Source organism: Ferdinandcohnia sp. GQ5 (genome assembly GCF_059759275.1).
Window position 1 is genome coordinate 1 of sequence record NZ_JCAXEW010000022.1, and the last position, 85,587, is coordinate 85,587.

General features: G+C 35.4%; 103 protein-coding genes, 2 pseudogenes and 2 riboswitches. Of the genes and pseudogenes, 20 read left to right on the forward strand and 85 right to left on the reverse strand.

Going from position 1 to position 85,587, the window contains the following annotated elements:
• Positions 1 to 232: 232 nt before the first annotated feature.
• Genes gcvPB through gcvT form a run of 3 tightly spaced genes read right to left on the reverse strand, consistent with a single transcriptional unit; the run spans position 233 to position 4,163 of the window.
• On the reverse strand, positions 233 to 1,693 hold the full coding sequence (gene gcvPB, locus AC6CHV_RS21740; RefSeq protein ID WP_341330902.1) for an aminomethyl-transferring glycine dehydrogenase subunit GcvPB: 1,461 nt from the start codon (positions 1,691 to 1,693) through the stop codon (positions 233 to 235).
• Positions 1,686 to 3,032, reverse strand: a complete 1,347-nt coding sequence (gcvPA, locus tag AC6CHV_RS21745; RefSeq protein ID WP_341330901.1) for an aminomethyl-transferring glycine dehydrogenase subunit GcvPA — start codon at positions 3,030 to 3,032, stop codon at positions 1,686 to 1,688. The genes gcvPB and gcvPA overlap by 8 nt, the downstream gene beginning before the upstream one ends.
• 27 nt (positions 3,033 to 3,059) lie before the next feature.
• Positions 3,060 to 4,163 carry a glycine cleavage system aminomethyltransferase GcvT gene (gene gcvT, locus AC6CHV_RS21750; RefSeq protein WP_341330900.1) on the reverse strand — a complete coding sequence of 368 codons (1,104 nt, stop codon included), beginning with the start codon at positions 4,161 to 4,163 and terminating at the stop codon, positions 3,060 to 3,062.
• Positions 4,164 to 4,489: 326 nt separating this feature from the next.
• Positions 4,490 to 4,582, reverse strand: a riboswitch (glycine riboswitch).
• Between the two features lie 294 nt (positions 4,583 to 4,876).
• Here gcvT and AC6CHV_RS21755 point away from each other — a divergent pair.
• The 4 genes from AC6CHV_RS21755 (at position 4,877) to AC6CHV_RS21770 (ending at position 8,470) form a co-directional block, all read left to right on the forward strand.
• Positions 4,877 to 6,568, forward strand: coding sequence for a DEAD/DEAH box helicase (locus AC6CHV_RS21755; RefSeq protein ID WP_341330899.1), 1,692 nt, complete (start codon positions 4,877 to 4,879; stop codon positions 6,566 to 6,568).
• Positions 6,546 to 7,340 carry a YqhG family protein gene (locus AC6CHV_RS21760; RefSeq protein WP_121447172.1) on the forward strand — a complete coding sequence of 265 codons (795 nt, stop codon included), beginning with the start codon at positions 6,546 to 6,548 and terminating at the stop codon, positions 7,338 to 7,340. Before AC6CHV_RS21755 ends, AC6CHV_RS21760 begins: the two co-directional genes overlap by 23 nt.
• 378 nt (positions 7,341 to 7,718) lie before the next feature.
• A riboswitch (cyclic di-GMP riboswitch) is annotated at positions 7,719 to 7,808 on the forward strand.
• A 30-nt stretch (positions 7,809 to 7,838) separates the two neighbouring features.
• A complete protein-coding gene (locus tag AC6CHV_RS21765; RefSeq protein ID WP_121447173.1) occupies positions 7,839 to 7,967 on the forward strand; it encodes a DNA-binding anti-repressor SinI in 129 nt (42 codons plus the stop codon).
• Positions 7,968 to 8,143: 176 nt separating this feature from the next.
• Positions 8,144 to 8,470, forward strand: coding sequence for a helix-turn-helix domain-containing protein (locus tag AC6CHV_RS21770; protein ID WP_099361889.1), 327 nt, complete (start codon positions 8,144 to 8,146; stop codon positions 8,468 to 8,470).
• A gap of 41 nt (positions 8,471 to 8,511) precedes the next feature.
• Here AC6CHV_RS21770 and AC6CHV_RS21775 read toward each other — a convergent pair whose 3' ends face one another.
• The 7 genes from AC6CHV_RS21775 to AC6CHV_RS21805 all read right to left on the reverse strand — a co-directional run bounded on the left by AC6CHV_RS21775 (position 8,512) and on the right by AC6CHV_RS21805 (position 12,662).
• Positions 8,512 to 8,721, reverse strand: coding sequence for a hypothetical protein (locus AC6CHV_RS21775; RefSeq protein WP_341330898.1), 210 nt, complete (start codon positions 8,719 to 8,721; stop codon positions 8,512 to 8,514).
• A 14-nt stretch (positions 8,722 to 8,735) separates the two neighbouring features.
• Positions 8,736 to 9,032: a DUF5658 family protein gene (locus AC6CHV_RS21780; RefSeq protein ID WP_440274529.1), complete on the reverse strand. Its 297-nt coding sequence runs from the start codon at positions 9,030 to 9,032 to the stop codon at positions 8,736 to 8,738.
• Positions 9,033 to 9,173: 141 nt separating this feature from the next.
• Positions 9,174 to 9,791, reverse strand: coding sequence for a TasA family protein (locus AC6CHV_RS21785; protein ID WP_341330896.1), 618 nt, complete (start codon positions 9,789 to 9,791; stop codon positions 9,174 to 9,176).
• A gap of 54 nt (positions 9,792 to 9,845) precedes the next feature.
• Positions 9,846 to 10,433 carry a signal peptidase I SipW gene (gene sipW, locus AC6CHV_RS21790; RefSeq protein ID WP_341330895.1) on the reverse strand — a complete coding sequence of 196 codons (588 nt, stop codon included), beginning with the start codon at positions 10,431 to 10,433 and terminating at the stop codon, positions 9,846 to 9,848.
• Positions 10,433 to 11,203: an amyloid fiber anchoring/assembly protein TapA gene (gene tapA / locus AC6CHV_RS21795; protein ID WP_341330894.1), complete on the reverse strand. Its 771-nt coding sequence runs from the start codon at positions 11,201 to 11,203 to the stop codon at positions 10,433 to 10,435. Before tapA ends, sipW begins: the two co-directional genes overlap by 1 nt.
• 126 nt (positions 11,204 to 11,329) lie before the next feature.
• The gene (locus AC6CHV_RS21800) at positions 11,330 to 11,917 is read right to left on the reverse strand and encodes a TasA family protein (protein ID WP_341330893.1); all 588 of its coding nucleotides are present in this window, start codon (positions 11,915 to 11,917) and stop codon (positions 11,330 to 11,332) included.
• Between the two features lie 112 nt (positions 11,918 to 12,029).
• On the reverse strand, positions 12,030 to 12,662 hold the full coding sequence (locus tag AC6CHV_RS21805; RefSeq protein ID WP_121447178.1) for a TasA family protein: 633 nt from the start codon (positions 12,660 to 12,662) through the stop codon (positions 12,030 to 12,032).
• Between the two features lie 309 nt (positions 12,663 to 12,971).
• Here AC6CHV_RS21805 and AC6CHV_RS21810 point away from each other — a divergent pair, with 309 nt between their 5' ends.
• Both AC6CHV_RS21810 and AC6CHV_RS21815 read left to right on the forward strand, forming a co-directional pair.
• A complete protein-coding gene (locus tag AC6CHV_RS21810; protein WP_341330892.1) occupies positions 12,972 to 13,358 on the forward strand; it encodes a helix-turn-helix domain-containing protein in 387 nt (128 codons plus the stop codon).
• A gap of 103 nt (positions 13,359 to 13,461) precedes the next feature.
• Entirely contained in the window at positions 13,462 to 14,085 is a 624-nt protein-coding gene (locus AC6CHV_RS21815) for a hypothetical protein (protein WP_341330891.1), read from the forward strand.
• Between the two features lie 46 nt (positions 14,086 to 14,131).
• Here AC6CHV_RS21815 and AC6CHV_RS21820 read toward each other — a convergent pair whose 3' ends face one another.
• Both AC6CHV_RS21820 and AC6CHV_RS21825 read right to left on the reverse strand, forming a co-directional pair.
• Complete coding sequence (locus AC6CHV_RS21820) at positions 14,132 to 14,740, reverse strand: ligand-gated ion channel (protein WP_341330890.1); 609 nt, start codon at positions 14,738 to 14,740, stop codon at positions 14,132 to 14,134.
• Between the two features lie 109 nt (positions 14,741 to 14,849).
• Positions 14,850 to 15,467, reverse strand: coding sequence for a YgaN family protein (locus AC6CHV_RS21825; RefSeq protein WP_341330889.1), 618 nt, complete (start codon positions 15,465 to 15,467; stop codon positions 14,850 to 14,852).
• Positions 15,468 to 15,567: 100 nt separating this feature from the next.
• On the opposite strand from AC6CHV_RS21825, the gene AC6CHV_RS21830 reads away from it, so the two are divergent.
• Entirely contained in the window at positions 15,568 to 15,912 is a 345-nt protein-coding gene (locus tag AC6CHV_RS21830) for a YqzG/YhdC family protein (protein ID WP_341330888.1), read from the forward strand.
• Positions 15,913 to 15,973: 61 nt separating this feature from the next.
• Entirely contained in the window at positions 15,974 to 16,330 is a 357-nt protein-coding gene (locus AC6CHV_RS21835; RefSeq protein ID WP_341330887.1) for a DUF2512 family protein, read from the forward strand.
• A 49-nt stretch (positions 16,331 to 16,379) separates the two neighbouring features.
• Here AC6CHV_RS21835 and moaA read toward each other — a convergent pair whose 3' ends face one another.
• Positions 16,380 to 17,402, reverse strand: a complete 1,023-nt coding sequence (moaA, locus tag AC6CHV_RS21840; protein WP_341330886.1) for a GTP 3',8-cyclase MoaA — start codon at positions 17,400 to 17,402, stop codon at positions 16,380 to 16,382.
• A 550-nt stretch (positions 17,403 to 17,952) separates the two neighbouring features.
• On the opposite strand from moaA, the gene ymaG reads away from it, so the two are divergent.
• On the forward strand, positions 17,953 to 18,144 hold the full coding sequence (gene ymaG / locus AC6CHV_RS21845; RefSeq protein ID WP_341330885.1) for an inner spore coat protein YmaG: 192 nt from the start codon (positions 17,953 to 17,955) through the stop codon (positions 18,142 to 18,144).
• Between the two features lie 144 nt (positions 18,145 to 18,288).
• Here ymaG and AC6CHV_RS21850 read toward each other — a convergent pair whose 3' ends face one another.
• The 12 genes from AC6CHV_RS21850 to AC6CHV_RS21905 all read right to left on the reverse strand — a co-directional run bounded on the left by AC6CHV_RS21850 (position 18,289) and on the right by AC6CHV_RS21905 (position 25,133).
• The gene (locus tag AC6CHV_RS21850) at positions 18,289 to 18,480 is read right to left on the reverse strand and encodes a YqzE family protein (RefSeq protein ID WP_121447186.1); all 192 of its coding nucleotides are present in this window, start codon (positions 18,478 to 18,480) and stop codon (positions 18,289 to 18,291) included.
• 17 nt (positions 18,481 to 18,497) lie between these two features.
• Positions 18,498 to 19,028, reverse strand: a complete 531-nt coding sequence (locus AC6CHV_RS21855; RefSeq protein WP_341330884.1) for a shikimate kinase — start codon at positions 19,026 to 19,028, stop codon at positions 18,498 to 18,500.
• 78 nt (positions 19,029 to 19,106) lie between these two features.
• A complete protein-coding gene (gene comGG / locus AC6CHV_RS21860) occupies positions 19,107 to 19,490 on the reverse strand; it encodes a competence type IV pilus minor pilin ComGG (RefSeq protein WP_341330883.1) in 384 nt (127 codons plus the stop codon).
• Positions 19,487 to 19,927 carry a competence type IV pilus minor pilin ComGF gene (comGF, locus tag AC6CHV_RS21865; protein WP_498079654.1) on the reverse strand — a complete coding sequence of 147 codons (441 nt, stop codon included), beginning with the start codon at positions 19,925 to 19,927 and terminating at the stop codon, positions 19,487 to 19,489. Before comGF ends, comGG begins: the two co-directional genes overlap by 4 nt.
• Entirely contained in the window at positions 19,917 to 20,258 is a 342-nt protein-coding gene (locus tag AC6CHV_RS21870) for a prepilin-type N-terminal cleavage/methylation domain-containing protein (protein ID WP_341330881.1), read from the reverse strand. Before AC6CHV_RS21870 ends, comGF begins: the two co-directional genes overlap by 11 nt.
• Positions 20,242 to 20,694, reverse strand: coding sequence for a competence type IV pilus minor pilin ComGD (gene comGD, locus AC6CHV_RS21875; RefSeq protein WP_341330880.1), 453 nt, complete (start codon positions 20,692 to 20,694; stop codon positions 20,242 to 20,244). The genes AC6CHV_RS21870 and comGD overlap by 17 nt, the downstream gene beginning before the upstream one ends.
• Positions 20,666 to 20,899 carry a competence type IV pilus major pilin ComGC gene (locus tag AC6CHV_RS21880; protein ID WP_498079655.1) on the reverse strand — a complete coding sequence of 78 codons (234 nt, stop codon included), beginning with the start codon at positions 20,897 to 20,899 and terminating at the stop codon, positions 20,666 to 20,668. Before AC6CHV_RS21880 ends, comGD begins: the two co-directional genes overlap by 29 nt.
• A gap of 16 nt (positions 20,900 to 20,915) precedes the next feature.
• Positions 20,916 to 22,634 carry a recombinase family protein gene (locus AC6CHV_RS21885; RefSeq protein ID WP_498079656.1) on the reverse strand — a complete coding sequence of 573 codons (1,719 nt, stop codon included), beginning with the start codon at positions 22,632 to 22,634 and terminating at the stop codon, positions 20,916 to 20,918.
• Between the two features lie 302 nt (positions 22,635 to 22,936).
• Positions 22,937 to 23,071 (reverse strand): hypothetical protein, encoded by a 135-nt coding sequence (locus AC6CHV_RS21890; RefSeq protein ID WP_498079657.1) that lies wholly within the window; start codon positions 23,069 to 23,071, stop codon positions 22,937 to 22,939.
• Positions 23,072 to 23,093: 22 nt separating this feature from the next.
• Positions 23,094 to 24,227: an AimR family lysis-lysogeny pheromone receptor gene (locus AC6CHV_RS21895; protein WP_498079658.1), complete on the reverse strand. Its 1,134-nt coding sequence runs from the start codon at positions 24,225 to 24,227 to the stop codon at positions 23,094 to 23,096.
• A 26-nt stretch (positions 24,228 to 24,253) separates the two neighbouring features.
• Entirely contained in the window at positions 24,254 to 24,493 is a 240-nt protein-coding gene (locus tag AC6CHV_RS21900; RefSeq protein WP_498079659.1) for a hypothetical protein, read from the reverse strand.
• A 148-nt stretch (positions 24,494 to 24,641) separates the two neighbouring features.
• Positions 24,642 to 25,133 carry a hypothetical protein gene (locus AC6CHV_RS21905; protein WP_498079660.1) on the reverse strand — a complete coding sequence of 164 codons (492 nt, stop codon included), beginning with the start codon at positions 25,131 to 25,133 and terminating at the stop codon, positions 24,642 to 24,644.
• Positions 25,134 to 25,318: 185 nt separating this feature from the next.
• Here AC6CHV_RS21905 and AC6CHV_RS21910 point away from each other — a divergent pair, with 185 nt between their 5' ends.
• On the forward strand, positions 25,319 to 25,567 hold the full coding sequence (locus tag AC6CHV_RS21910; RefSeq protein WP_498079661.1) for an XRE family transcriptional regulator: 249 nt from the start codon (positions 25,319 to 25,321) through the stop codon (positions 25,565 to 25,567).
• A 20-nt stretch (positions 25,568 to 25,587) separates the two neighbouring features.
• Here AC6CHV_RS21910 and AC6CHV_RS21915 read toward each other — a convergent pair whose 3' ends face one another.
• Genes AC6CHV_RS21915 through AC6CHV_RS21940 form a run of 6 tightly spaced genes read right to left on the reverse strand, consistent with a single transcriptional unit; the run spans position 25,588 to position 28,459 of the window.
• The gene (locus AC6CHV_RS21915; RefSeq protein ID WP_498079662.1) at positions 25,588 to 25,731 is read right to left on the reverse strand and encodes a hypothetical protein; all 144 of its coding nucleotides are present in this window, start codon (positions 25,729 to 25,731) and stop codon (positions 25,588 to 25,590) included.
• Positions 25,728 to 25,859, reverse strand: coding sequence for a hypothetical protein (locus tag AC6CHV_RS21920; RefSeq protein WP_498079663.1), 132 nt, complete (start codon positions 25,857 to 25,859; stop codon positions 25,728 to 25,730). The genes AC6CHV_RS21915 and AC6CHV_RS21920 overlap by 4 nt, the downstream gene beginning before the upstream one ends.
• Positions 25,860 to 25,876: 17 nt before the next feature.
• Complete coding sequence (locus AC6CHV_RS21925; protein WP_498079664.1) at positions 25,877 to 26,479, reverse strand: replication-relaxation family protein; 603 nt, start codon at positions 26,477 to 26,479, stop codon at positions 25,877 to 25,879.
• Positions 26,466 to 27,707 carry an FtsK/SpoIIIE domain-containing protein gene (locus AC6CHV_RS21930; protein ID WP_498079665.1) on the reverse strand — a complete coding sequence of 414 codons (1,242 nt, stop codon included), beginning with the start codon at positions 27,705 to 27,707 and terminating at the stop codon, positions 26,466 to 26,468. The genes AC6CHV_RS21925 and AC6CHV_RS21930 overlap by 14 nt, the downstream gene beginning before the upstream one ends.
• A complete protein-coding gene (locus AC6CHV_RS21935; RefSeq protein ID WP_498079666.1) occupies positions 27,708 to 28,055 on the reverse strand; it encodes a hypothetical protein in 348 nt (115 codons plus the stop codon).
• Positions 28,052 to 28,459, reverse strand: coding sequence for a hypothetical protein (locus AC6CHV_RS21940; RefSeq protein WP_498079667.1), 408 nt, complete (start codon positions 28,457 to 28,459; stop codon positions 28,052 to 28,054). The genes AC6CHV_RS21935 and AC6CHV_RS21940 overlap by 4 nt, the downstream gene beginning before the upstream one ends.
• A gap of 386 nt (positions 28,460 to 28,845) precedes the next feature.
• On the opposite strand from AC6CHV_RS21940, the gene AC6CHV_RS21945 reads away from it, so the two are divergent.
• Together AC6CHV_RS21945 and AC6CHV_RS21950 are read left to right on the forward strand one after the other, a co-directional pair.
• Positions 28,846 to 29,067 (forward strand): helix-turn-helix domain-containing protein, encoded by a 222-nt coding sequence (locus tag AC6CHV_RS21945; protein ID WP_498079668.1) that lies wholly within the window; start codon positions 28,846 to 28,848, stop codon positions 29,065 to 29,067.
• Positions 29,068 to 29,143: 76 nt separating this feature from the next.
• Positions 29,144 to 29,296: a hypothetical protein gene (locus tag AC6CHV_RS21950; protein WP_498079669.1), complete on the forward strand. Its 153-nt coding sequence runs from the start codon at positions 29,144 to 29,146 to the stop codon at positions 29,294 to 29,296.
• Between the two features lie 471 nt (positions 29,297 to 29,767).
• Here the strand turns inward: AC6CHV_RS21950 and AC6CHV_RS21955 are convergent.
• From AC6CHV_RS21955 to xerA, 6 genes and pseudogenes are all read right to left on the reverse strand, one after another.
• A pseudogene (locus tag AC6CHV_RS21955) lies at positions 29,768 to 30,265 on the reverse strand (peptidoglycan recognition protein family protein); the annotation flags it as partial.
• A 12-nt stretch (positions 30,266 to 30,277) separates the two neighbouring features.
• Positions 30,278 to 30,508: a holin gene (locus AC6CHV_RS21960; RefSeq protein WP_498079670.1), complete on the reverse strand. Its 231-nt coding sequence runs from the start codon at positions 30,506 to 30,508 to the stop codon at positions 30,278 to 30,280.
• Positions 30,509 to 30,520: 12 nt separating this feature from the next.
• Positions 30,521 to 30,802, reverse strand: coding sequence for a hypothetical protein (locus AC6CHV_RS21965; protein ID WP_498079671.1), 282 nt, complete (start codon positions 30,800 to 30,802; stop codon positions 30,521 to 30,523).
• Positions 30,803 to 30,841: 39 nt separating this feature from the next.
• Complete coding sequence (locus AC6CHV_RS21970; protein ID WP_498079672.1) at positions 30,842 to 31,033, reverse strand: hypothetical protein; 192 nt, start codon at positions 31,031 to 31,033, stop codon at positions 30,842 to 30,844.
• A 6-nt stretch (positions 31,034 to 31,039) separates the two neighbouring features.
• Positions 31,040 to 32,908, reverse strand: coding sequence for a phage tail spike protein (locus tag AC6CHV_RS21975; protein ID WP_498079673.1), 1,869 nt, complete (start codon positions 32,906 to 32,908; stop codon positions 31,040 to 31,042).
• A 53-nt stretch (positions 32,909 to 32,961) separates the two neighbouring features.
• Positions 32,962 to 33,963, reverse strand: coding sequence for a site-specific tyrosine recombinase/integron integrase (gene xerA, locus AC6CHV_RS21980; RefSeq protein WP_498079674.1), 1,002 nt, complete (start codon positions 33,961 to 33,963; stop codon positions 32,962 to 32,964).
• A gap of 112 nt (positions 33,964 to 34,075) precedes the next feature.
• Here xerA and AC6CHV_RS21985 point away from each other — a divergent pair, with 112 nt between their 5' ends.
• Complete coding sequence (locus AC6CHV_RS21985) at positions 34,076 to 34,237, forward strand: ribbon-helix-helix domain-containing protein (protein WP_498079675.1); 162 nt, start codon at positions 34,076 to 34,078, stop codon at positions 34,235 to 34,237.
• Between the two features lie 65 nt (positions 34,238 to 34,302).
• On the opposite strand, the gene AC6CHV_RS21990 is transcribed toward AC6CHV_RS21985, so the two are convergent.
• The 17 genes from AC6CHV_RS21990 to AC6CHV_RS22070 all read right to left on the reverse strand — a co-directional run bounded on the left by AC6CHV_RS21990 (position 34,303) and on the right by AC6CHV_RS22070 (position 47,812).
• The gene (locus AC6CHV_RS21990) at positions 34,303 to 36,324 is read right to left on the reverse strand and encodes a BppU family phage baseplate upper protein (protein ID WP_498079676.1); all 2,022 of its coding nucleotides are present in this window, start codon (positions 36,322 to 36,324) and stop codon (positions 34,303 to 34,305) included.
• Positions 36,325 to 36,339: 15 nt separating this feature from the next.
• On the reverse strand, positions 36,340 to 37,131 hold the full coding sequence (locus AC6CHV_RS21995; protein WP_498079677.1) for a phage tail domain-containing protein: 792 nt from the start codon (positions 37,129 to 37,131) through the stop codon (positions 36,340 to 36,342).
• Positions 37,128 to 39,125, reverse strand: a complete 1,998-nt coding sequence (locus AC6CHV_RS22000) for a phage tail protein (RefSeq protein WP_498079678.1) — start codon at positions 39,123 to 39,125, stop codon at positions 37,128 to 37,130. Before AC6CHV_RS22000 ends, AC6CHV_RS21995 begins: the two co-directional genes overlap by 4 nt.
• Positions 39,126 to 39,463: 338 nt before the next feature.
• The gene (locus tag AC6CHV_RS22005; RefSeq protein ID WP_498079679.1) at positions 39,464 to 39,775 is read right to left on the reverse strand and encodes a hypothetical protein; all 312 of its coding nucleotides are present in this window, start codon (positions 39,773 to 39,775) and stop codon (positions 39,464 to 39,466) included.
• 50 nt (positions 39,776 to 39,825) lie between these two features.
• On the reverse strand, positions 39,826 to 40,419 hold the full coding sequence (locus AC6CHV_RS22010; protein WP_498079680.1) for a hypothetical protein: 594 nt from the start codon (positions 40,417 to 40,419) through the stop codon (positions 39,826 to 39,828).
• 21 nt (positions 40,420 to 40,440) lie between these two features.
• Positions 40,441 to 40,806 carry a hypothetical protein gene (locus AC6CHV_RS22015; protein WP_498079681.1) on the reverse strand — a complete coding sequence of 122 codons (366 nt, stop codon included), beginning with the start codon at positions 40,804 to 40,806 and terminating at the stop codon, positions 40,441 to 40,443.
• Positions 40,803 to 41,255, reverse strand: coding sequence for an HK97-gp10 family putative phage morphogenesis protein (locus AC6CHV_RS22020; protein WP_498079682.1), 453 nt, complete (start codon positions 41,253 to 41,255; stop codon positions 40,803 to 40,805). Before AC6CHV_RS22020 ends, AC6CHV_RS22015 begins: the two co-directional genes overlap by 4 nt.
• A complete protein-coding gene (locus tag AC6CHV_RS22025; protein ID WP_498079683.1) occupies positions 41,242 to 41,553 on the reverse strand; it encodes a phage head closure protein in 312 nt (103 codons plus the stop codon). Before AC6CHV_RS22025 ends, AC6CHV_RS22020 begins: the two co-directional genes overlap by 14 nt.
• Complete coding sequence (locus AC6CHV_RS22030) at positions 41,537 to 41,821, reverse strand: head-tail connector protein (protein WP_498079684.1); 285 nt, start codon at positions 41,819 to 41,821, stop codon at positions 41,537 to 41,539. The genes AC6CHV_RS22025 and AC6CHV_RS22030 overlap by 17 nt, the downstream gene beginning before the upstream one ends.
• 62 nt (positions 41,822 to 41,883) lie before the next feature.
• Positions 41,884 to 43,038: a phage major capsid protein gene (locus AC6CHV_RS22035; protein WP_498079685.1), complete on the reverse strand. Its 1,155-nt coding sequence runs from the start codon at positions 43,036 to 43,038 to the stop codon at positions 41,884 to 41,886.
• 4 nt (positions 43,039 to 43,042) lie between these two features.
• Positions 43,043 to 43,630, reverse strand: a complete 588-nt coding sequence (locus AC6CHV_RS22040; RefSeq protein WP_498079700.1) for an HK97 family phage prohead protease — start codon at positions 43,628 to 43,630, stop codon at positions 43,043 to 43,045.
• Positions 43,566 to 44,801 carry a phage portal protein gene (locus tag AC6CHV_RS22045; RefSeq protein WP_498079686.1) on the reverse strand — a complete coding sequence of 412 codons (1,236 nt, stop codon included), beginning with the start codon at positions 44,799 to 44,801 and terminating at the stop codon, positions 43,566 to 43,568. Before AC6CHV_RS22045 ends, AC6CHV_RS22040 begins: the two co-directional genes overlap by 65 nt.
• Positions 44,802 to 44,814: 13 nt before the next feature.
• Positions 44,815 to 46,500, reverse strand: a complete 1,686-nt coding sequence (locus AC6CHV_RS22050) for a terminase TerL endonuclease subunit (protein WP_498079687.1) — start codon at positions 46,498 to 46,500, stop codon at positions 44,815 to 44,817.
• Positions 46,493 to 46,870 carry a hypothetical protein gene (locus tag AC6CHV_RS22055; RefSeq protein ID WP_498079688.1) on the reverse strand — a complete coding sequence of 126 codons (378 nt, stop codon included), beginning with the start codon at positions 46,868 to 46,870 and terminating at the stop codon, positions 46,493 to 46,495. Before AC6CHV_RS22055 ends, AC6CHV_RS22050 begins: the two co-directional genes overlap by 8 nt.
• A gap of 145 nt (positions 46,871 to 47,015) precedes the next feature.
• Positions 47,016 to 47,315 (reverse strand): HNH endonuclease, encoded by a 300-nt coding sequence (locus tag AC6CHV_RS22060; protein ID WP_498079689.1) that lies wholly within the window; start codon positions 47,313 to 47,315, stop codon positions 47,016 to 47,018.
• Positions 47,315 to 47,500: a hypothetical protein gene (locus AC6CHV_RS22065; protein WP_498079690.1), complete on the reverse strand. Its 186-nt coding sequence runs from the start codon at positions 47,498 to 47,500 to the stop codon at positions 47,315 to 47,317. The genes AC6CHV_RS22060 and AC6CHV_RS22065 overlap by 1 nt, the downstream gene beginning before the upstream one ends.
• A 72-nt stretch (positions 47,501 to 47,572) precedes the next feature.
• Positions 47,573 to 47,812, reverse strand: coding sequence for a hypothetical protein (locus AC6CHV_RS22070; protein WP_498079691.1), 240 nt, complete (start codon positions 47,810 to 47,812; stop codon positions 47,573 to 47,575).
• 92 nt (positions 47,813 to 47,904) lie between these two features.
• On the opposite strand from AC6CHV_RS22070, the gene AC6CHV_RS22075 reads away from it, so the two are divergent.
• On the forward strand, positions 47,905 to 48,150 hold the full coding sequence (locus tag AC6CHV_RS22075; protein ID WP_498079692.1) for a hypothetical protein: 246 nt from the start codon (positions 47,905 to 47,907) through the stop codon (positions 48,148 to 48,150).
• A gap of 47 nt (positions 48,151 to 48,197) precedes the next feature.
• Here the strand turns inward: AC6CHV_RS22075 and AC6CHV_RS22080 are convergent, their stop codons facing one another.
• The 8 genes and pseudogenes from AC6CHV_RS22080 to comGA all read right to left on the reverse strand — a co-directional run bounded on the left by AC6CHV_RS22080 (position 48,198) and on the right by comGA (position 55,439).
• Positions 48,198 to 48,746: an HNH endonuclease gene (locus AC6CHV_RS22080; RefSeq protein ID WP_498079693.1), complete on the reverse strand. Its 549-nt coding sequence runs from the start codon at positions 48,744 to 48,746 to the stop codon at positions 48,198 to 48,200.
• Between the two features lie 77 nt (positions 48,747 to 48,823).
• Positions 48,824 to 49,015 (reverse strand): hypothetical protein, encoded by a 192-nt coding sequence (locus AC6CHV_RS22085; RefSeq protein WP_498079694.1) that lies wholly within the window; start codon positions 49,013 to 49,015, stop codon positions 48,824 to 48,826.
• A 150-nt stretch (positions 49,016 to 49,165) separates the two neighbouring features.
• Complete coding sequence (locus AC6CHV_RS22090) at positions 49,166 to 50,563, reverse strand: hypothetical protein (protein WP_498079695.1); 1,398 nt, start codon at positions 50,561 to 50,563, stop codon at positions 49,166 to 49,168.
• Positions 50,564 to 51,023: 460 nt separating this feature from the next.
• Positions 51,024 to 51,719, reverse strand: coding sequence for a hypothetical protein (locus AC6CHV_RS22095; protein WP_498079696.1), 696 nt, complete (start codon positions 51,717 to 51,719; stop codon positions 51,024 to 51,026).
• A 500-nt stretch (positions 51,720 to 52,219) separates the two neighbouring features.
• The gene (locus AC6CHV_RS22100; RefSeq protein WP_498079697.1) at positions 52,220 to 52,996 is read right to left on the reverse strand and encodes a hypothetical protein; all 777 of its coding nucleotides are present in this window, start codon (positions 52,994 to 52,996) and stop codon (positions 52,220 to 52,222) included.
• Between the two features lie 178 nt (positions 52,997 to 53,174).
• Positions 53,175 to 53,330 (reverse strand): annotated as a pseudogene (gene comGC, locus AC6CHV_RS22105) (competence type IV pilus major pilin ComGC); the annotation flags it as partial.
• Between the two features lie 11 nt (positions 53,331 to 53,341).
• Positions 53,342 to 54,385, reverse strand: a complete 1,044-nt coding sequence (gene comGB, locus AC6CHV_RS22110) for a competence type IV pilus assembly protein ComGB (protein ID WP_341330878.1) — start codon at positions 54,383 to 54,385, stop codon at positions 53,342 to 53,344.
• Complete coding sequence (comGA, locus tag AC6CHV_RS22115) at positions 54,363 to 55,439, reverse strand: competence type IV pilus ATPase ComGA (RefSeq protein WP_341330877.1); 1,077 nt, start codon at positions 55,437 to 55,439, stop codon at positions 54,363 to 54,365. Before comGA ends, comGB begins: the two co-directional genes overlap by 23 nt.
• 568 nt (positions 55,440 to 56,007) lie before the next feature.
• Here comGA and AC6CHV_RS22120 point away from each other — a divergent pair.
• Positions 56,008 to 56,700: a helix-turn-helix domain-containing protein gene (locus AC6CHV_RS22120; RefSeq protein ID WP_121447195.1), complete on the forward strand. Its 693-nt coding sequence runs from the start codon at positions 56,008 to 56,010 to the stop codon at positions 56,698 to 56,700.
• Positions 56,701 to 56,777: 77 nt separating this feature from the next.
• Positions 56,778 to 57,020 carry a DUF2626 family protein gene (locus tag AC6CHV_RS22125; RefSeq protein WP_121447196.1) on the forward strand — a complete coding sequence of 81 codons (243 nt, stop codon included), beginning with the start codon at positions 56,778 to 56,780 and terminating at the stop codon, positions 57,018 to 57,020.
• Positions 57,021 to 57,046: 26 nt separating this feature from the next.
• On the opposite strand, the gene AC6CHV_RS22130 is transcribed toward AC6CHV_RS22125, so the two are convergent.
• Positions 57,047 to 58,165, reverse strand: a complete 1,119-nt coding sequence (locus AC6CHV_RS22130) for a class I SAM-dependent methyltransferase (protein WP_341330876.1) — start codon at positions 58,163 to 58,165, stop codon at positions 57,047 to 57,049.
• A gap of 505 nt (positions 58,166 to 58,670) precedes the next feature.
• On the reverse strand, positions 58,671 to 59,306 hold the full coding sequence (locus AC6CHV_RS22135; protein ID WP_498079698.1) for an MBL fold metallo-hydrolase: 636 nt from the start codon (positions 59,304 to 59,306) through the stop codon (positions 58,671 to 58,673).
• A gap of 345 nt (positions 59,307 to 59,651) precedes the next feature.
• Between AC6CHV_RS22135 and AC6CHV_RS22140 the strand changes: the two genes are divergently transcribed.
• Positions 59,652 to 59,825 (forward strand): DUF2759 family protein, encoded by a 174-nt coding sequence (locus AC6CHV_RS22140; protein WP_121447199.1) that lies wholly within the window; start codon positions 59,652 to 59,654, stop codon positions 59,823 to 59,825.
• A gap of 243 nt (positions 59,826 to 60,068) precedes the next feature.
• Here AC6CHV_RS22140 and AC6CHV_RS22145 read toward each other — a convergent pair whose 3' ends face one another.
• From AC6CHV_RS22145 to rpmG, 11 genes are all read right to left on the reverse strand, one after another.
• Complete coding sequence (locus AC6CHV_RS22145; RefSeq protein WP_341330874.1) at positions 60,069 to 61,196, reverse strand: YqgU-like beta propeller domain-containing protein; 1,128 nt, start codon at positions 61,194 to 61,196, stop codon at positions 60,069 to 60,071.
• Positions 61,197 to 61,340: 144 nt separating this feature from the next.
• Positions 61,341 to 62,534: a M14 family metallopeptidase gene (locus AC6CHV_RS22150; RefSeq protein WP_341330873.1), complete on the reverse strand. Its 1,194-nt coding sequence runs from the start codon at positions 62,532 to 62,534 to the stop codon at positions 61,341 to 61,343.
• A 107-nt stretch (positions 62,535 to 62,641) separates the two neighbouring features.
• Positions 62,642 to 64,537 (reverse strand): LTA synthase family protein, encoded by a 1,896-nt coding sequence (locus tag AC6CHV_RS22155; RefSeq protein WP_341333518.1) that lies wholly within the window; start codon positions 64,535 to 64,537, stop codon positions 62,642 to 62,644.
• Between the two features lie 291 nt (positions 64,538 to 64,828).
• Entirely contained in the window at positions 64,829 to 65,788 is a 960-nt protein-coding gene (locus tag AC6CHV_RS22160) for an ROK family glucokinase (RefSeq protein ID WP_341330872.1), read from the reverse strand.
• Positions 65,789 to 65,801: 13 nt separating this feature from the next.
• On the reverse strand, positions 65,802 to 66,014 hold the full coding sequence (locus AC6CHV_RS22165) for a YqgQ family protein (protein ID WP_121447204.1): 213 nt from the start codon (positions 66,012 to 66,014) through the stop codon (positions 65,802 to 65,804).
• A gap of 132 nt (positions 66,015 to 66,146) precedes the next feature.
• On the reverse strand, positions 66,147 to 67,616 hold the full coding sequence (locus AC6CHV_RS22170) for a spore germination protein (RefSeq protein WP_121447205.1): 1,470 nt from the start codon (positions 67,614 to 67,616) through the stop codon (positions 66,147 to 66,149).
• A gap of 128 nt (positions 67,617 to 67,744) precedes the next feature.
• Positions 67,745 to 69,289, reverse strand: a complete 1,545-nt coding sequence (locus AC6CHV_RS22175) for a rhomboid family intramembrane serine protease (protein ID WP_440274101.1) — start codon at positions 69,287 to 69,289, stop codon at positions 67,745 to 67,747.
• 348 nt (positions 69,290 to 69,637) lie between these two features.
• Positions 69,638 to 69,817, reverse strand: a complete 180-nt coding sequence (yqgO, locus tag AC6CHV_RS22180; RefSeq protein WP_341330870.1) for a protein YqgO — start codon at positions 69,815 to 69,817, stop codon at positions 69,638 to 69,640.
• 42 nt (positions 69,818 to 69,859) lie between these two features.
• On the reverse strand, positions 69,860 to 70,654 hold the full coding sequence (locus tag AC6CHV_RS22185; protein WP_498079699.1) for a DUF92 domain-containing protein: 795 nt from the start codon (positions 70,652 to 70,654) through the stop codon (positions 69,860 to 69,862).
• The gene (locus tag AC6CHV_RS22190) at positions 70,647 to 71,216 is read right to left on the reverse strand and encodes a 5-formyltetrahydrofolate cyclo-ligase (protein ID WP_341330868.1); all 570 of its coding nucleotides are present in this window, start codon (positions 71,214 to 71,216) and stop codon (positions 70,647 to 70,649) included. The genes AC6CHV_RS22185 and AC6CHV_RS22190 overlap by 8 nt, the downstream gene beginning before the upstream one ends.
• Positions 71,217 to 71,285: 69 nt before the next feature.
• Positions 71,286 to 71,435 carry a 50S ribosomal protein L33 gene (gene rpmG / locus AC6CHV_RS22195; protein WP_010678123.1) on the reverse strand — a complete coding sequence of 50 codons (150 nt, stop codon included), beginning with the start codon at positions 71,433 to 71,435 and terminating at the stop codon, positions 71,286 to 71,288.
• A gap of 192 nt (positions 71,436 to 71,627) precedes the next feature.
• Here rpmG and AC6CHV_RS22200 point away from each other — a divergent pair, with 192 nt between their 5' ends.
• Entirely contained in the window at positions 71,628 to 71,987 is a 360-nt protein-coding gene (locus tag AC6CHV_RS22200) for a hypothetical protein (RefSeq protein ID WP_440274098.1), read from the forward strand.
• Between the two features lie 118 nt (positions 71,988 to 72,105).
• On the opposite strand, the gene phoU is transcribed toward AC6CHV_RS22200, so the two are convergent.
• From phoU to AC6CHV_RS22250, 10 genes are all read right to left on the reverse strand, one after another.
• Positions 72,106 to 72,765, reverse strand: coding sequence for a phosphate signaling complex protein PhoU (gene phoU, locus AC6CHV_RS22205; protein ID WP_440274097.1), 660 nt, complete (start codon positions 72,763 to 72,765; stop codon positions 72,106 to 72,108).
• Between the two features lie 24 nt (positions 72,766 to 72,789).
• Positions 72,790 to 73,596 carry a phosphate ABC transporter ATP-binding protein PstB gene (gene pstB / locus AC6CHV_RS22210; protein ID WP_341330865.1) on the reverse strand — a complete coding sequence of 269 codons (807 nt, stop codon included), beginning with the start codon at positions 73,594 to 73,596 and terminating at the stop codon, positions 72,790 to 72,792.
• A 91-nt stretch (positions 73,597 to 73,687) separates the two neighbouring features.
• Positions 73,688 to 74,572, reverse strand: a complete 885-nt coding sequence (gene pstA, locus AC6CHV_RS22215) for a phosphate ABC transporter permease PstA (protein ID WP_341330864.1) — start codon at positions 74,570 to 74,572, stop codon at positions 73,688 to 73,690.
• Position 74,573: 1 nt separating this feature from the next.
• Complete coding sequence (gene pstC / locus AC6CHV_RS22220; RefSeq protein WP_341330863.1) at positions 74,574 to 75,512, reverse strand: phosphate ABC transporter permease subunit PstC; 939 nt, start codon at positions 75,510 to 75,512, stop codon at positions 74,574 to 74,576.
• A gap of 108 nt (positions 75,513 to 75,620) precedes the next feature.
• Positions 75,621 to 76,601, reverse strand: a complete 981-nt coding sequence (locus AC6CHV_RS22225) for a PstS family phosphate ABC transporter substrate-binding protein (protein WP_341330862.1) — start codon at positions 76,599 to 76,601, stop codon at positions 75,621 to 75,623.
• 201 nt (positions 76,602 to 76,802) lie between these two features.
• Entirely contained in the window at positions 76,803 to 78,932 is a 2,130-nt protein-coding gene (locus AC6CHV_RS22230) for a peptidoglycan D,D-transpeptidase FtsI family protein (RefSeq protein WP_341330861.1), read from the reverse strand.
• Between the two features lie 270 nt (positions 78,933 to 79,202).
• Positions 79,203 to 80,489 carry an MFS transporter gene (locus AC6CHV_RS22235; protein ID WP_341330860.1) on the reverse strand — a complete coding sequence of 429 codons (1,287 nt, stop codon included), beginning with the start codon at positions 80,487 to 80,489 and terminating at the stop codon, positions 79,203 to 79,205.
• A gap of 133 nt (positions 80,490 to 80,622) precedes the next feature.
• The gene (gene sodA, locus AC6CHV_RS22240; protein WP_341330859.1) at positions 80,623 to 81,231 is read right to left on the reverse strand and encodes a superoxide dismutase SodA; all 609 of its coding nucleotides are present in this window, start codon (positions 81,229 to 81,231) and stop codon (positions 80,623 to 80,625) included.
• A gap of 190 nt (positions 81,232 to 81,421) precedes the next feature.
• A complete protein-coding gene (locus AC6CHV_RS22245; protein WP_341330858.1) occupies positions 81,422 to 81,904 on the reverse strand; it encodes a DUF456 domain-containing protein in 483 nt (160 codons plus the stop codon).
• A 63-nt stretch (positions 81,905 to 81,967) separates the two neighbouring features.
• Positions 81,968 to 83,602: a Na/Pi cotransporter family protein gene (locus AC6CHV_RS22250; RefSeq protein WP_341330857.1), complete on the reverse strand. Its 1,635-nt coding sequence runs from the start codon at positions 83,600 to 83,602 to the stop codon at positions 81,968 to 81,970.
• Positions 83,603 to 83,879: 277 nt separating this feature from the next.
• Here AC6CHV_RS22250 and yqfZ point away from each other — a divergent pair, with 277 nt between their 5' ends.
• Positions 83,880 to 84,212, forward strand: a complete 333-nt coding sequence (gene yqfZ / locus AC6CHV_RS22255) for a protein YqfZ (protein WP_341330856.1) — start codon at positions 83,880 to 83,882, stop codon at positions 84,210 to 84,212.
• Positions 84,213 to 84,338: 126 nt separating this feature from the next.
• Entirely contained in the window at positions 84,339 to 85,442 is a 1,104-nt protein-coding gene (ispG, locus tag AC6CHV_RS22260; RefSeq protein ID WP_121447314.1) for a flavodoxin-dependent (E)-4-hydroxy-3-methylbut-2-enyl-diphosphate synthase, read from the forward strand.
• Positions 85,443 to 85,587: the final 145 nt, after the last annotated feature.

Genomic DNA, 85,587 nt, shown 5'->3' on the forward strand with positions numbered 1-85,587 from the left:
TAGCGCCGCTCAAAAGCGACTTTAATAATATATCATCAAACAACATTTCATGTCAACAACTTTTTTAAGAAGTATTTTTCTTCTTTATAAGTTGTGACTCAATCAATCACGTTGTCGTGATGACTTAATCTATATTATCAGCCCTACGTATATTTTTCAACAGTTTATATCACGGTAATTAATGGTAAAAAAGAGACTCATCCAAATTAGGACGAGTCCCTTCTATATATACTTATTGTTTTTGATATCGTAAAACAGGTTTTCTAGCTGCTAATGTTTCATCAAGTCGGCTTACAACTGTTGTATGTGGAGCTTCTTGAACGATCTCTGGATTCTCTTCTGCTTCTTTTGCAATTTGGATCATGGCTTCGATGAAGTCATCCAGTGTTTCCTTAGATTCTGTTTCAGTTGGTTCAATCATCATACATTCCTCAACATTTAATGGGAAGTAGATAGTTGGTGGGTGATAACCAAAATCGAGTAATCGTTTTGCGATATCTAATGTACGAACACCCAATTTCTTTTGACGTCTACCTGAAATGACAAATTCGTGTTTACAATGTCTATCATATGGTAGGTCAAAATATGGTTCTAGGCGACGCATCATGTAGTTTGCATTGATAACCGCATTTTCAGTTACAGCTTTAAGTCCATCTGGCCCCATTGAACGAATGTACGTATATGCACGAACATTGATTCCAAAGTTTCCATAGTATGGTTTTACGCGTCCGATAGAATGTGGACGGTTATTATCAAACTGATAACCTTCTTCTGTTTTAACTAGTACTGGTTTAGGAAGGTATGGAATGAGATCTTCTTTCACACCAACTGGGCCAGAACCTGGGCCACCACCGCCATGTGGACCAGTAAAGGTTTTGTGTAGGTTTAAGTGAACAACGTCAAATCCCATGTCGCCAGGGCGCGCCTTACTTAAAACCGCATTTAGGTTTGCACCGTCATAATACACTTTACCACCGGCAGAGTGAATAATTTCTGTCATTTCTAGAATATTTTCTTCAAACAGACCTAATGTATTAGGGTTTGTTAACATTAATGCCGCAGTGTCTGGTCCTACTACGCGACGTAAATCCTCTAAATCAACTAGTCCGTCTTCATTGGATTTTACTGTAATGGTTTCAAAGCCTGCAACTGTCGCAGATGCCGGGTTTGTACCATGTGCAGAGTCTGGAACGATTACTTTCGTACGAGCTGAGTCATTGTTTGCTTCGTGGTACGCACGAATCATCATTAATCCAGTCCACTCACCATGGGCACCAGCCGCTGGTTGAAGGGTAACTTCATCCATACCAGTGATTTCTTTTAGGTGTTCTTGAAGATCATACATTAATTCCATTGCACCTTGGACAGTACTTTCATCTTGTAATGGATGGATGTGGGCAAATCCATTGAATCGTGCAACATTTTCATTTATTTTCGGATTGTATTTCATTGTACATGAACCTAATGGATAGAATCCTGAGTCCACCCCGTGGTTACGCTTGGACAATGCAGTATAGTGACGCATGATATCTAATTCTGATACTTCCGGTAGTTCTGGCTCCTCTACTCGAAGATAGTCACTAGGGATAACTTCAGCAAAGTTGATTTCAGGTACGTCTAAATCTGGCAAACTATAACCAATTCGGCCTGGTTTAGATAGTTCAAAAATTAATGGTTGATCTTGCTTATTCATGGCTATCCCCCAATTCTTTTACAAGAGTATCAATCTCTTCTTTTGTACGAAGCTCAGTAACTGCTACTAACATATGACCCTCTAATTCTGGGTAGTCACGACCTAAATCATATCCACCGATAATTCCATTTTCTAATAAACGAGCGTTCGCTTCTTTAACTGATTTACCTACTTTTACAACAAATTCATTGAAGAATGGCCCTTCAAATGCAATTTCAAAACCATTTGCTGCAAATTGTTGTTTAGCATAATAGGCTTTTTGAATGTTTTGAGTTGAAATCTCTTTTACACCTTTTTTACCTAATGCTGTCATAGCAACCGATGCTGCTAATGCGTTAAGCGCTTGGTTCGAACAAATATTTGAAGTAGCTTTGTCACGTCGAATATGTTGTTCACGTGCTTGAAGTGTTAATACAAAGCCACGTTTTCCTTGTTCGTCTACTGTCTGACCTACTAAACGGCCAGGTACTTTACGCATAAGTTTTGATGTTACTGCAAAATATCCACAGTGTGGTCCACCAAATGCAGCTGGGATACCAAACGGCTGTGCATCCCCAACCACGATATCAGCACCAAGCTTGCCAGGAGGTGTTAATGCTCCAAGTGCTAACGGGTTGCTTGATACAACGAACATGCTTTTACCTGTATGAGCAACTGCTTCAATTTCTTTTAATGGTTCAATTTGACCAAAGAAATTTGGATATTGAAGAATAACACAAGCTACATCTTTATCCATTAGAGAGTTTAATGCTTCTACGTCAGTAACACCGTTCTTTGTTGGAACTTCAACAACCTCAATGTATTGACCCTTTGCATATGTTTCAAGTACTAATCTTGATTCTGGGTGTACTCCCTGTGAAACTAGGACTTTTTTATTTTTTGTATGTCCTGAAGCTAACATCGCTGCTTCTGCAAGTGAAGTTCCACCGTCATACATAGAAGAGTTTGCTACATCCATTCCAGTAAGCTCACAGATCATTGTTTGGAATTCAAAAATGGCTTGTAACTCACCTTGAGAAATTTCTGGTTGGTATGGTGTATATGCTGTATAAAATTCTGAACGTGAAAGAACATGATCTACGATTACTGGCATGTAGTGATCATACACACCTGCTCCTAAAAAAGACGCATTGTGGCGTAAATCAGCATTTTTTGCTGCAAGTACAGAAAGTTCCTTCATTAAAGCTGATTCTGATTTTGCCTTCTTGATGTTGTATTCGCCTTTAAATCGAACACTTTCTGGAATATCATTAAAAAGCTCATCGACTGTAGATACGCCGATTGACTGAAGCATTTCGTTTTTATCTTGTTCCGTCATTGGTAAATAACGATGTTTCATTGATGTACCCCTTTCCCAATTATCCGTTTATTTTTTAGGTCGCTTATAAAATGGCGTTGCTACTATTACCGCTTTAAGGCGTTTTTTACGAACTTGAACTTCAACTTCTTTTCCTAATTCGGCATGCTCTGATTTAATAAGAACTAAACCGATATTTTTTTGAAGCGTTGGCGATTGAGTTCCGGTTGTAACCTCACCCACTTGCTCGTCTTCAATATAAACTTCATAGCCATGTCGAGGAATTCCTTTGTCGATCATTTCAATTCCTACGATTTTACGAGGAGCACCTTCAGCCTTTTGCTGTTTTAATACTTCTTTACCAATAAAGTCGGCCTCTTTATTCGGCTTAACCGCAAAACCGATTCCTGCTTCGATTGGCGTGATATCCTTTGAAAGTTCTTGTCCATAAAGCGCAAGATTTGCTTCAAATCGCAATGTATCACGTGCACCTAGTCCGCATGGTAAAACACCTTCTGGTTCTCCAGCTTCTAAAATAGCATTCCATAACGCAGCTGTGTCTTCAGCGTGGCAATAGACTTCAAAACCATCTTCGCCTGTGTATCCTGTTCTTGATACAAGTGTTTTCTTTCCAGCGATTTCAACATCATCTTGGAATTTAAAAAACTTGATTTCACTTAAGTCAGTGTTCGAAATCTTTTGTAATACTGCTTCAGCTAGTGGCCCTTGAATTGCTATTTGGCCTATCTCGTTCGAGATGTTAACGACATCCACATCACCAAAGACATGCTGTTTAAGCCAGTCAAAATCTTTGTCTGTATTTGAAGCATTTACAACGAGTAGGTAGTGGTCATCAGATTTTTTATAGATTAATAGGTCATCAACCGTTCCACCATTTTCATAGCACATTGCTGTATATTGTGTTGCGCCATCTTTTAAAAGTGAAACATCATTTGTCATCATTTTTTGGAGAAAAGCTAAGCTGTCCTTTCCTTTCACATCAATTTCACCCATGTGTGAAACATCAAAAAGACCTGCTTTTGTACGAACCGCTTCATGTTCCTCTTTAATACTTGAAAATTGGACTGGAAGATCCCATCCGCCAAAATCAATTGTTTTGGCGCCATGCTTTTGATATTCATCAAATAATGGTGTTCGTTTTAATTCAGACAACCGAATTCCTCCTTAACATTCATCGTTTTAAAAAGCTATTTGGTTTTTTGCGCCATAAGCGAAAGATTCTGAAAATGCAAAAAAGGACAGATAAACTCCACAGCATTGTGAAGTCTCTGTCCTTGCACCTGAAAGTTTACCTAATTGAGGTTCAATTAGGTTTGCCCCTTTGGTGGCCATTCAGATCATTATAAGCGGCGAATCTCTTCGTCAGTTCGTTTTTCCGGTCCTCACGTATTATTTAATACGCTCCGGTCCTCAAAACTTCACTTCCTCGATCTTCTTGCTTCTAATGCCCTGAAATTTATCGGCTCTCTCCAGAGTTGCGTCAAACAAGAGTCTTTTTGCCTGAGAGATTCACAATCGGCTTGCTTGCTCCTTCGGCGCTACATAGATGTAGTCTCTCCCCTTGTTCTCATTCGCGGTCTTCATATTTTTCATTTTTTTGGTAATACTAACGAAATGACTATGGAAAATTTATCATGTCCAAGCCCAAAAGCTCTTATTTTATCATTTAATCTAATTTGCTAATCCCTACTGAATAGCGTAGAGAAGCGTTTTCGAACTACCTTCATCCTACCATCATCTTGAGATTTGAGCAATAACTTATTTTCTTAACATTAATTTATTTTATTGGAAAAACGTTCGGATTTTAAGAAAAACCTTACTTTCTTCTATATTATATATCTCAACTGAGAAAGGACTGTAATTTTATGAATGTCGATTTTGAATTTGATCAGTCGTGGCAAGGTGACTTTCTGCAACGAATTGACGATGACGGTCCTTGGGCGAACTGGGAGTTATATAAACTTGCATACGAAGTAGAAAAACACCAGTCGATTCCTGAATTCGAAGGACTTCAGGCACCTAAGCATTTACCACAGCTAACACCACTACCACATCAGCTTGAAGTTGCAAAGCAAGTGGTAGAAAAAATGAACGGAAAAGCCATTTTAGCAGATGAAGTTGGACTTGGAAAAACAATAGAAGCCGGCCTTATTTTGAAAGAATATATGATTCGTGGACTGGTAAAGAAGGTATTAATCCTTGTTCCAGCATCCCTTGTGTCACAATGGGCATCAGAATTAAATCAGAAGTTTTACATTCCAGCGGTCCAGCAAAAAAAGAGCTATATGTGGGAGCAATATGATGTAATTGTTTCGTCTATCGATACGGCAAAAAGAAGCCCACATCGTGAAATTGTGTATGAACAGGATTATGATTTGATCATTATCGATGAAGCTCACAAGCTTAAAAACAACAAAACAAAAAACTATGAATTTGTTCAAAACCTGAAAAAGAAGTTTTGTTTACTATTAACCGCTACTCCGATTCAAAACCGGATCGATGAAATTTTTAATCTTGTTTCATTGCTGAAGCCTGGGCATTTAGGGAATCAGGAGAATTTTGAGGAATCTTTCGGAAAGAAGAGTCGTTCAATCGATGACCATGAGCATTTGAAAGAATTAGTGAATAAGGTGATGATCCGCAATCGCCGTGACGATACAGGAATTGAGTGGACAAAACGCAAGGTGGAAACAGTGCCAATTGAATTTTCTGAGACTGAACAGGAACTATATGATGCCATTTCTGCCTATCGGTCTAGCTTTTCAGGCTTTGCATCCAGTATGTTCTCAATCTTAACCTTACAAAGAGAGGCTTGTAGTAGTCGAGAGGCTGTATATTTTACGTTGAAGAAAATGCTTGAGAAAAAGAATGAAGACGGAAGTAGCGCGGTCCCTGAGGATATGGTGATGGGCCTCATGAAAAAGGTCGAACAGGTTACACAAAATTCTAAGGCTGAAAAAGCGGTTGAATTAATCAAACAAATCGATGATAAAGTCATCATTTTCACCGAATACCGTGCAACCCAAATGTATTTACAATGGTTTCTGCAACAGAATGGAATTTCATCTGTTCCATTTAGAGGTGGATTTAAACGCGGGAAAAAAGATTGGATGAGAGAATTGTTTAAAGGTAAGTTCCAGGTCTTGATTGCAACAGAAGCTGGTGGTGAAGGAATTAACCTACAATTCTGTAACCACATTATTAATTATGACCTCCCTTGGAATCCAATGAGGCTTGAGCAACGGATTGGGCGTATTCACCGCCTTGGCCAGGAAAAAGATGTTCATATTTATAATTTCGCAACAAAGAACACGGTTGAAGAGCATATTTTAAAGCTATTATATGAAAAAATTAATCTGTTTGAGCGTGTGATTGGACAATTGGATGATATCCTAACAAGATTGGATCTCGGTAACATCGAAGACCATATTCAGGATATCATGCTTCGTTCGCGGAGTGAGGGTGAAATGAAAATTAAGATGGAAAATTTAACTTCTATCATAAGCTTTGAAGAACAAAATGGTGGTGAGCAGCATGCAGCAACAGGAAATAGTTAACTTTCTTGAGAATTATTTTGTTTCAAACCATTGTGAAATTCTTGAACGTCATCCCGGATATATGACCGTACAATTAACCGTTGATTTAGATAAGCAATTAATGAATCGACCTTTTTATTGGACATATGTTGAAAAAACAGGCGGAACTCCAAATCCGATGAAGCTTACATTAATTACAGATCGGGATCAAACGCCTGACAATGTGAAGGGCGACTTTATTCATTTTGGTGCCCCCCGTTTACATCAGATTTTTGAATCGACGAAAAAGCTCGCAAGTTATATACGCTTGTATCAGCAATCACCGCCCGGTGCACAAGGGAATACCCCTCTTTTCCCGTGGCTTGGGTTGAATGTAAAAATTTCATACAAGAGTGACCGCAAGCGTGATGTGCTGATGTCACTCGGGTTACAGCTTATTAATGGAATCATTGTTGAAGATTTCCAAGAAAAAGTTGAAAAGTTGCCGCTTACTCCTAAGATACCTGATCATACGTATACAATGTCACCGCTTGTTAAGCCACAAAGTGGAATTAACCGTCTCCAGCAATATGTGCGAGGGTATGTTGAAACTCAGGACCACTCTTGGGCAGATGAAGCAAGGCAGCGCTGGGACGAAGATTTAGCCTTGCTAAATTCCTTTTATGAGGGCATCGAAGAAAAACCTGAAAGCTATGAAATTGAAAAAGAAGCACTCAAAGAGCAATACGAACCGAAAGTTCTTGTCGAAATTATCAATGGCGGGTTGTTTTATCTTTGTCAAAACACGATGTAAAATTGACCTATCCTCACCTTCCGAGGGTAGGTACTATTTTTTTGAGGGTATTTTAAAAGAAATCGTTCGACAAATTCCTTACAATTTTTTGGTAATTTTACAAAAAACCTGGTTAGAATATCACTATGTATTAACCAACCACTTCATTAAGTTTACATTTTATAGGTCTAAATCCCTATAATTCGAGTTTATTCTACATAAATAGAGTAAAACTACTAAAATTCGATTGGTCGGACGAACTATATTTCGTGTTTTGTAAATATTTTGACATCGACAGATTTTTACAGAAAATTTCATTTTCATGTTTTATACTTCTAAATGTAATACAAAGGTTCTATACATAAGAGACTATCGTTTTAGGTAGACGGCTAACATTCGAACAGACAAAGGCAAACCTATTGAAAAATAGGGACGCAAAGTCACAGGTCTAAGATTGGACGTAACAATTAAGACGGCTGGACTGCCTGGAATACTAATTGTATTTTGGGAGGAAACGAAATGTTAAATGAAGTACAAAACAAAGATGAGCAATTGGATCAAGATTGGATCGACCTTATATTAGAAGCAGTGGAGATGGGAATGAGCGTCCAGGATATTCAAGCTTTCCTCCAAAGTAAAACAGCATAACGGACCTTATCTATACATATAACAATAACCTTTTGAAGCTACGGATTGGAAACATAAGGATGCGAGGGAACCTAAATTATCGGGTTCCTTTTTATTTTTCAGTTTTTTGTGTTCTTGTTATAAAACATTTACTTCGTTATATGCTATAATAGGTATATGAAGGAAGGTGAGAAAGAATGATTGGTCAACGTATCAAAACATTTCGTTTGCAAAAACAATTATCCCTATCTGAACTAGCAGATCGCGCTGGAGTTGCCAAATCATACTTGAGCTCAATCGAACGGAATCTCCAATCAAACCCTTCTATCCAATTTCTTGAAAAAATATCTACAGTATTAGGAGTTACAGTCAACGAATTGCTCCATGAACAATCAGAACCTGAAAGTGTAGAACTTGATTCAGAATGGACTAGACTAGTACGCGAGGCAATGAAATCAGGAGTTTCCAAAGAGGAATTTCGATCATTCTTAGAATTCAACAAATGGAAGATGGATAATAAATAGAAAATGCTTCGGCACATTGGTTGCCTGAAGCATTTTTTATTTTATATGTATGTATCGAAAGTGGTATTACTGTGGGATTCAGATTGTTGAGGAATTGGGTATTTTTTCTGTAATGATGAAGGATATGCTTCTCCAGCATCACGGGCACGAAATGTTGCGAGATTATGATTACAAATTGGACAGTTCCATTTACCTTGTTTACTGCTCCTAAAAGATGGTCGATAACATCTTGAACATGTTTTTGTATACATAGAGACTCCTCCATTTAGAAAATTTGAGTAATCCAATAGCCATGGAGGATAAAAACATATGCATATAAAGCAGTGGCTACATAGGATAAAGAACGAATTAATCGGTTCACTGGGATACGAATGATAAAATAAAGTGAAATCAAACATAAAGAAAGCATTGCTTTTATAAGTAAAAATAAGACCGGATGGATTTCGTATATTGTGTACATTAACGGGTTGGCTTCTGATATATGGCCGCCAAGGATTCCGAAATGGGTGATAAATGCGTCTATGAGATTTAAAAAAGCTAGCAAAATGAGGATAAATTTCATTGGAAACCTCGCAAATCATCATTAATAAAGTTAAGTTAATATTGAGAACTTATTCAGATATATCCTATGATCCGCTTTTATTCATTCTCAATAAAGAATACACGAACGAATATACTCCCTATTAAATTAAATATCTATCAATCACGATCTTAAACGTTTTCTCAGGTAGTAAAATATAAAACCTCCACCTAAAGCTAAAATTATACCAGCAATTAGTATATTAAAGGTGTTAGTACCAGTCTCAGGCAATTTAGGTCCATCAACAGGAAGGACTCCACCTAAAGTACCTTCTGCATAGAACTTCATTTCCACTTCAGTTGCTAAACCCTGGTACTCATTCCCTAAATGTGGAGGAAATTCTACCGTAAATATTAGTTCCTCTTGTTGACCACTTACTATTGGTCTAGGATCTATTTTTTTAAAATTCCCCAATTTTCCTTTGAAAATATCTCCATTCTTATCAGAAATAGTTAGAAATAACTCCTCATACAATTCTTTCGATCCTGACTTTCGATCTGCTGAAGTTAAATAGTTAAAATCCTCAGTACCACTATTTTTTATGATTAATGTTCTAGTTGCCCAGTCTCCCGGTTTAAAATTATCAACATCAAATAATACTTTTTCAGGTGTTGTATTGATATCTATTTCTTTATTGTTGTTAGATGGAGATGCTTTAACTTGATTTGCTAGAAAAAAAAATAGAAGAGTACACACTGTCATAAAATATATTATTCTAATAAAACTCTTACCTAACTTCATTATTTGCTCCCTTCCTTCCCTAGAAGGGGATCAATATTTAAAGAATATTGATCCTTAATTAGTTTTTGTTTCTTCGATAGCATCTTTTGTTTTATTGCTTATATCAATTTTTGAAATTGTTCTCCAAAGTGAGAAAATAGAATATAGGAAGATCAAAACCCCTGGGACTATCATTAATATGATTGTTCCATTTTTTGAACTTGCAAAATCAGCAAAATATCCAAGATAAGGAATCGTTAATCCACGATATTCGGCTACTACATTTTGAGCTAATACTGGATTAATATCTTCTGTATTGTTATTATCCCCTTTTGTTTTATACATCACTTGATTCTCGTTTTTTAGGACTTCAGTAATTCTGTGAGTGATGAGTTTTTCATCTTCTTCCATAAAGGTGATTACGTCACCTTCTTTAAACCGCGTCATATCTCCGCCTGTTTTTACTGCGATAATAGATCCTGTTTTGATTCCTGGTTCCATTGACCCTGATAATACAGTTTTAAGTTGGTAACCAAAAATTGTTGGTTCCCCACCTGAGATTTTATTTGAAACTACCAAAGCTGCTACCCCTATTAATAATAGTACGAGCAAGCTCGTGACAATTTGATTAATCCACTTCTTAATTACCTTCTTTTTATTCATTATTCATCCTTCTCCTCTTTATTATCATCTATGATATCATTCGCAATTTCAGTTGAATCACCAGTTGTTCCTACCATCCCATCAGATGTTGCTTCTTCATTTGTAACTTCTGTTGGTTCCTCACTGGATACTTCATTACTTTGTTGTTCATTTTCAGGTTCTATATTATTTTCCTTAGTTTTTTCAATAACTGGCTCTTCCGTTTCAACTTCGATTGTTTCATTAGAATTGTCATTTTGATTAGAATTGTTGTTCATGCATTTTACTTTGAGCTTCTTTTTGCTCCATGCATCATCAAACTGTTTATTCGTTTGAATAGCTTTAAACTCATAAAATCCTTCATTACTTGTTTTATGTGTTAACGTAATCTCTTCTCCACTTTTTAGAATTGGAATAACACCTTCATAAATTTTTTCACCTTGATTTTTAGGCTTTCCATTCTCTGAAGTGAAATATATTTCATAAATACTTTGTGTCGTCATGTCGCTTCCAGTATTTCTTAAAATAACTTCCATATCTGCCGGACATGCTTTTAGATTATCGTTAGCTGGCTCAGGGAATACAAGATTACTATTATCTGGTGGCGACCATTCACCTGCAGTAATTAAGATATTACCTTGTGATTTAGAAGTGAAATATGCCGTTGTTGTTGAAGTAAAATAATTCATAGCGAATATTAGAATATAAAATACAAGGGCAGCCTTAAATATGATTTTGTATTTTTTATATCTTTTATTCATTTCTCTTAGTAATCTACTTGTTTTTCGCAATGCTATCTCAGCCCCTTCAAATTCGCAATTCTGGATTTATATATATTTATGAAAACAACTCAGGTGCTATGCTTTCATAAATATATATAAAACAGGAAGGAGAGGGCTCTCCTCCCCTATTAGTAGCTATCTAAGTTCCCCATCTTGTTGACTAGCATCGAAAATCAATTGGAAATCTAATTTGTCATCTTGGAATTTATTTTGATCCGCACCATTATCATCGAACTTATAGTTGAAAATTAATACTTGTCTGTCCGAATTATTTAATGGACCTGTTTTAGAGTTTAAATCTTCAGCAACAACTAAATCTTCAATTTCAGAAAGTGGTGTCCAATCAAGTACAACTGGACCATTTTGTCTATTTTCACTAATTCTTACTAGAATATGATCTGCGAAATCTTCCCCAGCATTGTCACCATTTGTATCAGACACTGTGTAATCAACGTTCATTTTTACATCTTTAATTTTGAGTGAACCTTCGCTATATAAGCGAAGTTGTTTAATTGTCCAATCACCTGGCTTCATATTATCAACACTTAAATCAACATATGCACTGTCATCAGTACTTTTTAGCTCTAAGTCTAATGTTCCAGCAGCAAACGAATTATTTGATACCTCAGTGTCGCTAAAATAAGCAAATGTTCCCCCACCAATAAGTCCTAATCCTAGAATAGCTGTTGCGGCAGTTAGTCCTAATTTTTTCTTCATACTCATCTTCGTTTCCCCTTTTTTCTCCCTATAAATAACGTTTTTCACAAGATTATTGTAACTAGTATGTATACAAGGAAGGAGATAGAATCCCCTTCCCCTTTTCAATTATGAAATATTATTTTAATTCCCCTTCAGTTTGATGAGCAGTAAATGTCCAATCTAGTTTTAAAGTATCACCTTGGAATTCGTTTTGATCTGCACCATTGTCAACAAATTCGAATGCAACATACATTTGGTCACTAGTACCATTCTCTAAACCATCACCTTCACCGTTTAATCCAAATAAGTGGGTAAAGAAGCCTTGTACGTTTTCAACTGCATCTGGTTCCATATTTTGAAGATCATACAATGTAGTTTCTGCAATTACATCATTATAATCTCCGATAACCCAACCATCACCTGTTTTATCAGCATTTTCAAGGAATAGCACCTTAATGTGTTTACCAAAGTCGTCAACATTATCACCTTTTGCATCTACAACGTTATAAGCTGTAGCTAAATCAACTGATGAAATATCTAAAGAACCATTGTTTTCTAATAGGAATTCACGAACCATTATATCTCCAGGCTTGATGTTTTCAACATCAATTACAACTGATGGGTTTACTGCTAAATCTAATGTACCAGCTGTAAATTCATTGTGTGATACTTCTGTGTCGCTGAAGTACGCAAATGTTCCTCCCCCGATTAGTGATAATCCTAGTGCTGCTGATGCTACCCCTAAACCTAATTTCTTTTTCAAACTCATTTTTGTTTCCTCCTCTTTTTCTCTTATAAATTTTTATATTGAATCCTTATGTATTGATAAGGAGATCAACCAGAACTGTACTTAGTAAAGTTCATTTATGTTCTTTGTAACGAACTTACAATGTGAGTATAGCCCATAAGTCTTATATTTGAAAAATCCCAAAATCAGTCATTTTTTCTTAATAAAGAACGTATATCGTTCGTTTTCTCGTAATATCTCTTATTTCCTTACTATTTTATTATTTTATTAAGAACAATAAGTTCCTTATAATGAACGTGTAAGTATTCAAATTAACGAAGGAGAAGGAAGATGATCGGTTCGAGGATTAAAGAATTACGAAGGCAGAAAAGTCTCACGATTACAGAGCTTGCAAAACGCGCTGGAGTTTCAAAGTCATATTTAAGCTATATTGAACGAGATGTACAAAAAAATCCTTCTATTCAATTCTTAACTAAGATTTCAAAGCCACTCGATACAAATATTGAATTTTTATTAGGAGAAGAAAGAACGATTCCTCATTCTAATGAACCACTTGATCAAGAGTGGACCAAGCTCTTAAAAAATGCAATTGATGACGGATTAAGCAAAGAGGACTTCAGAGAGTTTCAAAACTATATAAAATTTAGCAACTGGAAAAATGGTCACATAAAAAACAAAGGAGGGAATAATATTGATAACGTGACAAAAAAATGTTGAATTTAGATTCCGAGTAATAAAAGTATATAACAATGGAAATAGTGAAGATGTAACATGTCGAATGATTTGGTTTAACTATTTATAACAGATGAGAGGAGAGAGTGTGAAATCAATGAAAAAAGGAATAGTGATAACTGGTATAATCGTTGTACTTTGTTTAGGCTCCACACAATTAATACCCGTATTAGCAAGTGAAGATACAGATATTGACGTCAAACAAGAACGCGAGGTTTTAGTACCTTCTGATGATACTAGAGTGAAGGACTCAAGTATGAACGAACAGGAAAATGAAACTACCGAAGAAACAACAACTTCAGATTCCACGAGTGATCTTCGTAGCCAAGCTAGGGAGAGTGAACAATTTGATAATTATACAAACAATCTAGCAAAGGATTTAGGTATTAAAACTGAAGGTAAGGATTCAGAGGAAATTCAAGCCGAAATTCGTTCTATAATGCTCCAAGAGAAGGCTAAAGAAGCGGGAATTAAAGTTGAAGGTAAATCAGAGGAAGCCCTTATAACAGAACTTAAAGAAACGTATAGGGAGAAACCCGAGTTAATAAAGCCTTCCTCTAATAAATACGAAGAACTACGAATGAAACCAGATTCTAGGAGAAAGCAAATTCTCGAAACAGCAAAATCACATGGCATTGAAACTGAAGGCAATGAATTTGATGCTGTTGTTGAAGAACTAAAGACAGTTTTGTTAAAAGAAAAAGGAGAATAATGTTGAAAAAACCTTGAAAGGAACAATCCTTCCAAGGTTTTTTCATTTAATCCGTCTTCTCCAACGCTGATATTACTAACCCTCTTTCATTCTCCTGGGCTTTATACGTAATGTTGTTCAGCGTTGCGGTTCCGTTGATTTTTTTATCCTTGTCACGAAGGAGTCCCAATTTATATGTTACTTTTCCAATATCCTCTTCTTTGACTGCCTCTTCTGTGTTTGTGACGGCAACCAATAAGAAGAATGCAGCAATTGTGTCTTCATATTTATCTAACGTAGTGCTGAGGTTGTCTGATTCAACGTCTTTTTTCACGATTGATAAACGAACGACTTCATTTGTTGTTTCATTTACGATTCCTTCAAGAATCATTCCGTTGTTGACATCGTGTTTGAATTCTCCATTTCTTACATTCAATTGTTCAATTTTATCGGAATCTTTCATTTCTGTTTGAGCTTCGTTCCAATTTTTAACGAGGTCTTCTGTTGTAAAGCCTAAAGAGCCCAGATCCATGATTTGTTCGTCGGCTTGTTGAATTTTGGTTGCTTTTGGATCTTCTTTTTTCTCTTGTTCTTTCGCCTTGTCGTCTCCTTTACAACTGACAAGCAATAATGAACTAAGTAGCAAAATCGCAAAAATAAAAATTCGTTTCCGCATGATTTTCCTCCTACCAGCTAACTTTTCACATAAAGTTAATATGCACGTAGAATGTCCAAATCATGCAGAATGATCAAACAAAAAAAGCGATCCGATATAAGATCGCTTTTTATTCATATTCCTCTGTTTTACTAATCATTACCCTTACAACATACACTTCATCGTTTTCTTTTACTGTGTTTTCAATAACATCCTCATCCAAGCCAACTCTGATGCCTTTAGAGCCATTCTTCACAATTAGCGCAAGTGCTTGGGGCTTTTCTGCTTCAATATGTATTTTGTCATTGAGTTGAGATTGAGCAGTGCCGATTGATGTATCAACTTCCATAACTGGTGACTGCAACGTGGTAGAACCTGTGCCATCGGTCATCGATAACGTCCACTGGGCATATGTAGTGTCATCCATGTTAAAATTCATTTTGGCAGCAGACAACGTCATATCTTCGTTAGTTGCGGTTGCCCCTCGTACGATATCTTCTTGTTTTTCTCCATTTTTAAAATGCTCTACCCAAACATGAATCATCTTTATATCTTCGTTTTTTATGTTAAGGTCGTACATTAAAAGTGTATCGAACCCGAGTGAACTAATGATTTGCGAATTTCTCTCATTTTGTTTGACCGGAGTCAGCACACCATCTGCTTTCTTAGCAGGATTGTTTTCATTTCTACAGCCGATCAGAGCAAGTAAAAAAAGAAATCCAATCGACATTTTAAATAGCCTGCACACTAGCACTCCCCCTTTTTTCTCATAATACCATAGCTTTCCATTAAACTGCATAAATTTTCCTAATGCAGGGAATTCCTAAAGTAAAAGTGAGGTGCTGTATGTGCTGCGTAAAATATTGATTGGCTGTAGTTTTTGTTTGTTATTAACTCCAACTGTTTTTATCGACAATGATTCTGCAGCTTTTTCAGCTGAGCAAAAAAAGCCAGTCCCAGAGTATGCAAAATGGGGAAAACTTGCGATGGAGGAGACACAGAAACGTTATCCTTCCGCTCAAATTGTTGATTATTTACATGTTGGTAGACATAAGAAAAACGGAATGTATGTTGAACGTTTCAAACTTTGGCTGAAGCAGGATAATCGTGAATTCGGTGTTTTTGTAAATATCACGTTTGAACCAGAGACTGAACGAGTAAAAAATATTACCGTTGTGGAAACAGACCGATAGTGCTTTTACATATAATCCATCAATTATGTGAAAAATACGAGGTAAAGGAGGTGTGAATGCCGTGACTAACTTTATTATGAAATTAATTTTATTACCTTTAATTGTAGCCATTTGTTCTGGCATTTTCGATAGTGTTGATTTAGTTGCATGGTATCAGCCAATTGGTATTGGTGTACTGTTAGCCATTCTTGGTTATTTTATGGAGAAAGCGATGCTAAGAAGAGATACTACGGTGATGACAGATATTGCCGATTTTGTAACTGCAGCCCTTGTAGTATATTTTCTTTCCTTGTTCTACGATGGTGCGAGAGTCACCCTTTGGGGCGCAATCTTAACAGCCCTTGTTATTACATTAGTTGAGATAGCTATCCACCGTTGGTTAGTAAGGTCAGATAGAACCGAGAGATCCCATGCTTGAGTTGCATAAAAAAGAGAGGTGCATATCTATTTCTGCACCTCTTCTCTATTTACCCACCTATATAAGACATTTCAATTTTCTTACGTTTCTTCGCAGTTTCCTCTGTTCGTTCATCAGAGTACCGATCACGTCTTACTTGCCATATCGACTTAAGAGTTTCATCAATCTCACTTTCGGATGCATCTGATCGAATTAATGATCTTAAATCATGGCCAGCCGTTGCAAATAGGCATGTATACAGCTTTCCATCTGCCGATATTCGTGCTCGGGTGCAACTTGAGCAGAAGGACTCTGTAACAGATGAAATGAAACCAATCTCCACATCTGTACCTACGTAACGATATCTCTTCGCTACTTCTCCAAAATAATCCGCATCGACAGGTTCTAATGGCATTTCACTATGGATTAAGTCATGGATCGCTTTCTTCGAAACGACTTGATCAAAATTCCAACCGTTTGTCGTTCCAACATCCATAAATTCGATGAAACGAAGCGTGATTCCTTTATCTTTAAAATACCGCGCCATTGGTAGAATCTGCGAGTCATTTTTTCCTTTTCGGACAACCATATTCATTTTCACATGAAGTCCTGCTTCTTGTGCTGCTTCAATTCCCGCTAATACTGGCTTCACTCCAACGGAACGACCATTCATTCCTTTAAAAATATCGTTATCCATCGCATCAAGGCTAACATTCACACGCTGCAGGCCCGCTTCTTTCAATTGCTTTGCATATTTCGGTAAGAATATGCCATTTGTCGTGAGGGCAATATCTTCAATACCTTCTATATGAGTTAAACGCTCAACTAGTTCATGGACATTTTTTCGAATTAACGGTTCTCCACCAGTTAAGCGAATCTTTTGCACACCAAGTTTGACAAAGCTTCGTGTCAACGTTTCTATTTCAGAATAGGATAATAATTCGCCTTGCCTTAAGAATTGATAATCATCCCCAAAGATTTCTTTAGGCATACAATACGAACAACGGAAATTGCATTGATCTGTGACAGAAATGCGCAAATCACGTAGAGGTCGATTCAATTGATCAACAATTTTTTCATTTTTTGTAGTCATTTAACCTGTCACTCCTACCTTTAAATAAAGGTTCAAAAAGGCGGATGAAAGGGACCGCGTCGACAAAAACGCCACGGCCTCATGTCTTGTCGACACTAGCACATCCTGTGCGTCGAAAGTTCAAGGTGGCGCTGCTTTGAGTACCGGAGCGAGGCAACTGCTTGAGTTAACTCCCTCGCAGCCTTGCGCTGAGGAATTTACATCTTGAATAATCTAGTAGACGCAAGCGCATAACCAGGTAATTCACAATGTACATGGAGCAGTTTACGCAGAATTTCGACGTGTCATTTTCACCGGACTTTTTGAACATCCTATCTTTACAAGTACCTATTACTCTATCATACTAACAAATTCTTGTGAATAGAAACGATAATCCATGAAATCCGGTTTGCGAAATAATTTTCAAAATGTAGACAAACGCCCACGACTTCTAGCCTATGGTTACATATCCATGTTAGTGAGGCAAGAATAAGGAGCAATTCTAGCCCAATCACGGTAGAAAGAAATATCCCGTGCCCGAAGTGGGAGAATAATAACAGGAGGTAATTAGATGGGACCATATAGAAGACCATATGGATTTGGCAGACAGGAACGGTTTTTTTGGGGAGCACCTTTGGTAGGTGGATTAGTTGGAGGACTTGTTGGGAGTACCCTTCTTAATCCGTATTTCTACGGCGGATATCCATATTATCGTCCACCGTATTACCCATACTACCCGTATGGCGGCGGTTTCTGGTATTAATTAGTAATACGTAAGGCGTCTGTCCGACAAGCATAAGAGTAGCTGGCAGAAGGTGGCTTTTTACCTTTCGTTTGCGATTGGCTTTGACAAGAGTGCCGATGACGCCTGAAGCTATTTGTAAAAAAAGAGCTGACACATATGCTGTCAGCTCTCTTCTTTTTTGTTTCTTTTGAACATAAGGGAAACAGCGAGCGGCATGATTCCAAACCAGCGATTGGTTAATGGTGGTTGTTCTTCCTTACGCTGCTTGCGTGTCGCCTTACGCACTTCTTTTGGCTGGTCTAAAGTCTTGACTATTTGTTGGGTCACAAACTTCACATAATCGTTTGTAGACATAATAACACCTGCCTTATTCAAGCTTCAGTGATATTATTATTTCCATTTTTTTGCGAATGTAACCACGACACTATGTCGTCGACAACTTCGTCTAGATTTTTATCGGTTGTGTCAATCTTATAATGTGCCTCATTGTAAAAAGGCATTCGCTCACGATATAGTTTTCTTGTATTTTCCTTTTTCTCTGAATCAAACAATGGTCGAGATGGGTCAAACTGAACACGTTCAAAAATTTGCTCAATGTCACAATATAAGAAAATGACGTGACCATTTTGCATCATCCACTGACGATTTTCCTCTTGAATGACAATTCCTCCACCGGTTGTGATTACCATATCATTTGTTGGTATTTCTTTTAGAAATGAGCGTTCATAGCCTCGAAAGGTTTGCTCACCTTCTTGTGAAAAAATATCAACAATTCTTTTTCCTATCTTTTCTTCAATAAATTGATCCGTATCAACAACCGGCATATTTAAGACTTGCCCAAGCTTTTGTCCGATTGTTGTTTTTCCTGCTCCCATAAATCCTGTTAAATAAACGGCTTTCATTTCTCTACTCTCCTAAAAATGCGGCTATATACGTCCACTCGATTTTTATAAATTATAACAAAAACATCCATGTTTGTCTTAACGTAATTCAATCCAAGAATCTATCACTTTCTTCTCATAATCATATACAAAGCGCGCACTATATTTGCGCTGTTCCTTTGTCGTGCAAGAGATGGTAATTTGAGATGTTGTGGTCGTTAACGGCACAACAGTATACGATATTGTTCCGTTTGGAAAGTCGAGAAAACCAGTTTCTCCGGTGCTTTCTACATCCTCCTTTAATGTATCCTGTATTTCCCCAACTCCTAGTTGCATTAGGTTCTCCAATATGAATATCTCCTCTGTTTCCTTTGAAAAATCTTTTTCCGTCATATACGCATTTACTTGAAACGTAAACACAAGAAAAAATAAAAAAGAAATCGCAATTGTAACCGGAAGAATAAAACCTTGTTCATTTTTCATGCTTCCTTAACCTCCACTGTTGTGAATGCGGAAATAACGGCTTGATACGTTTTCCCATCTACTGTTACCACTGAAATTAAAAAACCATTTGTTTTCGACTCAAATGTCACACCAGTTATTTGCTGAAGCAACACCTCATGACCTTTTCCGTTTACCCTTCTTCTTATTTTGTCATTGTATTTTTCGAAACTCACTAACTCACCAGACGGATTTTTAAAGAACACTGAAGTATTTTTTGATACGGTTATTTCACTTGCTTCACGGACTTCCATTTTCATTTGTTGAATTAATATTTGCCATTCGAGTTTATTGAACTGATCATTATTATCTCGGAACACTACACTAAGGAAAGGTGAAATAAATGAAAGAATGACTAGCAGAATTGAAAAAGTTACTAACATCTCAACTAAAGTAAAACCCTTGTCATTACTCACCATTTAGGTATCCACATCTTTCGTACGTTTTGGAAAGCTTGTCCTCCCATGTTATACAAAGCTCCCATTTTTGCAACTCCTCATTAAATGTCTTTGAAAACAGATAGGTAACCCCGTTTTTTATGATCCTATCTAGATCTGATTCATCCCCGTTGTACTCCTTATTGAGCTCCTCTGATAATAATTGTCTCCCCATATTATAGATATCGGTGTTTTTTCGTTCTGTCATGATAAGCAATAGCTGGGGAAGGAGTGTTGCACAAAGCATAAGCCAAATCGAGACTGCAAGGAGCATCTCAATTAATGTAAAGCCTCGCTTATTCCTTACTAACATAAAACCTACCCTTTCCCAACAAGAACGTTACAGTGTATTTGTTATCCTTATACAAAAACAAGATCTCCCCCGAACGCTGTATATTCCCATTACTTGTAAATACCAACCTCGACCCCAGTGTAGTGATAATGATTCGAATCGCTGGGTCAATCTTTCGAACCAATATCACATCATTCGTTTTTGCACTGCTAAGCTCGTAATATGAGCCGCTTACACTGAAATAAAGCCTTGTTGACTCATTATGGCTGATTGCATATTGTTGGCTGTAAAAAATATCATTTTGCAGCTGTTCCAAAAAATGATCTATCTTCTTTGATTCATGTAGTGGTCTTAGCTGCAGAAGACTTATCGAGGATATGACAATCACAATTGATAGGACAATTAGAGCCTCGATTAAGGTAAAACCTTTATGGTTGAGTAGAGGCTGTATTTTCAACTTGTGTAACTTTTCCGTTTCCATCAATTGTAATGGTGTCACCATTTGGACAAGCTGGGATGCCATTTTTAAGATATTTATCATCTGTTAAATCTTGTTCTGTTGGGGGCTTGTCATTTTCCAACTCATACGCCTGCACCTGCGCTTCAACCATTTTACTAGGTGATACCATTAGCAAGTTATTTTCGTTAAAGAAAATTCCCATGTTTTATTTCATGGGATTATTTCTTACTTTTAACATATTCCAGAAGTTCTTCCATCATATTTATAGATTGATCCGCTAGTTCGTGTATTCTGTTAGGATCAGATGGAATTCTATCCAATGGTGGATTCTTATGGGGAACCAATCCTTCTTGAACCGCAGTATAGAATTTAACTTCCTTACCATCAATTACAATTTTCGCAATATACTCCATTGCTTCATCAAATGTATAATCCTCTTTCTGCAATGCTTTTGTAATTTTTTCTTGCTTATTTTTAATTTTATTTATTTGGTTTTCTATTGAAATTGTTTCATGTTGTATCAAATCAGATTCTAATGTTTTTACTTCATTTTTTAACTGTTCTATTTTTTCCTGCATGACAGATATAACCGCTGGACTACTATTTTCATTTTCTAAGAATGATGAAATTAATTTTTGAATACTTGAGTTTTTTTCATCTATTTCTTTTTGAATCCTCTTTCTCGTAACACCTGCTATTTTCAATTTCGCTTGCCATAATAAAATTTCATTAGTGGCTATCTTATAAACCGCTTCCCCTTTATTCTTTAAATTTAGATATAGTTCATTTTTAGCATAGTTATTAATTTTTCTTTCAAGTACATTGTGACTAATCATTTTTTGGTCACATGAGTGGTAAAAACGTCGATTTCGACAAATATAATTATGTTCTACAATTGCTCCAGTTTTTCGTTTTTTTGTTGACGATACTCTCACAAAAGGAGATCCACACTTACCGCAAAATAACTTATTGTAAAAAATGTTTTTTACTTTCCTTGATCCCTTGAGACTACCTTCTTTTTGCACATCTACTCTTTCAGCAATTATTTCTTGTGCTTTATTCCAGGTGTCTTCATCTATAATTGCAGGTATTGCATTAGGATGTATCTCCCATTCCTCTTTTGGTCGTTCAATTTTCTTATTTGAACCAGTGATTCCAGTATTAGTGTATCGATTTAAAATGACTGTTCCGATATATTTTTCATTTCGGAATAACCTTCTAATATTACGTGGAGTCCATTGCTTATTATTTTGAGTAAGAATGTTACGTTCATTTAAAAAATTACAGATATTCTTCATTCCATATCCATGATTGATGTAAAGGTCAAACATAGTACGAACATTTTCTGCTTCATAAGGGACTATTTCTGTTTTCTTTGTTTCTTTATTATATTTGTATCCGTATAGATTTTGTGTTAGATGATAAATACCTGCTTTTGCTCTTTGTTTATATGCGAATGCCACTTTATCAGAACGATCTAAACTTTCTTGTTGACTAAATGTAAGTAATAAACTTAATCGTAGTTCCCATCCCTTATCCTCAGTACTAAATCCGGCATTTTCAAAAAGAATGTAGACTCCTTTTTCCCTCAATAATTTGACCAGTTTCATAGAGTCAATATTACGAGAAAAACGTGATACGTCTTTAGTGATAATCCAATTGAACTTAGGAGTACGATTCGAATTTTTGAAATAAAGAATTTCTTTTGAATTTTTTTCTGTGTAGAAGTCTAATCCGGCATCATATATCATTTCAAGGAATTCTTTCCTGTTAGGACTAGTGGCCGATAAACCCTCGTCTGCATAGAGTTTTACCATATCAAAATCATTTTTAGAACAGTATTCAGTATAGTATTTTTCCTGATTTTTCATAGATGATAATTGGTTTTCATGCTTTGTACTAACCCTTGCATAAACTGAAGCTTTTCTCCTGCTCAATACACTCACTCCGAACATTTGATAATACCTCTATTTTACCAAATGTAAGGTTGTGGGGCTACTAAACTATTAGTATATTCATGAAACAATTAATTTATGACTCAATAGGTAAAAAAATAAACATTCTCTCAGAAGCCGTAGGAGTTCGATACAGTTGTTTTAATTCTAAAAATCACCTACTAGACCAATTACACCTAAACAATAATAAAACGCTCAGATTCAATCAATAGGCATTAAATACGAGGTATTAGACATATTCAAAGGTAAAGACTACTAACCGAAATTAGTAGCCCCGTAAAAAATTAAACTTCTTCAGTTACTATGATGCTCTTAGGAGAAAGTCCACCTGTTCCAGGATCAACGCTATGATTATTATCTTGTGATGTAAAACCTAATACAAGTGCTACTGCTAATACTGCTGCTACAAACTTTTTCAATGTATTTCACCTCCTTTCAAGCTTATCTAATATGGAGGTTTATTAGGTCTGTTAATACATCCTCACTAAAGCCGTTTTGGAGCAGAGCGACTTTTGGTAAGTTGGCTAGGAATGTATCCCCTCTTTTTAGTAAGCAAATCATTGATTGTAGCATGATGTTGGAATCCTTATATATTAAACCTCTTAGAAATTGAACTAGTGGTTCTTTTTCTTCAGATTCAATTCCTTCAAGGATTATTAGTGCTTGTTCATTGTTACCTTGTTTAATAAGAAGGTACGCTTGATTTAATGGATATTTAGGTTCTGTTTTCTTGTCCCATAGAATGTGAGCAAGTTCTATCTTCTCATCAACATCGAGAGCATATAATTCGTAGTACTGGTGATATTGCTTATAACTTTCTTGAAGATAATTAACGGTTTTATCAAAGCTTTCGTAAAGATAAGAATAACCTTTAATAAAATAAGCAAATCCAGTGAAACACCTACCAATATTCACTTTCAAGAGTTCTTCTGCAAAGTCTCTCGCTTTGATTTGATCGTTATAAACCTTCAGGTTAATATAAGACATCATTTCGCTATATCTCGCCTTATAAGACCTCTTAATGTAGTTATTTTCTAAGGCACTAATTTCCTCATATAAACCAGTTGAGAATTCCTGAACCACACAATACTTGAATTCAAAGTAAAATACGTACATTTCCATTAAGCGAATGAATATTTTCAACTCAGGTTCATTTGTTTTTAGTTCCCTAATCTTCTTCAATTGATCCGTTCTTAAAATATCCCTGAAGTTCTTTTGCCAGTTGTAAAAAAAAGAATATATTCTTAGCCATTCTTGACAGGTTGCATTTTTATTTGTAGCTTGTTTTTCAATTAGTTGACCTAATTCTTCAATACGTCGATGTGTTGCTAAATACTCTAATGAAGGATAAATGTTAGACGGTTTATTAATTTCTTGGATGTACTCAATCATTAACTCGTCCTCTTTATCAGGAAAAAGAAATCGGATAGTTGCAAGAACTATCTCGAATGATGTTTCTTGAGTATTATTTATAAACTTTGAGATTGCGGAAGATGTTACCCCGATTTCTTTTGCCAGCATAGCGTGAGTAATCTCTTTCTTATTCAATTCATTTTGAATAGTTCTCCGAAGCATTACCCACCACAACCTTTCAATAATTTTTATTCGCTTTGACCGTAAACAGCATCGATTCCTTTTGTTTGCCAGTTATGTACTTCAAATGTTGTCACAGTTCCATCATTTAAAACAACAGTCAGCATTACTGCCCCAATTGCCATATCGTCCATTACATTAGCTGCTTGACGATATGCACCAGTTTCATTAACTGCACTCACCTTTGTAGAAATATCTAACTCCAAAGTTCCATAAGCTGTAAAATTTTGCTTTTTAACATTATTCATTTAAAATCTCTCCCTTTGATTTTATTGGGGGACTATGCTCCCTTATTTTTTATTTGATTAACTTAAAATTGTACTCTTCATAATGCAACAATAAGTAAAATAGCAAGGTTTAAAAGGAAATATAGACCACACATAACAATTTTGGTTTTCATTTACTTTTCTCCCTTTCAATCCATTCATGCAACTGTGCCTTAAAATTCATGATTGCTTCATGATCTGCATTCCAATCATTTGTACTTTCAGCAACGACTTTTGTATATGCTGATATAGCTTCAACCAAGCTTTTCATTTTGCTAAAATCAGGTATTTTTACATCACTTTCAGTTTTTAAATAATCAAGATACTCAGCTTTTTCTTCATTAAACTTTTCAACGTGCTTTTTACTTAACTTTGCAATATCCCCTTTGTACTCTCGATACTTCATGCATCCCCTACCAGTTTCGAAATCATAATCACCTTTTCCAGAAACGATAACAATGATTCCTTTTGGAGTTGAATAAACTGTTTGACCTTGTGCTGAATGACCTAAAAATTCAATTTGGGAATGTTTACATCTAAGATCCTTTGAAAGTAATTCCCATTCAAAGTAGAAACCCTTTTTTGTAAAGTTGATGTCATAAGACATAATTGACTTTTTCATTCAATCACCTTCCATTTCGTTTTGGAGTTTAACTCCTGTTGTTTAACTTGTAACCTTAGTATATACGCTTAGGAGTTAAACGTCAATACGTAAAATGAATTTTTTATAATTAAAAGTGAAACTTGTAACGTATAACGTTTATAATGTAGAATAGAAGTATATAGATATTGGGAGAGGATGGCTTTATGAGTATTAAATTTAATCTTCAAAATGCTTTGGATGAATTAGAAATCTCAAGTAATTTTCTTGCTGTAGAGACTAAAACCAGACCTAGTTCTGTATTGTCACTCGCAAAAGGTACTATGCAACGTATAGATATAAACTTATTGAATACATTGTTAGATCAGTTGAATAATATAGCTGAGGAAAAGGGAATAGATAAGATTTATACAATAGAAGATATTATTGAATACAAAAAAGACCACTCAGAATAATTGAGTGGTTTCTTTATGTGTTATTTTTCAATTAAAAATCGTCTCATAGTTATCTCGTCTAGTATCATTAACAAGTCTTTGAAATTACCTTGGTAAATTGAATAGGCAAGTAACAACCCTAATTCATCTTGACCGATTCCAGCTAATAAGAATCTATTTATCATACTTTCACCTTCGCAATTTTATCAAGTCTCTTTTGACCTTCCTCAGTTAAATAAACCTTCCCTTTAGTCGCTGCTTTCTTCATCTTGATAGCCATTTCAACTCTACCTACCATGTTTTTCTTATTCATTCCAATCTCCCCTTAAATTAAAATAAAAATCGTTTTGTAAATTCATTAACATTCTTTGTCTGCCATATCCTCACAGGACTAGATGGTAATGTGTAAATGTGATCCGTAATAAACCATACAAATGGAAAATACTTTTTATTTTCAGGTTGCCAAGGTTCTTCTTTCCATTTCTCACTGTAATAATATTTGACGTATCTTTGGTACTTCTCATCCATTACCTTTTTACTGTAGATATTCCTTTGTATCTCAACAAAGAATGGTGTACCTTTCCATATCATGAAAATGTCTGGCTCTATACTGCCTTTCTCTCCTGTTTTCCATTCAACTTCAAATGTGGTAGGTTTGGGATTCAATTGTAAATAAAAGTTTGCTATGGCTTTAAAGTGTGGTATTTTAGTGGAATCCTTTTTTATAGATGGGATAGGGAAATAATTGTAGGGAATTGTTTGTGTATCTGCTTCAATATGTCCATCACGTCTTAAACGCTTTAGTACATTGTTACATGATTTAGATGCTTGTTTTAAGTGGGAAAAATGAATTTGTGTAATTTGCTTTCGGTCTAGTACTCTGAATTTCTTTAAATCTTCAATGATGGCTTTGTCTCGCTTATTTAAAGCCAATCCACTCCCCTCCTAATAGTCCAGGTTTAGGAATATTATTCTCTTGTTCAATTTGTGCTTCTGCGTCTCTAGCAACTCCCTCAACGTCAATAATATCTCCCTCTTTAGTATGAGGATCAATTCTAATCTTTAATGGTTCAAGTAATTCCTTTGCCTTTTCAATTTCTAATAATGGTGATTGTAGAATTTCAGCCTTCTTTAATACCTTTTTATTCCGGTAAATAAACTGTCCAGCTTTCGTAATTTTGGAAGCATCCTCTTTTGTACCACGACCAAGAGTGATATCTGAATTTATTTTATCAGCATGTGCAAAAGCCATTCTTACCGTTAAATTAGATTTCATTTGACTGTCAATAGCGTCCTTATCTGGTCTTTGTGTAGCAATAATTAAATAAATTCCTAATGCCCTACCCATTGCTGCAATATCTCGTAATATTTCAAAACTGTCTTTATCGCCATGTAGAGCATGAATCTCATCTATTACAAGAATTATATAAGGTTTAGGATTAGAACCCTTCATAACGTTATATTCGTCTATATGCGTTACCTCACAAGCATCAAGTATATCCCCACGCTTTTCAATTTCCTTATTGAGATAGTTTAGACATTTCATGAAGTCATTCTTTTTATTAATCACTGAAATGTCCTCTAGGTATCTAAATAGGTGGAATTCAGATCGTTTAAAGTCTACCATGTGCATTTCTAATCCATTTGGTATGTTGTTTTTAAATAGAATTAGAGTGGTTAAAATAGACCTTAGAATTGTAGACTTCCCTCCGCCTGTTTCACCTGCAATTAATGGATGTGGACTATCAACCATGTCTGCAATAATTGTTTTACCTAGTTTATCCATTCCAATTAATAAAGGTAATTTATGCTTCTTCAATTTCTTGATTAATTCATCGTCATACTTGTAAGGAACTTTATCATTCAAGACTTTTTGCCATACAGAAATAGTCATTACTTGACCTTCATCATTTATTTCAATATTTTCTCCTAAGTAATACTTAAAAACATGCTCCTTTTTCTTCAATTCTTTTGGACTAATTCCATGTGGTAACTTAAAAATATACTGTGTTCTTTGTTCAGTGAATCGCACATCAAGTATTTTTGGAAAAGATGAAATGTTGTGTCCGTTACGATTGGTGGAATAGTATAGTTCACCAGTGTGAAAAGCATTGTACAATTTATCCCTGTGTCTTACCTTTTTCAAGTATTTTTTAATCATTTACAATATCCAGTTCATTAACGGATTCTTGAAGATTAATAGATAAACTCCAATTCCAATTACAATGACAGGGAATAAAAATTTTCCTAGACTTGCTATTCGATCCGCTTCTTTATGCTTTCCATTTCGAACCCATTTATTTTCTAATTTAGCCATTAAAAAGGCCAAGCCACCGATACCTAAAATCATTCCATAACCCAATAAAATAAACTTTTGTGGTACAATTAAACTTGAGCCGAGTACAAGACCAATTGCCGCTGGGGAGTGTGCAATTATTTGGTTTTTGTCTTGGCTTTTAATGTGGTTATTTCTCATAAAATCTCGGAAGTTAATAACCTCTGTTTTCACATAAGCCCTCCTAAAAAGATGAAATTGATTACTTCAATAACATTTAAAACAAAATCAGGAATAAAACTAACTATCTTATCAATCAACTCCTGTTTCATTTCCTCATTAACGGAAAAGTTCTCAATCTCCTTTGTAAATCCGTTCCGGACTACATTCGCTCTATGACTGATAAATTGATAAATGTCTTCAGTGAATTTCGTTTTATTCATCAAACTCCAATTGTAAACATCTAACCAACAATTAGTATTTTCAAAGGAATCCCCGAAATTACCGCAATAATCTTTTACTTGATCAATGTTCTCGAAAATATCCATTGAAGGCTTATGTTGATTCCATTCAGCATTCTCATATTTGTATCTAATTTTGTTACCAAGTACATGCCAACCTGTTTCATTACTTTTCATAGACAAACCCCTTAACTTTGATAGATAAGTAGTGTCTCATTTTTCCTTTTTTTACATCAAATTTATATATTCTGAATATTCTAATCAATTTACTCATTCAGTTACTTCCTCCCTTCCTCTCTTTCCTTTCCTCTCGCACTCCCCTTTCCTTTCTCTCCTACCCTCCTTTTAAACAAATTTAGTGGACATTGATAATAACTTAATTATTGCTTGAACAAGTAAGGTAACAATACTTTGGTTAATAGTTTAGTTTCTGCTTTGGTTGTTGGTATGGTTTATTCTATGGGCGAATGATTGTCTATGTTTCCTATTTTTTTAGTATTTAAAATTTATTTTTGTAGGAATTTTGTACAAGCGTGTGGAATAGATATCTTGAGGTGTTTATAATGACGGGACTTAATAAACCAAGATCAAAACTTGGTAAATGGATAGATGATAGAGGAATAACTCAAAAATGGATATCTGAAAAAAGTGGATTAAATAAAAATACAATATCGAAAATAACTTCTGAGGATTCAATACCTAGTGGAAAAACAATGCAAAAGGTTCTGGAAGTATTAAGAATCATTGATAAAAATGTTGAGGCTTCGGATTTTTGGGATTTATAAATATAATTAAAACATTTGAAACCTCTAAGTATATCAAAACGTAAGTATTACTAATAAACTGATCGGAGGTATCTTAATGTCAATCAATAAAATAAGAAGCATTTTATATGGTACTGCAAAAATACTTGGTGATGTGAATGCTGTTAAAAAAGGGAAAGTTGGTAAAAGAATTGGGAGACGAATTGCGGGAAAAGCTACTGGAAGATTATTGGGGAAATTATTTAAATAAACAAAAAAAGCCACCTACTGTTCCAAGGTAGGTGGCACATTTACGAGTGTAGTTGTTTTTCAACTTCTCGCATCCTCAAATTAAATATATAACTAAAATAAAACGTTTACAGTGAAGTTTGTCACATTATTTATAAAAATCCTGTAATTCTTTAATTTTATTTTTTGAAGGTGTCTCATACTTAACGTAACCTTCCATATTCGTGATGTAAAACCCACCACCGACATTGTATTGACCACCATAATACCCATCGAAGCCATATACTCTGTAACGTTCATTAGGCTGTAAAATGCGCTCGAATTTAAGCTCAGGTTGTTTCCCTTTGCAGTACTCGCAATCATCCACAGAACAAGCGCTAACACGTTTCCAAAGATTAATAGGTTTTAGAATATTGATGCGGCCTATTTGACCTTCTTTCATCTGCATGTCATCCCAATATACCCCTTCACGCTTAGGCTCAAGTTCTTTACAAACATCATTGATGAATTGTCCCCATGTGATGCCGTAACGATTGAGTGCGTTATCTGGATCAGTTTTTCTTTCAGGGTCTAATGTCTTATGAGATACAATGTGTTTTTTCGGGTCAAGACTAAACTGCTTACATAGATGAGCATGATACCACACATATCTTTTGTATGCTTCTTGAAAATTGATCTTTCCTCCCCAACACAATTCAACTCCGATTGCCGCATCGTTTGAATCATCCCCAAACATACGGTTATCAGTCGGTTTCTGATACTGGACATGCCAAGCTTTTTCAGTTAATGGGATAATCTCCAAGATATACTTATCATCTATAAATGTGTGGGCTGAAGCACTAGGTTGTTGGTTATTAAAGTAATTCCGGTTGTTATGTGCTGTACTTCCTGGATTACCAGTGTCATGACTCACGATAAATAATACTTTTTTGATTTTTTGTCCACTTCGAGAATTACCGTGTTTGATGTAGTCTCTTGTGATTTCGTACATTATTTATCACCCTTACTTTTTAATGATTTTCGTCTGATCGAATAAACCTGAAGCTGATAATCCAATCATTAAGCCATACATGATTTTTTCTTGAATTGTGGGAACATCGACATAAAAAAGACCTGCCACTAAACCTAGAATCAGGGTTACAGCAGGTAAATATTTTTTGGGGATAAACTCCATTCTTTTAAAAAATTCTGTCAATGCAATTACAATTGCTATTACTATCGCTAATTCAAACATTTATTACACTCCTCACAAAAAGATTTTTGCCCCTACAATAGCACCTATTATTGTGACACCAGTTTTTAAAATATCTTTAACGGTACTAGACCACGTTGCATTTGTAGAGTTCATTGCTGTTTCAATTTTCGATTCTAGTGAAGTCCATTTTACAGACAACCCTTCTACAATTACCTCGATTTTACTAAACAAAGTATCGTGATTATCTACCCTTTTATCCAATTCTTTGATTTCCTGTTTAAGGTTGTTCACTTCTTGCTCTAGGTGTTCAACTTTTTGTTTTAATAGTTCCATTAATTTTTAACACCTCAATTCTAGGCAAAATAAAAAGCCCTATTTAAGGACTAATTCGCCATTACTCATTTTGTATTTCCACAATTCATCAATCTGCTCCCAAGTTAGTTCAAATTCATACTGATAATTTGGTATTTGTTCTCCTTCTCCTTTAGGTATCGCATCAGGATGTGTAGTGCTTCCAGAGACAATATTTCCTTCTTCATCTGTTGCTATATAAATTACTGGCATATATAATCACCCACTTAAGTATTTTGTTGCCATACGCACCAATGCAGGATAACTTGTATTCGTTGTTCTGAAATATATATAAAAATGTCTATATTGTCCCGTAGGTGTTCCTAAATCAATGTTTAAACCAATGGACGTATCACCTATTGCATTCGTCATGTTTGTAGCGAGTTCGTTTCCGTTTTCATCACGCACCTGCACATAAACATAAGCACCTGCTCCCCCACCTTTACCATAAAGAGATACATTTAGATATCGTGCAGTATGCTTAAATCCCAAGTAATCAAAACGCCTGTAAACGGTAGTCGCTACCCTTGCGTAAGGGCCTTGAATGGTGACTATTGGCGTCCCATCCTCATAAGTAGCATCGTCAATATACTGTGGGGCGCCAGACTGTACCGCCAAATCAAAATTCGCTATTCCATTATTGACCAATTTGTATCCGTCAGGACGCTCAATCACCATAGAACCTTTTGCGTAAAATTCTCCAGCTTTCATTCTCGTAAACTTATTAGCGTTATTAGGATCAACAGCAATTAATTCGTTTCCATCCCAATAAAACAAGTTATCTTCTCCGATAATCTTAATATTATTTGTTCGAATGGCTCCAGCTGCTAGAAGTTCAGTGTTTATTTGACCTCTTACAATAGCATCAGGAAATGTTTGTCCTCCATCACTCGAAACACCAATCCCCCGACTTGTAAATCGAGTTAAATAATTAGGATTATCTTTATCCCTTCCCGTAATCCCATTCTCAAACTCTAACTCCGTTTGAGCGCTCTTGATTGCTTCTGAGGCAATTCTAATAGCTTCGTCTAACACGTTATACTTAACTATTCCATCGTCATTAACAATGTCCTTTAATCGCTTATCAAGATTGTCAAACATAGTCCCAGCAAATGTTTTTTTATAGTTTGCTAGTGTGACGTTTGTCTTGATTGGATTAAGATTTGCGTCAAATACTTCATCAATTTCCATAATCCTTGTTTCTAAAAACAAGTCATTCATAGGCTCATAAATGGTAAAAATACGGTCACCTTCGTTTGGAATTGTCCACGGATAGCCTGCTGCACGTAAGTCCACAAAATCTATCGTGACACTAAACTCTGGAGTATCTTGTAGTCTTGCTTTCATTTCTGTTAATAACGATTCTTCAGTTGCAAATCGTTCATCATCAACCGGAGGGGAATCAATTTCTCCAAATATATCAGCGTTGGGACTGCGATAATAAGCGGTAATACGCTCTGCCCCTTCTTCTTCACTTAAAGGCGCTCCTAATCCCCTGATTACTGTTGCTAAAGAAGTTGTATCAATATTTCTTTCGATGGTCTTAATGTTGTGACCATATCTAAATTGAAAGTCTGTATCATTTCCTACAATACTTTTAAACCTCACATGCGTTCCGTCAATTTCCATCTCTGCTTTATAACGTTGTAATCCCTTTTGCAGTAAAGAGAGTCGATTTTCATTCCCTAAATTCTCAAATGATTGTGCGTAAAAAGTATCTATGATACTAAATGTGTACCCCGTCCCATTAAACACAAAGGTAAGAAAATCATTTAACGTCATTGATCCATTATGAGTTAAAGGCTGTTGTTTATTAATCATGTCTACATAGAATTTATGAATGGCTTCTACACGTTTGATATATGTGTTTCCTCTACCACGCTCGGAAACTTTTTTAATCACATATTCTTCGTTTTTGAAGGTTAGAATAGATTCTTCCTCTACCATGTTAAATGAGTGTTCATTGTGTTTAGTGGGCAATATAGTCATAGATATTTGTTTTTCACCATTTACTTTACGATTAAGGGTTAGTTCCTTAAAGTCAGTTAATCCTTCTTCATTACCCTTTAAATCACGTATTGAGAGCATGTATTCTCACCTCTTTTTAAAAAAAAATAAAAAAGCCCCAAAGAAATAGGACTTTATAGTACATGAAATCTTTTATCTGCTTGTTTTTTTCGCTCTTCTGAAACATGTGCATAAATTAATGTTGTACTTGGATTTTCATGACCAAGGATATGCTGTACATCTGCCAACTCTGCTCCGTTTTCCATCATAAGACTACCTTTAGTATGGCGAAATACGTGTGGAGTTAGTTTCTTCGAAATGCTAACCCTACTTTCAATCTTATTAACAATTCTTTGAATTGTACGACCTGTCATTTTTCGATATGGTTTTCTCTCAGTTACAAATAAATACTCGCAGTCATCACCACGACTTAACAGATACTTCTTTAAATGGAGTAGGCATTTGACTGAGAAGTAGACAATTCGCTCTTTATCACCTTTTCCAATTAATCTTATACTCATCTCTTGAAGATTAATATCTGATTTCTTCATGTTGGCAATTTCTGATAATCTGCATCCAGTTGAATACAAAGTCTCTGTTAAAGCCCGTTCACGTAATGTTTCACAGGATTCTCTGACTATTTCTAATTCCTCTACAGATAAACCTTTCGGTAATCGTTTTGGTTTCTTTGGTGCGGGAATTTTTGCCGAAGGATCACGTAAAAGCATTTCTTCCCTTACCAACCATCCGAAAAACGTTTTTATTTTCGAGAGTTTACTATCTACCGTACTCATCATCCATGCAGGATTAGAAGCAAGGTATTGCCGGATATCAGCCGTTGATATCTTAACAACTGCCTTATTAACAAAATTTGCGAAGTTTCCCAACTCAATTTTATAACCCTTCAATGTTTCACTTGATAAACCTTCAATTTGCCTAGCTGATAAATAAAGGTCAATCTTTTCAAAAATGTCATTATCAATCTTATTATCTGACTTTCTCGCAATCTCATAGTTATGTATAACCTCTTCAAGTCTAACCTCAAGTAAATTAAGTTCAATGTCAGGATTGATAGTACTCATTACAACTAATACATCATTCATAAGTCGTGCTGTATCATTTACCCTAATATCCATTATCTCCACCCCTTGAGCAATAGTTATATAACTTATATAACCAACTATAATGGACATGCTACTACTTGTCAATATAAGTTATATAACTTATAATACTTTCGAGGTGAAAAATATGGCTGTTGATAAAGAGAAAAATACACAAGTACTTGTAACATTCCCTAACGAGATGCTTAAAGAAATTGAAAACTACTGGTATGAAAACAGGTTAAAAAATCGAAATGAAGCAATAAGAGAATTGATCACAAAAGGACTAAAAAAGACCTCTGAAAAGTAAATTCAGTGGCCTTTTTTTATGCCAAATTTAAAATGTGTTATGTCACTCTTTGTTCCAACAATTCATTAAGTTAATGTAAGACTTGTGCTTCTGACAACCCCATCCATTCCCTTAACTTTAAAAGTTAGTTGCGTGTCATTTGTCATTTGAATAACAAACCCTCCATTTTTCATTGGAACCGTGTAATTATCCAATTCTACTTCTAACTGTTGAATACGTGTAGCAACATATGGTGTACCTGTCACGATATACGATTCATTCAGTGAAGCACCTTTTAAGTCATAAAAGAATGATGTGTTGTTACGGTTATAAATGGTGCACCTTACACTATTCGGTAATGCGTTACCTGAAAAATCAGTGATTGCACCAAAACTTGATGTATAAAAATCAAACAATCGGCAATCCACTTCTGCCATAAATGTAACAATGTCGTTAAGTGTATTGAACTTTTCCCCTGTGATCGGGTTATACATTCCGTTCGTATTTATTCTTGGTGGATAATAAACGGTTAAATCTTTAGGGTATGTTAAAACAGGTGCAACCCCTTCTTTGAAGTCAATTGCTTCTTTGTGTTGAGAAAACTCTTCAAAAATAACGATTCCACTTGTCAATGATTCACTTTTTAATCTGTCAGAAGTGATAAACATTGAATAAATTTGGTTTTCGTTTGAAACATAAACACCCTCATTTTCTATTCGTGTTGCTGGAATACCATGAGCAACTAAAGTATTCATCATTAATGAAGGGTCTAATAGGGAGCTAGCTAAGGAATTTCCATTTTCATCAAACACCTTGACACCACTATATTCAGATGGAATTGGTGAGCCACTTGAATAAAATCCACCATATCCCCCTACGAAGAAACCATCTCCCACAGCTATACCTTGTCTTTTAGGGTAATAGTTTCTATAAGAAAATTGATCTCCACTATCCACAATACTGAATGTTAGTTGACCTTCTATTTGTGTAAAATCATTATTATATTTTGTGAAAACATTCCTATGTCCAATTGCGGAAACTGCAGGAGTGTAGTTTTCTATATAAAACTTTCCTTTGCGCCCTGTAAATTGAAATTTTAAATCAACATTGTATGTCATGTCAGCAATCAAGCGTGTTAAGTTAGATGGAAGATTTGTAATGTCATAACGTGAGATAACCGTTTCACTGTCACCTTTAAGATAGATATACCTTCTTCCATTTTCATAACCTACATAACACCCCTCACCATTTGCCGTTCCTGCTGAAAAAGAAGATTTATATTCCCCTGTCCCCCAATCATAAACGGACACCCAATGATGATAGTTATTTCCACTACCTTCTGTTGGTGCGAACACAATAAATAATTCATTGGCAACCTCATCAACATAAAAGCCTTGCGGATAAATATAGGAATATCCATTATTCGCAATGATTGTCGCATAATCAGAATGTCGTAAAGGTAACTCTAATTTAACTCGTTTTTTGTGTTGATTAAAAAATAGGGACTTGATATTATCCACCCTACCATCAACATTTCCTACTTCCTGCTCTGTTTGTGCCAAGAGCGTAGTATGCTCAACTAGTTTTTGACTAAATTCAGACTCTTTTTTATCCAGTCTAGCCTTTAATGTGTTGTTCGTTGTACCGTCTTTTTCAACTCTCGCTTGTGCAACTTCTGGTGCAGAATCACCCTTTGCAAATTGATCAAGTTGTGCTTGAATGGAGTTTTTCCATACTTGTAAATCAGATACTCTGTTAGCAATCTGATCTTCGATGTATGTGGATTGATCATTATCAATGTTAGGTTGAATATTCACTATGATATAACCATTATTCGGAAATGTTTTTACTTTTCCATTACTAAAGGTTACTTCAAACTCCGCTTTATATGTCCCTGCAACCAACGTGTCAGCATCTTTTAAAGTGTATTCCACCTGTCCAGCGCTAGCTGATTTAATCGTTGCTACAGAATCCGTAATAACTTTCTTACCTGTTCCCATTAAAAAACGGACGGTAGCACCAGTTAAGTTAACAGGTGAACCGTCCGCATAAACCAAAGAATAACTGATTGTATCTTTGGTGTCATTTCGTTTTAATTGTATTGTCATATCCTCACATCCTTTTTATAGTGAATAAAAACGAAAATCGAACGATATTTCAAAACTTCCACTCGCTCCTTCAAGTTGAAACTCATTCCAACCTGGAGCAAGTGTTATTAACTTTTTGTTCGTATTTCTAAAGATAGATAGTCCATTTTTAGTGGAGCGTATACCGTCAAGTTTAACGGTATCGTTACTTGTAGTTGCACCTGTGTAAGTCCACTCTTCATTTAGGGTTAAATTTTTCACCTTAAGATTTGTAGATGATCCTTTATAAGCAATAATCAATGACATATAACGAGGGTCTACTTTTATTCCATCATTGTATATCTCAAATGATGTTGTACTGTGTTTGTACTTAATCTCTCGACTGTTCGATATTTGAGCAAAATTCATAGTCAATGTGGTATCTACTGACTCTGCATATCCACTATCTGCAAGTAATGGAATTGTAGTTGTAAATGTGTGAGTGTTAATTCTGTCAGGCGTCCATTCCTCTGTGCATTCAACAAGCCACCTTTTCGATGATTGCTTTTCCTCACCTATATAAAAAGAGTTACCTTTGCTAAATAAACTGTACACTTCATCACGAACCACTAAAGAACCTTCATAGTCTACACTAGTAATTTTAAACTCTACTGCTAAAGGTCTAGGTTGCAAATCACGACCTAATGTAATAACTCCGCCTCTACCTGGTATGCTTTCTTTGGACACCACATAAGAAGGAGAGGGGATATTTAAACGCAAGCCAAACAATCCGTAATCATCTAAATTAATTAAATTTCCTTGTTCATCCCACATTTTTATACGGTTCATTTCCTCTCCCCCTTCATGTAAAGTGATAGTTCGGCTCTTGAGTTCATTTCACTATCAATTGTGTCAAATAAAATTTCACCAATTAAGTAATTGTCTAGATATACAGGTGCTGGCTGAATTATAATTTTGTTTTCCTGATTTTGCGGTTGCATTGTTGAAGCAATTGCTTTTCCGATTGAACTAAATACATTATGTGTCAAAGGAAGGATAGCCTCAGCCCCTGCTTCACCGACACCTTGTAATCCTGCTCTAGTGTTAAATATTGTCGGCTCTGTAAAAATCCCACCTAAAGCATTCCAATTTACCTTTAGTTTCGGAACTCCCTGTTCAAGCCACTTGATAGGGTTCATGCTACCACTAATACTAAATGTAGGCATTTTCAGTTTCGGCCATTTAAAACTGAAGTTGAATAATCCTTTTATCGTGTCAATTGCATTTTTAAATGCATCTCTGGCTTTGTTTATCGGATTCATTATTGCGTCTCGAATAGCGTTAAATTTAGACTTTGCAGTAGATAAAATTTCATCGAATTTACCTCTCAATTTACCCGCCATATTAACGACAACATCAACAGCTTTACCACCGAATGCCTTAATTACCTTAAATATCTTACCTAAGAATCCAAGTTGCAACAGTCCCCAAATAACATCTATAGCACCGGAGAATAATTGCTTGATTCCTTCCCACATTTTCGACCAATCGCCCGTAAAAAGGCCTGTGAAAATCTTTACCAATCCCATGATCATATCCAGAGCACCTGAAAACACATTTTTTATGGCATTCCAAGCGTCCTCGATAATAAATTTTACAACTGGCATGATAAATTCGATGATTGAAGCGATAAATCCGAAAGCATTTTTTACTGCTTGGGTAATTTGCTCTCCATTTTCAGACCAGAATTGTTTGAGATTATCTAGAATTCCTTTAATAAAGGAAATCGCATCTTCGAGGATTGGGACTGCAACCGACTTGATAGACTCAAAAATTCGCATGAAGGATTCGCCTATATTGCCTTCACCACTGAATAAGCCTTTTATATATTCGACATAGGTGAAAAATACACTCTTTACCTCGTCTATAATTGACATGATAAACGGTAATAGATTACCAAACTTAGAGATTACATTTGTATCAACAAAATCCACGAATGCTTGAAATCCATCTATAAGTGGTTGTACATTAACATTAGTTAACCATTCAGCTAATTTTTGAATCATCGCAACGGCTGGCTCTAGGATTGGCTCACCAAACTTAGCTTTAATATCCTCCCAAGCTTGTTTCAAGTTGCCTATTTGGTTTTCAAAACTGTCTGATTCCCTAGCCGCCTGTCCCAATGCTCCTGACAACTTATTACCATCTTCAACCATTGCAAGTAAAGTCAATTGCTTTTGTGCTTCGTCTAAATCTTTAAAGGATTTTCCATATAATTCATTAGCTTTAGCGTTTCGAGTTGTTTCTGTTGCAGAAATACCTAATGCAGCATCGTTTTCATAGTTACCCTTTAAAAATGATTGTAAGTTTTCCGATACTTCCTCGATTGATCGGTCATAAAATGCAGCACCATCGGCAGCGGCTCTAGTTGCTCTTTCAGTTAACGCAAGAGCGTCAGCAGTTTCCATACCAGTCGTTTTCGCAAATGCTGCTATTCCTGTAAAACTACCTTTTAATCGATTCGGTAACATTCCTGTCTCTTTTGCAATTTTTTCAAGGTTTTCTGTGGCATTCTTACCCACCCCGTCAAAAACCTGTTCAAATTGTGCTTGCATAGCCTTTGCATTTGCTGCTGATTTAACAAGTGGTGTTGCTAATAAGCCAATTCCAACTGCCGCTGTACCAGCCCCTACTGCAATTGCAGCTCCCCACTTAGCCGCTGTTTTAATCCCACTACCTAGTTTTTTTCCAAAGCCTTCAGCCTTTTTATCAATTTTTGAAATGGATTTTTCGGCCTCATCACTGTCAACAAATATAGAGCCAAACAGTTTAAAAATTTCCATCTATTCACCCTCCTTTCCAATTAAAAAAGCACTCTATATGAGCACTTAGAATTTATAGGAGTCTAAAATTTCTTTTACATTTGTTAATATTTCTTCCTCTGACTCATGCACGTTGTTATTTTCATTGACTTTTCGTGGCTTATAAAATTCACTGAAAGGAATAAAATCCTTTTCACCCATCCAAGGATATCTAGCACTATAAAGTTGAAATGCTCGCTCCTCTTCTATCTTTTCAAACGCTTTGTTTATAATCCCGATACCGTCTTCAACGTCCATGTCAAGAATGAAATTAATATCACCATAACGTGAAAAAAGCAGGTCATAAACCTCTAAATGGTCTACTTCCCTGCCAGCTTTAAAAAATTGGAGAGTCCTTTTTGCTCCTTGAATAAACTTATAATTTCAATCGTTTCTTCTATGGGCAACTCATTGAATTCCTTTGCTTTAATACCAACTAATTCGGCTAGAAAAGCATTAACTTCATTTTCTGCAAGGTGAAGGTTTTCTACGACTTTTTGAACCATTTGAATTCCCATTTGTTCTTGGGAAACACCTTTTCCTATTTCGAATTTGATGTTCATTTTCTTTAAAATTTTACTCATTTTAAAAACATCTGCTGTTTTAAGTGGACGCATTGTATATTTTGACATTAATTATTTCCCCCTATAGTAAAATTAGATCAAATAAAAAGAAGGAGCGATTAAGCCCCTGCTGTCTTTGGATAATAAATTGCAAATGGTGGATTGTCTAAATCAGATTCACCATAGTGTCCTTCAAACTCTAATGCAATTACAGCTTCGTTTTTATCTTGCATTTGTAAAGATAGACCAGTTGTATTAAGTGCATTATAAATTTGAATAATGACAGGTTCATCCACACCTGATTTTTTACCCACCCAAGTAACGTTATCAATGTAATCTGTTAACTCAATATTATTTTTAGCCGTGATAACATCAAAATTCAGATTGGTAGTAGTATCTGTTTGTGAAGTGGCTAATGCCTGTGCCAAACCTTCTTTTGTAACTTCGAGTACATTAGCAGTTAATTTCACTTCCCATGAATCAATAACTTGGAGACCCTTTGCTTTCCCTTTAACCCCATCAACTTCTAATGAACGAATTTCTGGAACAGCGTCAAATTGACCTCCTCCTCTTGTTGCACCTAATAATTTTCCTGCCGTTACTGCTGAATCGAATGTATCTGTTTCAATTTCGTAATTAATAAAAAATGCCCCAGCATCGAGGAGCAAGTTTTCAGCAGTTTTCGCTGTATATCCACTATAATTTTTTACCATTCAATGTCACTCCTATTCTAATTAATTCCTATCAAAATACCGTACTGAAAATATTAATTTTCTTCTTTTTATATGTGATTCCTTCTCATCAAGTGGAGGCAACCTATTCTCTCGATAAATACTAAACTGGATATTTTCATTCATGAAATGATAATGATTAAGCCCTTTCCAGATAACTGAAGCTAACGTTTCTATTTCTGTTGTATCTTCATTATCGTCCCAAATGTCAACATCAAGATTAAATACCTCTTGACCCTCATTATCGAATGAATTAGGTAAGTCAAATTCAATATACGGGAAAACAGTTTTATCAGTTGCTTGTTGGAATGATGATCTTGGATGGAAGGTTTTTAGTAACCTTGTTAACTCTGTTCTTAATTCAATCATCGTTCTTCACCATCTGGACTTTTATATTCCCCTTCGGATGTTCCTGCAAGAGATGGGTTTTCAGTAGAAATACCACTTAAATATTGGCTTTGTATCTTTCGGATTTCTGGTATATTGTTATATACAGTATTTCGCAATATCCCTCTTGCTGGTTGCCCTTTTGTACCTAATTCAGAATCCGCACCGTACCAAGAATCATGTTTAAAACCTATTTGTAAATCAGTCTCTTTCCTTCGAACCCAATATTGTGTACTTCGATAAATACGTCTACTCCGCTTCATTCCAGGCATTTTCTTCAATTCTTGAATCATCAATTTTCGAATAAACTTAGCGGTATCACGTAATGCTGCACGGGTTAATTCTTGAATCGTATATTGTACTCTATCCACATTCGATACGTATTCTACACCATCTTTTTTAATTTTAATTACGCTTTTAGGCATTGCCATTATTGACAACCCCCTCACAAATCAATTCAGTAAATTCACCTTTGTCATACGTTCTAATGATTTGATATTTCTTATTGTTAAACTCTAATTTTCCTTCACCATCATATTCAATAGATCGAATTTCAAATGCTAACTCTGGTTTTAATCCATTTGCTTGTGCTTGATAGAATTCACTCTGTCGAATAGATTTTTTATTTGTAAAAACCATTCGTTTATCGGTAACTGGTATGACATCACCCATAGCATTTTCTGTAAATGTTTCTGATAATAAATATAAAACATCACGCCATTGAGCCATTATAGTCACCAGCCAAACATAAATGCTGTTTTAACATCAGATAAGATTTATTGAGTCGTTCTGCATCTACATTTTCATAACCAAAGTTAGATTTACAGTAGGTTATAATTGCACGCTTAATCAATGGATCAGTATCACTATTAGCTAATAAAGGAGAAACACCCGATATAATTAAATCCATTCTGGCACTCTCAATTAAATCTGTGATTTCTTCGTCAAATGCTGAATTAGAAATACGCAAGGCTAATTTTACATCATTTAAATTCATAATTATTCACTCCTTCACAAAGGAAAAGGAGAACGAAATATTTCGTCCCCCTTAAACTACAATTAAGCAGTTGCCTTAACCAATTTAACGAATGCTTTTGGAAGTGCTGGTTTACCATCGAACATTCCTGCTCCTAAATACTTAAAGCTATTTGTATCAATATCAAATTGAGAAGTTACATTCACATCTTCAGGTAGATTAGCTTTATAACCTTCTTGGAAGTTTCCAAGGAATGCTTCGTGAAGAGTAATACGGTCATCGAGCATTACTGGATAACCTTGAATGAAATAGTTTTTACCTTCAGCAACAACGATTTTATTTTTAGAACTGTCTTGTAATGGCATAAAGTCTTGGAATAAAGTCTTTTTAGACATTAAGAATTTTGCTCCATCATCATATCCACCAGGTAATAGACTAACAAGATCATTTACATTTTTAGCAGTTAGAGAACTAGCAAGTGCAACTTCAACTGAGTTATCCGCATCCCATGTAATAGTGTTAATACCAGTAGCCTCACCTGTGCCAGTACCATTAATGATTGATCCTGTAATCTTTTTAGCAAGTGACTTACCAAGATTGTTCGCTAACCAGTTTTCAAATGCTTCAATTGACATTTTTTGTACTGATTTTGAAATTGTAAGTAGTTTAGTAATCTCATATCCAAATAAGTCAACATACTTAATAGTATCTCCAGAAGCAGTGATTGTAGCTCCTTCAGCGTGTTTAGTTGCATCTGCTACCACATCTTCTACAGGGATTTTCACTCCACCAGGTACACGTAATACTTCGATTTCAGCAAGTAATGGAGCATGTTGCTCAATCACTTCGAGGATGCGATTCTGTGTTACTTGTGGTACAACTGCACCTACACTTGCTTCAGCAGTTGTTAACGCACGTTGTTCTACTTCATTCAATTCCTGCTTTTGTAATCTCTTTAAAAATCCATTTCGATATTCTTTTGATCCTAATACGTTTTCTTTTGTAAATTCCATTTTTCTTTCCTCCAATTCGGGTTTAAAATCTTTAATTACTTCCACATCTTCTAGGTTTGTTACATTGTCAATAAGTGCTTTTCTCTTTTCAGCCTTATCTAAAATGGCTTGTCTTTCTTCTTTTAGGTTAGTAATCTCTGCTTCAAGTGTGTCTAAATCAGCACTTTCACCATCGATTTCCAATTTAATTGCTGATAAACGTTTATTAATTTCATTTAATCTCATTTAATTAATCCTCCAATTCTAATTTCAGTTTTAAAATTCTTTTTCTTCGCTCAAGCAACTCCTGCTTCTCAGCTTCAATCACTCCGTTGAAGAAAGATCGAGCGGATATTTCAGTATCTTCATTAGCTGGAATACTAACGGCAGATACGTCATAAACCTTTTTAACTTTCTTAATGATCCTTGTTCTTGTTTCTCGGTTATACTCTTCTTCAGCAACTGTAAATGCCCACGACATACGAGTAACTAGACCACTATCAATTTCCTCATATAATTCTTTACTTGCACTTGATTTACTTAAATCAGCGCAAACAAAAAGACCGTGATTATCGGTCTCTACAATTAACGTATTATTTGATTTTCTAGCGAGGACTTTTCCTTCGTGGTCATACTGTAAAATAACATCTGACATATCTGCACCAATTAGTGCATTTCTGTCAATCATTTCAAAATATTTAACTCCATCGAATTCGTACAACTCATAAGGCTTATCAAATGAAGTTGCATATCCTTCGACATAGTAATCTGTATCAAGTCTCTTCTGTTGTTCGGATGGCTGTAGAATCGATAGATTCCGATATTCCCTGTTTTTCACTATCGGCAATATTTTCACCCCCTTTATCTTGATCAAGTTTGTTAACCTCGGCATATTCTTTTCTGATGTATCTCTTATCACCATCTTCAACATGAGACATATTCCAAATGTCCATAACTTGATTTGTCGTTAAGATACCCCTATCAAATAATTGTGTAGAGACTTGTAATTTAGTATTGTTTGAAGCATATTGCATACGGTTAGCAGTGAATAGAATTTGATTTCCAAACGCTAATTCATTCTTAGTAAATGTCATATTAGACATGACCAGACTTAACTGCAATGCAAATGTTTCAATTTTCCCTTCATAAAACGCAGCCCATTCATTTTCGTTGTAACTATTCTGAAGTATCTTTTCATTAACTCCAAAATAGTTAAAAACGTTTGTTTGAATTAACTTCATTTGTTCGGCATCAACAATAAAAGGTTTGCTGTCTATTTGCTCAACTTCACTATATTTTTGATCAAACATCATGACACCGGTTGTATTATCAGCACTTAGATTATCTTCTGAAAACCTTTTTCTCTCTGCCTTAACATCCTCTGGCCTTAGTGATTGACCTAACTTCGCCATAAATCTAATCATAGCTGACTGCTTAATACCTTCTTCTATACCTTGTTTCTGAATATCCAAAAGTCTTAAAGTTGGCATTAAAGCACCATTTCCATCCCCAAAAAAGTCATCTTTATATTGATAATTTGTTAGAATACCAACCCTTGATAATTCAATTGCAGCTTTTTCCCCATTAGCGAATGTATACCTTAACCACGGTTCATTTCCAACTTGTACAACCTCTGTTCTATGTGGAAGTAAAGGATAATAGCCAACAATAGTTTGATAATCTTCACCATATAAAGGGACAATAAAAGCGGTTGTATTAACACTTAGTATAGTTGCTAATCTGTAAATAAATTTAGATGTATCCATATAAGGATTAGGTTTAAATTGTAATGTTTTCTCTAAATTCTTATAAGCATTTCCTTGAATTTCAGGTTTTAATTTACTCGCATGAGATGCAAATGCATGAATAGCAGCCCTTGTTAATTCCATTTCATAAAGTCCACCATTGTATGTTGTGAAAACTGGTGTATAAGCTGTCAATGTTTTAAAATATCCATTAACCTTTTGTTCCTGTGCTTGTTTTGGAAATAACTTATCTAATAATCCCAAATTTTCACCTCCTTTAAATCATGTTCATGTAATTATCATAATTTCGCTCTAAAACTATATAAGCATCTAGTAAACTTGCAACACCGTCTATCCTTCGTCTTTGATTACTTGTCTTAATCAATTTGATATTGTCATTATCATCAACCTTGATAGCGGCATTTGTTAGATTCCATTTGAGGATTGGATTATTATTGTAATTTATTTTCTTTGCTTCTAAATCTGCTGCAAATGATTTCATTGGAGAACTAAATGTTTTTGCACCTTGAATTACAGGCTCAACGGAATTTTTGCCGAAATTTTGTTGTAAATCATCAATGATGTACTGACTATTCCAAGAATCATAACCAATTTTATAAATGTAAATATCTAATTCATTTTGGACTTCTAAAAACCATTTAGTTACATCTTTATAATTGATTTTGTTACCGTCTGATATTCTCAATAAGCCCATATCAAGCCATTTATCATAAGGTATTTTGTCCTCATGAACTCTCTTTTCTAATGAGTCAGAAGGCAACCAATACATTTGTTTGACATATAAGGTTTCATCATCTCTAACTTTAAATATAACTGTTGCGCAAGTTAAATCAGTCGTTTCTGATAAGTCCAAACCGCCTATACCATATCGAGGTTTTAACTTTGCTAAATCAAATGTTTCTGTATTGTTTAGTTGGTCAAATGTTAACCAACTTTCACTTGAAGTTTCACGAATATTAAACTCTTTGCAAACGAGGTTTTTTACTAATGCTGGATTCGCCTTTGCTTTCTCGACTTTAGCGAGTAATGTCTTTTCATTTTTAATTGTACCTAGACCAGGATTAGCTTTTTTATAAGTTTTTGGGTCAAGCCATTCCTCACGCTTATCTAACTCATAAACAAACGCTATAAAATTTTCGTCTTTATATCCATCGGGGTCAAAATATCCATTAATAACCCTTTCAATCTCGTCATATTTCAGATCGTATAAGTCTTCTCTAATCGTTCCAGCCGTACTTGTGATAAAAATCAAAGGCTGTTCCCTGGCGGTTACACCATCTGCAATAATGTCGTATAAAACCTTCCCATTTTTCCATTGATGAATTTCGTCCATTAAAGCACCGGAAACATTAAGGCCATCCAAAGTATCGCTATCAGATGCCAAAGGTTTAAAAACTCCATCATTAAAATCACTTTGTAATTCAGCAACTAAAGTTTTAATTCTTTTCCTCAAAGTAGGTGATTTATTAACCATTCTTTTAGATTCTTGCCAAATGATTTTTGCTTGGTCTTTTTTTGTTGCTACTGCATAAATTTCAGCACCAGCTTCATTGTCACCAACTTGCAAATACAACCCAACACATGAAGCCAATAAACTTTTCCCATTCTTTTTACCAATAATCAGAATCGCTTCACGGTATTTCCTGTTCCCCTCAATATCAATAAATCCAAAAATTACAGCTAGCATTGCTTTTTCCCACAATTCAAGTATTACAGGTTTACCGCCCATCTTACCTTTACTGTGACGACAAAAGTTTTCAATGAATTCAATTACATGATTTGCTCTTGCATGGGAATAAAAAAACTCACTGTTATTATCAGTGAGATCATGGACTACCTTCTTATAGGTTTTATAAATCTTTTGACTTACAACTTCTTGACCACTTTCTATTAACTCCCAATATTCGAGAATGGGATTATAATCAGAAGGATATTTAATCATCCCTATCACTCACAAAAGTATCAAATCCATCATCATTTTCATTGTTTCCAGTAGGTTTTTTAGCAATATAATCACCTAATTGTTTCATGATTGATTGATAACTTTTATTCATTGCTATATATCTTCTTGATTGTGGACGTTCCCTCTCATATGGTTCTTGGTCTTTAGATTGAGTAAACATTTCATCATAACCATTTTCATCTAAGTCTTTTCTTATATCCTCAAGCCTTACACGAAGGTCTGCCGCTTCAACAATTAAGCCCTCAACAACCATTAATGTATCTTTTGGTAAGTCTTTATAAATTCGCCTTAGTCTATTTATTTCTTTTTTAACACGATCATCTTTTGTTAATTCTTTTTTACTCACCACAAATTCACATCCTTTCTTTTGAAAATTTGAGGTAGGGGTCTACAGAAAAACACCTGTATGTTGCGTTAACTTTTCCCAACGGTCTTTAAATTGTGTGTAATTTTGACACAATTAGGGGGAGTAGTTGTCTGAATTGTTTATGGTTTTAATACAATTTAATAAGATTTCCTTCATCATCAAACATTACATCTTCTCGTAATGCAGAATACTTTCTGAAAGTCTTTTTGTTATGACACTCTAAACATAAGTACTGTAAGTTATCATGGTTCAATGTAATGTTTGGATCATTAATATTCTCAGGTGTTAACTCTTCAATATGGTCAACAATATAACCACTGACACCACAGTTGAATTCACATATACCGAACACCTTACTGATGTATGCTTCCCTGCATTCCTTCCAAGCTTTACTATTATAGAACTTCTTAGCCCAAGGTTTAGCCATTACTTACCACTCAATTCCCTGATCTTTTCCCTAAACTCCATGTTATCAGTCATTCGTTGTAGGTTTAATTGTATATAACTTTGTTCCAGCATCATCAGTTTATGTTTTAGTTCACGTTGTTCTTGTTGCAATTCTTTTACTAAATCTTTTAATTCTACAATTGTAAATTCGATTGATTCATTCACTCTTCAACATCTCCCTTATGTTTTTAGGCAAACAAAAAAGCCCTCAAATTAATGAGAGCCTTAACTATATAACTATTTTAAAACTTGAATTCTAGGTTCCGATAACTCACTTAACTCAACATGCAAAGTTATTACCATTTTCCCACCTGTACCATGTACTAATTTAATATTCTTTAACTTATAATCATTACCATTTACAGAAATAGAATCACTGTTTTTTAATGCATACATGTACTCATTTAGATGGTCTATATTAGTATCTAATAACATTTCACCATCACAATATAACTTAGCTAAGATGCTATTCCCCATTCTTACACCCCCTTTCTTACCATATATTTCTACAAACAAGAAGGAATTTCCTTGTTATTTGTAGAATTTTGTAAAAAGAGGAGGTGATATTAATGTCTGAGAAAGTTACTGTTGATCCTAATCCAATTCAAAGAAATAAGTTTGATGTAGCAATTGAATTACTAAAAGTGCATACTAGCCGTAAAGTTGTCGCTGCTGAGGAAATAGAACAAGTATTTGCTAAGTATTATGCTCTTGCTTCAGTATGCGAACAAAAATCAGTTGAAGAATTACAAAACTTACTTAGTGATGAATTACTTGAAAAAATTGGACGATTTGATTACAACAACTCTTACTAAAAAAGCAAAAAGACAATTTCTATTTTGAGATTGTCTTTTTTTATGTATTATTCTGTTACTTTTTTATAAGTGTAGCCTAATATCACATTTTGTATTGACCTAGCACCTACACCTAACTCTTTCCCTTTTACTTTGTACCATTCAACTCGGCTACCAGCATACTTTTTAAACTCTTCTCTTAACTCTTGAGCAACCTCCTGAGATAATCGTACTTTATTCCAGAAACGATAACTTGAGTTTTGTTTGTTTCCTTTGTCAGTGATAAGTCTGAGGTTTTCAATTTTACAATTACGTGGATTTCTATCGATATGATCAATTTGTAGGCCTTGTGACAACCAAAAATCTTTTTTAGTTCCATAAGCAGAACTTAAAACAATTTCATGTTTATACATTGGTATTGTTTCACCAGTATCACTTTTAAGTTTAGTCATTAGATACTGACCGTTATCACCTGTACCTTTACAAAACTCACTATCTAGTAGCCATTTGTTACTCACTTTCGACCAAACTCTTCCTGAAGGTGTGTGACATAAGTACTGCGAAAACCCAGGTACTGGTGTCATTTCGTTTTGCAATCTTTGGAAATCTTTATCCATTTTACTTCCCCCTTGAATAATGTTGTATATTTTTTTGAAATACAAAAAAGACGATCACTAATCATTTAGTAACCGCCTTAATAGCCGACTTCTTTTATAAAATTAAGTATCTTTAGTTCTAACTCAGATGTAATGTATTTTCTGCTTAAAATCCTACAAACAGTCGATTGACTAATACCTCCAAGCCTCTCCCCTAACTCAGATTGTGTCAGTCCCTCTAATGTTTGATAGACTTTTAATTTGTCTATGTAGTCCATTTTATTTTGCATTTTTTATTCACTCCCTACTAAAAAAAATGAACAGTATTCATACGATTGACTGTTCAAAAAAGGGAGAAGTGTAGAGGTTGTATCCCCTACATTATTATTAGAGAGTTATATTACAAAAGTATTGATTTATGGTGTAAGTTTATGATATTATTAATTATTTAAACTGTTGTTTCTGCGTTCCTTTTCAATCTCTGCTGCACACTTGCGACATGTTGACTTGAAGCCTGTTTTATTACGAGTGTCCACACCGAAATTCACCAATGTAGCAAACTTTTCTTTCTCACATTTATTACATTTGATTTTTTGTGTACCAATCTTGGAGTTAAAATATTCATTTGCTATTGAACTAGCAATCTCATTTTCTATAACCTTTATAATATTCGCTTTTGTCTTTTTCAAATTGTATTTCTCATTTATGTATTGTACAATCAAGTTGTAAGGATTGAACGTACAAGCTTGCGTATAGATACTTTGTTCACTATGTCTATCTAAAATAAGATCAAGTATATCCTGGCCGATATCACTTAACTCAACTAATCCAAGCACACTTTCAAACTCTTGGAACAAATGGTGCAATGAAGTATCTACTCTCTCTTTATAATCATTATGTAATACGTAAAACAATGGTATGTATTCTTTATTTTTCTTGTCATAATCAACCTTTAATAATGCTGCGATATGTTCTTTATTACCTAAATCAAATGTATCTCCGATTTGACCATCAACATCTACATAAGGTGTTAATTGCTTTGATTTCCTCAATTTTACCGTTTTCTGCAACTGTTTCATCGTTTTATGGAGCATATATCCCATTTCATTATATTGCTGTCTCAACTCGTAATAACGCTTATTTGGACTATGTATACTTTCCTCAGATTCAAACTTACTTAACCATTGATTCTTTAATAATTGTCTGTCCTCTTTCGTGTAATCTTCCATATCAAATCCGTAAGTTAATCCAAATTGTTTCCATGTATCATAAGCTATTTTCAACTCAGGAAACTCATCAATCTTATCTAATAATTCTTGTTTTCGTTGTTTCCTTTTATCCTCTTCACTCAAGTTAAATGCTTTATCAGACTTAGAAATATAATCATCCACCATGTCTACATGAACTTCTAAACCTTTTTGCACCGTCCAAGGTAAATCATTAGAAACTGCATCATCAATAACATCTTGACTAAAGCCAATAATCTTTTTATTTTCTCGATCTTTTCTACCTCTGGCAACCTCATATCTTGACCATACATCATAATCTTTAAAACTCGCCTGTTCATAGTCGTTATACTTATCTAAAAGATAATCAGCTACGTTTGATAATCCAACAGAATAATAATTTTCTTCATCTCGTCTATCCGTTTTCTTTTTAACAATTTGCTTAGTAAAGTAGGTACTGTTAAAGAAATACGTTAATGCTTTCAAGTTAGCATTCTCATTTTGATTCTCCAGCAATTGCTTAATCAGTGTTAAACGATCATTAATCTCTAATTCCTTATTTCTGTTAACTGTAGTTTGAATATTTAATAACCCTTCTTGATATGTCATCATAAAATTACATTCTCCTTTTCGATTTGTATAATTTGATTAAATAGATAAAACTTAACATTAAGTATTATGTATATATAGAATGTTCGTGTTTTGATGTGAATCACTGAAAAATAGAACAAAAAATAACACCATTCAATTTTTCATTAAGTATGGTATGAAAATCCGAATATTAACTTGATATGTAAAACTCAAAACTTAACTATGTAAAAATTAAACCTAAACAACAAACTAACAATCCACCACAATTTGCAACTTGTTTGCTAATTGAATACTGAATCTATTTCCTGAATCTATTATGTATCTAAAATGTATCTATTCTGTATATAACTGTTAATCTTATTAGGGTTCAGATTATCGGGGAAAGTTTTTTCATTATCTCCGATTTTTATGTTAATTACGTCCGAAATATTTTTCATTATCTCCGATGAATTTTCATTATCTCCGAAAAAGTGAACTTAGGTTAAACAACTAATTTACTGCCATTTTTCATAGGAAACTCATCAATTTTATCGTGCCTAATTGTGTAGTGATTATTGTACTTAGTGAAGTAAATCATTTCCTTATCACCTACACGGATGTACTCGTTATTGTGGGTTAATTCATGTGCTTCAATTTTGACCAGTTTATGTTTTTTGAGTTTTTTATTGTATTCAATTACTGTTGTCTTGCTAATCCCTAAATCTAAAGCTGTAGTTTCTTCTGAAGGGTGTGCAAATTGTTTTTTAGTATCCTTTTCATTAATGTAGCTTTTGTAATAGTAAATTAATCTGACTCCAATATAACCAACAGCATTAATTACCGATTTATCTAATACATTTTTTGTGAGTTGGGTAAAAACTCTTTCCTTGTCTTTGTTGAGTTCTGGTATTACTTTAGGATCGATTGCTACTTCTACTGCTCCTTTTCTCGGTAACTTCTCAATGTTTGACAAGATAAATCCCTTATCATGTAGTCCATTAAATGCTTTTTTAAAGGTGTCATTATCACTTATCCCCATAAAATTCTTCATTACTTTGTGGTCAAGAAGATATACATCTTTTCCACCCGATAAGTAATAACCCTGAATTAGTTTAGCTAACAGAACAAACTCGATTGCATTTAATGATCTACTTCTTACTATTTCCGTTGGTATTTGAATTTTAAATTCCTTTGACATTATTCTTCTACTCCTTTGTATAAGTTGTTTAATTGATTAATAGATTACCTGGTTTGACTATGCTCAATTGCTACTTGATTAACTTCTTTTGAACGGTAATACAACCAAAATCTTCTGTCTGCATTGCTGATCGCTGTACAAATGTACTCAATGTTCTTGCGTTTTAACTTCCTGTGTAATTCCACATCATAAACGAATAGAAAATCCTTTCTTGTCATGCGTGCTCACCTCCCTTCAATTAGTTTGAAAAATTTTTTTAAAACTTGTTGACACCTTTTTATTTCCATGATATTCTTGTATCAAGTTAATAAATTATTAGTATGATATAATTTGATATAACTACGCATTAATTTACATTTAGGTGTTCATAGTCTATTTTATATCTTTATTTGAATTTGGCAAACCTTTTTTGTGAAATAATTAAAAAAATATTTTCTAGAGTCTAGATCACTGTATCTAGGCTGTTTTATTTGCTTTAAAATACCTGTTTTATTCAGAAGTTAAGCAGACCTTTCCCCACTCATAAATTCTTCAAAACGCTTATCTAAAATTCCATGCACAATCCGGTTAAAATAACCGAAAACATTATCAATCTTACTCTTACCTAGCTTCATGTTCCTAACAAGCTGTTTAAGGCTCTCACAAGCCAATTCAGCCTTATCTGAATCATTGTAATGGAAATAGTACTTAGTCACTTGTTTAACCACTAAATACAACTCCTCAATCGTTTTAGGATCATTGAAGAAGTACCCAGCTAATTCAGTGAATGCTTTTGGAACATTATTACCTGTAAATGTAGAATCAAGCGTAATTGTACGTTTAGTTATATTGTTGTTAGTTTTAATAGATGGATAGTTTTCTTGGTGGTTCAATTGTTCCTCTTTAGGTGGTTCAACTTGATTTGAAACAGGTGTCTCTTGTACTTGTGACTGATAAACATTAAACACATAAACACTGTGACCTTGTTTACCATTCTTAAATGTGTGATGCACGACTAATAGACCCAACTCTTTTGCTTTGTTGAGCATACGTTTAAAAGTCGAGCGTGAGATACCTATTCCTTCGTTATGAGTTGCAGAAACGAGTGTTTGAATCTTAGCATTACAAACACCTGGAGTGTGTGCAGAATAGCGTATAAGACGTTTTAAGGCTACTAGCTCCCCTTTAGTGAATTGTGGCTTAATATCTATCATCCATTGCTCTATGGAGTTATTAAAGTCTTTTAGTGAGGCGAATTGTGATAAATGAGTGTATTGTGTGATGTGTCCTGATTTCATGATTATCTCCCTTTAATGGAAGACGCTTGTCCAACCTTAAATTATCCATTGATTTAACATGGACAAAATGTTATAATTTATATATTGAAAATTGATTTTATAAGGTATGGACGTTTTGAACTTTGCCGAGTTCGAAGCGTCTCTTTTTTTGTCGTTTTTTAGACATGTTTATGGTATCTATTATATTCACTAGTGCATCACACCCTTTATCCTTAATAACTGAATTATGCTTCGTCACATTGGGCACAGTTATCAAAAGCAATATCGATACAACTAATAACACAATTAACATTTCCACAAGGGTAAACCCCTTTTGATTTTTCAGTTTCATCAACATCTACCTTTCTATATTCCATTTAATAGTTGAAACATTGGTACCATGATGGCTGCGTACATCAACATGATGATAATTCCGATGGTCGCAAAAAGTATTGGTTGGACGACTGCTAATAATCTTGTAACGTTTTCCTCGGCTTTTTCCATTACATATTGGCTATAATGCTGGAGTTCACTAGCTAAATTTCCGTTAGATTGGCCATGTAAAATAATCATCGCTAAATCTGCCTCGTAATATTCTCGCACCCTCAAAATGTCTTCGAATCGATTCCCCGCTCGTAGAAGCTGTTTCATTTCTTTTGCTTCCTCTCGAAAAAATGGCGAGTGGCGCTGCTGTTCAAACATCGTTAACGCTTGAAAAATCGATAATCCACCTTTTAATAAGTTACTAAGTTGCACGGAAAAGAAATGGGAATTAAACATAACCGTTACTTTTTTTAATATGGGAATCTTTAAGAGTAGCTTCATTTTTTCAACTGGGGTAAGTTTTTGAAAATGAAGAAAATAATACGTGAGGCCAATAATCAGTAGCAAACCGACAATGAGGAGTAAATATCGGTTTAGCTCAGGGAGCCTTAATAAAGTTTTAGAAATCAATGTCTGTTCATAACTCATCGAGGTAAACAAGCTTTGAAATTGCGGTAAAAGGATTTTTTCAATCATGGTAAACATGAATCCAACAAACATTAACAAAGCGAGTGGATAACGTATTATTTTTTTTCCTTTTTCAAAATGTACAATCTTCTTCTGCAACATTGTACTTCCTTCACGGAGGGCAAATGAAATATCGCCATGCTGCTCGGCAAAGTACAAGTAACCAAGAATATCCTTATGAAATCCCACCTTGCTAAAGGCAGTATATAAGGATTCACCCTGTTTACAGCTTTCAATGATGACTTCAATGTCCCTGTTGTGCTTTTTTGGCAACTGGAACAAAAGGAATTGTGAGGCTTGTTCAAAGGAATAGCCTTGATCAAGAAGATTACCGATTCTACTCAAATATAATGATTGTTCCTTTAAGGTCCAATTCTTATTTCTTTTCCTTGATATCATTGACAACCCATCTTTCTAGCGCATCCGGATATAAGTATCCAAGGGCAATTCCTTTCTTAATGACATCCCTTAATTTTTCGTAGCGGTATTCTGCTTTGTTACCCCTCGCTTCCTTCATTACTTCATTCAGGGCATGTCCGTTTAAAAGCTCGTACACCCCCACTCGTCTTACTTTTCGATACTTTTTACATTGCGGGGAGCATTTCCCTTCACAATACGGACATTTGAGATCAACCAGCCTTTGTGCTGCGATTGCTATTAATGTTTGCTCAATTTCCTGCAAGGACACATCAAATTCTAATAGCCTATAAATCGCACCTTTTGTATCTCTTGTATGCATCGTTGTTAAAACCAAATGACCTGTCATTGCCGCTCGAACAGCAATCTTCGCGGTTTCTGAATCCCTTATTTCACCCACCATGATAATATCGGGATCATGACGCAAAATGGCCTTCAATCCATGAGCATATGTGATTCCGGCTTTTTCATTCACCTGAACCTGAAGAACATCTTCACTTTGTTTTTCAATGGGATCTTCTAATGTAATGATATTTCGGTTGAAAAGCTTCTTCGTTGCGTGTAGTAAGGAATAGAGGGTGGTTGTTTTTCCTGATCCTGTTGGTCCAGTAAAAATAATTAACCCGTGTGAATGCTTCAGAAGTGAAAGAAGTTTAGTTGTCATTGTTGGAAAAAGCGATAGATTTGCAAGAGAATAGGTTGGTGTTTCAGGTAGGATACGTATGACTAGACTTTCGTTGTAGGGTGTGGGCAGTGTAGACAATCGAAGATTAATATTTATACCTTTTAGATTTAGGGTTATTGCACCGTTTTGTGGTCTTCTCCTTTCTCCAATATCCATTCCAGCAAGGAATTTATAATGGGAAATTAACCGTTCGCAGACATCCTTTGGAATCGTTTGCTTATTGAACAATTCACTATCGAGTCTATATTGGACAACGGCATCGTTGATTTTCGGAACAAAATGGATGTCTGATACATTCATTGACCAAGCATCCTCGATCAATAGGTCACCAAGCTGTTCGATTTCACTCAAATAATTCACTCCTTTTTAGATGATGTTCAAAAAGTGCGGTGAATATGACGCATCGAATTTCTGTGTTGGCTTACTTTTCCGTTCCTCACGTATTAATTGCATACATTCCGGTACTCAAAGCTGCGCCGCCTTGAAATTTCGAATCACAGGATGTGCTAGTGTCGACAATGCCACAGGACGTGGCGTCTTTGTCGACGCGGACCTCTTCATCCTCCTTTTTGAACTCTTATTATAATTTTTCTCTTGCAGGTAACATATTTCAACAAATATCTACAAACTCCTTCTTTTTATATAAAAATATTTGTGAACTTTATTTGAACATGGGGACTTCAAAAAAAAATAAAAATACAACCCCTGCCATTAGGGTTGTATTTTGGTGGAAATTTGAATCTATTATTAGGAGGAATCAATACATTGTATGTTCGGTACCTGCGAGTTATGCCAATTCACTTGAAAAATATGTTCGATTATTTATGAACTTTTACCTACAAGTGATATAAATCACTTATTGATGGTATTTAACTGTACTATAATTGGGGTATCATTAGGGTCGCAAGGAGTGAAGACGGTGGAACAAACACTGAAAATAACAAACGTTTTAGCAGATCCAACCCGTTATTATATTTACCAATATATTATTAAACAAAATAAAGATGTTACCGTTCAAGAGATTGCAGAAGAATTTGAAATTCATCCGAATGTAGCAAGACTTCATTTAACCAAGCTTGAAGATGTCAATATGCTTGTTTCAGAAGCAAAGAAAACTGGAAAAGGTGGCAGACCTAGTCGTCTTTATCGACTATCGGATGATCACATTCAAATTAATTTCCCGTTTCGGGATTATCAACTGCTTTCAAAAATTGCCATAGAAACGATGGCTACACTTGGGGACGTGGGGAAACAAGCACTTGAACTAACAGGCAGAAGGTTCGGAGAGGAACTAGTGAACCATCAAATCCCAGTTTCAATCCATGAGCTTACCTTTGATCAAAAGCTCGATATTTTAAAAAAGGCATCCACAGTTGCGGGTTTTTATCCCGATTTAGACCATAATAAAGATAAGACAAAAATCTTTTTAAAGATTAATAATTGTCCATTCAGAGAAATTGCTCAAGAAAACTTTGAAGCCGTTTGTGGAATGCATCATGCATTTCTAAGAGGAATGTTTGATTTACTCTTTGAAGACGTGGTACTGGAGGAGTCCGAAAATATCATTCTTGGTTGTAATTCCTGCAGTTATCACGCAATTGTCGCAAAGTGATGTTTACATTTGTGCAATCGTTACATTATAATAATAAAAGTGATGTTAAATCATGTCTAAGGGGGGGAAATATACATATGGAACGTATGTACCGAGTTTTAGGTTTTTGGACAGGTATATTTGCAGTAATGTTCTACGTTGGTAGTATGGATGTTCTAGCACTAATTTTCTTTGCACAAACCGGATTTTTCGTCCTTTTAAGCTATTTAAAATTGTCTGAAAGAATGTACATTTACGTGTTTGGTGCATATTTAACTGTTTTCTTCTGTGCCTTCTCTTACTACACCACATTTATGATGCCACTTGGTGGAGGTCACTAAAAAAAAGCGATGGAGACATCGCTTTTTTATTTTCCTTGGAAGATATTTTCCCAAGATACTTTTACATTTTTTTGCTGTATGAGAACATGAAAGGATGCACTCATTCCACTATCCATTATAAGAGAACGAATCGCTCTGTTTTGTTTACTTTTTTCTGAAAAGGGGTTAGGGTCAAAATTATCCTGTAAAAACGTAAGAATCCCCGCCTCTAATAAAAATTCATCCTGTCTACATTTCTTCACGAATTCAAGTCCTAGCTTAGAACTATATGTAACAAGCGTGTCAAAATGAATATGGGTTGTTAAATCCATTTCCCCTGGGTGCAAAAGTGGGTTATGTATTAATTGATGATTGTAGTACCCCCTAAGACTCCCCCTTATTCTCGCTGTTTCTTTCCATTCAGCATTCGTATACCCATAATCAACCGTAAAAACAATAGCATTCCCTAGAAAACTAGTTAGTTCTTCTAAGTAGGAAAGCATTTGAAGTGGAATTTCAAATCTTTGTCCATTCGTCAGTACGATTTTGTTAGCATCTAAGTATTTATTAATTTGTTCATCCGTAAGTGGTACAAGAATTTCGGTTAATTGCTCTTCCTCTGTAAGAGTGATCTTCACCTCATAAATAGTATTATCGTTTTTCTCAATCACTCTCACCGGAAAAGCATCAAATAATTCATTTGAAAACACTATTCCATGAAAAACTGGGAAATCTCTTTTTGCTTCATCAAGACTCTGATACTGAATCACTTTTTTGTCTACAGGTAGAATGTCTCGCTGCAAACGTTGATGGTACGGACTTGTTTCTATCATTATATAGGTTATTTTTTGATAGGTTTCAATAAAAGAATCTTGTAATTCGTCAAGAACAGCCTTTGCAAATCTACCATTTCCACCACCTATTTCACAGATATATGGTGGAATTTTTTCGAGAGCAATAAGCTTATGAAAGAGGGTTGCAAACAGTTTGCCAAAAACATTGGAGATATTACTGCTCGTGATGAAATCCCCTTTTTTCCCAACCTTTACTTGGTCTTTCTTGTAATAGCCTTTATTTTCATGATATAACACAGTATTCATATACTGTTCATATGTAATCTGTTTGTTTAAAGATGATTGAATGGCATCTTTTAATATGTCTAGCATATGCTCACCTTTTAGAGGATGTTCAAAAAGTCGTCCGAAAATGACACATTGAATTTCTGGGTAAACTGCTCCAAGTACATTGTGAATAACCTGGTTATGCGCTTGCGTCTACTAGATTATTCAAGATGTACATTCCTCAGCGCAAGGCTGCAAGGAAGTTAACTCAAGCAGTTGCCTCGCTCCGGTACTCGGGAGCTCGCACCGCCTTGAAATTTCGACACGCACATGATGTGCTAGTGTTGACAAGACATGAGGCCGTGGCGTTGTCGACGCGGTCCTTTTCATCCTTCTTTTGAACATTTATTTTTACTATTTTTCACCATTGACACAGTGTTTATATTATTATATTGTAAATTTAGTAGCTTACAATATCCCTCCCATTATACGGATATATAAGTATTGGCTTATGCCAAATTTGACATTAGGAAGGAATTCTTAATGTTAAAAACATCCCCCAGAAAAGGTCTGACTCTACCGGAGTTAGACCTTTTCTGTGTTTTAGTGTTTAAAACCCATTTAAGAACGGGTTTGAGTCCATTTCAGCTTCAATCGTTGTTTCAGGTCCATGCCCAGATAGGACAATTGTTTCTTCTGGTAATGTGAGAAGCTTTTTATGAATACTGCTAAGTAGTTGTTCATGGCTTCCACCTGGTAGGTCAGTTCTCCCGATGCTGCCTTGGAATAAGGCATCTCCTGAAAAAACTACTCCAAGTTCTTGGTAATAATACGAAACACTTCCCGGTGAATGGCCTGGAGTATAATACAGTTCTAAATGAAAGTCACTTATTTCAATACTTCCTTCTTTAGGAAGTATTGTTGGTTCTGCTTTTGATAAGATTTCTTGCCCAGGAATAAAATATGCTGAACCATTTAAAGCAGGATCTTTCAGCCAATTCTTCTCTTTCTCGTGAATATACACAGGAACATCCCAATTAGCTTTTACATCATCAATCGCACCTATATGATCGAAATGAGCATGTGTTAAAAGAACCGCAACTGGGATAAGTCCCTGTTGGCTTAATATCGTATTTAATCTTTGTCCATCCCCACCGGGATCAAAGATGAGGCACTTCTTGTTTGAATTGGTCAAAATGTACGCGTTTGTTTGTAAGGGTCCTAACGGAATCCTTTGCCACTTCATACCTTTCCCTCCGATGCTTTTTAATCTATCCTTTATTCTACACTATCAATTGAAAACGAAAAAGCACTTAAACAATTGCACTTAAGGTTTTGACTAAAAGGTAATTTGTCTTGAAAGTGTCACTTTTTCCTCCTCGACAAATACGTATAAAACGATTAGAATATAGATTGAATCTATCTATTTCTTTACATAAAGGGTTTTCAGCCTTTTTCGAGCAACATTTTTCATGAGTTGAATGATGGGATGTTGTAAATTTTCATGCTATGGGGAAAAATAGTAATGAATATTTAAAAGTAAAGGCGCACTTTTAAGTGTAACATTGATTATAGCAAGGGGGTAAGTCACATGGGTCTAATGATTATCTTTTCACTAGTTGTAATTTTAGCTGCATTTGGTATTATACGTTCTTTACGCGATAAGAACCTTTTAGCCTTATTATTCTCTACAGGAATCTTTTTAGTATTAGGCTGGTTCACAATCATGACAATCTGGAAACATGGTTTCCCAACTGCTCACTAATAACAAATGCGCAATCGCCTTGAAATAGGAACATCGACTAACTACAGCCACGTCCTGTGGCAAACGTCGATGTCGCACTTCCTGTGAAAGCCCGACCAGAACAAGACGACCAGCGAGAAGGTTGATTATTGACCTTATCGATGGAGGGCTTGTGGCCTCGGCCTCGAAGGGCTAGGCGATGAAGCTGGACGAAAATAAAAAAGATTTAAAAGCCATCAGATACGATGGCTTTTTTCATTTCCCTTAATTTGCTACAAGGTCTGTTATTTTTTTTGTCCTCATATCAATAATCTTCTCAAATTGAAAACCATATAAACATAAGAAACCATTTGGAGAAAAGTTAAGGGGTTGATCATCTACTTTTTCAAGGATAACCTCTTCTTTCCTTGTACTGATGTCGTAGGAAACCAATTCGAATTTTTCTCCGTACGTATCAAATGCTCCATTTGAATATGGTTGAAACGAGTAGAATTTCTTTTGTTCGACGGCATAATCGGCTGAAGGAATATACCATTTTGAATAGTCACTTAAGAGTGGCATTTTAAATTCATATAGCTTTTTATTCTGTTCAGGGTGGTAAAGGCCAACCTTTGCAAATGCCTCCTCCCCTTGAATTAATTCATATGTAACAAGTAGATTTTTAAAAGTAACGAACGAAATAATATCCTCAAATAAGAGTCCTTCTGTTTTTGTATCTAAATGATACGAATAAAGTGGTGCAAAGTAATCTAATTCGTTTTGGTCCCATTTTAAATATGAAATTGTATTGGGACTAACCCATTGAATAAAAGGCTGAAAGACCTCAAATTTCGTTTTTTCCTCGGACTGAATGTCCACCAAATGGGTTTGAAACGACCAATCCTCTAAAAACGTTGTTACAAATACCTCACTAGGATGATAAGGATTCCAGCTGTAAAACAAATCAAAGGAATTGATTTCCCATTCAAATTGCACGTTTCCTTCTTTGTTTACCACCATTAACTTCGCCATATTTTGAGAATCTGATGTATGTATTAAAAACATGGAATGGTCCTCATTTGCCTTCATTGTCAGCACAGGGGCAGAGGTTTGGAGGAACAGCTCCTTTTTACCAGTGAACAAGTGATACTTATATATTGTTGAAATACCATTATCATCGGTAACATAGAGGATGCTTTCATCATCATACCATTCACCTACACTATTGAATTCTTCCCCGCTAAGATCAAGCGGCTTTACCTCTTGATTTTCTCCAAAGAATTCTGCAGGTACAGGACCTTTTGTAACATTCTTATTCCTACTGTTTGGCGCATCACTTGAATCAAAATGTTGATGAGAATTACAGCCAGCTAGTAGAAAAAGTAACATAAAAAAGAATATTAAATTTCTCATCAACTCAAAAATCACCTCTTTAGCATCTAAAATAGAGTTCCACGTTCTATTGTTCCCTTAACAGATAATACGATTATGCACGTTAAAAAGTTTCAGCGCAAGGAAAAAAGCCGGCCTTTTCACCGACTTTTCTAGAGAACGTTTTCACATATACAAGGAGGCTAAAAATGCTCCGAGAGTCTCCTGATAAATTTCATCAAATTGAGAAAGTGGGAGTGGATTAACACCTTCCCCCAATTCGAAAGTAAACCCTGGTTTCTTCCATTCTTGAATAAACCAATCCTTATATCCTGCATGGCTATCTATCGTTCGAACTGCTCTATATCCACTAACCCTTGAAAATTCATTCACAAGGGTACCAGACTCTAATGGCTCTAACCCCTCATATCCCCAATAAATAACCTCTCCTTGTGTATGGAAGGCTAATACACGATTATAGTTTGCATCTCTTGTTAGTTTCTCAATGGCGATTACTTCTGGCTCAGTTAATGGAGCATCGCCTGGGTAATCACGAGGTGCGGGCGACTTTGGTTCCTTTCTTTCTTTTTCAACCTCCCAATTTGCTGGAAATTGGTTATTTAAATCAATACCGCGAATATTTGCTTTCCAGTCTCTAAAATCAAAACTTTCATTGTTAATTTTTACAACTTCATCTTTATATGGTTTCTGTTCAGGAGGACCATTAAGCACCAAATTAACACCATCTGGATTCACCATAGGAACTATTGATAAGAGTGTTTCCAAATATAATGGCTCGACATAAAACCCTCTAATCGGAGCCATATTTGTTAAACCCAGTAAATAATCATTTATAAAGGTCATAATGACATTTGTTGTAATCCATTCATTTGCATGAAACGACCCATTCCAATGAACCCTCTTTTCTCCTCTACCAATTCGAAGCTCAAGCAGATCATTACCTAATACACTTTTACCAATAGACCGGGTTTGAAGAAATGGATAAATCGTCTTTAATTGCTCAATATCACTCACCATATCAGCAAAATCGTATTCCCTATTTCCATTTACGATTGGTCGAACCACTCTTTCTGGAATCAGAATCATTTGGCCAACCTGTATATTTTCGGCTGTTATCCCTGGATTCACTAAAAATAAAGCATCTGCCATAAGTGTCCGAGATTTCGCCAACTTCCATAACGTATCATCTTGAACAACCTTATGCTGTTTTAAAAGAAAACCGGGAATCTTTACTTCTGCTCCAACCTGCAAATTATTTATATTCAAATGTAGATTTGAGTCAATTAATAAATGAATAGGGATAGCAAACAATTGACTGTAATACCAGAAAGTGTCTCCTGGACGGACAATGACCTTCACACCTAATACCTCCTTGTTATCCTCTCCTACCATTTTATGAGCGATAGGATGTACTTCATGCCATCGGAAAAGCCTTGACCCTCATTTGGGCCAAGGCTTTTATTTACTTATTCTTTAAACTCTTCAGGGACTGGTTCATGATAAGATGTTCCATTATAGAAACGGAGTAGGTCTCCATAGACAATCTCATCTGAATAATCCAATTCTAGCCCTGCTTTTTCCATGTAAGGCTCACAATAGCTAATTTCTGTCTCTTCACCTGATTCTTTATCATAACAAGTATTCTTCGTAAATACATGCTTATCTGTGATAAAGCTTCCATCACGTAAGACAGTCAATGGTATTTTTTCTTCAGAAAATAAATCACTACCGAAATGAACGTCATTACGTATATCCATTCCAAGGAGATTTAAAATGGTTGGTTTTAAATCTATTTGTCCAGATACAGTTGAAATTACTTGTGGATTCTTATCTGTCACTCCGGGAATGTGAATAATTAATGGTACCTTTTGCAGTTGAATTGAATCAAATGGTGTGATTTCTTCTTTCCCTAGAAACTGTGCCATCGCTTTATTATGGTTTTCAGAAATTCCATAGTGATCCCCATAAAGAACAAATATGGTATTTTCATACATTCCTTCTTCTTTAAGTCGTTCGATAAAGATTTTGATGGACTCATCCATATAGCGAACTGTTGGAAAATAACGGTTCAATGTTCTTGAGTTTGAATTAAATTCATTTACCATTTTGTCCTCTTCACCAAGTTCAAAAGGGAAATGGTTTGTTAATGTAATAAATTTTGAGTAATACGGCTGTGGCTGTGACTTTAATAAGTCAATGGATTGTTCAAAGAAATTTATATCCTTTAAGCCCCATCCAATTGAATTTTCCTCTGTAACCTCATAACTTTCAAGATCAAAAAATTCATCATACCCGAGAGAATCATACATGATATCGCGATTCCAGAAAGTCTTGTTATTCGCATGAAAGACTGATGAAAAATATCCATAGTCCTTAATAAATTCAGGAGTTGCTGTAAATTCATTATTAGCATGGGTAAAGAAAACGGCTCCGCGTCCAAGTGGATATAATGAATTTTCCAATAAAAACTCTGAATCTGATGTCTTTCCTTGACCTGTTTGATGATAAAAATTGTCAAAGTAATAACTTTCTTTTATAAAATCATTTAGGAATGGCGTAATTTCTTCCCCATCAATGGTTTCATTAATGACGAAGTTTTGAAGTGATTCCATTGAAATTACGACGACATTCTTTCCTTGTGCAATACCAAATTTATCGCTTGGTTCCTTTTGATTTGCTTTTAAATAGTTTTCGATTCCAATAAATGAACTGCTGTCGGCCAAAGCTCGTTGGGCGGAAGATTTTGATTGTAGGACAATATCATAAATTTGATAGTTGTATGTCCCGATATTCTTCACTAACATTTCACGATCAAAGGTTCTTGTCAATAACTGTGGTCTCTGAGCTTCTGCTAATCCAAGATTAAAAAAGAAGATAGCTGCAACAAGGATGAAATAGGATCTTCTTTCCTTTTTCGTGATAACTTCAGCAGCAGTAAAACTTGGTTTATATTTATTGATCAAAATTAGAATAACTACATCAATGAAAAGGAGTGGATCTGTTGCCTTTAAATTTCCTGTAATACTGGTTCCTAAATCCCCCATGTTACTTGTTTGAAAAAGAACAGGAAGAGTCAAAAAGTCATTGAAGAATCTGTAAAATACAACATTCGCAAATAACACAAATGAAGATAGTAAACTAGCAAATATAATGAACTTAGTACGATGCTTATCCTTAATAAAGAAAGAAATACCAAAGAACAGCAACAAAAAACTCAATGGGTTTATCAGTAAAATAAACTCTTGCATCAAGTTTTCTATTTTTATATCAAAGCTAGTTTTATATACGATGTATGTTTTTATCCAAAGCATAAATGCAGCTAAAAAGATGAACTTTGATTTGGATAAAGTTGATGACTTAATCATCAATATACCTCCTTGTTTTCAAGACCACGGAGCACCAAAGATTAATGTTCTTACTTCCATTTTTAGGTAATTTAGAAAAATCTAAAGATAATCTTAATACTTTTTTGACTAAAAATCAATCATCTAAACAACTAAATTTTATAGAATCATATAGATGTACATTATGTATATACATATAAGACGATTAGTTGACTAGAAAGTTTCATAGTAACCAAAAGTAACAATCTTTTAAATATTCTAACAAAAATGTAAAAAAAGAGATTTCATTGTGAAATCTCTTTTTCCTATTTATTGGTTGTTTTTAGCCAAATAAGCTGCACCTATTACACCCGCATCGTTTCCTAATGTGGCAATGGCTATTTCAGCAGCTTCGGCTACCCTTGAAAAAGCAAAACGCTTAAACTGCTTTCTTAATGGAAGCAGTAATTGCTCACCTGCTTTTGAGACACCGCCACCAATAACGATTTTTTCTGGGTTTAGTCCATTAGCGACATGACTTAAAGCTAAGCCAAGGTGAAATGTTACATTGTCAATGATTTCCTGGGCTAGATGGTCCCCTTTGCCTGCTGCATCAAAAACATCCTTTGAGGTGACTTTTCCAGTTTGTTCAAATTGTTCTCGAAGAACACTTGAGTCGTTTCCACCCTGAAGGGCCTCAGTTGCCAAACGTGCGATACCAGTAGCAGATGCTATTGTTTCGATACAGCCCGTTTTTCCACAGCCACATAAAGCACCACCATCAACCAAGGAAGTGATATGGCCAATTTCTCCACCTGCCCCATTGGCTCCTCGAACTACATGACCATTAGAGATAATGCCTCCACCGACACCTGTTCCTAACGTTACACAAAGTAAGTCCTTTGCGCCTGCACCTGCACCCTTCCACATTTCACCGATAGCAGCAACGTTTGCATCGTTATCGATAACTGCCGGCAACCCAATTTTTTCTTCAAGCTCTGCTTTTAGAGGATACATCTCTCTCCATCCGAGATTGGTTGCTTTATAGATAACGCCGTCTTCAAAATGAACTGGCCCAGGGGCACCCATTCCTACACCAGCGAATTGTTCTTTTGAAAGCTTAAGTTCTACCATTTTTGCTTCAATTGCTTTTGCAATATCCGGGATAATTTTTGCTCCAGATTTATCCGTTGGAATTTCCCATTTTGTAACAATTTCACCTTCTTGTGTGATAAAGGCAAGTTTGACAGTTGTACCACCTAAATCGATACCAATTAATAATTTTTCCATATCGTCCATTCCTTTATTTGTTTTTCGCTCTTTTTTCGGTTTCCCGGACAATTTCTTGGCGGAGTAGAAAAATAGCTGATTGATAATCCTTTGTTTCAATGAGCTGTGAATTGTAAAGCTCTTGTATTTCAGTTTCCATTAATTCCAGGTCAGCAACTCTGTCACCAACATAAATGATCGTGCCAAATTTTTTTAGAAATTGTTGAATATCATAAATTGTTTTCACTTTCTCACCTTCTGCATTCCACAATATATACTAGCTTATTTAAAAAAATAGAAACACGCAAGTCTTTCTCATGAAAGTCCATAAAAATGTAAAAGGAGTGCTTCCTTTTAAAAAGAGCACTCCTAAAGAAATTTATTTATCTGGGTCTTTTGGATGTAATATTTTCGGTCTATTTCTTTTTAATGGAATAGGAGCACGGAATAAAACATCCTTAAATCCTTTGAAGGAAAATGGAATAAACGGCCATAAATATGGAACATTAAATGATTTCATTCGTGCTAAGTAGAGAATCCATAGTGTAATTCCTACGACAAATCCAATTACTCCAAATATGCTGGTCGTTAATAAGAAAAATAGTCTGGCTAAGCGGTTCGCAAGGCTCATCTCATAGCTTGGTGTTGAGAAGGTTCCTATGGCTGCAATTGCAAGGTACAAAATAACCTCATTTGTAAATAAACCAACTTCAACTGCCACCTGTCCGATCAACATGGCTGCGACAAGCCCTAGTGCCGTTGCAAGGGCAGTTGGAGTGTGAATGGCTGCCATTCTCAACAGATCGATTCCAATTTCAATTAAAAAGAACTGTAATATTAATGGTAATCTGCCATCATCATTTGGACCAATAAATTTAAGATTATCTGGCAATAGCTCAGGATGAACAGCAAACAAATACCATAATGGTAACAAAAACAGTGATGCCCATACACCAAAATAGCGAACCAAGCGCAAGTATAGCCCAGTTACGGGGCTGTTACGATATTCCTCGGCATGCTGCATATGATGCCAAAATGTGGTTGGGGTGATAAGAACACTTGGTGAACCATCAACCATGATGATAATATGACCCTCGAATAGATGTGCAGCTGCGGTATCTGGCCTTTCCGTATATCTTACAACCGGATATGGATTATAATGTCGTCCTGATATATATTCCTCAATGGTCTTTTCACCCATTGGCAAACCATCAGTATCAATCTTTGAAATGGCATCTTTAACTTCTTTAACGTGATCAGGATCAGCAATATCTTCAATATAACTGATCACGATATCTGTCTTTGAACGTCTTCCCACCTGCATATATTCCATCCGGAGGGATTTATCCCGAACTCTTCTTCTCGTTAATGCAGTATTAAAGACAACCGTCTCGACGTAGCCATCCCTTGACCCTCTTACAACTCGTTCTGTGTCAGGTTCCTCAGGCCCCCTTACAGGATAGGTTCTAGCATCTATTAAAATAACCTTATCAATGCCTTCTATGACTAGAGCAGTTGGACCCGCAAGGACCATGTCAACAACCTTATCTAGGTCGTCTGTGCTTTCCACTTCTACATATGGAATATACGTCTTCAGTAGTTTTTCTAATCCATCTATTTTTAAAGTACTCTCGTCTTGTTTAGCAAGAAACTTTTGCAATAAATGCAAAATATCATCTTTAATAAGGCCATCAATTAAAAACATTGACATGTCTTTGCCGGCATATTCGACATCAATTTGGATTACATCAAAGCTTTTGTCAACACCAAGGGCTTCTTTTAAATAACTTCGATTTTCTTCTAAATTCGATGAGACCGGATGTTTTGGCTCTTTATTTTCATTTCCCATGAGTATCACTCCAATCACACAAAAGACCTCTAGTTTGCTTTCGTAGGCTACTAATCCATCTTTGACGTAAAATTGGAAAATAATACTTATTCAGGACAAATATAGAAAAGTGCCTCATTTGAGACACTTTACATTGAATCTTCCATGTTATTTATTTCATTGATAAGGTCTTGATAGTTTTCATTTTCCGGGTCAATTTCAACAGCCTGTTCCGCTGCATTTTTTGCATTTTCAAATTCTTGCAACTGAACATATATAAGAGCTAGATTATAATGTGCTTCTGAGATATCTGGTGCCTTTTGAGTGACGATTTGTAAATGATCCCGAGCATCTTCAAGTTTTCCAAGCTTAATTTCAGTATAGGAAAGATAAAAGTAAACTTCTGGTGTGTCAGTTCCATTTTCCTCTGCACTTTTAAGCATCTCATATGCCTTATGAATCTCATTCGCTTGTATATATTCCTGAGCAGTTTGCACGACAAATCGTGGGTTATCAGAGTGTGGCTGAATCACATATCCTACATAAATAAGTGTACCTACAGTCGCCAATGTTACGACAAGCCCACCTACTCGTTTCGCAAATTCTTTACGTTTTGGCAAATGAACAATACTCGCTGCTAAAAATCCCCCAACCAAGCCTCCAATATGCCCTGAATTATCAATACCCGGAATCATAAATCCAAGGACAAGGTTTATGATAATAATACCAATTACATTTGGGCCCATCGTTCTAAAAAACAAAGACGGATAAGCAGCACCAAAAAATAATAATGCACCAAAGCATCCAAAAATAGCCCCAGAAGCCCCAGCAGAAATATTTGCGTTAAAAACAAAGCTTGCAAGACTTCCTATAAAACCGGCAAAAACATAAATCCATAAAAACCTTATTTTCCCGTATAGTCGCTCTACCTCTGATCCCAAATAATACAACGCAAAGGTATTCATTAGGAGATGAAGAAATCCAATATGTAAAATCATTGGCGTGAAAAAACGCCACCATTCACCATTTAAAATGCGGAAGTTTTCCTTTGCCCCGTATTTAAGCAAGGTTTCTGTGTTTGTACTTCCACCATTAAATTCTAAAATGGCAAACATAACTAATTGTATCGCAATCAGAATATATGTAAAAAAAGGTTTTCCATTTTGGAAAATTTGTTTTTCACTCGATATTCGTTTATTCGCAACCGTAATAACCTCATGCTTAATATTCTCAACTGTTTCAAGATCGATATAAATAGAGTCATCGATTGTAAATTCGGTATGAACTAGTGTTGAGATTTCCCTTAGTCCTGTTTCTTTATGTTCAGAATTAATTAAAACAGTTCGTAATGTAGTTAAGCCTTTTGCACCTGCATGAAGTGGTTGTTCTAACCGAAATCTCCAGTCATCAACTGGTGGGTATGTCGTGATGTAAATATTAAGAGCTTCTAATTTCCGGGCAAATAGACGTTTTCTAAGCTGTTCCAATCGCTGAGCGGTGAGCTCCATATCCCGCTGCATCCAATTGCTCCAATCTAAATCATGACGCAGAATGCGAATTATTCTTGGCTTGTTCTTCTGCATCGTTTCTAACCAAATTTCATTATTTGATTTAGATAGTTGGAGAATACGATAACCGCCTTCTTCCTGAAGCCCCTGTATGATTTTCCAAAAAAGATAATCTTGCTTGAACACCTTATCCCCCCCTCTTCCAATGGGTATTATATTTATTATAAACGTTTTTCTATTTCCGTTACCAAATTTCTGTTTCGAAATTGAAAAAACCTGTTGAAAGTTAATCAACAGGTTCACTTTATTCAGCAAAGCTCAACATTATCAGTAGTGAAGTTAGAAGTATAGTCGTTCTAACTACGACTGAATAAAGTTAAACTTCCGGCAGACGCCACAGATTTTTTAAAGGTTCTTTTCGAGCATAGGATCAAAGACTAAGAACGCCACTTCCTGTGGCAACGTCTATGTGACCCAACTCATGTAAGCCTAAAAACCTGGGTGCAAATACGCCAAGGCGTATTTGATTTATCTTTATCGGAAGGCTGTTTGTATCATTTTGTTACGAATAAATGGGATTTTCATCGAGGTACTAATAGCAATCCGACGAACTGCAGCATTGCCGAAAACGCGATTAAATATGCGATATCGGTACCTATAGACTGCATATATCCCACCAAAAAGAATAGCTATTCGGGTCAATAAACTTAACATATTCATCCCTCCTAGTTATACTTTTTGATTATCGCTTTCATTTTATCCTAGTAAAAGAAAAAAGAAATATGTCCCAAATCCTGATGCCAGAAGGATTGATAAAAAGTTCACAACATCATTATCGCAAATCCGCAAGCCTTTAAAATACGTCGTTTCTTTTTCGCAATGGAACTTTTTCTCTGTCTCCATTCCACATACAGGACATTTATAAACAACTTGAATACTCGCTCCCAAAATCGTATCAATTAGATTGCCGCAAAAGCCGATCAGGGTCAGTCCAAGAAACAGAAAAAATGAAAGTTCTGGCCACACTAAAAATGAAATAAAACTAATAAGTAAAGAACCCAAAAAGCCTGCAAAAGTTCCTAAAACAGAAACTGCTCCGGATGTCCCTGTATCAACCCGCTTCCATTTTGTTAGTAAGATTGGCTTCTTTTTACTTAGTGTTCCAATTTCCGAAGCCCAAGTATCTGCGTTCGCAGCTGCGATTGAACCAACAAAGAAGATAAGCCAGAAGAGAGAGTCAGTGAAAGCAAACATAAGGCTTGTAACCCCAGCGACACTACCGTTCGCAAAAACTTGAACAATATCCCTTTGTTCTCCTTTAGCAACCTTATTTTTGAGATTGGTTTTATTTCTTACTTTGATTTTACTCCATAAGCTTGAGCTCGCAAAAAAGACTCCTAATAAAAGCAAGCCCCGATAACCAAAACCTATCGACACTGCGCTACCAACAAGAATTGTTCCTACTGCTCCACTTAATGTTAATGATTTAAATTTATATCCCAATATTGCTACAACTATGGAGGCAATGATTTGGAGAAGAAGATTAGCCATTTGTTTTAATTATCCCTGTATTTGTTGCAATTTTTTGGACCGGAATATCAAAAGACTCGACAGGTATTTCGTCTAAAACCTGTACAGGGAATGCTAAAGACATTGTAACTCCTTGGTATTGAGCTAAATACCGATCATAATAACCTCCACCATGACCTAATCTGTATCCATTTGTTACAAAACTAAGGCCTGGCACAAATAATAGATCGATTTCATTATGTAAAACGACAGTTGTTTGTTCCTCAATTGGTTCCTGGAGGCCATAATAGACTACTTCTAATTGAGAATAGGATGTAATTTCACGGAATGTCATGTTTTTTGTTTTTGGATGGCATTTTGGTACAGCCACTCGTTTATTTAATTCCCACGCTTTTTCAATTAGATATTTAGAGTTGACCTCATACTCCCCTGAAATGGTGATTCCTATCGTATTTGCATTCACCCATTCAGGTAAAGTGAGAACATGATCAGTAATCTCCTTAGACCACTTGTCTAAAGTATCTTTATCAACTGAACGCAATGTTTCCTTCATCTCTTTTCTCAATTCTTGTTTCCGCTTCAACTTATTCGCTCCTCTCCATTAATTACTTTATATAATATAAAAAAACAGCAGGAAATTGCTTTCCTACTGTTACTTTGTTTCGCGGTGTAGAGTAACCTTTTTTAGTCTTGGGCAATATTTCTTAAGTTCAAGACGGTCAGGGTTGTTTCGCTTATTTTTAGTTGTAATATAATTACGATCACCAGTTTCAGTACAAGCTAAAGTGATTTTAACACGCATCTTCATTTCCCTCCAAACATATAAAGCTTTAATCAGACTTACCTATCATACCACTTATCTTCCCAAAATTCCAGTCCTATTTTTGGGACAAAGTAAATTTAATTACTATTTCAAAATACAATTCAGTGAACGTACTAGTATTGTCCACCTAAACAAGTTACGATAAGATAGAGTATGGAATGGAGTGACAGTATGGAATACGCTATTATTATCTTATTAGCCATCGCAATCCTTCTTCTTGTCGTTTCTTTCTATGGAAAGGACAGAGTTAAAATGGTGCAAGAAGAATTGGATCAACTTTCCCTTTCGATGGTTCAAGAAACATACCTTTTAAAGAAAAAAATAAAAGTACTTGAAGAAGAGCTACTAACCAATGACATCGATTATGAAACGGGACCATCTCAAACAAGTGTTATGTCTTTATCAAACTCCACCATTTTATCCCTTTATGATAAAGGCTTAAGCTATGAGGAAATCGGAACAAAAACAAATTTACCAGTTGAAGAAGTTCGACTCATTCTTGAACAAGCAAAGAAAATGGGGCTCATATAATGGATAAATATTTGTTACGGGGAATCGCAATTGGTATTATTTTTTCTACAATTGTATATGGTCTTGTTTACTATTTAACGACAAATTAAAACTCAAGCCGAGATAGGCTTGAGTTTTTTTAGGCATTTAAATCGACTTTTTTAGCTTTAACCATATAGATAATGTGTTCAGCCATATTAGTTGTGTGGTCTGCTACTCTTTCGAAATGGCGACTGATAAAAGCTAATTGTGTAATTTGGTTAATTGAATTGGGATTGTTTGGCATTAACTCCAATAGTTCTTTAATGATTTTTCCGTATAACTCATCAACCTCATCATCTGCTTTAGCTGTTTGAATAGCTAAATTGATGTCTTTTTCGATATATGCTTTGATTACGTTGTTTAACATGTCTAAAGCTTTTTCAGCCATTTTGGGGATATCAACAATTGGTTTTATGAGCGGTCCATCTCCAATATGGATAATCGATTTTGCAATATTTACGGCTAGATCTCCGATTCTTTCAATATCACTTGAGATTTTCAAGCCGGCAATGATAGCACGTAGATCAGAAGCAACTGGTTGTTGTTGTGCGATTAATTGAATGATAATATTATCAATTTGTTCTTCAAGCTCATTTATTTTTTGGTCATCTTGAATAATTTGTTCAGCCAATTTAATATCTTGGTGTGCGAGTGATTGTACTGATTTTTCAACTGCTGTTTTCGATAGGTTGACCATTTCAACCAATAATTCTTTAAGACGATCCAAATCCTTATCTAATGTCGTACGTATTGCCATGACTTACACCCCTCTTATTCATTATTATCCAAATCTGCCAGTGATGTAATCTTCTGTGCGCTTGTCGGATGGATTTGAAAACATTTTATCTGTTTTTTCATACTCAATAACTTCTCCACTTAGGAAAAAGGCGGTTCGATCTGAAATACGTGCAGCCTGTTGCATATTATGAGTAACAATGATAATACTGAAGTTTTGCTTAAGTTCTTGAACAAGTTCCTCAATTTTTAATGTCGAAATTGGATCAAGAGCGGAAGTCGGCTCATCCATTAAAATCACGTCAGGTTCAATTGCCAAGCATCTTGCAATACAGATTCTTTGTTGCTGTCCGCCTGAAAGACCATAAGCATTTTCATGAAGTCGGTCTTTCACCTCATCCCAAATAGCTGCACCACGTAAACTTTTTTCAACAATCTCATCTAAGACCTTTTTGTTTCGAATCCCATGAATACGAGGTCCATAAGCTATATTGTCATAAATTGATTTTGGAAAAGGATTCGGCTTTTGGAAAACCATCCCTACTCGAGTTCTGAGTTCTTCTTCCTTATATGTTTTATCGAAAATATTCTTTCCTCTGTATAAAATTTCTCCTGAAATGCGAACAATCGGAACGAGTTCAACCATACGATTTAAGGTTTTAATATAAGTTGATTTTCCACATCCAGACGGCCCAATAATTGCTGTTACCTCGTTTTCATAGATTGGAAAATTAATATTTTTAAGGGCATGATCTTCCCCATACCATAGGTTTAAATCTTTTGTATTATAAACAATTTTTTGATCTGTCTGATCTGGATTTATATAATTATTAGTCATTACTTGTAATGTCATAATTTGAGTTTCTCCCCTTCAAAGTAGAATCAAATGCGTATTGACCAAATCGCGCCTGTTATTAATACCTGTTGTTTTCACTTGTAAAAAATTAATATTTTCTTTGGAACTTATTTCGAATTATGATGGCTATTGAATTCATTAAGAATAATACGATTAATAAAATGACAATAGTTGCGGCTCCTAGATTTGCGTATTCAGCGACTAGTGCAGAATCGAGAGTCCAATAATAGATTTGCATTGGCAACACAGTAAATTTATCAAAAATACTATCAGGAAATGGAATTAATAAGGCTGGAATTCCTATTACTACAAGTGGAGCTGTTTCTCCAACTGCTCTAGAAAGTGCCAAAATAACCCCTGTAAGAATTCCAGGTAATGAAGTTGGTAAAACTACATTTTTTATCGTTTGCCATTTAGTAGCTCCCATTCCATAAGATGCTTCTCTCAAATAACTCGGTACTGCTCGGATTGCTTCTTGACTAGCAACTACTACGATTGGAAGTACCAGTAACGACATTGTAAGCCCACCAGCTAACACGATATTGCCTAATCCAAAACCGCGAACAAAAATGGTAAGACCTAATATACCAAATACAATTGACGGAACACCTGCAAGATTTGAGATATTTGTTTGAATAAACCGTTGTAGACGTCCTTTTTTTGCATATTCTTCGAGATAAATAGCTGTACCAACACCCAGGAAAAGTGTTATAGGTGCAACAACAAGCATTAACCACAGAGTCCCTAGGAGGGCACCCATAATTCCAGCGTTCTCAGCAACAGTCGAAAGCTTACTAGTTAGAAATTGCAGATCAATCCAGCCAAGACTTTGAGATATGACTCGGTAAAAAAGAATAACGAGAACAACTAAACCAAACAAAGTTGATAAAAAGAAAAGTGATTTTGCTATATTGTTTGTAAAAAGTCGAGAATTAAGTTTCTTTTGAACCTGTGCTTCATTTACATATTTCATTTTAATATTCCTCCTTAAACTTGCGAGAAATATATTGTGCAAGTAAGTTCATTACTAATGTGAACACGAATAGTGTAATAGCTACAGCGTATAAACTATAATATAAGGTTGAGCCCGCAGGTGCATCTCCACTGTTTACTTCAACAATATAAGAGGTCATTGTTTGCATTGATTGGGTAACATCAAAAGTAAAGTTCTTGGAACTTCCACTAGCAAGTGTAACAATCATGGTTTCGCCAATTGCTCTAGATATACCAAGAACGAATGATGCAATAATTCCAGACATTGCTGCAGGAATAACAACCTTCCACGTTACTTCAAGCTTTGTTGAGCCTAGACCAAGCGCACCTTCTCTAATAGAATTGGGTACAGAACTCATTGCATCCTCTGAAAGCGATGCGACCATAGGAATGATCATAATTCCCATTACGATGCCCGGACTGAGGATATTGGTCGGTTCAAGACCAGGAATAATAGATTGTAATAGAGGTGTTACGAACGTTAAAGCAAAGAAACCATATACAATGGTCGGAATCCCCGCAAGAATTTCAAGAATCGGTTTTAAAATTTTCCTTACTCGTTCGGATGCATATTCACTTAAATAAATTGCTGACATCATTCCGACAGGTATTGCGACAAGCATTGCTATAGTCGATGAAATAATCGTTCCTGTTAGTAGAGGTAATACCCCAAATTCGGCATTATCGCCAAGGGGTTTTAATACGGTACCTGTAAAGAAGTCAAGAATTGGTACGCGTTTAAAAAACTCAAATGTTTCAAAAAGAAGTGTAAGTACAATACCAACTGTTGTTAAAATCGAGATAATCGCAATGAAGAGCAAGCCTTTTGGAATGACTTTCTCTATAATAGTGTTTAAGCTTTTTGCTCTTTTATTTTTGGCAATCATCTCACGCACATTCACTTTAGAACCTTCCTTCATGATAAGCTCCCTTCGATCCATTTCATCATTATTAAAGACCAAATTTTTTCTATCTATAATTAGGTAGAAGATGAGAAGCAAAGATTGCTCTCACCTTCAGAACTTTTCTTATTTTAAACCTTCTAATTCTGTAACGACTGCATTTAATTCTTCTTCTGGAAGTGGAGCAAATCCAGTTTCCGAAGCTACTTCAGCAGCATTTTCCATTGTATAAATTGCATAGTCTAATACTTGTGCCTTTTCTTTCGCCATATTGACATTTAGATAAGTAAATACGGGTCTTGTGAATGGAGCATATTCGCCATCTTCACTGATTGTATCTAGGTTAGGTTCAACAGGACCGTTACCAAAATCAATTTTTACAATTTTAACTTTGTCTTTATTATTGACTGCATAACCGTATCCGAAGAATGCAATGGCATTTTTATCTTTAGAAACTAAGTCTACTAACGTAGAGTATTCTTGTTGAAGATTTGCTTCAGCTACTAAGTCTTGCTCGTCTAAAATGTTTTCCCAGAAAAATTCATACGTACCGTGGTTTTCGTTAGGACCGTACGTTTTGATCGGCTCATTTGGAAAATCTGAACGTACATCTGACCAATTCTTCTTACCAGCACTTGCTAAGAAAATATCAATTACTTCTTGTTGAGTTAATTCTTCAGCCCAATCGTTATCAGGATGTACAACAAATGTTAAACCATCAAGAGCGACCTTTAATTCTTTTACTTCAATTCCTAAATCTTCGGCAGTTGCTGCTTCCTCGTCTTTAATTTGACGAGATGCATCGTTGAAATCTGTTCCGCCTTCTTCAACTAAAAACTTTTTAAAACCAGCGCTTGTTCCAGCGCGACTTACTTCAACCGACACATTTTCTTGCTCATTCGTCATATAATTTTCTGCCATCTTTGACATGAAAGGATAAACTGTTCCAGATCCATCAATTACAACACTGCCCTCTAATTCAGCACTTGCGCTTTCGTTTTTGTTTTCCGTTTCACTATTTCCAGTACTGCTTTCGTTACCACATGCAGCTAATACTAGCATTGTGATTGTAATCATTGCTAAACCTAAAAACTTCAAGCGTTTCATTCCTTAATTCCCCCTAAGAGTAAGTTTGTTTTGCTTTGTCTTACAAACTTAGAATAATCGTACTCTATTAATCTCGTGTGAATTGAATGTAAAGGTTATGTAAATTTTGGGGGAATGATGAAATCCCCCTATTATTGTCCCGAGTTTGCATTTACGACTCATAGAAAAAAGCCTAACGATATTGTTAGGCTTTCTTCATTCTTATTCATTTCCCTGTGCATCATCTTCATCAGTAGATGTTTCTTCGTCTGCTGTAGAATCTGTTCCCTCGGAATTTTTTTGTTGAGACTCTGTAGCTCGCTTTTCTTTCAGTTCAAAGTATTTATCTAAAATGGCTTCTCCAACTTTAAGGTTCATATTATGTGATGTATTTCCATAATATGCGTAAGGTAATACTACAGCAAATGCTACCTCAGGGTTATTAAATGGAGCATATCCGACAAGTGTACTATTTACTGCTTCTACACCTTTAATGAACGATTGAGCTGAACCGGTTTTACCAGCAGCGTCATAAGGTTTACCTGAAAATGCGCTTCGAGCTGTTCCACTTGATCCTTGAAAAACTAATTTAAATCCTTGTTGGACTCTTTCAATATATTTCATGTCTATGTCAACCTTGTTCATGACAGTTGGTTCGAAAGGTTCTTGAATTGGACCTAATTCATTATCTTCCATGGTTGGTTGATGAATTTGTCTAACGATCTTTGGTTGCATTCTATAACCGTCGTTTGCAATCGTAGACACATATTGCGCTAATTGCAACGTTGTATAAGTGTCATATTGTCCAATTCCTAAGTCCATTAATAGACCAGGAGTAAGATCTGGCCCGGGATATCCAGTTGCTTCACCAGGTAAGTCAATTCCCGTTTTCACTCCCAAACCAAACTGACTAAAATAATTTCTTACAGTACGAAATGCATCGGTATCAATAGAAATGGGTTGGCCATACACATAATTTCCACCCGCTAATTCAAGAAATAACTTAAACATATATACGTTAGATGACAATTCTAGTGCTTTTAAATCATTAGTAGGCCCTAAATTCTTCCATGATGCTTTAAGTGATCCTTCTTTACCAATTTTCATTGGGGAATCATAATACATAGAACCGATATCTATGACACCTGTATCATAGCCTGTTAACATAGTAGCTCCCTTAACAGCTGATCCCATTTCATAAGCTGCATTCATTGTACCTAGGGCATAGTCCTGAAATCCCATTTTGCCATCTTTTCCTCTTGTATAGACCTTTCCAGCCATACTTAGAATTTCACCGGTTTTTGGATTCATCATGACTACAAATGCGCGGTCTAGATATTGTGTACCCTTCATTTGTTTGTGAACCAACATTTGTTCTTCGATAATTTGTTCAACTGCTTGTTGAAGCTCCATATCGATTGTTAAAACAAGATCACTACCTCTTTGCCCTTCTGAAATCATGATTGTTTCCTGTACGGCATTACCCTTAATAATATTTTCAACTTTTGCCTTTTGGCCATGTAATACAGATTCATATTGTGCTTCTAAATAGCTTAAACCAACACGATCATTCCGGTTATACCCTCGAGCTAAGTAATAATCAAGCTTATCACCTGGTAGCCCTTCATCTGTATCAGAAATTCGGCCAAGAATGGATTTTAATGTGTTATCAAATTTATAATCACGAATCCAGTCAGTTGTAGTGTTGACACCTGGCAAATGCTCGAGATTTTCACTGACTACAGCATATTCTTCTGGTGTTACATTTTCATTCTTTACGATCTGTGGGACTAGTGCATAGCCCTTAGTCATTTCACGGAAAATTGCTGCAACCTCTAGCTCTGCTCCTGTGATCTGTTTAAGATCTTCTTCCGTGATTCGTTCGATTTGGAGCTTATAGATGTCTTTACTGGATAATTCTAACTCGCCAGCTTCCACTTTGTTCATTTCTTCTTCGACCAATGCATTTGCTTCATCTGGGTTTTTAAGCATCCAAAAATCTTTCAAATCACGTTCTGTTACTTTATCCGTCTTCATGTCAATAAACGTTGCAAGGGTTTCTGCCACTTCTAATACTTCTTCTTGCTTAGTCCCTCGTGCACGTGTATATGTGATTGCATTTAACGCCTTATTATCCACGATGACATTTCCATTTTTGTCGTAAATCTTACCTCGTGGAACAGGAAGATTTACAATTTCATTTTCTGTTTTTTCTACTTCCTTTTGAAATTTCTCACCATGTACTATCTGCACAACCCCAAGTCGTAGGATTAAGGCTGAAAATAGCAAAAAGACAGCAAAAAATAACATATTTAAACGAAATGGAACATGTGACTTTTTCTTTTTGATCATAAACATCAACTACCTTTATTTATTTGCTTATTTCTAATTTTATCTTTACGTACTATTCTTATGAATAAAAAAGACACCTAACCCAGGCTAGGTGCCTTTATCTTCTATTGTAAAAGAAACTCAAGTTTTTTTCCATGATTAAATATATTAAATCAAATACACCTTGGTGTATTGGCTGCCCAGATTTTCCGAGCTAGCTCGAAACCTCCTCTGAAAATCTGAGGCATCCGCCGGAGGCACTTAACTTTATTCAGCACCTGCTGAATAAAGTTAAGCAGTTGATCCGCCTTCACCTTCTATTAACTTGCGATTCGCACCAGATTTTGATTGGACGGGACCAGCAGCGTCAGGTGTTTTGATACGTCGGATTGGAATATAAAGAAGTATATGTCCCGCCCCGACAATTGCTAGAAGCATTGGAATGCTTTGTTTTTCGTCGAAGAAAGTAACTGCAATTAAGAAAAGAATAATCGAAAGTATTCTTCCACAGTTTAAAAAGATTTCTCTCACTACCACATATTCTATTCTCATCTCTTTCGCGTTCCACCCCTTACCAATCACATCATAGGTTAAGGAATTATAGGGAACGAGTAAGATGGGATAAGCAATTCCAATAATAACTCCATATATAATCAACCTTGCATAGGTTACATCAAAAAGAATCGCAAATATTGCAAGATATATCATTAATCCACCAAGAAGTATGGCCTTTTTGCGCATTTTCTTTTTGATTAACCTCGTTGCGAGGAAGTAAAACAAAAACGATACACCTGAATTTATTAATCCAAATTTCCCCAAAGCCAACTCACTGCCTGTTGCGACAAAAACAAACACTGAAATGACAAATACAAATGTACCCTCACGGATTCCTTGGAAAAAGTGGGCATGAAGAATGTTCTTCCAGTTTGAATTATTTTTCCGTTCAGCTAGAATTCGCCTAAATACAAAATCTCCTTCGGCACTTCGCCTTTTTAAGAAGAAGCTAAGCACAACAGCACCAGTAAATAAACCTAAGGAAATTCCAAAAATAACTGTGTAACCAGTAAAACTTTTCATTGAAGATATGATGATTCCCGCTGCAATGGGACCGATCATTCCTGCAAATGAGCCAAGTAACCCTAAAAATCCGTTGAAAAAGTCACGCGTCTCAGGCTCTGTAATTTCAAAGGTTAAAACATTAAAGGCCAACCAGTAAAAGCCATAACCTATTCCAAGTAGTGCCCCTAATATTAACAAATACTGTGAGGCATTTTCACCAATCCAGAGAACGGTGATATAAAAAATGGCTAAGAATGAAACTCCAAGCCTTAGCACGATTACTCTATCTATTTTCTTAGCCCATCTGCCTGCTAGGATAAAGGTTAATGGTTGTAAAACAACGACTGCTAAATTATATAACCCTAAATCCTTAAAATCTCCTGACTGCTTCCATAAGTACACATTTACAAAGGTGTTCGATAAAGCAATACTTAATGCATACAACCCACCAATCACTAGTAACAAAATTAAGTCCCTGTGTATGGGTACATCACCTAATACCTTTTTAAAACCAAACATTTGCTGACTCCCCTTTTTTATCTACATCATTATTGTGTGATAAAAAAAAGGAGATATACAAAGAAATGCAGGAGGTTCCTTAGCTTTGAAAAAATAAAAAGCCAGTGGACGGATCCACTAGCTCTACTCTAAATTACTTTGCAGAATTGTAACGGTTTGCTACTTCTTCCCAATTAACTACATTAAAAAATGCAGAAATATAATCAGGACGACGGTTTTGATAGTTTAGGTAGTATGCATGCTCCCAAACATCAAGACCAAGAATTGGAGTTTTACCTTCCATTAATGGAGAATCTTGGTTTGGAGTGCTTGTAACTTCAAGCTCACCATTGTTAACAACTAACCAAGCCCAACCAGAACCAAAACGAGTTGTAGCTGCTTTAGTAAACTGATCTTTGAATGCTTCAAAGCCACCAAATTTGCTATTGATTGCTTCTGCTAATTCGCCAGTTGGCTCTCCGCCACCATTTGGAGAAAGAATAGTCCAGAACAGGCTATGGTTTGCATGTCCACCACCATTGTTTCTTACTGCTGTACGAATATCTTCAGGAACAGCGTCAAGATTAGAAACTAATTCTTCTACTGATTTGCCTTCAAGATCAGCCTTACCAGCGATTGCATTGTTTACGTTTGTAATGTAAGTATTATGGTGCTTAGTGTGGTGAATATTCATTGTTTCTTTGTCAATGTGTGGTTCTAAAGCATCATAAGCATAAGGTAATTGCGGTAATTCGTATGCCATTGTTTATTCCTCCTTAAATATGTATGTAAAAATTGAACCTTGAAAACGATTTCGTCTTCATTAGTCCTCACTTGTAAGATTACCAAAATAAGTATAACCTTTCAAATGAAAAGCACTATTAATTCATAATTTTTCATGGGTAAACAATAGTACCAGATTTAAAGTTCCCTTGATATAGAAGGATTATTCATCATAATACAACAATTAAAAAATAGATTATCATAATAGCTTGAATGATTCCTTTTGCCAGAACCCCACTAAGAAACCCAATAAGTGACCCTACACCGCTTTTAAGTGCATCTTTTACATTCTTTTTATGCACTAGCAGTTCTGCTAAAAATGCACCAAGGAATGGACCAATAATAATCCCAAAGATAGGAATTATAAATGGGCCAACGAGAAGTCCAATTGTACTTCCCCAAACAGCCGCCTTACTTCCACCATATTTTTTTACCCCAACTAAATTAGTTGCATAATCAGCACCTAATAATAGAAGAAAAAATAATGCTTCAACCACCCAGAACCAAATCGAAAAAGAAGCAAATCCCTGAAAGAAGCCATAAACTAAAAAGCCACCCGCAATGAAAAGCACACTCGGAATAATCGGATAGACAAGCCCGACAAATGCAATTACAAACAATAATATAATAATTATCCACATAAGAAGTACCATATTTTTTCATCCTCCTTTAAAAAAATACAAGGCATTGTACGCCTTGTATTTAATGTAAGAATATTAAAGTTGTCTTTCACCTAGAACTGCTTCCGCAATATTAACCGCATGGTCGCCGATACGCTCAAGATTACTAATAATGTCAACAAATACGATACCAGCTTGTCCTGAACATTTACCTTCATTTAAACGCAGTATATGCTTTTTACGTAATGAACGCTCCATTGTATCAATCTTTTCTTCTTGTTTTACCACATCAATCGCCAATGTACGATCATTCTTTTGAAGACTTTGAACGGCTTCATTCACTGTATATATTGTTAATTTAAACATTTCATTTAAATCTTCCATTGCATCTTCTGTTAACTTCACTTTATTCGAAATCTGATAGTCAACTAACTCCACCACATTCTCAAAATGGTCACCGATTCTTTCGATATCACGAATCGTATTAACAAGAACAGAGTGTAAGGCTGATTCCTGTGCTGAGAGTGATCTCGATGAAACTTTGATTAAATAATCAGTAATTTTTTTATCTAAATTATTTATTGCGTCCTCAATTTGCATAGCTGTATCTGAATATTTTTGTGATTTCTCATTTAAATAGGTATTTGATTCTTCCAGGCCCTTAACCGCAAATTCACCCATTCGAACAACCTCTTCTCTTGCTTGCCCTAATGCAATTGCAGGAGATTGTTCAATAAAAACAGGGTCAAGATGTTTTGGCTTGTATTCCATCAGCGAATCCTCGCCCGGAATTAACTTTGTAACAATAAATGCTAAAACAGCAATAAATGGAAATTGAATAATAGTATTTGTCACATTGAAGCTACCATGTGCAAACGCTATGGTCATTTCTGGATTTAAATTTAACGTAGTTTGTAAATAGCCAATAAATTTTGTGAAAGGCGCAAGCAAAATCAGAAAAATAATGGTTCCAATAATATTAAAAATTACATGTGTCAATGCAGCTCGTTTCGCAGCAACTGATGCCCCGATAGAAGCCAAAACAGCTGTAATTGTCGTTCCAATATTATCACCAAACAGTACAGGGATAGCTGCTTTAAGATCTAAAAGGCCTTCTCCAAATAATCCCTGTAAAATCCCAATCGTTGCACTTGAACTTTGTACAATAACCGTAAATACGGTACCAATGACAACTCCTAGTATTGGACTAGAACTCATATTAACCGTTAAATCATGAAAGGTTTCAAGGGATCTAAGAGGCTTCATTCCATCTCCCATTAATTCTAAACCTAAGAACAGTGCACCAAACCCAAACACGATTTGTCCAAAATTGTGTATTCTTTTATTTTTGAAGAAAAACAATAGTATTGCACCTAACGCGATAATCGGGAGTGCGTAATCAGAAATTTTTATACCAATGATAAATGCAGTAATCGTTGTACCGATATTAGCTCCCATTATTACACCAATTGCCTGTCTTAATGTCATAAAACCGGCACTTACAAGTCCTACCACAATAACTGTTGTTCCCGAACTACTTTGGATTAAACATGTTACAAAAATACCAGCGAGAACTCCCATGAATGGATTGGTAGTAAACTTATCTAAAATATCTCTGAGTTTATCACCAGCGGATTTCTGCAGTCCATCCCCCATGTACTTGATACCAAATAAGAAAATACCAAGGCCGCCTATAAACTGAAATATCATACTTTGTACGTCTAATTCCACAATGCCAACTCCTAAAAAAATAATCGAATTTTGTAGTAAAGCCATAAAAATAGTACCGTAGTCAATTTTTAAAGTAAAGGATTATTAAGTAAATTTACAATACTGTAACATTAGGCTATTTTTCACTTCTCTTGTAAATCTATTTTTCACTTGATATGCAGATTTATGTATTCCTATACTTTTCCTATTAAATTTCTCTTCTAACTCTATTATTTTTTGGAATATAGTAGTCAGCGAAGCATATTCTGTATTAAGTAGACCTAGCGGAGGTTTTGATATGAAACGTTTATTTGCATTCCTAGCAATCGTATTTATTGTATATATTATTTATTACGACATAAGAATTGGGACGCTACCAACAGCAACAGCAAAAGAAGAAAAGATAGAGACAACCGAAGTCATTGCTCAGACATCAAACGATCCATTTATAGAAGTTAAAGTAAAAGCAGGTGACACATTACTTTCCATCGTCGAGAGGGTAAATGAGGATAGGCAAATATCATCTATCGAAACTGTAATCAAAGATTTTGAAGGACTAAATCCAGAAAGCAAAGCAGAGCTTCTACAAATTGGGAAAACCTACAAATTTCCATTATATAAGGGTGAATAAGGGTATTTTCTTGTCAATTTTTTATTTCAACTGTAAAATAGGCAAGTAAATGATTCTTTAGACTAGATATTTTTCAAATAAAGGATTACTCTTATATAAGTTATTCAAATGCTTTTTAAAGGAGCGATATTTGTGAGTGAAATCATCCATCGTACAAAAACACGTCCTGTAAAGGTAGGTAATTTAACGATTGGTGGTAATAATGAAGTAATTATTCAAAGTATGACCACAACTAAAACACATGATGTAGAAGCAACGGTTGCTGAAATAAAAAGGCTTGAAGAAGCAGGCTGTCAAATCGTTCGTGTAGCATGTCCTGATGAGCGAGCAGCAAATGCAATATCTGAAATCAAAAAGAGAATTTCAATTCCTCTTGTAGTTGATATACACTTTGATTATAAATTAGCCTTAAAAGCGATTGAGGGAGGAGCCGATAAAATTCGGATTAATCCTGGAAATATCGGTCGCAAAGAAAAAGTTGAAGCTGTTGTAAAAGCTGCAAAAGAAAAAGGAATTCCGATTCGAATCGGTGTAAACGCTGGGTCATTAGAGAAGCGTATCCTTGATAAATATGGATACCCAACAGCAGATGGTATGGTTGAAAGTGCATTACACCATATTAAAATCTTAGAAGATCTTGATTTTCATGACATCATTGTATCAATGAAAGCATCAACCGTAGAGCTTGCCATTGAGGCTTATGAAAAAGCTGCAAAAGCTTTTGATTACCCACTTCACTTAGGAATTACCGAATCAGGAACATTATTCTCAGGAACAGTCAAAAGTGCTGCAGGTTTAGGTGCCATCTTAAGTAAGGGAATCGGAAATACATTACGAGTTTCATTAAGTGCTGACCCTGTAGAAGAAGTTAAAGTTGCCCGCGAATTGCTAAAATCTTTTGGTTTGGCAGCTAATGCAGCAACATTAATATCTTGCCCGACCTGTGGACGTATTGAAATTGATCTAATTAAAATAGCTAACGAGGTTGAGGAGTACATCTCAACGATTAAAGCACCAATTAAGGTTTCTGTATTAGGATGCGCAGTTAACGGTCCTGGTGAAGCACGTGAGGCCGATATCGGCATTGCAGGAGCAAGAGGAGAAGGCCTACTGTTCCGCCACGGTAAAACTGTACGAAAAGTACCGGAAGAAACTATGGTAGAAGAATTGAAAAAAGAAATCGATAAGCTTGCTGAAGAATATTATGCTAAACAAGCAGCTGAGCAATAGAAAAGTTTCGGCGCCTTGCTCAGCACCGACAAGCACAAGACGAGCCAGCAAGAAGGTTGTTCTTTAACCTTCATGATGGATTGACTTGTGACCTCGAGGGGCTAGGCGCTGAGACTGGACACAAAAATAAAAAACAAGCCCGACA

Bases quoted from the DNA above. Each gene is read 5' to 3' on its own strand.
- gcvPB (WP_341330902.1), bottom strand. From the start codon at position 1,693: ATGAATAAGCAAGATCAACCATTAATTTTTGAACTATCTAAACCAGGC.
- gcvPA (WP_341330901.1), bottom strand. From the start codon at position 3,032: ATGAAACATCGTTATTTACCAATGACGGAACAAGATAAAAACGAAATG.
- AC6CHV_RS21755 (WP_341330899.1), top strand. From the start codon at position 4,877: ATGAATGTCGATTTTGAATTTGATCAGTCGTGGCAAGGTGACTTTCTG.
- AC6CHV_RS21760 (WP_121447172.1), top strand. From the start codon at position 6,546: ATGCAGCAACAGGAAATAGTTAACTTTCTTGAGAATTATTTTGTTTCA.
- AC6CHV_RS21765 (WP_121447173.1), top strand. From the start codon at position 7,839: ATGTTAAATGAAGTACAAAACAAAGATGAGCAATTGGATCAAGATTGG.
- AC6CHV_RS21770 (WP_099361889.1), top strand. From the start codon at position 8,144: ATGATTGGTCAACGTATCAAAACATTTCGTTTGCAAAAACAATTATCC.
- AC6CHV_RS21775 (WP_341330898.1), bottom strand. From the start codon at position 8,721: ATGTATACAAAAACATGTTCAAGATGTTATCGACCATCTTTTAGGAGC.
- AC6CHV_RS21780 (WP_440274529.1), bottom strand. From the start codon at position 9,032: ATGAAATTTATCCTCATTTTGCTAGCTTTTTTAAATCTCATAGACGCA.
- AC6CHV_RS21785 (WP_341330896.1), bottom strand. From the start codon at position 9,791: ATGAAGTTAGGTAAGAGTTTTATTAGAATAATATATTTTATGACAGTG.
- sipW (WP_341330895.1), bottom strand. From the start codon at position 10,433: ATGAATAAAAAGAAGGTAATTAAGAAGTGGATTAATCAAATTGTCACG.
- AC6CHV_RS21800 (WP_341330893.1), bottom strand. From the start codon at position 11,917: ATGAGTATGAAGAAAAAATTAGGACTAACTGCCGCAACAGCTATTCTA.
- AC6CHV_RS21805 (WP_121447178.1), bottom strand. From the start codon at position 12,662: ATGAGTTTGAAAAAGAAATTAGGTTTAGGGGTAGCATCAGCAGCACTA.
- AC6CHV_RS21810 (WP_341330892.1), top strand. From the start codon at position 12,972: ATGATCGGTTCGAGGATTAAAGAATTACGAAGGCAGAAAAGTCTCACG.
- AC6CHV_RS21820 (WP_341330890.1), bottom strand. From the start codon at position 14,740: ATGCGGAAACGAATTTTTATTTTTGCGATTTTGCTACTTAGTTCATTA.
- moaA (WP_341330886.1), bottom strand. From the start codon at position 17,402: ATGACTACAAAAAATGAAAAAATTGTTGATCAATTGAATCGACCTCTA.
- ymaG (WP_341330885.1), top strand. From the start codon at position 17,953: ATGGGACCATATAGAAGACCATATGGATTTGGCAGACAGGAACGGTTT.
- AC6CHV_RS21850 (WP_121447186.1), bottom strand. From the start codon at position 18,480: ATGTCTACAAACGATTATGTGAAGTTTGTGACCCAACAAATAGTCAAG.
- AC6CHV_RS21855 (WP_341330884.1), bottom strand. From the start codon at position 19,028: ATGAAAGCCGTTTATTTAACAGGATTTATGGGAGCAGGAAAAACAACA.
- comGG (WP_341330883.1), bottom strand. From the start codon at position 19,490: ATGAAAAATGAACAAGGTTTTATTCTTCCGGTTACAATTGCGATTTCT.
- comGF (WP_498079654.1), bottom strand. From the start codon at position 19,927: ATGGTGAGTAATGACAAGGGTTTTACTTTAGTTGAGATGTTAGTAACT.
- AC6CHV_RS21870 (WP_341330881.1), bottom strand. From the start codon at position 20,258: ATGTTAGTAAGGAATAAGCGAGGCTTTACATTAATTGAGATGCTCCTT.
- AC6CHV_RS21880 (WP_498079655.1), bottom strand. From the start codon at position 20,899: ATGGGAATTTTCTTTAACGAAAATAACTTGCTAATGGTATCACCTAGT.
- AC6CHV_RS21895 (WP_498079658.1), bottom strand. From the start codon at position 24,227: ATGCTTCGGAGAACTATTCAAAATGAATTGAATAAGAAAGAGATTACT.
- AC6CHV_RS21900 (WP_498079659.1), bottom strand. From the start codon at position 24,493: ATGAATAATGTTAAAAAGCAAAATTTTACAGCTTATGGAACTTTGGAG.
- AC6CHV_RS21905 (WP_498079660.1), bottom strand. From the start codon at position 25,133: ATGAAAAAGTCAATTATGTCTTATGACATCAACTTTACAAAAAAGGGT.
- AC6CHV_RS21910 (WP_498079661.1), top strand. From the start codon at position 25,319: ATGAGTATTAAATTTAATCTTCAAAATGCTTTGGATGAATTAGAAATC.
- AC6CHV_RS21915 (WP_498079662.1), bottom strand. From the start codon at position 25,731: ATGATAAATAGATTCTTATTAGCTGGAATCGGTCAAGATGAATTAGGG.
- AC6CHV_RS21920 (WP_498079663.1), bottom strand. From the start codon at position 25,859: ATGAATAAGAAAAACATGGTAGGTAGAGTTGAAATGGCTATCAAGATG.
- AC6CHV_RS21930 (WP_498079665.1), bottom strand. From the start codon at position 27,707: ATGATTAAAAAATACTTGAAAAAGGTAAGACACAGGGATAAATTGTAC.
- AC6CHV_RS21940 (WP_498079667.1), bottom strand. From the start codon at position 28,459: ATGAAAAGTAATGAAACAGGTTGGCATGTACTTGGTAACAAAATTAGA.
- AC6CHV_RS21945 (WP_498079668.1), top strand. From the start codon at position 28,846: ATGACGGGACTTAATAAACCAAGATCAAAACTTGGTAAATGGATAGAT.
- AC6CHV_RS21950 (WP_498079669.1), top strand. From the start codon at position 29,144: ATGTCAATCAATAAAATAAGAAGCATTTTATATGGTACTGCAAAAATA.
- AC6CHV_RS21960 (WP_498079670.1), bottom strand. From the start codon at position 30,508: ATGTTTGAATTAGCGATAGTAATAGCAATTGTAATTGCATTGACAGAA.
- AC6CHV_RS21965 (WP_498079671.1), bottom strand. From the start codon at position 30,802: ATGGAACTATTAAAACAAAAAGTTGAACACCTAGAGCAAGAAGTGAAC.
- AC6CHV_RS21970 (WP_498079672.1), bottom strand. From the start codon at position 31,033: ATGCCAGTAATTTATATAGCAACAGATGAAGAAGGAAATATTGTCTCT.
- AC6CHV_RS21975 (WP_498079673.1), bottom strand. From the start codon at position 32,908: ATGCTCTCAATACGTGATTTAAAGGGTAATGAAGAAGGATTAACTGAC.
- xerA (WP_498079674.1), bottom strand. From the start codon at position 33,963: ATGGATATTAGGGTAAATGATACAGCACGACTTATGAATGATGTATTA.
- AC6CHV_RS21985 (WP_498079675.1), top strand. From the start codon at position 34,076: ATGGCTGTTGATAAAGAGAAAAATACACAAGTACTTGTAACATTCCCT.
- AC6CHV_RS21990 (WP_498079676.1), bottom strand. From the start codon at position 36,324: ATGACAATACAATTAAAACGAAATGACACCAAAGATACAATCAGTTAT.
- AC6CHV_RS21995 (WP_498079677.1), bottom strand. From the start codon at position 37,131: ATGAACCGTATAAAAATGTGGGATGAACAAGGAAATTTAATTAATTTA.
- AC6CHV_RS22000 (WP_498079678.1), bottom strand. From the start codon at position 39,125: ATGGAAATTTTTAAACTGTTTGGCTCTATATTTGTTGACAGTGATGAG.
- AC6CHV_RS22005 (WP_498079679.1), bottom strand. From the start codon at position 39,775: ATGTCAAAATATACAATGCGTCCACTTAAAACAGCAGATGTTTTTAAA.
- AC6CHV_RS22010 (WP_498079680.1), bottom strand. From the start codon at position 40,419: ATGGTAAAAAATTATAGTGGATATACAGCGAAAACTGCTGAAAACTTG.
- AC6CHV_RS22015 (WP_498079681.1), bottom strand. From the start codon at position 40,806: ATGATTGAATTAAGAACAGAGTTAACAAGGTTACTAAAAACCTTCCAT.
- AC6CHV_RS22020 (WP_498079682.1), bottom strand. From the start codon at position 41,255: ATGGCAATGCCTAAAAGCGTAATTAAAATTAAAAAAGATGGTGTAGAA.
- AC6CHV_RS22025 (WP_498079683.1), bottom strand. From the start codon at position 41,553: ATGGCTCAATGGCGTGATGTTTTATATTTATTATCAGAAACATTTACA.
- AC6CHV_RS22030 (WP_498079684.1), bottom strand. From the start codon at position 41,821: ATGAATTTAAATGATGTAAAATTAGCCTTGCGTATTTCTAATTCAGCA.
- AC6CHV_RS22035 (WP_498079685.1), bottom strand. From the start codon at position 43,038: ATGAGATTAAATGAAATTAATAAACGTTTATCAGCAATTAAATTGGAA.
- AC6CHV_RS22050 (WP_498079687.1), bottom strand. From the start codon at position 46,500: ATGATTAAATATCCTTCTGATTATAATCCCATTCTCGAATATTGGGAG.
- AC6CHV_RS22060 (WP_498079689.1), bottom strand. From the start codon at position 47,315: ATGGCTAAACCTTGGGCTAAGAAGTTCTATAATAGTAAAGCTTGGAAG.
- AC6CHV_RS22070 (WP_498079691.1), bottom strand. From the start codon at position 47,812: ATGGGGAATAGCATCTTAGCTAAGTTATATTGTGATGGTGAAATGTTA.
- AC6CHV_RS22075 (WP_498079692.1), top strand. From the start codon at position 47,905: ATGTCTGAGAAAGTTACTGTTGATCCTAATCCAATTCAAAGAAATAAG.
- AC6CHV_RS22080 (WP_498079693.1), bottom strand. From the start codon at position 48,746: ATGGATAAAGATTTCCAAAGATTGCAAAACGAAATGACACCAGTACCT.
- AC6CHV_RS22085 (WP_498079694.1), bottom strand. From the start codon at position 49,015: ATGCAAAATAAAATGGACTACATAGACAAATTAAAAGTCTATCAAACA.
- AC6CHV_RS22090 (WP_498079695.1), bottom strand. From the start codon at position 50,563: ATGATGACATATCAAGAAGGGTTATTAAATATTCAAACTACAGTTAAC.
- AC6CHV_RS22095 (WP_498079696.1), bottom strand. From the start codon at position 51,719: ATGTCAAAGGAATTTAAAATTCAAATACCAACGGAAATAGTAAGAAGT.
- AC6CHV_RS22100 (WP_498079697.1), bottom strand. From the start codon at position 52,996: ATGAAATCAGGACACATCACACAATACACTCATTTATCACAATTCGCC.
- comGB (WP_341330878.1), bottom strand. From the start codon at position 54,385: ATGATATCAAGGAAAAGAAATAAGAATTGGACCTTAAAGGAACAATCA.
- AC6CHV_RS22125 (WP_121447196.1), top strand. From the start codon at position 56,778: ATGGAACGTATGTACCGAGTTTTAGGTTTTTGGACAGGTATATTTGCA.
- AC6CHV_RS22130 (WP_341330876.1), bottom strand. From the start codon at position 58,165: ATGCTAGACATATTAAAAGATGCCATTCAATCATCTTTAAACAAACAG.
- AC6CHV_RS22135 (WP_498079698.1), bottom strand. From the start codon at position 59,306: ATGAAGTGGCAAAGGATTCCGTTAGGACCCTTACAAACAAACGCGTAC.
- AC6CHV_RS22140 (WP_121447199.1), top strand. From the start codon at position 59,652: ATGGGTCTAATGATTATCTTTTCACTAGTTGTAATTTTAGCTGCATTT.
- AC6CHV_RS22145 (WP_341330874.1), bottom strand. From the start codon at position 61,196: ATGAGAAATTTAATATTCTTTTTTATGTTACTTTTTCTACTAGCTGGC.
- AC6CHV_RS22160 (WP_341330872.1), bottom strand. From the start codon at position 65,788: ATGGAAAAATTATTAATTGGTATCGATTTAGGTGGTACAACTGTCAAA.
- AC6CHV_RS22170 (WP_121447205.1), bottom strand. From the start codon at position 67,616: ATGGGAAATGAAAATAAAGAGCCAAAACATCCGGTCTCATCGAATTTA.
- yqgO (WP_341330870.1), bottom strand. From the start codon at position 69,817: ATGTTAAGTTTATTGACCCGAATAGCTATTCTTTTTGGTGGGATATAT.
- AC6CHV_RS22185 (WP_498079699.1), bottom strand. From the start codon at position 70,654: ATGGCTAATCTTCTTCTCCAAATCATTGCCTCCATAGTTGTAGCAATA.
- rpmG (WP_010678123.1), bottom strand. From the start codon at position 71,435: ATGCGTGTTAAAATCACTTTAGCTTGTACTGAAACTGGTGATCGTAAT.
- AC6CHV_RS22200 (WP_440274098.1), top strand. From the start codon at position 71,628: ATGGAATACGCTATTATTATCTTATTAGCCATCGCAATCCTTCTTCTT.
- phoU (WP_440274097.1), bottom strand. From the start codon at position 72,765: ATGGCAATACGTACGACATTAGATAAGGATTTGGATCGTCTTAAAGAA.
- pstB (WP_341330865.1), bottom strand. From the start codon at position 73,596: ATGACATTACAAGTAATGACTAATAATTATATAAATCCAGATCAGACA.
- pstA (WP_341330864.1), bottom strand. From the start codon at position 74,572: ATGAAATATGTAAATGAAGCACAGGTTCAAAAGAAACTTAATTCTCGA.
- pstC (WP_341330863.1), bottom strand. From the start codon at position 75,512: ATGAAGGAAGGTTCTAAAGTGAATGTGCGTGAGATGATTGCCAAAAAT.
- AC6CHV_RS22225 (WP_341330862.1), bottom strand. From the start codon at position 76,601: ATGAAACGCTTGAAGTTTTTAGGTTTAGCAATGATTACAATCACAATG.
- AC6CHV_RS22230 (WP_341330861.1), bottom strand. From the start codon at position 78,932: ATGATCAAAAAGAAAAAGTCACATGTTCCATTTCGTTTAAATATGTTA.
- AC6CHV_RS22235 (WP_341330860.1), bottom strand. From the start codon at position 80,489: ATGTTTGGTTTTAAAAAGGTATTAGGTGATGTACCCATACACAGGGAC.
- sodA (WP_341330859.1), bottom strand. From the start codon at position 81,231: ATGGCATACGAATTACCGCAATTACCTTATGCTTATGATGCTTTAGAA.
- AC6CHV_RS22245 (WP_341330858.1), bottom strand. From the start codon at position 81,904: ATGGTACTTCTTATGTGGATAATTATTATATTATTGTTTGTAATTGCA.
- yqfZ (WP_341330856.1), top strand. From the start codon at position 83,880: ATGAAACGTTTATTTGCATTCCTAGCAATCGTATTTATTGTATATATT.